This is a genomic window from Pseudomonas sp. TWI628 (genome assembly GCF_039673865.1).
Taxonomy (GTDB): domain Bacteria; phylum Pseudomonadota; class Gammaproteobacteria; order Pseudomonadales; family Pseudomonadaceae; genus Aquipseudomonas.
On sequence record NZ_JBDJMM010000002.1, the window covers coordinates 1 to 110,588 of the forward strand.

The following is a 110,588-nucleotide window of genomic DNA, read 5'->3' on the forward strand; positions in this document are numbered from 1 at the left end:
CCTGAAATCCTGGGGCCGCTTCGCGGCCCATCGCCGGCAAGCGCGGCTCCCACAAATACAGCGCACACCGACTAAAGAGCAGCGCAGTCAGGCCGATAACCTGGCATCCCCCGTTTCCCACGAAGGTCACCATGGCCACGCAAAATGCCCGCGCGGACGCGCTGTCGCTGCTGCTGTTCACCCTGCGCAGCGGCAAGCTGATGGCAATCAACCTGCTCAAGGTCAGCGAGATCATCCCCTGCCCGCCACTGACCAAGCTGCCCGAGTCGCACCCCCACGTGAAAGGCGTGGCGACCCTGCGCGGCAACTCGTTGTCGGTGATCGACCTGTCCCGGGCCATCGGCGAGCGCCCGCTGGCCGACCCGGACGGTGGCTGCCTGATCGTCACCGAGATCAGCCGCTCGCGCCAGGGCTTGCATGTGCAGGCGGTGAGCCGCATCGTCCATTGCCTGAGCACCGACATCAAGCCGCCGCCGTTTGGCTCGGGTAACCGCTCGTTCATCACCGGCGTGACCCGGGTCGACAACACCCTGGTGCAAGTGCTGGACATCGAAAAGGTCATCCATGGCATCGCCCCGCCCGAGCCGGAGCCACAGTCGGGAGAGCTGAGCGAAGAAGACGCCAGCCTGCTGGCCGCCGCCAACATCCTGGTGGTCGACGACAGTCAGGTGGCGCTGCAGCAGTCGGTGCACACCCTGCGCAACCTTGGTATCGAATGCCACACGGCGCGCAGTGCCAAGGATGCGATGAACGTGTTGCTGGAGCTGCAGGGCACCGCGCAAGAGATCAACATCATCGTCTCGGACATCGAAATGTCCGAGATGGACGGCTACGCCTTCACCCGCACCCTGCGCGAGACCCCGGACTTTCAGCATCTCTACATACTGCTGCACACCTCGCTGGACAGTGCCATGAGCAGCGAGAAGGCCAAGCTGGCCGGGGCCAATGCCATCCTCACCAAGTTCTCCTCGCCCGACCTGACCGACTGCCTGGTGACCGCGGCGCGGACCGTGGTGTTTGCCGAGCGCTGAAGCGCGTGTTGTTATATTCAGCGACAAACTCCCTGGCTTACCGCCAGGGATGACTCGGGCATAATTCGCGCCCCTCGGATCAATTGCCGGAACCGCGTATGAAGTATTTCAGCTCTCTCCTGATTGCCTGCGCCCTGTTCAGCGGTGTCGCCCAGGCCTCCAGCAGCCAGGCCTGGAACGAGCAGCGCCAGCAGATGCTCAAGGCCTGCCTGCAGGCCAGCCAGTTCAAGGATGCCCACGCCCGTGGCAAACCGGCGGAATTCGATGACCAGGTCGGCTTCAGCGCCCTGCTGATCGAAGGGGTTTATCCACAGAAGCACATGCAGCAACGCAACGGCACCGAGCTGTGCCTGTACGACCGCCGGCAGCAGCAGGCCTACATCAGCGAATGGAACCCGGACGCCAAGTGAACGACAGCCTGCGTTTTGCCTGTACCGGCTGTGGCAAGTGCTGCACCGGCCACCATGTGCCATTGACTCTGGACGAAGCCCGCCAGTGGGCTGCTACCGGTGGCCAGGTGATCGTCTTGATCGAGGGCTTCGTCACCGATGGGCCGGGCATGCCGGCGGACCAGCGCGAGCATGTGCTGCGTCGCTCGCATCCGGTGCCTTGCGGCGGCAGCGAAGTGCGCGTTTCGGTGACCTTTGCCGCGTTCAACCCGGGGCGCTGCCGCAACCTCGATGACAACGACCTGTGCACCATCTATGAAAGCCGACCGCTGGTCTGTCGCATCTACCCGGTGGAGATCAACCCGCATATTCCGCTGCGGCCAGAGAACAAGGACTGCCCGCCCGAGGCCTGGGAGCAAGGGCCCGAGCTGATTCATGGTTCGCTGCCGGTGGACCCGGCGCTGCTGGCGCTGGTGCAGGCTTCGCGGCAGGCGGATCGGGATGATATTGCGGCGAAGGTAGCCATTTGCGAGGCACTGGGGATGACCACCAGTGCGCTCAAGGGCAATGGGTTTACTGCTTATTTGCCAGAGATGGCGGCCTTTGCTGGGGCGCTGGCACAGGCTTTGTCAGAGACAGGGGTCGAGTGGACGCTGCACGTAGAGCAGCCTGAGCTGGTGAATGACTTGCAGGCTCGGGGGTTGCGGACCACTGCTGAAGCGCCGGTCTACTATGCCTTCATCGGTTTTTAGCTAAGCAGGGCCGCAAAGCGGCCCCACAATCGATCAGGCGCTGCGATTCAGACCCATTTCCATATCATTGATCAGTGCCTTGGCCATGGCACTGAGAATCCGCGCCGCACTACCTGCGATCAGGTTGCCTTCCATCTCTGCCTCTTCGCTCAAATGGCGGATACAACCGAGCAAGACTGACAGCTCATCAAACGCGTGATCGAGCGGGATACCCGGCTGGATGGCGTAAAGGTCGAGGAAGGTTTCTTTGCCGGCTGTGCTGCGTGACTTCAGTTCATTGCTCATGGGTAACCTCCTGCATGGCCAAATGGGCGAACAGAACACGGAGCAGTTCAGTGAGGATGCTCATGTTTTCCAGCAGGACCTTGCGGTGGTCTTCGACCTCGGTTTCGAGCAAGACCTGGATGGTGCTGGAGAGGCTGTCCATCAGGGCGGCAGCGTGGGGTTTGGCGTCTTCGAAGGTTAGGTCGGCGATTATTTTGATGTAAGGGAGGGGGAAAGAGGGTGGTGGATCGGGAACTATCTTTTTCATGATTGGAACTCGATTGGAAACGCTGAATAGCGACCACCTTCTCTTTCTCACAGATAGGGTGGCAGCCGTACGCGAGGTGAGAAAACCGCGTCCCAATCACCGCGGCTAGACCGAAGTCTCACGCGCACGGCTGCCATAGCAGTTGGCTTGATTAGGAAAGTTACTGCAGCTTTCTCACGGCCGCTCGCCGTTTTTGGCGAACCGTGAAGTTATCGCTGAAGCAGTTCCCCGACTATCAGACGCCATCCGACAGAGCGCGTAGGATAATTCGTCACCCCAGGCTCTTGAAGCATTTGGTTTCAGTTTGGGAATTTTCCTACAGCTGCTTGCCGCGCTCCGCTCTCCTGTGGGAGCCGCGCTTGCCGGCGTTGGGCCGCTAAGGGGCCCCGGCAATTTATGCAACAACCTTGAAATCGTGGGGCCGTTTCGCGGCCCATCGCTGGCAAGCGCGGCTCCCACATTTACTGCGTGAAACCATCAATCAGCGGCCGAGCATTACGGTCTGCAGCTGCGCCTGAGCCTGCTGCACAGTCTTCGCCTGGGTCGTCAGGTCTTGCAGCAAGGCATTCAGCTCAGCCTGTACCTTGGGGTCGTTGACCTTGACGATCGGCCCGTTGATCTCGATCTGCGCCTTGTGTGCATCTACGTAGTCGGCCACTTTCAGGCTGCTGTCGAGGGTGCCGTTGATCTGCGGCAGCACTTGCAGGAAAGTATCGGCCGGGACGCTGACGGTGCGGTCGTAGGCCTTGTCGTAGACCACCTTGAGGTCATCCGGCTGCTTGAGCTGGGCATGGGCGCTGTCGGCCTTGGCCTTCTGGTCCTGCAGCTGGAGGCCCATGTCTTTCAAGCCGGTCTGTACCGCCTTGATGTCGTCACGGCGGCTGGTGATATCGTTCAGCGAGCGCACCGCGCCTTTCTGCAGCAGGCTGCCCAAGGGTTTCACCGCGCTATCCATGGCGCCGTTGAAGTTGGTGATCACGGCGTAATGGTCGTTGTAGGGGCCAAACGCCTTGGATTCATCGGCACTCAGCTTGGGCACGTGAACGCCGGGCTTGTCGACGATACGGGTCTGCAGGAATTCGCTGAAGGCAGCGCGCTGCTTGGGTTCATTGTCGCCACAGGCGGCGAGGGCCAGGGGTAGGGCGAGGGCAAGCAGCCACTGGGGACGGAATGAGACGTTCATGTCGATGAATCTCCATAAAGGGTTGAGGCGCGCCAGCGCAATGGTTGGCGCGGCGGGCAAGGGTAGCGCTTTTTCAGCTGTGGATCCAATCGCCGGCAGGGCTCATGCCAGGGGCAGCGTAAACCCCTCGATCCCCCGCCCCAGCTTCAGCGCCTGGCCATGCAGCACACGCATCAAATGCAGCGCCGACTGCGAGAGCGGCTCAAAGCGCGAGTGGACGAAGCTGATATCGAAATGGATCTCGTCGACCAAGGACACCACATGCAAGCCGCTGTCCTGCGCGACAAACTCGTCGATCACGCTGATGCCCATACCCTGCTTGACCAGCGCCACAGCTTCGTTGGCATTGGTAAACGACAGCAGGGAATCCAGCTGCAGGCCGCGCCGCTCGATGTGGCCGGCCAACAGCTGGCCGAACGGCATGTCCGGGCGGAACAGCAGCAGCGCATGGCCCTGCAGTTGCTTCAGCGTCAAGGACGGCGCTTGCGCCAGGGCATGGTCGGCCGGCATCACCACCACCATGCGCCCGCGCATGAAGGCCTGGGAGTGCAGGTGGTCGTGGATCACCGGCAACGCGGCGACCGACAAGTCGACGGTCTTCGACAGAATCTGGTTGGGCATGGCGTGCATCAGCGAAGTCTGCCACTCGATCTGCAATGACGGTGCTTCGCGTTTGAGTTGGGCCAGCGCGGCAGGGATGACCACGGTCGATAGCGAGGCACTGCACGAGATGCGCAGCGTGCGATGGGTACCGGTAGCCAGGGAATGGGCGCACACGTTCACCTGCAAGGCCGCCTGGTACACCCGCTCGACCTCGCGGTACAGCACCTGCGCCTCAGCCGTGGGCACCAGGCGGTTGTTGATGCGCTCGAACAGTCGGTAGGTCAGGCGCCCCTCGATATAGCCGATCAGTTTGCTCACCGCCGGCTGGGACACGTAGAGCATCTTCGCTGCCGCGCTGATCGAGCCGGTCAGCATCACCGCGCGGAACACTTCCATGTGCCGCAGCTTGAACACCATCGTCGTGCCGTCCGGGTTTTCCTGAGCGGGGATCATGCCTATTACCTTCGGTTATGGTCTTCGCCATCTGTGTATGAGCGTTGTGCAATCGCCCGCAGTATCGTGAGCCCAGGCAAGTCGCCCAGGCGGCGAACAATAACAAGATCTGCAGGCAAGCGCAGTGGCGCTTGAAGGAACCGCGCTTGAACATCTACGACGAACCCAAGATCGACTGCCATAACCATTTGTTTGACCCCGCACGCTTCGCTTACCACCCAAACGCCCCTTACGCGCCCTCCGGCCAGGAGGTCGCCACCCTGGCCCAGTTCAACCAGGTGATGGACGCCTATGGCGTGCGCCATGCCTTGCTGGTGGGGCCGAACAGTGGCTACCACACCGACAATGGCCTGCTGCTGCACGCACTGGCGACGGGCCAGGGGCGCTTCAAGGGGATTGCGGTGGTCGAGCGGCAGATCAGCCTTGATGCGCTGGCCGCGCTGCGCGAGCAGGGCGTGGTCGGTGTGGCCTTCAACCCGGCGCTGTACGGCGTGCCGAGCATGCGCGATGCCGCGCCGCTGTTCGGCAAGCTCGCCGAACTGGGCATGTTCGCCCAGGTGCAGGTCTGCGAAGACCAACTGCTGGAGCTGCAGTGGTTGCTTGAACACAGCTCGGCGCGCCTGTTGATCGACCACTGCGGTCGCCCGGATGCCGCCGCCGGCCTCCAGCAGGCCGGCTTCCAGTCGCTGTTGCAGCTGGCCCGCAGTGGGCGGGCCTGCGTGAAGCTGTCTGGCATGCAGAAGTTCGCCGATGCCGATGGCTTGTATGAGCAAAGCCACGCCTACGTCCGGGTGCTGCTCGATGCGTTCGGCCCGGATGCCTGCGTGTGGGGCTCGGACTGGCCGTTTATCCGCCAGCAGGCACGGGTCGACTACGGCCCGCTGCTGAAGCTGGCCGAACGCCTGATGCCGGACGCCCGCCTGCGGCGCAAGGTCATGTGGGATACCCCGCAGCGCCTGTTTGGTTTTGCCGCCAGGCAAACACCAGCAAAGCGCGCTTCACTGATAGAAGACAGCCCGCTGAGCACACCCCCATGAACAACGAACAAGCAGCACCCGAAACCCGTGGCGTGACGGTGGAGTTACTGGCAGCGGTCGATCTGGGGCCGGAAATCGAGGGCATGGCAGGCCGCCAGTTGCGCATGCGCAAAGTGACCATCGCCCCGGGCGGCGTGTTCGGGCCAGTCCATGATCACAAGGACCGGCCCGGCACGGTGTTCATCCTGCAAGGCACCATCACCGACCACCGCAATGGCCAGGCCACCGACTACGGCCCGGGTGTCGGCTGGCCTGAAGACCACAACACCACGCACTGGCTGGAAAATCGCGGCACGGTGACGGCGGTGGAAATCTCGGTCGACATCGTCAAGGGTTGACCTGGTAGCCACGCCCCTGCAGGCACCCGCTGTAGGCACTGGCATGCGCCGAGCTTTGCGCTTCGCCCTGGTTGCGCCGGTCTTCGCGGCGCTCCTGGCGTTGCCGCGAGGCACCTACCGCCGCACCGGCGGCGGCCCCTTGGCCCGCACGGTTCTGCCGGTATTGCTCTTTGGCATTGTCGCCGGCCCGGTCATACACCTCTTCATGCTGATTGCCCCGCACCTGGGCGCCAACCGCACCGGCTGCGGCACCGGCCGCCGCGCCCTTGACCCTGCCGCCGACATGGCTGCCAGAAGAACTGCTGCTGGCGCTGTTGGCAGCGTTGGTCGCCACGGTGTTGCAGTCATTGATGTCCAGCTGCATCTGCTGGCTGCTCTGGCCCTTGAGCGGCACCACCGACTGGGCCTGGGCTGCAGACGCTGCGCACAGCAGCATCAGCAGGTAACTCCACGTGAACGCACGCATCGCACACCTCCAGCGGATGGGAATTGCATCTCACAGAATAGCTGGGCTGCGGTACCTGGCGGTGGGCGCCTGCCGTCCAGGTCTGTGGCAGAGGGCATTATTGTTAACTTGCAGTAAACAATAACGTGAATTTGATTGTATTACTGCCGCCAGGAAAAGCCCTTACCTTTAGCCCACGTGATAACCACACGCAATCTGGGCCCAAGCGCGTTCTGCCTGTACGCATCAGCTGGCCCAGCCGCCACATTCATCCGACTCACAACAATAATTCGGAGACGGCAATGGCCAAGCGACTGATAGGCAAGCTGTACGTACAAGTGTTGATAGGCGTGGCCCTGGGCATTGTGCTGGGGGTGTTCTGGCCGCAGGTCGGTACCGACATGAAGCCGCTCGGTGACGCTTTCATCAAGCTGATCAAGATGGTCTTCGCCCCGATCATCTTCGCCACGGTGGTGCTGGGCATCGCCAAGATGGAAAACATGAAGGAGCTGGGCCGGGTCGGTGCCCGGGCGCTGATCTATTTCGAGGTGCTGTCGACCTTCGCCCTGGTGCTCGGCCTGATCGTGGTCAACCTGGTGCAGCCAGGGCAGGGCATGGATGTCGACCCGGCCACCCTCGATACCCAGGCCATTTCCACTTACACCGCCGCGGCAGCCAGTGGTTCCGGTGGTTTCACCGATTTCCTGTTGCATCTGATCCCGGCCAGCGTCACGGATGCCTTCGCCAAGAACGAGATCCTGCCGATCCTGTTGTTCTCGACCCTGCTCGGTATCGCCCTGGCCAACCTCGGCGCGCGCGGCAAGCCGGTGGTGGATGTGCTGGAAGCGTTTTCCCACGGCATGTTCTACATCGTTGGCATGGTGATGCGGGTTGCGCCGTTGGCGGCCTGTGGTGCGATGGCTTTCACCGTCGGCAAGTACGGCCTGGGTTCGATCGTGTCGCTGGGCAAGCTGATGGCGACCATGTACCTGACCTGCTTCCTGTTCGTGGTGCTGGTGCTGGGCAGCATTGCGCGGATGTCGGGTTTCAGCCTGTGGAAGTTCCTCAAGTACCTGCGCGAAGAGCTGTTCACCGTACTGGGCACCAGCTCCTCGGAGTCGGTGGTGCCACAGCTGATGAACAAGCTGGAGAAGGTTGGCGTGTCCAAGCCGGTGGTCGGCCTGGTGATCCCGTCGGGCCTGACCTTCAACCCCGATGGCCAGTGCATCTACTACACCATGGCGGCGATCTTTATCGCCCAGGCCACCAACACCCCGCTGACGCTGATGGACCAGTTGATCGTGCTCGGCGTGCTGCTGCTCACTTCCAAGGGCTCGGCGGGGGTGACCGGCTCGGGCTTCATCACCCTGGCCGCGACCCTGGCGACCATGGACAACATTCCGGTGGCCGGCATGGTCCTGCTGCTCGGTGTCGACCGCTTCATGTCCGAAGCCCGCGCCATCACCAACACCATCGGCAATGCCGTGGGCACCATGGCCATCGCCAAGTGGGTCGGCGCCCTGGACAGCGCACGGATGAACCAGGTGCTCGACGGCCAGGCCGTGGCGCAGCCCGAACCGCCAACCAGCGCCACCCCCGCCGCAGAAGCGGCCACCCCAACCGATAAAAAAAGCCTTGTGATGCACTGAGGAGATAACCGTGGATAGCGTAGAAAAAGAAAATGCCGTGTCATCGCTGACCGACACCTTGGCCAAGTTCACCGCCTATATCGGCAAGCGCCTGCCCAAGGATGTAAAAGCAAAGACAGCCAAGCTGCGTGCGGCGGAAACCAACCCGCTGGCCATCGCCGTCTACGACTCGATGGCCGACAACCAGGACTATGCCGACAAGCTGAACCGCCCCAGCTGCCAGGACACCGGGGTGATCCAGTATTTCATCTCGGCCGGCGCGCGCTTCCCGCTGCTGGGTGAGATGGAAGGCATCCTCGAAAACGCCACCCAGGAAGCCACCGTCCATGGGCCGTTGCGCCACAACGCGGTGGAAACCTTCATCGAGAAGAACACCGGCACCAATACCGGCTCGAAGATCCCGTGGCTGGACTGGGAAATCATCCCCGATGCCGACTACGCCATCGTCGACGTGTACATGGCCGGTGGCGGCTGCACCTTGCCGGGCTCGGCCAAGGTGCTGATGCCTGGGCAGGGCTACGAGGGCGTGACCGAGTTCGTCTTCGATGTCATCACCTCCCGCGGCGTCAACGCCTGCCCGCCGCTGCTGGTGGGGGTAGGGGTATCGACCTCGGTGGAGACAGCGGCACGCCTGTCGAAAAAGGCCATCCTGCGTGAAGTGGACTCCAGCCACCCCAATGAAAGCGCGGCAATGATGGAAAAGCTGCTGGAGGAGGGCCTGAACGAAATCGGCATCGGCCCGCAGGGGCTGACCGGCAACAGCAGCGTGATGGGCGTGAACATCGAGTCCTCGGCGCGCCACCCTTCGACCATTGGTGTTGCCGTATCGACCGGCTGCTGGGCACACCGTCGCGGCAAGATCCGCATCAATGCCGACCTGACCTATGACATCCTCTCCCATGAAGGCGTGATCCTGTGAACAGTCCAGTGAAAAAGATCATCAGCACCCCCATCAGCGATGACGACCTGGCCGGCCTCAATGTCGGCGATGTGGTCTACCTCACCGGCCAGCTGGTGACCTGTCGTGACGTGGCGCACCGCCGGCTCATCGAGCTGGGGCGCGAGCTGCCGGTCGACCTGCGTGGTGGTGCGATCTTCCATGCCGGCCCCATCGTCAAGAAGAAGGAAGACGGCAGCTTCGAGATGGTCTCCATCGGCCCGACCACCAGCATGCGCATGGAGAAGTTCGAGAAGCAGTTCATCGAACAGACCGGTGTGAAGCTGATCGTCGGCAAGGGCGGCATGGGGCCGGAGACCACCACCGGCTGCCTGGAGAACAAGGCCGTGCATGCTGTGTTCCCTGGCGGCTGCGCGGTACTGGCGGCCACTCAGGTCGAAGAGATCGAACGCGCCGAATGGCAGGACCTGGGCATGCCAGAAACCCTGTGGGTGAACCGCGTGCGCGAGTTCGGGCCGCTGATCATCTCCATCGACACCAAGGGCAATAACCTGTTCGAGCAGAACAAGGCCCGTTTCAATGAGCGCAAGGGCGCGGTGATCGAGAAGATCAACAGCCAGGTGCGGTTCATCAAATAAGTCTCACCTGTACTGGCCTCTCGCGGGTAAACCCGTGGAGAGGGCGGTACAGGCAGTGCAAGGCTCAATGGGCAGTACGCAATGGCACCTCTCGCAACAGCCAAGACAAGGCAAAGGCCACACAGGTAATCACCGCCGCCAGCAGGAACACCCCATGCATGGCCCCGGAGAACGCTTGCAGATAGGCCTGCTGCTGAGGCGCCGCCAAGGCATGTACCGCCGTCGGCGAAAGGCTCGCGGCACCGCCACTGCTGGCTGCGAAATCACTCGGCAGGCCATCGAGCAGGGCATGGGAAAACAACGCGCCGAACACCGAAACCCCCACCGAACCGCCAATCGACCGGAACAGCGTCGCCCCTGACGTCGCCACACCCATGAGCCGCCGCTCGACACTGTTCTGCACCGCCAGGATCAGTACCTGCATCACCATGCCCAGGCCTGCCCCCAGCAGCCCCATGTACAGGTTCATCCGCCACATCGGTGTGTCCAGTTCCAGGCGGCTGAGCAGCCCCAGGGCGACCACCTGCAGCAGCGTGCCGACAATCGGGAACACCCGGTAGCGCCCCCAGCGGCTGATCAGCCGCCCGGTAATCGCCGACACCACCAGCAACCCCCCCATCAACGGCAGCATCTGCAGGCCGGCGCTGGTGGGCGAGGCGTCTTTCACCACCTGCATGTACAGCGGCAGGAACGTCACCGAACCGAACAGCGACACACCGACGATCAGCCCGATCAACCCAGCCAGCACGAAGGTGCGGTGGCGGAACAGGTGCAGTGGCATGATCGGTTCCACCGCGCGGCGTTGTTCGAACACGAAACCGACCAGGCCGATGACGGCGAACAGCGCCAGGCACAGCACATCCAGCGAGGCCCAGGGCAGCAAGCTGCCGCCCAGGCTGGTGATCAGCACCAGCGCACCCAGGGTGATGGTGAGGAAGAACGCGCCAATGTAGTCGACCACATGCTTGACCGGGGCCACGTGCGGGCGGAACACGCTGCCGATCACCACGACGGCCAGCAGGCCCAGCGGCAGGTTGATGAAGAAAATCCAGTGCCATGACAGGTGTTCGACCAGGAACCCGCCAATCAGCGGGCCAACCACGGTGGCCAGGCCAAACACACCGCCGAACAGGCCTTGGTAGCGGCCGCGTTCGGCGGGCGGAATGACGTCGCCGATGGCCGCCATGGCCACCACCATCAGGCCACCACCGCCCAGGCCCTGCAGCGTGCGGAACAGGATCAGCTGGGTCATGTCCTGGGCCAGCCCGCACAGTGCCGAGCCGAGCAGGAACAAGGCAATGGCGATCTGCAGGACGCGCTTGCGGCCGTAGAGGTCGCCAAACTTGCCATACAGCGGCACGACCACGGTTGAGGCCAGCAAATAGGCGGTGACCACCCAGGACAGCCAGCGCAGCCCGCCAAGGTCGCTGACGATGGTCGGCAGCGCGGTGGAGACGATGGTCTGGTCCAGTGCCGCGAGGAACATCACCAGCATCAGGGCGCCGAGCAACAGCGGGATGGAGGCCTGGGTGCGTGGTTCGACCTGTGCGCAGGAGGGCGCGTCAGCAGCGGTAGGTTGCATGCGGTTGCCTTGAGCCGGTGAGTGCGATTGAGCGTCCATGTGCGGTCAGCAGCCTTTGTTCCGGGCGTGCTGGCGGCCGGCTTCCTGCAGGCCGGCCAGGGCGAAGCCGAACAGTTGGGCAGACACGTCTTTGGCCGGCATGCCGAGGATTTCGTGCAGGGTTCCGGTGGACCCGCGCGGGCCGATCAGCAGCATCGCCCAGGGGGCGGTGACACAGAGGATGCAGCGGGTCAGCGCGGGGTCGCTTGGGGGGATGGCGGTGATTTCGCTGAACAAGCCCTTTAGCAGCGACAGCCTGAGCGGCGCTTCGGCCTGCATATGTGCCTGGCCATGGGGGCTGGGTGCGAGAATTTCCGCAGCAAGCACGCGCAGGTGCCAATTGTCGCGGCGCTGCGTAGCCTTGCGCACCACCAGTTCGACCAGTGCCCGCAATTTCTCTTGCGCCGGCTGTTCGCCCAGGGCGATCCGCTGCAGGTCGCTGATGTCCAGAAAGCGCCGCCGTGCTTCATCGAGCACGGCCAGGTACAGGCCATTGCGGCTACCGAAGTGGTAGTTGATCGAGGCCAGGTCAACCTCGGCCTTGGCGGCGACGGCTTTGTTGCTGGCTTCTGCATAACCCACGGCGGCGAACAGTTCGCCGGCGGCCTGGAGGATGCGCGTGCGGGTGGCTTCGCCGTCCTTGCGAGGTTCGCGCGGTGTGGTGGCCATGATGCGGTGCTCTCGGATCGGTGCGATGTCGGCAGCGTGACCCCGTTAAAAATTAAATTCAATTTAAATTTAATGGCCGCTACGGTCCGGCGACGGAAGGTGCCGTTGCGTTGCCCCCGGATGGCGCGTGCCGCTAGGGGGAGAGGCCCTAGTTGTGGTATACAGCACGTTAATCAACACCACCTTCGCTGGCGCCCGGATGCGTCGCGGCTGGCTGGTGATTTCCTTGCACCTGCTCCTTTTACTGTGAAACGGAGATTCGAAGATGACCGCCACCGACCGTCTGAGCCTGCTGCAGTACGAGCACCTGGGCCTGGACGATGTTGCCGCTGCCGAGTTCAAGGTGGCTCTGGAGGAGCTGCGCAAACTGGCACTGGAAGACCGTTACGAACATCCCGCTGCCTTGCACCTGGGGGATATCGCTGACGCCGAGAACCGTCAGGAACTGGCTGAAACCAAAGGCTGGGGGATCGGTTTTCTGCAGGGCCTGACCTGTGCCAAGGCGCTCACGCAAGACCAGCTGGAAGCGCTGCGTCGCGTGTTCCAGGCCGCGGCGGAGCGCGCGATCAAGCGCATGTGCAGGTAAACGCAACTTATTGAGCGTGCCGCTCTTCGCAATGGATAGCGGCAACCGGCAAATAAGCGACTGCAGGGATATGGCTTGCTCGCTAATGCCTTGTGTAACGCGTTAACTTCATGTTTTTAAAGCGTTGTTGCGCAAGTTGCAGAACTGCGCAAGAAAATGCTTTGTCGTCAAATGGGTCTGCCGCCAGGGCCGACCTTTCGCAACATGCTTTTCCTTTCCCGCGAAGACGAGCGCACCCGCCGTTTATCGACTTTACTGACAGGCGCTGATGCCAACTCTTCATGTATCAAGTGCATTGAGCATTGGCTTTGAGTGACGCCATGGAGTGACGCGGTCCTTTGGGGAAGACCATGAGCCAGAGCCAGGCATTGATCATCTGTGAATACTGCGACGCGGTGTATCAGCGTATGCCGGTGCACAAACATCAACGCGCATTGTGCGTGCGCTGTGGCGGCGTGCTGTACCGCCATGCAAGTTTGACGATCCAGCAGCGCCTGGCATTAAGTGTCACGGGCGCGGTTTTGCTGGTATTCGCCAATGCCTATCCGGTCATGACCATTGGCATGCAGGGGTTGACCAACTCTGCAACGCTCTGGGATTCGGTGCTGATCCTCAGCAGCGGCAGCATTACCTTCATAGCCCTGGTCATGGCCTTGGCCATCATTTTTGCGCCGGTACTGCAGATTGCCTTGCTTTGCTGGGTGCTGAGCTTCGCCCTGGCCGGGCAGCGGGCGCCGGGCTTTGCCATGTGCATGCGCTGCCTGGAGGGGCTGCGGCCCTGGAGCATGCTGGAAGTCGGCCTGTTGGGCGCACTGGTGGCGGTGATCAAGCTGGCGGGCCTGCTCGATGTGATACCGGGCATCGGCCTGGTCGCCCTGGCGGCGCTGAGCATGCTGATCATCTACATTGCCGGGCGCGATATCCGCGACCTCTGGGAGCAGGTATGAGTACGCCTGCGCTGGCAGACGAACTGGGGCTGTGCCTGTGCCATGGCTGTGGGCACGCCTGTGAGCAGGGCAGCCATGTGCACACCTGCGAGCGCTGCGGCGCGCCGTTGCACCGACGCAAGACCAATGCCATCGCCCGTGGCTGGGCCTTCCTGGTGGCCGCGCTGGTGTTCTATGTCCCCGCCAACCTGCTGCCGGTCATGCATACCGAAATGCTCGGCAGTGGCAGCGACAGCACCATTGGTGGCGGCGTGGTGGAGTTCTGGCAACACGGCGCCTGGGACATCGCCCTGATCATCTTCATCGCCAGCATGGGCGTGCCGGCGGTCAAGTTCTTTTCCCTTGGCCTGCTGCTGTTCACCGCCCAGCGTCGTTCGAGCTGGGCACGCCGGCAGCGCTCGCAACTGTATCGCGGCGTCGAGTTGATCGGTTACTGGTCGATGCTCGATGTGATTGTCGTGGCGCTGGTGGCCGCCTTGGTGCAGCTGCGCGGCCTGGGCACCATCGAGCCGCGCCCGGGCATCCTGTTTTTCGGCATGGTCGTGGTGCTGACCATGTTTTCGGCAATGAGCTTCGACCCACGCTTGATCTGGGATCACCCTGGCAATGATGGAGGCCGCACTGATGGCGCAAGCGAGTGACGCGCGAAATGGGGCCGGGCAGGCAGAGGTACGCACCCGGCGCTGGAATGTTTCACTGGTGTGGATCGTGCCGATCCTGGCGATCCTGGTGGGGGCATCGCTGGTGGTGCGCAACTGGATGCAGCAAGGGCCGGTGATTTCCATTTCCTTTCGCTCCGGCGAAGGCCTGGTGGCGCACAAGACGCAGGTCAAGTACCGCAGCGTGGTCATTGGCGAAGTGACCACCGTGGACCTTGCCGAGGACCACAACAGCGTCATCGTCAAAGTGCAGTTGTCCAATGATGCGCGCTCGTTCGCCACCCAGGGCGCGCGCTTCTGGGTGGTACGCCCGCGGATTGGCGCGGGCGGGGTGTCCGGGGTCGATACCTTGCTCTCCGGCAGCTTCATCGGCGCCGATGCCGGTGAATCGAAAGGCGCTGAAAAGAACTTTACGGGCCTGGAACTGCCACCGGCGATCACTTATGGCGAGAAGGGCAAGCGTTTTCTCCTCAGCGCCGAAGACCTCGGTTCGCTGGATATCGGCGCCTCCATCTATTACCGCAAGATTCCTGTGGGTGAAGTGGTGTCCTATGCCTTGCAGGAGGATGGCAATGGCGTGGATATCGGCATATTCGTACAGTCGCCGTACGATAACTTCGTCACTGGCGATACCCGTTTCTGGAATGCCAGCGGCGTCGACATGCAGATCGGCGCCAATGGTCTGAAGGTCGATACCGAGTCGCTGTCATCCATCCTGGTCGGCGGGCTGGCATTCGGTTCACCCGACTTCAGCCCGGATGCCCAGCCAGCCGCAGACCAGGCGCACTTTCAACTGTTCGCCGACCGTGACGCCGCACTGGCGCCGCCTTTCGGTAAGGGGCAGTACCTGCAGCTGCGTTTCGACCAGTCCATGCGCGGCCTGTCGGTGGGTGCCCCGGTGGAGTTCAAGGGCGTCGAGTTTGGCCGGGTCACGGCGATCAAGCTGGATTACGACCCGGTGAAGCAGATATTCCCTGTGGTGGTGGATGCGGTGATCTACCCGCAGCGGCTGGGCCCGGTGCATCAGAAGATGCTGGCGGTGTTCAAGCACTCCGAGGGTGACCTCAACGGCGCCCGGCAACTGATCGGCACCTTTGTCGAGCATGGCTTGCGGGCGCAGGCACGCAGCGGCAACCTGATCACCGGGCAGATGTTCATCTCCCTGGACTTCTACCCGAACGCCCCCAAGGTTGCGTTCGACAGGGAGGCCTACCCTATCGTCATTCCTACGATGCCCGGCAGCCTGGAGATGCTGCAGGAGCAGTTGCAGCATTTTGTCGAGCGCATCGGCAAGTTGCCGCTGGAGAGCATTGCCAGCAACCTCGATGGCACCCTGCGTGACCTGCGCGCCAACCTCAAGACGTTCAACAGCCAGACGCTGCCTGGGGTGAAAGCCACCCTCGACGACATGCAGAAGACCTTGAAGACGGCCAACGCGACCATTGCCGACGACTCGCCCGAGCGCGAACGGCTGGGTGACACGCTGGACGAACTGGAGCGCATGTCGCGTTCGCTGCGCGACCTGACCGACTACCTGGGGCGCCACCCCGAGTCGCTGATTCAAGGCCGGCCGAAGGCGGCCGGCGCGCAAGACTTGAGACCTTGAAAGTAAAAGGCCAAAGGAGTGTCAGCTGATGCATCGAGTGCGCAACCTGTGTGGGGCCAGCCTGCTGATCTGGCTGAGCGGCTGCAGCAGTACCCCGAACAACTACCACACCCTGGTACCGGCCCAGCCGGTGCAAGGGGGCAGCCAGCACGTGCAGGTGGGCCGGGTCAGCCTGCCGCCGCAAGTGGACCGCCCGCAACTGGTGGTGCGCCAGGGCAGCAGCGGCCTGGCCATCCTGGAAACGGAGTGGTGGGGTGCCAACCTGGTGGATGAATTCCGCAGTGCCCTGCAGGACATGCTGGGCGGCCCGGTGTCTGGCTCGAGCAGTGTGTTGCGGGTCGATGTGCAGCGCTTCGACAGTGTGCCTGGGCAATACGCCTCGCTCGATACCCTGTGGCGCCTGAAACGGCCAGGCGAACCGGAAATCACCTGCCGGACTTCGGTGCAGACCGCCGCCGACAACAGCATCAACAACCTGGTCAACGCCCACCAGGCCAACCTGCGCAAGCTGGCCGAGGCCGTGCGGGCAACGGCGGCGCCTGGCAGGGCCTGCCCAACCACATGATGCGGGTGCACAAGGGTATGGGGAGCCCGCATGAAGTTACGCACAAGATTGCTCTGGCTGTTCGTACCGCCGCTGCTGTTGGTGTTGTCGCTCGTCTACTTCGCGGCCCAGGGCATGCTGCTGGCGCGGCTGGACAAGCAGGACGAGCGGCTGCTGGTGGCCGAGGCCGAGCGGCTGCGCGCCTTGCTGGGCAACAGCTTCGAGCGTGATGCCAACCGCCTGCGGCAATGGGCCCAGGCGATTCCGGGGGCGGTGCCGTCGGCTTTCCCGCTCGATGCCGCCACGCTCGGTAGGAGTGGTTTCGATTTCATACTTTATTACGCCAGCGGTGAGCAGCGGGTGAGCTGGCGGCCTCTGGACCTGGCAGCGCTGGAGCGCCCGGCCGGGGCCCCAGCGCTGAACCTGCAGGCGCTGCATGATGGCGTCGCCGAGCAATTGGCGCGGCTGCTGCAGCCTCAGGATGTGGCGCCCCCTGCGCAATTGCTGGCCGTGCTCAGGGTGCCGCTGATTCTGGTCGCCGTGGATACCGCGCGCAGCGGCGACAGGGCCAGCGGTGTGCTGCTGGCGGGCACATTCCTCGACAGCAAGCGCATCGCCATGCTGCAACAACAGCTGGGCGGTGAACTTACCTGGTTGCCGTCGGCCACCGAGCAGCAGCGGCCCGTGCTGCAGGCCGAACTCATGAGCATCGGCAATCGCCAGGTGGTCGATGCTCGCCATCAAAGTATCGACCTGCTGTTTCAGGACAGCCTGGGCGAGCCTCAGTTGCGCCTGCAACTGACCCGTGAGCGCCATCTGTACCTGGAGGGCGAGCAGCAGCTCAATGTTTTCCTCGGCGTGACGGGTGGGCTCATCGGCCTGGCGTGGCTGCTGATCTACCTCGCACTGGACGTCACCTTGCTGCGGCGCATTGCGCGCTTGCATCAGGAGCTTCTGGCCATTGGCCCGGCTGCGGCAGGGCGGCGCCTGACCGACGACGGGCGCGATGAGCTGGGCAAGCTGGCGCGCGAAGCGAACCGTGCGCTGGACCGCCTGGAGCAGAGCGAAGCACGCGACCGGGCGATTCTCGACGCCATGGAAGACGGCTACTTCGAACTCGACGAGCAGGCCAGGATCGAGTCGGTCAACCCGGCGTTCTGCAGGTTGCTCGGTTACCCGGCGGCTGAGGTGATCGGGCGCACCGTTGCTTCTCTGCAGGAAGACCAGCAGGCCAGTTCGGTCACGGAACCGGCAATCGCCGAGACCGAGCCCGGGGCACCGCTCTCGGCTCGGCTGCGGCGCGCCGACGGCAGCATCGGCCACTTCGAAACCCAGATATCCAGGCGGCACAACGCAGCTGGGCGCCTGATCGGCTATCGCGGCATCCTGCACGACGTCAGCGAGCATGTGCTTCATCAACAGCAACTGTTCGACCTGGCCTATCAGGATGCCTTGACCGGGCTGGGCAATCGCAAGGCGTTCCATGAGGACCTTGCCCGGCATCTGCACGGCGATGCCCTGCCGCTGGCGCTGATCTTTCTCGATCTTGACCGCTTCAAGCAGGTCAACGACCGCTTTGGCCACGACGTCGGTGATGCTTTGCTGGTGTGCATGGCAGAGCGCTTGTGCAATGCGCTGCGTCAACCGGCCAAGGCCTATCGCCTGGGAGGCGACGAGTTCACCGTGATAGTCCCGAACACCGAGTTCCAGGCAGCCGCTGCGCTGGCCCAGCGCTTGCTCAAGGTGCTGGGCGAGCCGGTCAGTGTCAGGGGCCTGAGCATCGACTTCGTCACCCCAAGCATCGGCCTTGCCCTTGCGCCTGCCCATGCCAGCGAGGTGGATGCACTGGTCAAGGCAGCCGATCAGGCGATGTACCAAGCCAAGCGCCAGCGCGGGCGGGTCTGCGTGTATCAGCCGGCTGAGTGATCAGCCCAGGGGGTGTCGATGATCGAGCGTTGTCGTTGCCGGTCTTTGCTGCTGTCGCTCTTCATGCTTCTGCTGCCTGAACTGGCGCTGGCAGAGCCGTTGTGTGGTCAGCTGACCGCTACCGGCAATCCGGAATACCCACCGTATCTCTGGCGTGACCCGAACCACCCTGAGCAATTGATCGGCGCCAATGCCGACTTGCTCGAGGAAGTCGGCAAGGCACTTGGGCTGGAGGTGAAGGTGGTGTATGGCGGGCCTTGGTCAAGGGCTCAGGAGGAGGTGCGGACCGGGCGTATCGACCTGATGGCGGGGTACTTTCTGACCCAGGAGCGCCAGCAACGGATGGACTTCATCAGCCCGCCGTTCCTGCATACCCCTAGTGTGGTCTGGGTCCGCCAGGACGGTGCATTTGCCTATCACGACTGGGCGGACCTCAAGGGGCGCAGCGGCGGGACGCTGGTCAGCAACAGTCACGGCCAGCAGTTCGATGACTACGCCAAGGCCAACCTTCAGCTCGAAGCAGTGCCCAGCGCCAGGCAGGCGTTCGAGAAACTGCTGCTCAGGCGCAATGATTACCTGATCTACGAGCTACATCCCGGCATGGCCCTGGCGCGGACGCAGGGTTGGGATACACAGCTGAAGGTGCTCGACCCGCCGGTGTCCAGCGAAGGGTTGTACCTGGCGCTGTCGCATCAATCGAAGTGCAATCGACCGGCGCTGCGCGAGCGGTTGGCGCAGGAGATGAAAGCGCTGGTTGCAGGGCCGATCCCGGAGCAACTGGTCGAAAAGAATCTGGAATTATGGAAACAGCAGCAGGCAGCGGGGCAGCCTTGAAGGTGTTTGCCACAAGCTCTCACAGGCGCCAAAAACCTCAAAGCAAACCCCACCAGCCTACCCATCAACCTCCAGCGCTCGCTTGGCCGCGCTCACATTGACCTCCCCCGGCAAAGCGACGCCGTTCTTCGTCGCCAAGATCTCGGCCATGACACTGACGGCAATCTCTGCCGGTGTCTTGCTGCCGATATAGATGCCAATCGGCCCGTGCAGGCGCTGCAACGAGGCCGCGCTTTCCCCGAAATGCTCGATCAGGCGCTCCCGGCGCGACTGGTTATTGCGCCGCGAACCGATCACGCCAATGTAGAACGCCGGGCTGTGCAAGGCTTCGAGCAGGGCCAGGTCGTCCAGCTTGGGGTCGTGGCTGAGGCCGACGATGCAGCTGCGCAGGTCCGGGGCGAACGCGCGCACCACGTCATCCGGCATGCCGACGATCTTCTCCACCCCAGCCACGTTCCAGCCATCCATGTATTCAGGGCGCGGGTCGCAGACCGCCACCTTGAAGCCATTGAACAGGGCCATGGTCGCCAGGTACTCGGCCAGCACCCCGGCTCCGATCAGCAGCATGCGATAACCGGGGCCCAGGGTATTGAGCATGTAGCGGCCATCGAAGCCGAACTGCTCCGGTGCGCGGGTGGTGGTCAGCTGAACCTGGCCGTTCTCCAGGTCCAGCTCGCGGCGTACCAGGTTGCCGCTGTCCAGCAGCGGCAGCAGCTGCTCCAGGCTTGCCAGCGCCGGGTCGAATTCGAGGATCAGCTCAAGGGTGCCACCACAGGGCAGGCCGAAGCGCTGCGCTTCATCGGCGCTGACGCCGTAGCGCACCACTTGCGGCAGGCCTTGGGGCATGCCGTTGCCCTGATAGGCAGTGGTATAGCAGTGGATCAGGTCATCCTCGATGCAGCCGCCGGAGACGCTGCCGACCACCCGGCCATCGCCGCGCAGGGCCATCATCGAACCCACAGGCCGCGGTGACGACCCCCAGGTGCGGGCCACGGTGGCCAGCAGCACGCGTTCGCCGGCCAGCAACCAGTCACGGGCGGTGCGCAACACCAGCAGGCCGATACTTTCCATAAGTCACGCCTCCTCAGCGCATATGCAAGATGATCGGGCTGCTGCTGGCCGGGTCGGTGTGCCCGCGCAGCTTGCCGACCGCTTGCGCATCCACCGCGCCGCCCGCGTTGCCCCAGGTGCTGCGCACGAAACTCAGCACATCAGCGATCTCCTGGTCCGACAGCTGCTCGCGGAACGCCGGCATACGGTAAGCATCCGGCAGGCCGGCGGCGACGATACGTTGCGAGCCGTTGAGGGTGATGTTGATTGCCGAGGCGTTTTCCCTGGCCAACGCCGAGGTGGCACCGGCCAGCGGAGGCATCCACTCGGCCTGGCCCTTGCCGTCCAGGCCGTGGCAACTGGCGCAGCGGGTGACATAGGTGTGGGCGCCAGGGCTGTCCAGGCGCGTGGCTGCGGAAACGGCCTGGTACTGCCAGGGCGCACCGTCACGCTGTGGGTCACCGGGCAGCGACTTGAGGTAGCGGGCGATGGCGCCCAGGTCGTCATCGCGCATGAACTGCGTGGAGTTGTTGAATGCCTCGGTCATCGACCCATACACCACGGCATGCGCGTTGCGCCCGGTCTTGAGGAACTGGACGATCTCGGCCTCGCTCCAGCGGCCGAGCCCGGTGTTGTGGTCATTGCGCAGGCTGGGCGCGTACCAGCCATCGAGCAGGGCACCGGCGAGGAATGGCGTACCCGCTTCATCCAGAGCCTTCTCGTTGAAGGCCAGGCCCCGTGGCGTGTGGCAGCTGCCGCAGTGGCCAGGCCCCTGGACGATATAGGCGCCGCGGTTCCACAGCGCGTCCTGCCCGGTCTTGGCCGCGTAAGGCGTGTCGGCGGCGAACACGCCGTTCCACAAGGCGATGGGCCAGCGCAGGTTCAACGGCCAGGGGATATCGCTGGGGAGGTTTGCCTGTTGCACCGGCTGCACCCCCTTCATGAAGAAGGCGTACAGCGCCTTTACATCGTCGTCGCTGAGCTTGGCATACGAAGGGTAGGGCATGGCCGGGTACAACCGCCGGCCACCCGGCGCGACGCCATGGCGTACGGCGCGGTCGAAATCGGCCAGGCTGTAGTTGCCGATGCCGGTCTCGCGGTCGGGGGTGACGTTGGTGGCGTGGATCGCACCCAGCGGTGTGGCCATCTGCAGGCCACCGGCAAACGGCTTGCCATCGGGCAGGCTGTGGCAGGCCACGCAGTCGCTGAGCCGCGCGACATACTCACCCCGGCTTACCAGCCCAGGGTCGAAGCGCGTGGTTTGTTCGGCAGCGAATGGCGAGGCGGGCTCGCGGGTCACGTACCAGGCCAGCAGGCCGGCCGCAACCAGGCACGGCACGGCCAGCCAGCCCGCGGTTCGGGCAAAACGGCTGTGGGTCATGGGGCAGTCCTTGTCCGGTCAGCTGAAGGTGTGGCGGCTAAGCGGCAGGCTACGCACGCGCTGGCCGGTGAGCTGCGCCACGGCGTTGGCCACGGCAGGCGCCACCGCCGGCAGCGGCGGCTCGCCGATACCGCCCATCTTCGCCCCGCTCTCGACGATGCGCACATGCACCCGGGCCATGCGCGAGGGCGGCAGGATCGGGTACAGGTCGTAGTTGCGCGCACGCGGCTTGCCGTCGATGAACACCGCTTCTTCCACCAGCGTCTGCGACAGGCCCAGGGCCACGGCACCGTTGACCTGGTGCTCGATGATCGCCGGGTTGACGATGCTCCCAGGGTCGATTGCCTGCCAGATGTCATGCACCTTGACCTGGCCGTTCTCGATCGACACCTCGGCGATGGCCGCCGCCTCGGAGCCGAACGGCGAGGCCATGGCAATACCACGGGCACGCTTGCTGCCGTCTTCTGCGGTAAACGGCCCGCGCTTCCAGCCGCCGGACAACTCGGCCACTGCGTGCAGCAGGTTGGTCAGGCGCTGATTATCGCGCAGCAGGTGCAGGCGCAGTTCGTAGGGGTCCTTGCCGCCCTTGTCGGCCAACTCGTCGAGGAACGACTCATAGAAGAAGTCGTTCAGCGAATTGCCCACCGAGCGCCAGTAGCCGAGCATGGCCGGGCCTTTGACGTAGATCTGGGCGATGCGTTTGTTGGCAATGGCGTAAGACTTGCCCGACAGCCCTTCGAGGGCCGTGGGGTCGATCTTGTCGCCTTGCTTGCCAGCGAGGGCTTCGGTCGGGCCTTCGGTGGCGCTCACCGCTTCGATGGCCACTGGCAGGCCATCGGCATCCAGCCCGGCGCGGAACTTGACCACGGCGACCGGGCGCAGCACGTCGCGCAAGAACTCTTCCTCGCGGCTCCAGATCAGCTTGACCGGGCGGCCGACGGCCTTGGCCAGGGCGATGGCCTGTGGGTACGGGTTGGCCGAGTCATACAGGAAATGGCGGCCGAAGAAGCCGCCGAGCAGCGGCGAGTGCAGGGTGATCTGTGCAGCATCCAGGCCGGTACGCTTGGCGATGTCGTCGCGGAACATGTCTGGCGCCTGGTTGGGCAGCCAGACATCCAGGCTACCGTCCGGGTTGAAGCGGGCGAGGGCGGACGGTGGCTCCAGCTGGGCATGGTTGAGGTACTGGTTGTGGTAGCTGGCCTCGACCTTGGTCTTGGCATTGGCCAGGGCGCCGGCGATGTCGCCTTGGTTTTCTTCGTCGCGGGCCGGCCCTTCAACGCTGGCGAGGTGCTCGCGCCAGCCGTCGCTGGAGAAGTCTGCCGGCATCGGCCGCACCTTGCTGTCAGCACCCGGCTCATTCCAGTCCACCTGGATTGCCTCCACGGCACGCTTGGCGTGCCACCAGCGCTCGGCGACCACGGCCACCGCGCCCGGCAGCTGATGCACCGAGTGCACGCCCTTCATGCCCTTGACCTGCTCCTCGTTGCGCAGGCTACCCACGGTCATGCCCAGGCGTGGCGCGTGCTGCACGGCAGCGTGGAGCATGCCGTCGACCTTGATGTCGATGCAGTACTGGGCCTTGCCGGTGGATTTATCGTAGGCGTCCAGGCGCCGCACCGGTTTGCCGATCCAGCGGAACTGGCTGGGGTCGCGCAGCTTGATGCTGGCCGGGTCCGGCACCGGCAGGTCCATGGCACGGCTGGCCAGCTCGCCATAGGCCAGCGAACGGCCCGTGGCGGCGTGCATGACCTTGCCAGGCTCGGTGGACAGTTCGCTGACGGGGACCTTCCATTGTTCGGCGGCGGCCTGCAGCAGCATGGCCCGGGCCAGGCCACCGAGGCGGCGCATGGTCGGGTAGCTCATGCGCACCGACATGCTGCCACCGGTAATGCGCATGCCGTTTTCCATCACCACGTAGGCTTCACCGGGCGGTGCGCTTTCGACCAGGAAATTGGCCGGGTCGACATCCAGTTCTTCACCCACGATCTGGGCCATGGCCGTGAAGGGGCCTTGGCCGCCTTCCATGAACGGGCTGAGCAGGCGCACCTTGCCGTCCGGGCGGATTTCCAGGAACGCCGGCACCTGGGTGCCGCGTTCCGGGGTGGCTGCCGCCGCTGCCTGCACGCGGGTCGCGCCCAGCGGCAGGCCGAAACCCAGCACCAGGGCCCCGACCGCGGTGCTGGCCAGAAAGCGCCGGCGCGACAGGTTGACGGTTTCGCCCAGCTGTAGCCTGAGCAGTTCTGCGGGGGTATCGACGGGCGTGTTCATCAGGCCTGCTCCCCTTGGGCTAGCGCATGCACGGCGGCATGGATGGCGTTGTAGGTGCCGCAGCGGCAGAGGTTGACCATCGCTGCGCTGATTTGTTCGTCACTGGGCTTGGGCGTGTGCTTGAGCAGTGCCGTGGCCGCCATCACCTGGCCGGACTGGCAGTAGCCGCACTGGGCCACCTGGTGCTCGACCCAGGCCGCTACCACGCGCTTGCCCACCGCATCGGCCTCGACCGCTTCGATGGTAGTCACCTCGCGCCCGACCACGCCGGCCACGGGGGTGACACAGGCACGCACGACGTTGCCATCCACCAGCACCGAGCAGGCGCCACATTGGGCCAGGCCACAGCCATACTTGGTACCGGTCATGCCCAGGTCGTCACGCAGCACCCACAACAGAGGCGTGTCGGCATCGGCGTCGACCTGATAGGTCTGCTGGTTGATATGAAGTTCCATGGCTCACCTGCTGATCATCGGTTGATGGCGTTTACGGTCTGCTGGGGAATACGTTGTTCCCCAATCCAGAAACGCTAGCACAGTGGTACGACCACTGGTCCGTCTGCGGCGCAGGTTCAGAGGATCAGGCAAGCAATCCGGTGGAATGCGCAATATCCCGCAGCGATCCGGTATGGACGCGGAGAGGACTTCCGAGCGGAAAACCCGGATAATGCCGGCCAATTTCGTTTTGCACGCTTAACTGACGGTAATCCCCGCATGGAAATCAAGGTCAATTTTCTCGACAACCTTCGTCTCGAAGCCAAGTTCGACGACTTCACGGTGATCGCCGACCAGCCGATCCGCTACAAGGGCGACGGTTCGGCACCGGGCCCGTTCGACTATTTCCTGGCGTCGTCGGCCCTGTGCGCGGCGTACTTCGTCAAGCTGTACTGCCAGACTCGCGATATCCCCACCGAGAATATCCGCCTGTCGCAGAACAACATCGTCGACCCGGAGAACCGCTACAACCAGATCTTCAAGATCCAGGTCGAGCTGCCCGAAGACATCTCCGAGAAGGACCGCCAGGGCATCCTGCGCTCCATCGACCGCTGCACCGTGAAGAAAGTGGTGCAGACCGGCCCCGAGTTCATCATCGAACAGGTCGATAACCTTGACGCCGATGCCCAGGGCCTGTTGATGCCGGTGGCCGACACCACCACCTACATCGCCGGCAAGGACCTGCCGCTGGAGCAGACCATCGCCAACATGTCCGGCATCCTTGCCGGCCTTGGCATGAAGATCGAGATCGCCTCGTGGCGCAACATCGTGCCCAACGTCTGGTCGCTGCACGTGCGCGACGCGCAGTCGCCAATGTGCTTCACCAACGGCAAGGGTTCGACCAAGGAAGCCGCACTGGCCTCGGCGCTGGGTGAGTTCATCGAGCGACTGAACTGCAACTTCTTCTACAACGACCAGTTCTGGGGCGAAGACATCGCCAATGCGCCGTTCGTGCATTACCCGAACGAGCAGTGGTTCAAGCCAGGGCCAAAGGACGAACTGCCGGCCGAAATCCTCGACGAACATTGCCTGGCGATCTACAACGCGGACGGCGAGCTGCGCGGTTCGCACCTGTACGACACCAACTCGGGCAACACCGAGCGCGGCATCTGCTCGTTACCGTTCGTGCGCCAGTCCGACGAGCAGGTGGTGTACTTCCCGTCCAACCTGATCGAGAACCTGTTCCTCAGCAACGGCATGAGCGCCGGCAATACCCTGGCCGAAGCCCAGGTGCAGTGCCTGTCGGAAATCTTCGAGCGCGCGGTGAAACGCGAAATCCTCGAAGGTGAGCTGGCCCTGCCGGACGTCCCCCAGGACGTGCTGGCCAAATACCCTGGCATCCTCGCCGGCATCCAGGGCCTGGAAGAGCAGGGCTTCCCGGTGCTGGTCAAGGACGCCTCGCTGGGCGGTGAGTTCCCGGTAATGTGCGTGACCTTGATGAACCCACGCACGGGTGGCGTGTTCGCCTCGTTCGGCGCTCACCCGAGTTTTGAAGTGGCGCTGGAGCGCAGCCTCACCGAGCTGCTGCAAGGCCGCAGCTTCGAGGGCCTCAACGACCTGCCGCAGCCGACCTTCGAAAGCCATGCACTGACCGAGCCGAACAACTTCGTCGAGCACTTCATCGACTCCAGTGGTGTGGTGTCGTGGCGCTTCTTCAGTGCCAAGGCCGATTTCGAGTTCGTCGAGTGGGACTTCTCCGGCCATGGCGAGGACTCCAACATCCAGGAAGCCGCGACCCTGTTCGGCATCCTCGAAGACCTTGGCAAAGAGGTGTACATGGCCGTGTACGACAACCTCGGCGCCACTGCCTGCCGCATCCTGGTGCCGGGTTATTCCGAGATCTACCCGGTCGAGGACCTGATCTGGGACAACACCAACCGCGCCCTGGGCTTCCGTGCCGACATCCTCAACCTGCACAGCCTCGACGACCGCGCCCTGCGCGCGCTGCGCCGGCGCCTGGATAAATGCGAGGTTGATGACTACACCACCATCACAACCCTGATCGGCGTCGAGTTCGACGAGAACACGGTGTGGGGCCAGTTGACCATTCTTGAGCTGAAGTTGCTGATCTGCCTGGCGCTCAAGCGCTTCGAGGATGCCAAGGAGCTGGTCGAGGCGTTCCTGCAGTTCAACGACAACACCGTCGAGCGCGGCCTGTTCTACCAGGCGCTGAACGTGGTGCTGGAAGTACAGTTGGATGACGAGCTGGAAATGGCCGACTACGAAGCCAACTTCCGCCGCATGTTCGGCAACCCGCGGATGGACGCGGTGCTGGGTTCGGTCGACGGTAGCGTGCGCTTCCATGGGCTGACACCGACCAGCATGAAGCTGGAAGGGCTGGACCGCCACCTGCGCCTGATCGAGAGCTACAAGAAGCTGCACGCTGCGCGGGCCAAGTTTGCCTGACCGAGCCAAGGGCGTGAATGGGCTGCAATGCAGCCCTCGATAGCCGGCCTGACGCGTTGCTCAACAGCGCATAACCGCCGTAAGGGTCAGTTCTTGCACTTGGCCTGCACCACCTGGCAGGTGTCTGGCGTGCCACCTGAGCGGCCGGCATAGCGGATGCAATTGTTCAGCGACTTCTGCTTGGCAATGCCCAGTGTGTTGCCCCAGGCCAGGCCGCCTTCACCGCTGCTCGGCAGCGCCTTGGCGTAACAGTTGGAGCCCGGCGCGGCGGCGTAGTAGCGCGCCTTGCTGCTTTTGCTCGAACAGCCGGCATTGAGTGCCAGGCTGATGGCCAGCAAGGCATGCGCGGTCCAGTACGCGTAAGGTCGTGTGCTGCAAGTGTTCATGGTATCCCTCGTTCCGACGCGCAAAGTCTTTCAGGATATTTCTATCAAGCCAAGCGGTGAACTATCCGAACGTCAAGGTGATCCCTTCTTAAGCGCACCCTGCGCACGCCTGATGGACCAGGCCTCGTGCCAGTCCGTCAGCTCCGGGTCACCGACTGATAAGGAGGCGCCGTGACCGCTACAGAGCAAACCCTCTACCGATGCACGCCCAGCCCGCTGCATGCGATCTTGCTGGCCGGCACGGTCCCGCTGTTTCTCGGCGCGCTGCTGAGCGACATTGCCTACTTCAAGAGCTACCAGATCCAGTGGAGCAACTTCGCCGCCTGGCTGATCGCTGGCGGCCTGCTGTTCTGCGGGCTGACGCTGTTGTTTGCCCTGGCCAACCTGATCCGCACCCCACGCAAGGGTGGGCGGCCGACGCTGTACTTCCTGCTGTTGCTGGCGACCTGGGTGTTGGGGCTGATCAACGCCTTCGAACATGCCAAGGATGCCTGGGCGGTGATGCCGGCAGGCCTGGTGCTGTCGGTGATCGTCACTGTGCTCGCCTGCGTGGCGGCATGGCTGGGCATGAGCAACCTGCGTTCGGGAGGTGAGGCATGAAGCCGTTGCATGGAATGTCGCTGCTGAGCGTGGCACTGCTGCTGGCCGCCTGTGGTGGTGACGGCGAGCCGAACCAGGCTGTGGGGCCCGACCCGAAACTGCCGGCTCCGGAGCGCGGCCTGCTGCCAAGCATGAAGATCGCGCAACCGGCGCAGTGGGGCGATCAGAAACCCACCGTGCCTGAGGGTTACAGCATCACGGCCATCGCCACTGACCTGAAAATCCCGCGCCAGAGCCTGGTGCTGCCCAATGGCGATATCCTGGTTGCTGAAGGGCGAGGCGGCAGTGCGGCCAAGCTCAAGCCCAAGGACGTCATCGCCAGCCAGATCAAGGCCAAGGGCAATACGCAGGTGCAGGGCGGCAACCGCCTGACCCTGCTGCGCGATGCCGACGGCGATGGCAAATATGAAGTACAGACGGTGTTCGCCGAGGGCCTCAACGCGCCCTACGGCCTGGCCTTTGCCGACGGCAAGCTGTATGTGGCCAACCAGGATGCGCTGGTGCGCTTCGATTACCAGGATGGTCAGACCAAGGCCGGCGGCCCGCCGACCAAGGTCACCGACCTGCCGGCCGAGATCAACCACCACTGGACCAAGGCGCTGACCATCAGCCCTGATGGCCGCTATCTGTACGTGGGCATCGGCTCGAACAGCAACATCACCGAGCGTGGCATGGAGGTGGAGATCGACCGTGCCATGGTCTGGCAGATCGACGCCGTGACCGGGGCGCACAGGCCTTACGCCACCGGTTTGCGCAACCCTACGGCACTGAGCATTCAGCCGGACACCGGGCAGTTGTGGACAGTAGTCAACGAGCGTGACGAGCTGGGCCCGGATCTGGTACCGGACTACCTCACTTCGGTGCGTGAGGGCGGCTTCTACGGCTGGCCTTACAGCTACTGGGGGCAGAACGTCGATCAGCGGGTGAGGCCACAGAACCCGGACAAGGTGGCGGCAGCTATCAAGCCGGATTACAGCCTCGGGTCGCATGTTGCCGCACTTGGTGTGGACTTCTCTATCCCGGCCATGGGCGAGCGCTTTGCCGACGGCGTATTCGTAGGCGAGCACGGTAGCTGGAATCGGCCAAACCCGGTGGGTTACAAGGTGATCTTCGTGCCGTTCAAGGAGGGCAAGCCGGCCGGTGAGCCGGTCGACTTCGCCACGGGGTTCCGCGGGGCAGATGGCAAGACCCGAGGCCGGCCCGTCGGGGTTACGGTGGACCCACGTGGCGCCCTGATCATCGCCGATGACCTTGCCAACACGGTATGGCGGGTGACGCGCAACTAGCGAGGGGCCCTGTCGGTTCATTGACGCGAGGGGGTTGAAAGGTGTTGTGGGCGGGGCGTTTGCCTGCAGAGTGGCGAGCAATGGCTATGCTTGTGTGCGCGTAGACATTGCACGCACAACCCCGGTCTTGATCACATGGAAGCAGGCCTATGAATCCTATCTGCACCCTCGCTCGCGCTGTTGCCCTTGCCACCTTGATGTCCGCTGCCACCTTCACGGTGCAGGCTGCCGAGATTCCGATTGGCAGCCAGGCACTGGAAAGCCATGTCAAAACCCAGGTCACCGCCATCGACCTGGCCAACCGCCAAGTCACGGTAAAAGGGCCGAACGACAAGGATGTGACCCTGCAACTGACGGAAAAGGCCAAGGCGCTGCCCAACCTGAAAGTCGGTGACAACGTTGATATCTACGTCACCCGGGCCATCGCCTATGTGCTTAACAGCGACGTGGGTGGTGCGCCGAAGGCCACTGAAGAGTCCGGGGAAATCCGTGCCACCAAGGACAACCCCAACCCCGGCGGCGAAGCCTTCCGCCAGGTCCGGGTGACCTCGCAGATCAAGAAGATCGACCTGAAGAAACATGAAGTCAGCCTGCTGCCGCCGGAAGGCAAGCTGCAGGTGGTCAAGGTCGAGAACCCAGACCTGCAGAAGCGCATGAAGAACCTCAAGGTCGGCCAGACCGTCGATGCGATCTACACCGAAGTGCTGCGGGTCGATACCTGGCGTTGATGTCGGGCAGCGGGCACGCTTCGGCAGGCCCGCATCTGGCTCCATGCGTGTGGCGAATACACCACGTGCACCTTTTCGATTTCCATAAGCGCAGCCGATTTACCGATCATGGTCTCATCCTGTCTTCAGATGAGACCTTTCATGTCCTACAAGAACCTGTTGCTTGCATTCCTGCCCGTGATGATGGCCCTGCTGGCGGGCTTCGTGTTGCCTTACCAGGCCGCCAGCAACGCCGCCGTCGGCCGTGCGCTGGGGCACTGGTTGTGGGGCGCCTTCACCTCGTTGACGGTCAGTTCGGTGGTGATCATCACCGCGTTGCTGATCCTTCGGGTGCCCGTACCTGACCTGAGCAAGGCGCTGCAGGGGCCGTGGTGGCTATGGATCGGTGGCGTGCTGGGCGCCCTCTATGTGGCCGGCGCTGCTGCCTTGACACCGAAGCTGGGCACGGCGGGTTTCCTGGTGCTGGTGGTGGCAGGGCAGATCCTGACGTCGGTGATCGTCGATCACTTCGGGCTGATGGGCGTTGCCAGCAAGCCGGTGAACCTGGCCAGGGTGGCCGGTGTGCTGCTGATCCTCGGCGGTGTGTTGCTGGTGCAGGGCGGCTGGACCTCGACGCCGTCGTCCGGCCAGGCTGTGGCCGAGCGCTGATCAATGCCCAGGCTGGCTGCAGGCCCAAACCGCCTCGCGCAGCCAGCGATGGCCGGGGTCGCTGTCTTTCCTGGCGTGCCAGGCTTGTTGATAGGCGAGGGCGGGGATCGGCAGTGGTGGCGTGAACTGGCGCAGTGACGGGTGCTGGCGCATCGGGCCTACCGCTCGCCTGGCCACGGTGAGGATCAGGTCGGTGCCGGCGAGCACTTCGACTGCTGCGCTCCAATGTGGCAGCGCCAGCGCAATATGCCGGCGCAGGCCTTGTTCGGCCAACGCTCGCTCGATCTCATCGTGGGCATCCGGGTGCATGGCCATGAGTACGTGCGGGCGCGTCAGCCAGTCCTCCAGCGCAAGCCCGCCCTCGGCTGGCAGCACCTGGCGATCGGCGACGCTGATGAAGCGGTCTTCGAACAAGGTCTGGGCGCTGATGTCGGCTGGCAGTTCCGGGAAGATGCCCAGGGCCAGGTCGAGTTCGCCATCGAGCAACTGCGCGAGCATGCTATCGCGGCTGGCCTGGCTGATCGCCAGGTCGACGCCGGGGGCAACCTGGCGCAGGTGGCGGACCAAGGGTGGCAGGATGATGCGTGAGGAATAGTCCGACAGCGACAGCCTGAAGCGGCGCCGGGCTTGGGCCGGGTCGAACTGCGGCGCGGCCAGCAGGCCGTTGAGGCTGCCGAGGGCGTCCTGCAGCGGTTTGGCCAATGATTGGGCGCGGGCGGTGAGGGCCATCTGGCCGTGCTGGCGGATCAGCAAGGGGTCGTCGAAGTGTGCACGTAGCTGCGCCAGGGCATGACTGACGGCGGGCTGGCTGCGGTGCAGGCGCAGGGCGGCGCGGGTCACGTGCTTTTCGCTGAGCAGGGCGTGCAGGGTGAGCAGCAGGTTGAGGTCGATCTTGCGCAGTTCATCCATGGGGCGAATGCTTTGATTGGCTTTGGCAGGTGATTATCAGCGTAACAGATGTAATCGCTTTTTCGTGGGACAGGCCGCAAACGCCAGGCGTGTGGCGGTATTATCGGTGCCTATTTCAGCGGTCACACCTGATCAATTGAGCAAGGAGGTTCGAATGGCGCAATACACCGCCCATGTGTGCTGGGCTCGCGAAGGCCAGGATTTTCTCGGCAACCAGTACAGCCGCCGGCACTTGTGGCGCTTCGATGGCGGCATCGAGGTGCCGGGGTCGTCGTCACCCCATGTGGTGCCACTGCCGATGTCCGATGCCTCGGCCGTGGACCCTGAAGAGGCGTTCATCGCGGCGCTTTCCAGCTGCCACATGCTGTGGTTCCTGTCGCTGGCGGCCAAGCAGCGGTTCTGCGTCGAGCACTATGCCGACGACGCAGAGGGGGTGATGGCGCGCAATGAGGCAGGGCGCATGGCCATGACCGTGGTCACCCTGCGGCCGCGGGTCGAGTTCTCCGGCGAGCGTCAGCCCACGCCAGAGCAGCTCGAGCACCTGCATCACCTTGCTCATGAAGAGTGCTTCATTGCCAACTCGGTGAAGACCGAAGTGTGTTGCGAGCCGGTCTATCTCACCTGAAATCTTAAATAAATAACATTAGTTTTATTTAATAACTCATTGTTTTTAATAGGCTACCTTTTTGCAAGTGTGTGCTGGACACACTGTTCGAAGTACGTCTGCTTGATCGCCGCTGGCTTGAGCCGTGAACGGCTGTTGTAGGTCTGTTCGGTAATGCCCATGGCGGTCATGCGCATCCAGGGTTTGGCAAACCGGCGTACCTGCAGTTTCTTGCGCGTGACGTACAGGGTGACGCCGGAGAGCTTGGCCTGCTGCGCCTCGGCGGCGATCTGCGAGCCCCATCCACAGGTTTGGCGGTCGTTCTGGCTAAGCGCCTTGGCCTGGGCGCCGAAGGTGGCAGTGGCCAGCAGGCAGCCGGCCATCGTTGCTAGAAATACTCGCATCTTGCTGTCCTAAGCATCTGAAGATTAAAGGAGTTTGCCTTCGCTTCAGATGCCTGGGGGCCAGTATTTTCGAATCAGGTAGTGGCGATGCGAAATCGATTTGCCAGTGCCGGGTGCAGGCAGCTCAGCGCCAAACCGGCGATCCACACCACTGACACGCCGTAGTTCAGCCGCTGGTACAGGCCGAACAGCTGGCCGCTTTGTGCGGCCTGGGCCATGAACACGACGCTGACCAAGGCGGATATCAGGCACACCAGCGAAAACCAGCTCAAGGCTGGCGAACCGATCAGGCGCTTGCCGAGCCAGGCCCACAGCGCGCTGGCCAGGGTCAACGAGAGGAACATCAGCAGGCCACTGAGGTTGTGCAGTTGCTGCGAGCTGGACGGCTCGGCAGGTGCGCAGCCCTGGTCGCACGGAAACAGGCCAGTGCCGAAGCTGCCCAGGCCATGCAGCAGGACCAGGGCAGCGCTCAGCAGCGCAAGTTTCGAGGCGCGCCAACGCCGGGCAAGGCCCCAGGCGAATAGGGCGAACAGCAGGGCGAGGGGGAAATTATTGACCAGGGGCGACCAGTGCTGGGTCGGGGAACCTTGGGCGCCGAGCTGGCTCATGGCCTGCTGCAGGTGGTCGTAGCCGGGGTAGGCCTGGGCGGTGGACCAGACGCCGATCAGCAACCAGAACGGGATGAGCAGGCCACAAGCGAGCAGGGCACGGTCGAGCGGTTTCATGCAGGACTTCCTTCCATGGAAAGCGTCTACTGTAGCGGCTTCAGCCCTGCGTGTCCCGGCGCATCTGGGTCACCAGGGTGAACCGGTCATCCGGGTGCACGGTCTCGGAAACTGCCATCAGGTCGCCGTTTTTCTCGCGGTAATGACGGATGATCTTCAGCCCTGGGGTGCCCGTCTCGGCCTTCAGTTCACGCGCCATCTCTGCTGTCAGCAACACGGCCCGTACCTGCTGGTCGACGACGGCGATCGCCCGGCCATAGTGCTGTTCGATCAACGCTGCGATCAGCTGGTCAGGGTGCTCGCGGGCCAGTTCGATGACCTCGGCGTAGTCGCGCTGAGCATAGACATCGGTCCAGCACAGCGGCGCGGCATTGTGCTGGCGGTCGACGCGGATGCTCGACACGCAGAAGTAGTGCTCCCCCGGCACCAGCCCCAGGCGCGCCGCCTCACTCAGATCGGCGACGAAGTGGCGCACGTTCTGGATATCCCGTTGCTGGGTTTCCGCCAGGTGCGCAAGGTCGGCCACGGTCGCCAGTGACTGGGAATAGCCGCCGCGTGGGCTGCTGGCCTCGACCCGGGTGCCGACCCGCTTGCGGCGTGACACCAGCCCCTGATTGAGCAACTGGTTGATCGCTGCCCGCACCGTGTGCCGGCTCACCTCATACAAATCGCACAGCTCGAATTCGGTCGGCAGCAGGCTACCCACCGGGTAACGGCCACTGGCGATGCCTTCCATCAAGTCCTTGGCCACCACGGCGTATCGCGTTTCGTTCATGCCTTGCGTCAATCCCCTCAAATCCACGGATTGGCAGTTTATCAGTGCTGGGGCGAGTTCACCGAGTCCAACGCAGGTGACCAATACGCCCGCGTGCTGGGGCATGCACCTGGCGCAGCGCTTTGATGAAATACCGCGTCGGGTGTATGTGATCGTACAACTGCTTGCGCTATCATGACGGCTGTCTTTCAAGGTGAAATACAGGGCATGACAGAGCAGCAGGTACAGGCAAGGACCCGGCGCAAGCCGCGTAGTCTGGCCCAGGAACTGGTCACGGTGCTGACCGAGCGCATTCGCAGCGGCCAGCTCAAGCGCGGCGACAAGCTGCCGACCGAATCGCAGATCATGGCCGAGGAGGGCGTCAGCCGCACCGTGGTGCGTGAGGCGATCTCCCGGCTGCAAGCGGCCGGGCAGGTCGAGACGCGCCATGGCATCGGTACCTTCGTGCTGGATGCGCCGGCGACCGGGGGCTTTCGTATCGACCCGGCGACCGTGGTGACCTTGCGCGAAGTGCTGGCGGTGCTGGAGCTGCGCATCGCCCTGGAAATCGAGTCGGCGGGCCTGGCGGCGCAACGGCGCAGCGACGAAGCGCTGGCGGGCATGCGGGCGGCGCTGGACGAGCTCAACGAAGGCGCGGCACATGCCACCGATGCAGTGTCGGCGGACTTCCAGTTCCACCTGCGCATTGCCCAGGCCAGTGGCAACCACTACTTCGCCGATATCATCAACCACCTGGGTACCAGCATCATTCCGCGTACCCGGTTGAATTCGGCGCGGTTGGCCCATGATGACCAGGCGCATTACATGAGCCGCCTGATGCACGAGCACGAAGCCATCTATGAAGCCATCGCCCGGCGCGACAGTGAAGGGGCGAAGATGGCCATGCGCATGCACCTGAGCAACAGCCGCGAGCGATTGCGCCAGGCTCATGAAGCAGCCGAGGCTCAGGGGGGCTGAGGCCTCTATAACCTGTAATGGCCTCTTCGCGGGTTCACCCGCGAAGAGGCCGGGACAGGCGATAAAGAAAAGCCCCGCAAATGCGGGGCTTTCCTGTTTCAGTTCATTACTCAGATGGCGCCCTCGCTCCACTGCCCATTGACCAGGCGACGCAGCCCCAGCGGGTTGTGGTCACGCAGTGCCTCCGGCAGCAGCGCCTGCGGGTAGTTCTGGTAGCACACCGGGCGCAGGAAACGGTCGATGGCCAGGGTGCCGACCGATGTACCACGGGCATCGGAAGTCGCCGGATACGGCCCGCCGTGGACCATCGCCTCGCACACTTCCACGCCGGTCGGGTAGCCATTGACCAGGATGCGGCCGACTTTCTCTTCCAGCAGCGGCACCAGCCAGGCGAAGGCCTCGAAGTCCTCCGGCTCGCCGATCAAGGTCGCGGTCAGCTGGCCGCGCAGGCCGAGCAGGGCGTCACGCAGTTGCGCGTTGTCCTTGACCTCGACCGCCACGGTGGTCGGGCCGAACACTTCTTCCTGCAGCAGCGGGTCCGATTCCACCAACAGGCGGGCATCAGCCTTGAACAGCTGAGCACGGGCCTGGCTGCCTTCCTGGGCCTGGCCGGCGAGGTGCTCGATACCCGCGTGGGCGTGCAGGTGCTCCAGGCCGCCCACGTAGCTGCGCAGGCCGCCAGCGTTCAGCATGGTCTGCCCGGCCTGTTGGTCCAGGTGCTGGCCAAGGTCGGCGAGCAGCTGGCTGTACTGCGCGGACTGCAGGCCGATGACCAGGCCCGGGTTGGTGCAGAACTGCCCGGCACCCATGCACACGGAACCGGCCAGCTCACGGGCGATGGCCTCGCCACGCTTGGCCAGGGCGCCCGGCAGGATGATCACCGGGTTGATGCTGGACATCTCGGCGAATACCGGGATCGGCTGCGGGCGCTCGGCGGCCATGCGGCACAGGGCGTCGCCACCCTTGAGCGAACCGGTGAAGCCGACGGCCTGGATGGCCGGGTGCTTGACCAGCGGCTCGCCGACGCCAGCGCCGAAGACCATGTTGAACACGCCCTTGGGCATGCCGGTGCGCTCGGCCGCGCGCTGGATGGCGCAGCCGACCAGGTCGGCGGTGGCCATGTGGCCGCTGTGCGCCTTGAACACCACCGGGCAACCGGCGGCAAGGGCGGCAGCGGTGTCACCACCAGCGGTGGAAAAGGCCAGTGGGAAGTTGCTGGCACCGAACACGGCGACCGGGCCGACGCCGATGCGCATCTGGCGCAGGTCGACCCGCGGCAGCGGCTGGCGGTCGGGCAGGGCCAGGTCGATGCGCGCACCGAGGAAATCGCCACGGCGCAGCACTTGGGCGAACAGGCGCATCTGGCCGCTGGTGCGGCCGCGCTCGCCCTGGATGCGGGCGGCAGGCAGGGCAGTCTCACGGCAGACAATGGCGACGAAGGCATCGTCCAGTTCGTCCAGTTCGCCAGCAATGGCATCGAGGAACTCGGCACGGCGGGCCGGTTTCAGGTTGCGGAATTCGACAAACGCGGCAGCAGCGGCATTGGCTGCCTGGTCCACTTCGGCCTCGGTGGCCTGGGCGAAGCTGTAGGGCAGGGCCTCGCCGGTGGTGGCGTCCAGGCTTTGCAGGCGTTGCGAACCAGCGGCGCTGCGCTGGCCGGCGATGAAGTTGTGGCCGAGGATCTCTGGCATGTGCGGCTCCTAGGGTTGAATGTTCAGGTAATCGGTGCTGGATTGAACAGGGTGATGTCATTGTGCAGGCGGTGCTGTTCGGCCCAGGTCTGTTTGCGGCCGCTGGCCACGTCCAGGTAGTAGTGGAACAGCTCCCAACCCAGCTCTTCGATGGTCGAACGGCCACTGGCAATGCGCCCGGCGTCGATGTCGATCAGGTCCGGCCAGCGCTGGGCCAGCTCGGTGCGGGTGCAAACCTTGACCACCGGCGCCATGGCCAGGCCATACGGCGTGCCGCGGCCGGTGGTGAACACGTGCAGGTTCATGCCGGCGGCCAGTTGCAGGGTGCCGCAGACGAAGTCGCTGGCCGGGGTGGCGCAGAAGATCAGGCCCTTGCGGTTGACCCGCTCGCCCGGGCCAAGCACGCCCTGGATGGCGCCGCTGCCAGACTTGACGATCGAGCCGAGGGACTTCTCGACAATGTTCGACAGGCCGCCTTTCTTGTTGCCCGGCGTGGTGTTGGCGCTGCGGTCGGCCGCGCCTTGCTGCAGGTAGCGGTCGTACCAGTCCATCTCGCGCACCAGGGCATCGGCAACTTCCTGGTTTTCGGCGCGGGAGGTGAGCATGTAGATGGCATCGCGCACTTCGGTCACTTCCGAGAACAGCACGGTGGCACCCGCGCGCACCAGCAGGTCGGCAGCGTAGCCGAGTGCCGGGTTGGCGGTGATGCCGGAGAAGGCGTCACTGCCGCCGCACTGCATACCGAGGATCAGCTCGCTGGCCGGCACCGTCTCGCGGCGGCGCTGGTCGAGCTTCTTCAGGCGGGTTTCGGCCAGGCCCATGATCTGCTCGATCATCTCGACAAAGCCGAGGCTGGCGTCCTGCAGGCGATACAACCAAGGCTCGCTGAGGTCCACCGACGGGTCGTTGTCGTGCATCACCTGGCCGGCCTGGAGCTTTTCGCAACCCAGGCTGATCACCAGCGCCTCGCCACCGAGGTTGGGGTTGCGCGCCAGGTTGCGCACGGTGCGGATCGGGATGTAGGCGTCGCGGGCATTGATCGCCACGCCGCAACCGTAGCTGTGGGTGAGAGCGACCACGTCATCGACGTTGGGGTATTTGGGTAGCAGTTCGGCGCGGATGCGCTTGACCGCGTGCTCCAGCACGCCGGTCACGCACTGCACGGTGGTGGTGATGCCGAGGATGTTGCGGGTGCCGACGGTGCCGTCGGCGTTGCGGTAGCCTTCGAAGGTGAAGCCGTCCAGCGGTGGCAGGGCATCGGGTACTGCGTCGCAGCGCGGCAGGCTGTCCAGTTCGGGGGCGGCCGGCATGGCCAGCTGGCTTTCCTGTACCCAGCTGCCCTGGCGCAGGTCTTCCAGCGCATACCCGATGATCTGCCCGTAGCGGCGTACCGGCTCGCCCTTGGCGATCAGCACGGTGGCAACCTTGTGGCTCTGTGGCACGCCTTCGACCAGGGTCAGGCCATCGGCGAAGCGGGCACCTTCGCCCAGGCCGCCGTCGTTGACCACCACCACGACATTGTCGTCGTCGTGCAGGCGGACGTAGCGGGGCGAGTCGGAATGTTCGATCAACTGCATGTTTGGGCCCTACTTGTCAGGTTCTCAGGCTTTTGTACATCCGCCCGCGCAGGCGTGGGCGTGTTCACTCAGTGCCGCGAGCTGGCCAGTTCGCCATTGGCGGCCGGCTCAGACTGTGGCTTTGGGGCATCGTCGCGCAACTCGATACGCTTGATCGGGCCGACGATCACCAGGTAGCTGAACACCGCCACCAAGGCGTTGGCACCCACGTACACCAGGGCCCACTTGAACGAGCCGGTGGCGCTGATGATGTAGCCGATCACGATCGGGGTGGTGATCGAGGCAATGTTGCCGAAGGTGTTGAACAGGCCACCGGACAGCCCGGCGATCTGCTTGGGCGAGGTGTCTGCCACTACGGCCCAGCCCAGTGCGCCGATGCCTTTGCCGAAGAAGGCCAGGGTCATGAAACCGACCACCATCCACTCGGCGTCGACGTAGTTGCAGAACACCATGCAGGTCGACAGCAACAGGCCGCAGACGATCGGCAGCTTGCGTGAGAAGGTCAGCGAGTTGCCACGGCGCAGCAGCCAGTCCGAGATTACCCCACCCAGCACGCCGCCAATGAAGCCGCAGATCGCTGGCAGCGAAGCGATGAAGCCAGCCTTGAGGATGGTCATGCCGCGCTCCTGCACCAGGTACACCGGGAACCAGGTGAGGAAGAAGTAGGTGATGGCGTTGATGCAGTACTGGCCCAGGTACACGCCCAGCAGCATGCGGCTGGTCAGCAGTTGCTTGATGTAGCCCCATTTCGGTCCGTCATTGCCACGTTTCTGGTCCATGTCGACCAGGCCGCCGTTCTGCTCGATGTGCTCGAGTTCGTCCTTGCTGATGCGCGGGTGCTGGCGTGGGTTGTAGATGGTCTTCAGCCACACCATGGAGAACACGATGCCCAGTGCACCCATGACCACGAACACATGCTCCCAGCCAAAGCTGAACACAATCCAGCCCATGATCGGAGCGAACAGTGCGGTGGCGAAGTATTGCGCCGAGTTGAAGATTGCCGAGGCGGTGCCGCGTTCCTGGGTCGGGAACCAGGCCGCGACGATACGGGCGTTACCCGGGAACGACGGGGCTTCGGCGAAGCCGACGAGGAAGCGCAGGGTGAACAGGGTCACCACCGCCCAGGCCACCGGCAGGCCGCCGACAAAGCCCTGCAGCAGGGTGAACAGCGACCAGGTGAAGATGCTGAAGGCGTAGACATTCTTCGAACCGAAGCGGTCCAGCAGCCAGCCGCCGGGGATCTGCCCGGCCACGTAAGCCCATCCGAAGGCGGAGAAAATATAACCAAGGGTAACGGCGTCGATGCCGAGGTCTTTCTGCAGGCTGGAGCCTGCGATGGCGATGGTTGCTCGGTCTGCGTAGTTGATCGTGGTCACCAGGAACAGCATGAACAGGATCAGGTAGCGCACATGCGTCTTTTTAGTCGCTTGCATGCTGTTAATACTCCCACTAGTTATTTTTGTGCGGGCTCACGAGTTGTAGCCGGAGTGGGGCTGGCCCACTCCGGATGCGGCAATGGCAGGCCGCGGGGTGCGCTTATTGCGGACCCATCTTGTCCATCAGGGCTGCGAGCATTTCGTACTCTTCGGCGGTCAGGTCGGTCAGCGGGGTGCGCACCGGGCCTGCGTCGTAACCGGCGATCTTGGCACCGGCCTTGACGATGCTCACGGCGTAGCCGGCCTTGCGGTTACGGATGTCCAGGTACGGCAGGAAGAAATCGTCGATGATCTTGGCCACGGTGGCGTGATCGTCGCGGGCGATGGCGTGGTAGAAGTCCATCGCGGTCTTGGGAATGAAGTTGAACACTGCCGACGAGTACACCGGCACACCCAGTGCCTTGTAGGCCGCAGCATACACCTCGGCGGTTGGCAGGCCGCCGAGGTAGCTGAAACGGTCACCCAGGCGACGACGGATCGACACCATCAGTTCGATATCACCCAGGCCGTCCTTGTAGCCGATCAGGTTCGGGCAGCGCTCGGCCAGTTGCTCCAGCAGGTTGGCATTCAGGCGGCAGACGTTGCGGTTGTACACCACCACACCGATGTTGACCGATTTGCAGACCGCTTCGACGTGGGCGGCAACGCCGTCCTGGCTGGCTTCGGTGAGGTAGTGCGGCAGCAGCAGCAGGCCCTTGGCGCCCAGGCGTTCGGCTTCTTGCGCGTATTCGATGGCCTGGCGGGTAGAACCACCGACGCCGGCGAGGATGGGCACCGACTTGGCGCAGGTGTCGACCGCAGTCTTGATCACCTGGCTGTATTCGCTGGCGGCCAGGGAGAAGAACTCACCGGTGCCACCGGCGGCGAACAGGGCGCTGGCGCCGTAAGGGGCGAGCCACTCCAGGCGCTTGATGTAGCCAGCCTGGTTGAAGTCGCCCTGGGCATTGAAGTCGGTGACCGGGAAAGACAGCAGGCCGTGGGAGAGGATGGATTTCAGTTCTTGTGGATTCATTGTTGTAGGCATCCTGTGGCGCTTGGGGTGAAGGGTGTTGTTCTGCGATGGAGGTAAGTTATCGTACAACTTGTACGATGACTAGTCCCTTGCGGAAAATTTTTGTGAGGGCGCACAGGTGATCAGTTCAAGGTTTGTATGGAGGCGGATATCGAGCGCCGCCCGCGCGGCGCTCGATCTCACAGGCGCAGAAGATCTGACGACAATCACTCGGCAGTCATCGTATCTCTTAAGGGGGAGGAAAAAAACGATCGCGGAGACAGGCACAAGCCCGCCGCCCGCTTCCACGGGAAGTGTTCTGGGACCAGCAGAGGGTGACCGGGGAAGCGGGGGCGACCTTGCGCCGCCCCGCGATCAAAGCTAACGAAGCTGAAACTGAATCTCAGGCAGCCTGCTGGCGCTTGATCTGGCTTTTGCGCACCTGGGCGCGGCAGGCATCGCCGAAGGCCTGGAAGATCTTGATCGAGTCAGGGTTCTTCGCCGCCTGCCATTCCGGGTGCCACTGCACGGCAAACAGGAACGGCGAAATGCTCGGCGCGTGGATCGCTTCGACCAGGCCGTCTTCGGCGTGGGCAATCGGTTCGATGCCGGCGCCAAGGTTGCGCAGGCCCTGGCCGTGCAGCGAGTTCACGCGGATCTCGTCGGTGCCCAGGGTTTCACGCAGCCAGCTGCCCGGCTTGATCTTCACGCCATGCACCTGGGCGTATTGCACATCGACCGGATCTTCCGGGTTTTCCCGGTGGTCATTGAAGCCAGGCTCGGCGTAGACCTTCTGGTAGATGTCGCCGCCCAGGGCAACGTTGATTTCCTGCATGCCACGGCAGATGCCGAAGATGGGCAGGCCGCGCTTGAGCGCCGCCTTGACCAGCGGGATGTCGAACAGGTCGCGGTTCTGGTCCTGGCCCTTGCCTGGCGTTTCGTTCTCCTGACCGTACAGGGTCGGGTCGATGTTGCTGCCGGCACCGGTCAGGTACACGCCGTCGGCCATGTCCAGATAGGTCTCGAGGTCTTCGATGCCACAGCAGGTGGGCACCAGCACCGGGACGCAATCGGCGAAGTCGACCAGCGGGGTGATGTATTTGTGGGTCATGACCTGATAGTCATGGCCTTTGCGCTCTTGGCTGCCCATGGTCATCAGGACGACGGGTTTGCGCAGGGAAGGTTGCTTGTTGCCAATGTTGCTGTTGGACATATGTCACCTTATGACAGGGCTCTGCCTGTCGTTGTTGTGCAGGTGCACGGCCCGTGGCCATGTTGTGCTACCTGAAGTCCCGAGCACTGCCGGCTCATAACTGGACGATTCCGGTCGGGGCTTGTAGATAGCTTGCCAGAGCCGTTCGATATGTCAAACGAGCAAAAAGCGGTTAAGGCGCCGAATTTCGGGGGCTGAACCCTTGCGAGCCTGAGCCGGCAAGGGTTTGGCAGGGGGTAAGGTCAATTATATTTAACGACGCACTTGGATCATTGCAGCGCTGCAATGATCGTTGCTTCAGTGCAGTATCTGCGCCAGGAACGCCTTGGCCCGCGCCGTGCGCGGCTGGTTGAAGAACACCTGGGGCGGGCTGTCCTCGATGATCTGCCCGCCTTCGAGGAACAGCACCCGTTCTGCCACCTGGCGGGCAAAGCCCATTTCATGGGTGACGCAAAGCATGGTCATGCCGGTGCCGGCCAGTTGCACCAGCACGTCGAGCACCTCGGCGACCATCTCTGGGTCAAGCGCCGAGGTCGGCTCGTCGAACAGCATGATGCGCGGCTTCATGCACAGCGCCCGGGCGATGGCCACGCGCTGCTGCTGGCCGCCGGACAACTGGCTGGGGTATTTGTGCGCCTGGCTCTCGATACCCACCTTGCTCAGGTACATGCGCGCCCGTTCCTCGGCGTCCTTGCGCGACAGGCCGCGCACGCTGGTGGGGGCGAGCAGGCAGTTGTCGAGCACGCTCATGTGCGGGAACAGGTTGAAGTGCTGGAACACCATGCCGATCTCGCTGCGCACCTGGGCCGCCTGGCGAGTGTTGGCGGCAAGGTCCGTGCCGGCCACCCGGATGCTGCCCTGCTGGGCGATTTCCAGGCGGTTGATGCAGCGGATCAGCGTCGATTTGCCCGAACCGGACGGGCCACACAGGACAATGCGCTCGCCTTCGCGCACCTGCAGGTCGATGTCACGCAGTACATGGAAGGCGCCATAGTGCTTGTTCAGGCCCTCGATACGGATCAGCTCCGGGCGTGGGTCAGGTTCGGGGGCAAGGCTGGCAACGCTCATGGGGGCGGTCATGTTGTTGTTCTCCCGCTGGGTTTCAGTCGAAACGTGCCGCGCTGTAGGGCGCAGGGTCGGTGAAAGGGCGCTCGCCGGTGAGCAACTCGGCCACCAGGCGGCCGCTGACCGGGCCGAGGGTGAGGCCGTGGTGGGCATGGCCGAAGTTGAACCACAGCCCTTTGTGCCGGGGCGCCGGGCCGATCACCGGGCGCATGTCGGGCAGGCAGGGCCGGCGGCCGAGCCAGGGTTTGTCATCGAGGCGCTCACCCAGGGCCGGGAACAGCTTGCGGGCCAGGGCTTCGCAGCGCTTGAGCTGGATTTCGTTGCCCGGTGCGTCACTGGCGGCGAACTCGATGCCGGTGGTCAGGCGCACACCGCGGGCCATGGGGGCCAGTACATAGCCGCCCTGGGTGTCGCAGATCGAATGCTGCAGCTGCGCGCCATCGCGGGTGCCGTAGTGCATGTGGTAGCCACGCTTGATGCCCAGCGGAATGCGGTAGCCCAGGCGCTCGAACAGGTCGCCCGATTGCGGGCCCAGGCAGGCCACCACCTCGTCGGCGGTAATCGGCCCCCGTTGGCTGTCGACCTGCCATTGGCCGTCGAGCTGGCGCAGGCTGCGCGCATCGCCATGCAGGAACTGCCCGCCGCGCTGCACGAACAGCGCGGCATAGCCACGGGTGAGGGCACCGGGGTTGGTGACGGTCTTCGGGTCGAGCCAGTGGATACCACCGACCACCGTGCTGTCGAGCTGCTGCTCGCGTGCCTGCAGCTGGCCGCGTTCGAGGATTTCGTACTGCAGGCCGTAACGGGCCAGGCCCTTGAGCTCGGCCTTGGCCTGCTCGAACAGCGCCGGGTCGCGATACACCTCGATCCAGCCTTTGGCCTGGATCAGCCCTTCCAGGCCGGCGGCGTGGATCAGCGCATCGTGTTCCTCGACGCTGCGCTGCACCAGCGGCAGCATGTCGGCCGCCGCCCCGGCCAGGCGCCCGGGCGCCGACTGTTGCCAGTAGCGCAGTAGCCACGGCGCCGCCTTGGGCAGGTGCAGCAAGCTGTAGCGCACGTCTGGCTGGCGGTTCAGGCCATAGCGCAGCAAGGCGCCGAATTGCCGCGGGAAGGCATAGGGGATCACGCTGGAACGCTCGATCAGCCCGGCGTTGCCATGGCTTGTGCCGCTGCCGGGGTCGTCGCGGTCGATCAGGATCACCTGGCGCCCACGAGCCTGCAGGTGCAGTGCGGTGCTGACGCCGACGATGCCGGCGCCAAGAACAAGGGTCTGGCAATGCATGGATGTATCCTTCGGTCAGTTCAGGTGGCGGCCCAGGCGGGCTTCCAGGTGTTTGAGCAAGCGCCGGACCAGCTCGACGATCACCAGGTAGAGCACTGCGGCCCACAGGTAGATCTGGAAATCGAAACTGCGCGAGAACGCCAGTTTGGTCACGCCCATCAGATCGTAGATGGTCACCAGCGAGGCGATGGCGCTGGCCTTGATCATCAGGATCAGCTCGTTGCCCAGCGGCCCGATGGCCACCAGCAACGATTGCGGCAGGATGACCTTGAAGAAGGTGGTCGAGCGTTTCAGGTTCAGCGCCCGTGCCGCTTCGTATTGCCCCGGGGCCACGGCCATCAGGCTGCCGCGGAAAATTTCGGCCTGGTAGGCGGCGGTGTTCAGGGTGAACGCCAGCAACGTGCAGAACCAGGCTTCACGGAAGAACCACCAGAGGCCGACGTCCTGCCAGAAGCCTTTCAGCGAGCCCAGGCCGTAATACAACAGGAACAGCTGTGCCAGCAGCGGCGAGCCGCGGAAGAAGTAGATGTAGCCGGCCGCCATGCGTTGCAGCAGCCGATGGTGCGACATGCGCGCCAGGGCCAGCAGCAGGCCGAGCACGGCGCCCAGGCTGAAGGAGATCGCCACCAGCTTGGCGGTCACCAGCAGGCCATCGACGAAACGCGGGCCGTAGCGTTCCAGCAGGTCCGGGTCCAGCACCAGGCCCAGCAGTTGTTCGGCACTCATGTGCGTGCTCCTTGCAGGTGGCGGTTGCTGCGGCGCTCTATATAGGCGAACACCCGTCCCGAGGCGGCCGAGAACAGCAGGTAGCCCAGGCAGGCAACGCCATAGAAGAACATTGGCTCCTTGGTTACGCTGACCGCCAGGTTGGTCTGGCGCATCAGGTCGACCAGCGAGATGGTCGACACCAGCGAGGTGTCCTTGAGCAGCGACAGCCAGTTGTTCGACAGGCCCGGCAGGGCGATGCGGGTCAGTTGCGGCAGCACCACCTTGAAGAACCCGGTGCGCTTGCTCAGGCCCAGCGCCGAGCAGGCTTCCAGTTGGCCTTTGGGCAGGGTCTTGAACGCAGCCAGCCAGATTTCGCTGGAGAACGCCGCAAAGACCAGGCTGAAGGCGATCATCGCGGCCAGGAAGGTGTTGATCAGGAATTCGCCTTGATAACCCATGGCCGCCAGCAGCTTTTGTGCGGCGATCTGGCAGCCGTAATAGATGATCAGCAAGGTCAGCAGCTCGGGCAGGCCGCGGAACACCGTGGAAAAGGTGGTGGCCCAGGCGCGCGGCAAGCGTTTGCGCGAACGCGCCGCCAACGCTACGGCCAGGCCCAGCGGCAGGCCGATGGGCAGGCAGGCGAGGGCCAGTGACACGGTGACCAGCGCGCCGGCCAGCAGCGCCTGGCCCCAGCCACCACTGGCGAAGGACAGCAAGGACAATTGATCGAGCATGACGAACCCCTTGGATGGGTCATGCGCTCCCACACGGAAAGCGCATGCCCCCTACAGATCAGTTGTAGATATCGAAGGCAAAGTACTTGCTGGCGATCTTCTGGTAGGTGCCGTTGGCGACGATCTCGGCCAGTGCGGTGTTCAGCCGCTGGCGCAGGGCATCGTCGTCCTTGCGCACGGCAATCGCGGCGTCGGCCTTGGTATTGGCAACATCGCCAAGGATCTTGCAGCAGTCGGCGCCGTTCTTGTTCATCCACTCGTGCAGCGGGAACTTGTCGGCAATCACCCCGTCCAGGCGGCCAGCGGCGAGGTCGGCGTTGGCCTCGTCCATGGTCGGGTACAGCTTCACGTCGGCGCCGGCCTTGGCGTACACGTCTTCGGCATAGATGGCCTGGGTCGAGGACGACTGGGCACCGACGGTATAGCCGTCAAACCTGGTCTGGGCGTCACTGATCTTGCTGTCCTTGGCCACGGCGACGGTCAGCGGGGTGCGGTAGTAATGGTCGGTGAAGGCGATTTTCTTGCGCCGCTCCTCGGTGTCGATCATCGACGCCACCACGGCATCGTACTTGCGCGCCATCAGCGCCGGGATGATGCCTTCCCAGTCCTGGGCAACCAGGGTGCATTCAACCTTCATCTGCTCGCACAGGGCATGGGTGATGTCGATGTCGAAGCCGTGCAACTGGTTATCGGCGTCGACATAGTTGAAGGGCGGGTAGGCACCTTCGGTGGCGAAGCGCAGGGTCTCGGCGCTGGCGTTGCCTGCCAGCAGCAGGGCACACGCACCCAGCATAGCCATGGTCTTGTTCATCTCGCACCTCTTGCACTCTTGCTATTGTTGTTTGTTCGCGGGCCACGAGGTGTAGCCGACGAAGTCGTTATGTAGAGCGGCAGTTGCTTCCAAGCGTTTTTCAACATCAGGCCCGAGCTTCTTGCAGACCTCGTTGACCATCAGGTGCACCCACGACAGCATGGTCGCGGTGGACTCCCAGAACAGGTTGAATTCGGTGGGGATGCGGAACACTTCGTCGGCATGGGCGTCGGCCCAGTCGCAGAAGGTGTCGGTCACCAGGGTGACCGGGATGCCGGCGGCGCGTGCCTTCTGGCACAGCTGCAGGGCATGGCGTGAATAGCGGCGGGCCTCGAACACCACCAGCGCGGTGTCCTCGCTGCGGCCGAGCAGCACCTCGCCGAAGTGCCCGGCGCTGCCATCGACCAAATGCACGCCATCGCGCAGGTATTGCAGCAGGTGGCTCATGCACATGGCGATGCCGCGCTCGGTCTGAAAGCCTGCGATGCATACCCGTGGCTTTTCTGCCAGGCGCTGGGCCACGGCGTGCCAGGCATGGCTCTGGCGGTATTCGTGAACGCGCACCAGGGCCGCGATTTCCCGCTCCAGGCTGCCGGCGTTGTCGCTGACGTCTTGGTTCTGGCGATATTCTTGCAGGCGATCACCCATCAGCCACGGCCCATCGCCGAGGTCGCTCTGCAGGTCTTGCTTGAGCGCCTTGAGATGGGCATAACCAAGGGAGCGACAGAAACGGCCGACGCTGGATTCGCTGACACCCAGCTTGGCGGCAATGCTGGCCGAGGTCTGGAACGGCAGTTCGTGCAGGTTGGCGAGCATGTAGCTGGCGATCTTGCGGCCCGAGGCGGCGGCCCCTTGCAGGCTGTTTTCCAGGCGTTGCTTGATCGGTTGGCTCATGCTGCTGCTCCAGGTGAGGCGTGGAATAGAAAATGGCTGTTTTCTGTCATCGCGTCAACATTTGACAGATAGCTGTCACTTATCGGAAAGTTTTTGTCGTTGCACACGCTGTTGCCATTCCAATTCCAAGAAAGGAGCTACAGATGTCCGCACCTTCCACCCATCCGCTCGTGCGCGTGCCCTTTGCCGAGCTACAGGGGCTGTTGCAAGCGATTTTCCAGCAGCACGGCTGCAGCGAGACGGTGGCCACCGTGCTGGCCCACAACTGCACCAGCGCCCAGCGTGATGGCGCCCACAGCCATGGCGTGTTCCGTATTCCCGGTTACGTTTCGACCCTGGCCAGTGGCTGGGTCGACGGGCGTGCCACACCACTGGTAACCGACCTGGCGCCAGGCCATGTGCGCGTGGATGCCGCCGGTGGCTTCGCCCAGCCCGCCCTGGCAGCGGCGCGTGGGTTGCTGGTGGAAAAGGCCCGCAGCGCTGGCATCGCCGTGCTGGCGATCCACAATTCGCACCATTTCGCCGCGCTGTGGCCCGATGTGGAACCGTTTGCCGATGAGGGCCTGGTGGCGCTGAGTGTGGTCAACAGCATGACCTGCGTGGTGCCGCACGGTGCGCGCAAACCGTTGTTCGGCACCAACCCGATCGCCTTCGCCGCGCCGTGCGCAGGGCATGATCCGATCGTCTTCGACATGGCCACCAGCGCCATGGCCCATGGCGATGTGCAGATCGCCGCGCGCGCCGGCCAGCCGTTGCCCGAAGGCATGGGCGTGGATGCCCAAGGCCTGCCGACCACTGACCCCAAGGCCATCCTCGAAGGCGGCGCGCTGTTGCCGTTTGGCGGGCACAAGGGTTCGGCGCTGTCGATGATGGTCGAGTTGCTGGCGGCGGCGCTGACCGGCGGGCATTTCTCATGGGAGTTCGACTGGTCGGGGCACCCGGGGGCGAAAACGCCGTGGACCGGGCAGCTGATCATCGTCATCGACCCGAGCAAGGCTGAAGGTGACCGGTTCGCCCAGCGCAGCCGCGAACTGGTCGAACACATGCAAGCCGCCGGGTTGTCGCGCATGCCGGGCGAGCGCCGCTACCGCGAGCGCGAGGTGGCCGAGCGGCAAGGGGTGGCCCTGACCGAACAAGAGCTGCAGGGCCTGAAGGCGCTGCTGGGCTGAGCCGTTGTGCAAAGTTGCATAGACAACCTTGCACTTATGTGATGTTCCTTGGGCCCGACTCCGGGTATCCTCAGGGCAGTCTTTCCGAACTGTCCTGATCCAAGGAGCTGCACGCTGTGTTCAAACATGTCGATGCCTATGCCGGCGACCCGATCCTCTCGTTGATGGAAACCTTCAAGGCCGACCCGCGCGCCGACAAGGTCAACCTGAGTATCGGCCTGTATTACGATGAGGCCGGTGTGGTGCCGCAGCTGGCAGCGGTGGATGCGGTGGAAAAGCGCATTGCCGGCCAGGCCCATGAAGCCTCGCTGTACCTGCCGATGGAAGGCCTGGCCAGCTACCGCCAGGCGATCCAGGCACTGCTGTTCGGTGCCGAGCACCCGGCCGTGACCGGCAAGCGCGTGGCCACCGTGCAGACCGTTGGCGGTTCCGGCGCGCTGAAAGTCGGTGCCGACTTCCTCAAGCGCTACTTCCCGCAGTCGGAAGTCTGGGTCAGCAACCCGACCTGGGACAACCACCGCGCCATCTTCGAAGGTGCCGGGTTCAAGGTGCACACCTACCCGTACTTCGACCAGGCCAGCCGTGGCGTCGACTTCGACGGCATGCTGCAGGCCCTGCAAGGCCTGCCGGCCAACAGCATCGTGCTGCTGCACCCGTGCTGCCACAACCCGACCGGTGCCGACCTCGAACCGGCCCAGTGGCAACAGGTGGTGGAAGTGGTCAAGGCGCGCCAGCTGATTCCGTTCCTCGACATCGCCTACCAGGGCTTCGGCGCAGGTCTGGTGGAAGACGCCTACGCCATCCGCGAAATGGCCCGTGCCGGCGTGCCGTGCCTGGTCAGCAACTCGTTCTCCAAGATCTTCTCGCTGTACGGCGAGCGGGTTGGCGGCCTGTCGGTGGTCTGCGACGACGAAGCCACCACCCAGAGCGTGCTCGGCCAGCTCAAGGCCACCGTGCGTCGCAACTATTCCAGCCCGCCCAACTTCGGTGCCCAGCTGGTGGCAGGCGTGCTCGGCGATGCCCAACTCAACGCCCAGTGGGCCGCAGAAGTGGAAGTGATGCGCAAGCGTATCCTCGACATGCGCCAGGCGCTGGTCGATGCCCTGGCCGTGCTGCTGCCAGGCCAGGACTTCCAGTTCTTCCTGCGCCAGCGTGGCATGTTCAGCTACACCGGCTTCAGTGTCGAGCAGGTGCGTCGCCTGCGTGACGAGTTCGGCGTGTACCTGATCGACAGTGGCCGGGTGTGCATGTCCGGCCTGCGTCCGGCCAACCTGCAACGGGTTGCCGAGGCCTTCGCCGCCGTACAGAAGTAACACCGCATGGGGCTGCAATGCAGCCCCGGCACAACCTGCTTGTAAAGACAAGTGCAACCGCTCCTCGGAAAGGGGCTTCGCAAGTGCAACCTTTCCGTGCACAATCGCGCCCCTCTTCCCCGGTTGAGTTGGGCGAATCGTCTATTTCGCCATTCTCAGCCTGTTGCAGTCTTGCGAGTGGAGCTTCACCCGGAATGAATGAGCAGGCCCCAAGCGTTGAACAACGCTTTGCAGAATCGACCCCCGCCACCCTCGGCAGCTGGTCGCGTAACGATACCACCTGGATGCTGGGCCTGTTCGGCACAGCCATCGGCGCAGGTACCTTGTTCCTGCCGATCAACGCCGGCCTCGGCGGCTTCTGGCCGCTGCTGATCCTGGCCGCGCTGGCCTTCCCGATGACCTACTTCTCGCACCGTGGCCTGACCCGCTTCGTGCTGTCTGGCCGTAGCGGTGGCGACATCACCGAAGTGGTCGAAGAGCATTTCGGCATCAAGGCCGGTGCGCTGATCACCGTGCTGTATTTCTTCGCGATCTTCCCGATCCTGCTTATCTATAGCGTGGCGCTGACCAACACCGTCAGCAGCTTCATGGAGCACCAGTTGCACATGACGCCGCCGCCACGGATGATCCTGTCGTTCGTGCTGATCCTCGGCCTGCTGGCGATCGTGCGCTGCGGCGAACAGGCCACGGTCAAGGTCATGAGCCTGCTGGTGTACCCGTTCATCGTTGCCCTCGGGCTGCTCGGCCTGTACCTGGTCCCGCACTGGACCGGTGGCATCCTTGACAGCGCCGCCCAGGTGCCGTCGGGTTCGGCCTTCCTGCACACCCTTTGGCTGGCCATTCCGGTGATGGTGTTCTCGTTCAACCATTCGCCGATCATCTCGGCCTTCGCCGTCGACCAGAAGCGCAGCTACGGCGAGCACGCCGACGAGCGCAGCGGCCAGATCCTGCGCCGCGCTCACCTGCTGATGGTAGTGATGGTGCTGTTCTTCGTGTTCAGCTGCGTGCTCACCCTGAGCAGCGCCCAGCTGGCCGAAGCCAAGGCGCAGAACCTGTCGATCCTGTCGTACCTGGCCAACCACTTCAGCAACCCGACCATCGCCTTTGCCGCGCCGCTGATCGCCTTCGTCGCCATTGCCAAGTCGTTCCTCGGCCACTACATCGGTGCCAGCGAAGGCCTCAAGGGCATCATCGCCAAGACCGGTGCACGCCCGGGCGCCAAGACCCTGGACCGCGTGGTCGCTGCGCTGATGCTGGTGGTGTGCTGGATCGTCGCCACCCTCAACCCGAGCATCCTCGGCATGATCGAATCGCTCGGCGGCCCGATCCTCGCCGTGTTGCTGTTCCTGATGCCGATGTACGCCATCCGTCGCGTGCCGTCGATGCGCAAGTACAGCGGGGCGCTGTCGAACGTGTTCGTGGTGGTGATCGGCGTGGTTGCGCTGACCTCGGTGGTGTACGGCCTGATCGGCTGATTCACTGCCCGCCAGATAAAAAGCCCGGGGCGCTTGTCGCCATCCGGGCTTTTTTTTGTCCACAGGAATTGTCAGGCAATAGAACAATTTGTATGTACCCATAGGCACCCGGCCGCCTTCATGATTAACTCAGTGTCCTTTTCAAACCCCGCATAAGGATTTCGTCATGGCTCAAGTGACCCTCAAAGGCAACCCGGTTCAGGTCAACGGCAACCTGCCACAGGCCGGCGCCCAGGCGCCTGCTTTCTCCCTGGTGGGTGAAGGCCTGGCTGACAAGTCGCTGAAGGACTACGCCGGAAAGCGCAAGGTGCTGAACATCTTCCCAAGCGTTGACACCCCGACCTGCGCCACTTCGGTGCGCAAGTTCAACGCCCAGGCCAACGACGTGGCCAACACCGTGGTGCTGTGCATCTCGGCTGACCTGCCGTTCGCCCAGGCGCGCTTCTGCGGTGCCGAAGGCCTGGAGAACGTGAAAAACCTGTCCACCCTGCGCGGTGCCGAGTTCCTGCAGAACTACGGCGTTGCCATCGCCGACGGCCCGCTGGCCGGCCTGGCTGCCCGTGCTGTCGTTGTACTGGACGAGAACGACAAGGTGCTGCACAGCGAGCTGGTTGGCGAAATCGCCGACGAGCCGAACTACGAAGCAGCCCTGGCTGTACTGAAGTAAGGGTTGCCTGGGGGAGGGTATAGGCACTCTTTGCCTGGCCCCTCTCCAAGCAACACCCTGTAACGGCCCGGAACGCTTTCCGGGCCGTTTTCGTTTAAAGTTCAGCCTTTTGGCAACGTCAGGCAAAGGTAAACCTCTGGTAAAGAGCCTTTGCTAAAACGATGCCAGTGCTTATCGTTCAAGCTCTCCAAGCCGCCATTTCTGAACAAGGTTCGTTCAACCCATGCAAGTGTCCAATTCCCGCTCCCCTCGTCACTGGCTCGTCGGCCTGCTGATCCTGCTGCTGGTGGCCTTGCTGGCCTGGTGGCTGTGGCCTGCGGCAACGCCTGCCCACAAAGCGGCTGGAGGAGGGCGCGGTGGTAAAGGCATGGGCATGGGCATGGGCCGGCCAGGCTTCGGCGGCTCCACCGACCCGGTGCCGGTGCGTGTCGAGCCGGTGCGGGTGGGCGACTTCCCGCTCTACTACAAGGCCCTGGGCACGGTCACCGCGACCAACACGGTGAATGTGCGCAGCCGTGTGGCCGGCGAACTGGTCAAGATCCTGTTCAAGGAGGGCCAGCAGGTCAAGGCCGGCGACCTGCTCGCTGAAATCGACCCGCGCCCTTACCGCATCGCCCTGCAGCAGGCCGAGGGCACCCTGGCGCAGAACCAGGCGCAACTGAAGAATGCCCAGGTCGACCTGGCGCGTTACAAGGGCCTGTACGCCCAGGACAGCATCGCCAAGCAGACCCTCGACACCGCCGAAGCCCAGGTCGCGCAGTTCCAGGGGCTGGTCAAGACCAACCAGGCCCAGGTCAACGATGCCCGCCTGAACCTCGATTTCACCCAGATCCGCTCACCGATCAACGGCCGTGTGGGCCTGCGCCAGCTCGACCTGGGCAACCTGGTGGCGGCCAACGACACCACCGCCCTGGTGGTGATCACCCAGACCGAGCCGATCAGCGTCGCCTTCACCCTGCCCGAAACCGAGCTGAACACCGTACTTGACCGTTACCGCAGCGGCGCCAGCCTGCCGGTCGAGGCCTGGGACCGCACCGACAGCAAACTGCAGTCGACCGGCGTGCTGGGCAGCATCGACAACCAGATCGACACCACCACCGGTACCCTGAAGTTCAAGGGCCGCTTCGAGAACAAGGACCTGGCCCTGTTCCCCAACCAGTTCGTCAACGTGCGCCTGTTGGCCGATACCCTCAAGCAGGTGGTGATGGCGCCGGCAGCGGCCGTGCAGTTCGGCAACGACGGCACCTTCGCCTACGTGGTCAATGACCAGAGCACGGTCAACATCCGCAAGCTCAAGGTGGGTGCCAGCGATGGCCAGAACAGTGTCATCCTCGACGGCCTCAAGGCCGGCGACCGCCTGGTGCTGGAAGGCACAGACCGCCTGCGCGAAGGCACCAAGGTCGAGGTGGTCGAAGACAGCTCGCAAGTGCCGACCACTCCCGGCCAGCACCTGCAGGGCCAGGACGCCAAAGGCTCGGCCCACACCGATGAAGCGCCTTCCGGCAAAGCGGCAGCCAAGGCGGGCGCATGAACCTGTCACGCCTGTTCATCCTCCGCCCGGTCGCCACCACGCTGACCATGCTGGCCATCGTCCTGGCCGGCCTGATCGCCTACAAGCTGCTGCCGGTATCGGCCTTGCCCCAGGTCGACTACCCGACCATCCGGGTCATGACCCTGTACCCCGGCGCCAGTCCGCAGGTGATGACCAGTGCGGTCACCGCACCGCTGGAGCGCCAGTTCGGCCAGATGCCGGGCCTTGAGCAGATGGCGTCGACCAGCTCTGGCGGCGCCTCGGTGCTGACCCTGCGCTTCAGCCTGGACATGAACATGGACGTCGCCGAGCAACAGGTACAGGCCGCGATCAACGCCGCCAGCAACCTGCTGCCCAGCGACCTGCCGGCGCCGCCGGTGTACAACAAGGTCAACCCGGCCGACACCCCGGTGCTGACCCTGGCCATCTCCAGCAAGACCATGCCGCTGCCCAAGCTCAACGACCTGGTCGACACCCGCGTGGCGCAGAAGCTCGCGCAGATCAGCGGCGTGGGCATGGTCAGCATCGCCGGCGGCCAGCGCCAGGCGGTGCGGATCAAGGTCAACGTCGATGCGCTGGCGGCCAACGGCCTCAACCTCGACGACGTGCGCACCCTGATCGGCGCGTCCAACGTCAACCAGCCCAAGGGCAACTTCGACGGCCCGACCCGGGTGTCGATGCTCGACGCCAACGACCAGCTGCGTTCGCCCGAGGAATACGCCAACCTCATCCTTGCCTACAACAATGGCGCGCCGCTGCGCCTGAAGGACGTCGCCGAGATCGTCGACGGCGCCGAGAACGAACGCCTGGCCGCCTGGGCCAACCAGAACCAGGCGGTGCTGCTGAACATCCAGCGCCAGCCGGGGGCCAACGTCATCGAAGTGGTCGACCGCATCAAGGACCTGCTGCCATCGATCACCGACAACCTGCCGGCCGGTCTCGATGTGTCGGTACTTACCGACCGCACCCAGACCATCCGCGCCGCAGTCAAGGACGTGCAGCATGAGCTGCTGATCGCCATCGTGCTGGTGGTGATGGTCACCTTCGTGTTCCTGCGCCGCTTCAGCGCCACGATCATTCCCTCGATCGCCGTACCGCTGTCGCTGATCGGCACGTTCGGCGTGATGTACCTGGCCGGCTTCTCGGTCAACAACCTGACGCTGATGGCCCTGACCATCGCCACCGGGTTCGTGGTCGACGACGCCATCGTCATGCTCGAGAACATCTCGCGCCATATCGAGGAAGGCGAAACGCCGCTGCAGGCGGCACTCAAGGGCGCCAGGCAGATCGGTTTCACCCTGATCTCGCTGACCTTCTCGCTGATCGCGGTATTGATCCCGCTGCTGTTCATGGCCGACGTGGTTGGCCGGCTGTTCCGCGAATTCGCCATCACCCTGGCGGTGGCCATCCTGATTTCGCTGGTGGTGTCGCTGACCCTGACCCCGATGATGTGCGCGCGCCTGCTCAAACGCGAGCCCAAGGAGCAAGAGCAGGGCCGCTTCTACCGCGCCAGCGGTGCCTGGATCGACTGGATGATCGAACACTACGGCCGTGGCCTGCAGTGGGTGCTCAGGCACCAGCCGCTGACCCTGCTGGTGGCCGTGGCCACCTTGGCACTCACCGTGGTGCTGTACTTGATCGTGCCCAAGGGCTTCTTCCCGGTGCAGGACACCGGGGTGATCCAGGGTATTTCCGAAGCGCCGCAATCGACCTCGTTCGCCGCCATGAGCGAGCGCCAGCAGGCCCTGAGCAAGGTCATCCTGCAGGACCCGGCGGTACAGAGCCTGTCGTCCTACATCGGGGTCGACGGCGACAACGCCACGCTCAACAGCGGCCGCCTGCTGATCAACCTCAAGCCCCACGGCGAGCGGGATGTCACCGCTGGTGAGGTGATCAGCCGCCTGCAACCGCAGCTCGACAAGCTGGTCGGCATCCGCCTGTTCATGCAGCCGGTGCAGGATCTGAGCATCGAGGACCGGGTCAGCCGCACCCAGTACCAGTTCAGCCTGTCGTCGCCCGATGCCGACCTGTTGGCACAGTGGAGCGGCAAGCTGGTGCAAGCCCTGCAGGCGCGCCCGGAGTTGCAGGACGTGGCCAGTGACCTGCAGGACAAGGGCCTGCAGGTGTACCTGGTGATCGACCGTGACATGGCCAGCCGCCTGGGCATCACCGTGTCGCAGATCACCAATGCCCTGTACGACGCCTTCGGCCAGCGGCAGATTTCCACCATCTACACCCAGGCCAGCCAGTACCGCGTGGTGCTGCAGGCGCAGGACGCGGCGGTCATCGGCCCGCAGGCGCTGGAATCGATCCACGTCAAGGCCACCGATGGTGGCCAGGTGCGGTTGTCGGCACTGGCCCGCATCGAGCAGCGCCAGGCGCAGCTGGCCATTTCGCACATCGGCCAGTTCCCGGCGGTGACCCTGTCGTTCAACCTGGCCCACGGTGCGTCGCTGGGCGAGGCGGTCAAGGTGATCGAGCAGGTGCAGCAGGACATTGGCATGCCGCTGGGCGTGCAGACCCGCTTCCAGGGCGCCGCCGAAGCCTTCCAGGCCTCGCTGTCGAGCACCTTGCTGCTGATCCTGGCGGCTGTGGTGACCATGTATATCGTGCTGGGCGTGCTCTATGAGAGCTACATCCACCCGGTGACCATCCTTTCGACCTTGCCGTCGGCGGCGGTCGGCGCCTTGCTGGCGTTGATCCTCAGCGGCAACGACCTGGGCATGATCGCCATCATCGGCATCATCCTGCTGATCGGCATCGTCAAGAAGAACGCGATCATGATGATCGACTTCGCCCTGGAGGCCGAGCGCAACCAGGGCATGAGCCCGCAGGAGGCGATCTACCAGGCGGCGCTGCTGCGCTTCCGGCCGATCCTGATGACCACCCTGGCCGCGTTGTTCGGCGCCGTGCCGCTGATGCTGGCCACCGGTTCCGGTGCCGAACTGCGCCAGCCGCTGGGCCTGGTGATGGTCGGCGGCCTGCTGGTCAGCCAGGTGCTGACGCTGTTCACCACACCGGTCATCTACCTGTACTTCGACCGCCTGGCCCGCCGCTGGCGCCCGGCCGCTGACGCACAGCAGGCCGAGGCATGAACCTGTCCGGCCCCTTCATCCGCCGGCCGGTGGCGACCATGCTGCTGAGCCTGGCGATCATGTTGCTCGGCGGTGTCAGCTTCGGCCTGCTGCCGGTGGCGCCGCTGCCGCAGATGGACTTCCCGGTGATCGTCGTGCAGGCCAACCTGTCCGGGGCCAGCCCCGAGGTCATGGCCGCCACCGTGGCCACGCCGCTGGAGCGCAAGCTGGGCAGCATCGCCGGCGTCACCACCCTGACCAGCAGCTCCAACCAGGGCTCGACCCGGGTGATCATCGGCTTCGAGATGGGCCGTGACATCGACGGTGCCGCGCGCGAGGTGCAGGCGGCGATCAATGCCACGCGCAACTTGCTGCCCAGCGGCATGCGCAGCATGCCCACCTACAAGAAGATCAACCCGTCGCAGGCGCCGATCATGGTGCTGTCGCTGACTTCCAGCGTGCTGCAGAAGGGCCAGCTGTACGACCTGGCCGACACCATCCTGTCGCAGAGCCTGGCCCAGGTCAGCGGGGTAGGGGAAGTGCAGATCGGTGGCAGCTCGCTGCCAGCGGTGCGCATCGCCGTCGAGCCGCAGTTGCTCAACCAGTACAGCCTGTCGCTGGACGAGGTGCGCACGGCGGTGTCCAACGCCAACCAGCGCCGGCCCATGGGCTTTGTCGAGGATGCCGAGCGCAACTGGCAGGTGCGCGCCAACGACCAGCTGGAAACGGCCAAGGACTACGAGCCGATCGTGATCCGCCAGGCGAATGGCACCGTCTTGCGCCTGTCTGACGTGGCCACCGTCACCGATAGCGTCGAAAACCGCTACAACAGCGGCTTCTTCAACGACCAGAGTGCGGTGCTGCTGGTGGTCAACCGCCAGACCGGCGCCAACATCATCGAGACCGTCGACCAGATCAAGGCGCAGCTGCCGGCCCTGCAGTCACTGCTGCCGGCCAACGTACAGCTGAACGTGGCGATGGACCGCTCACCGGTGATCAAGGCCACCCTCAAGGAGGCTGAGCACACCCTGCTGATTGCCGTGGTGCTGGTGATCCTGGTGGTCTACCTGTTCCTCGGCAGCCTGCGCGCCTCGCTGATCCCAAGCCTGGCGGTGCCGGTGTCGCTGGTGGGCACCTTCGCGGTGATGTACCTGTGCGGTTTTTCGTTGAACAACCTGTCGCTGATGGCGCTGATCCTTGCCACCGGCCTGGTGGTGGACGATGCCATCGTGGTGCTGGAGAACATCTCCCGGCACATCGAGGACGGCCAGCCGCCGATGCGTGCAGCGTTCCTCGGCGCCAAGGAAGTCGGCTTCACCTTGCTGTCGATGAACGTCTCGCTGGTGGCGGTGTTCGTCTCGATCCTGTTCATGGGCGGCATCGTGCGCAACCTGTTCCAGGAGTTTTCGATCACCCTGGCGGCGGCGATCATCGTCTCGCTGGTGGTGTCGCTGACCCTCACGCCAATGCTCTGCGCCCGTTGGCTCAAGCCTCACCGCGCCGCACCGACGCGCCTGCAACGCTGGAGCGACAAAGCGCACCAGCGCATGGTCGATGCCTACGACCGCAGCCTCGGCTGGGCCCTGCGCCACAAGCGCCTGACCCTCATCAGCCTGCTGGCGACCATCGGCCTGAACATCGCCCTGTACGTGGTGGTGCCCAAGACCCTGATGCCGCAACAAGATACCGGCCAGTTGCAAGGCTTTATCCGTGGCGATGACGGCCTGTCGTTCAACGTGATGCAGCCAAAGATGGAAATCTATCGCCGCGCCTTGCTCGCCGACCCGGCAGTAGAGAGCGTGGCCGGCTTCATCGGTGGCAACAGTGGCACCAACAACGCCTTCGTGCTGGTACGCCTGAAACCCATCGCCGAGCGCAAGCTCGATGCGCAGAAGATCATCGAGCGCCTGCGCAAGGAGATGCCCAAGGTACCGGGTGGGCGGCTGTTCCTGATGGCCGACCAGGACCTGCAGCTGGGCGGCGGTGGCCGTGACCAGACCTCCTCGCAGTACCTGTATACCCTGCAGAGCGGCGACCTGGCGGCCCTGCGCCAGTGGTTCCCCAAGGTGGTCACGGCGCTGCGCGCGTTGCCCGAACTGACCGCCATCGATGCCCGTGACGGCTCCGGCACCCAGCAGGTGACCCTGGTGGTCGACCGTGACCAGGCCAAGCGCCTGGGCATCGACATGGACATGGTCACTGCGGTGCTGAACAACGCCTACAGCCAGCGGCAGATCTCGACCATCTACGACAGCCTCAACCAGTATCAGGTGGTATTGGAGATCAACCCGAAATATGCCTGGGACCCGAGCACGCTGGAACAGGTGCAGGTCATCACCAGCGACGGTGCGCGGGTGCCGCTGTCGACCATTGCCCGCTACGAGAACAGCCTGGCCAATGACCGGGTCAGCCATGAAGGCCAGTTCGCCTCCGAAGACATCGCCTTCGACGTTGCCGAGGGCTACAGCCCCGACCAGGCCATGGCCGCGGTGGAGCGCGAGGTGGCCAAGCTGGGCTTGCCCGAGGAAGTGATCGCCAAGCTCGGCGGTACGGCCAGTGCCTTCGCCAAGACCCAGGAAGGCCAGCCGTTCATGATCCTCGGTGCCTTGGTGCTGGTGTATCTGGTGCTGGGCATTCTCTACGAAAGCTACATCCACCCGTTGACCATCCTGTCGACCTTGCCTTCGGCCGGCGTCGGTGCCTTGCTCGCGCTGTATGCCACCGGCGGCGAGTTCAGCCTGATCTCGTTGCTGGGCCTGTTCCTGCTGATCGGTGTGGTGAAGAAGAACGCCATCCTGATGATCGACCTGGCGCTGCAGCTGGAGCGCCACCAGGGCCTGAGCCCGGAAGAGTCGATCCGCCGCGCCTGCCTGCTGCGCCTGCGGCCGATCCTGATGACCACCCTGGCGGCCATCCTGGGTGCCGTGCCACTGCTGATCAGCCGCGCCGAAGGTGCGGAGATGCGCCAACCGCTGGGCCTGACCATCATTGGCGGCCTGGTCGTCAGCCAGCTGCTGACCCTTTACACGACGCCGGTGGTGTACCTGTACCTGGACCGCCTGCGTCACCGATTCAACCATTGGCGCGGTGTACGCACCGACGCCGCCCTGGACACACCGCTATGAACTTCGCCCACACCCGACTTCACCGTGCCTTGCAGCTGCTGACCCGTGGGCGGGGCTCACGCCTGGCCGGCGCCGGGCTGTGCGTGGCCATGCTCAGTGCCTGTACCCTGAGCCCGGACTACCACCGCCCGGAGCTGAGCACCCCGGCGCAGTACAAACAGGCCGAAGGCTGGACCCAGGCCAACCCGTCCGATGCCATCGCCCGTGGCGCCTGGTGGGAGATCTACGGCGACGCCGGGTTGAATGCGCTGGTCGAGGAGCTCAACCGCAGCAACCAGACCGTCGCGCAATCGGAAGCCCAGTACCGTCAGGCCCAGGCCTTGGTGCGCAGCAGCCGGGCGTCGCTGTTCCCCAGCCTGGATTTGAGTGCCAGCAAGAACCGTTCGGCACAAGGCACCGGCAGCTCCAGTTCAAGCCTGTCCAATAACAGCAGCGGTATCCGTAACACCTACAACGCGCAGCTGGGCGTCAGCTGGGAAGTCGACCTGTGGGGCAAGCTGCGCGAGACCCTGAACGCCAACGAGGCCAGCGCCGAAGCCAGCTTCGCTGACCTGGCCGCGATTCGCCTCAGCCAGCAGTCGGAGCTTGTGCAGAACTACCTGCAGCTGCGGGTGATCGACGAACAGAAGCGCTTGCTGGAGGCGACCGTCGCGACCTACGAGCGGTCGCTGCGGATGAACGAAAACCAGTACCGCGCTGGCGTCGCCGGCCCGGATGCGGTGGCCCAGGCGCGCACCCAGCTGAAGTCCACCCAGGCTGATTTGATCGACCTGATCTGGCAGCGTGCGCAGTTCGAGAACGCCATTGCCGTGCTGCTGGGCAAGGCCCCGGCGCAATTCTCCCTGGCTGACAGCAAAAGCATTCCGGCATTGCCGCAGATCCCTGTGACGCTGCCGTCGCAACTGCTCGAACGCCGCCCCGACATTGCCTCGGCCGAGCGCAACGTGATGGCCGCCAACGCCAATATCGGCGTGGCCCGCGCCGCCTACTTCCCGGACTTGAGCCTGAGCATGAGCGGCGGGTATTCCAGCAGCAGCTTCAGCAACTGGATCGAGCTGCCTAACCGCTACTGGTCGGTGGGGCCGCAACTGGCGATGACCTTGTTCGACGCCGGCAAGCGCAGCGCCGAGGTTGACCGCACGCGTGCGGTGTATGACCAGACCGTGGCGCAGTACCGCCAGACCGTACTCGACGGCTTCAAGGAGGTGGAGAACTTCCTGGTGCAGTTGAAGGTGTATGCCGACGAAGCCGTGGTGCGTCAGGAAGCGCTGGAAGCGGCCCGCGAATCGTTGCGCCTGACCGAGAACCAGTACCGCGCTGGCCTTATTGGCTACCTCGATGTGGTCAACGTGCAGACCACCGCGCTGAGTAATGAGCGCAGTGCACTGACCCTGCTGGAAGGGCGCCTGGTGGCCAGCGTGCAGCTGATTGCCGCCCTTGGCGGCGGCTGGGATGCCGAGCAGGCGTTTGCCCAGCAGGAATAAGCGCTCCTGGGCTAAAAGGTGGCACGATCCCTGTGGCAACCGCCCCGACAAATGGCATTTTGCCTTCATTCGGCGTGTAATGGCTCTAGGTCAGAGGAGTCAGCGGGTTTTCTTACTCGTTGGATCCATTCCCGTTCGCACAAACCCCGTGCGTTTCGCCAAAGCTTGAGTACAATCGTCAGTTTTTTCGGGCCCCCCTGTCCCGAGCTGGATTTTTCCAATGCTGACCGGTAGTTACTCTTCTGCGCTGGTGCTGATCTCACTCTGCGTAGCCATCCTTGCTTCCTACACTGCCCTCGACCTGACTGGCCGTATCACCACGGCCAAGGGCCGAGCCGTGCATCTGTGGATGGGCGGCGGGGCGTTGGCCATGGGCATCGGCGTCTGGTCGATGCACTTCATCGGCATGCTCGCCTTCAGCCTGCCCGTCGCCCTGGGCTATGACATCGCCCTGACCGCGTTCTCGCTGCTGATCGCGGTACTGTCTTCCGGTTTTGCCCTGTGGCTGGTAAGCCAGCCAAGCCTGCCGCGCCTGCAGTTGGCGTTCGGCGCCCTGATCATGGGCACTGGCATCGCCTGCATGCACTACACCGGCATGGCCGCGTTGCGCATGCTGCCCGGCATCGACTATGACCCGACCTTGTTCGGCGCCTCGCTGGCCATAGCGGTAGGCGCTTCGGCGGCCGCGCTGTGGATTGCCTTCCGCCTGCGTCAGCACACCCCGTACGTGCGCCAGGTCCGTGGCCTGGCAGCAATGGTGATGGGCGTTGCCATTGTCGGCATGCACTACACCGGCATGGCTGCGGCGAACTTCCCCGAGGGCAGCTTTTGTGGCGCGTTGACCGACGGCCTGCAAGGCGATGGCCTGGTCTACCTGGTACTGATCACCACACTGGCAGTGCTGGCCGTGGCGTTGCTCACTTCGGTGCTGGATGCGCGCCTTGAAGCCCGCACGGCAGCGCTGGCTCACTCGCTGACCCTGGCCAACCAGGAACTGACCCAGCTGGCGTTGCACGACACCTTGACCGGGTTGCCCAACCGCACGCTGTTGTCCGACCGCATCGAGCAAGCCATCGGCAAGGTGGCGGAGCAGGGCGGCTGCTTTGCGCTGATGTTCATCGACCTGGATGGTTTCAAACCGGTCAACGACGCCTTTGGCCACCATGTCGGCGACCTGCTGCTCAAGGCCGTGGCGGCGCGCCTGCGAGGCCATCTGCACAGCCAGGACACCCTGGCGCGAATCGGCGGTGACGAGTTCGTGTTGCTGGTGGAGCTGCAAGAGCCGGAAGACGCCATGGACGTGGCGGCCAAGCAGGTCAACCTGGTGTCGCGCGCGTTCCGCGTTGCCGAGCATGACCTGCAACTGACCGCCAGCCTGGGGATCGTGCTGTACCCCGGCAACGGCCAGGACCAGCTGGAACTGCTGCGCAATGCCGACGCTGCGATGTACCACGCCAAGAGCGCCGGCAAGAACGGCTACAGCTTCTTCGACGCCTCGATGAACAGCAACGCCCGGCAACAGTTGCAGCTGTTGCAGGACCTGCGCACGGCCCTTGAACAGGGTCAGTTCCGCCTGCACTACCAGCCCAAGTTCGACGCCCAGGCCTGCACGCCGATCGGTGCCGAGGCCTTGTTGCGCTGGGAACACCCACAGCACGGGCTGATGTTGCCGGACCGCTTCATCGGCCTGGCGGAGAAGACCGGCCTGATCATCCCGATCGGCGAGTGGGTGCTGGATGAAGCCTGCCGGCAGATGCGCCAGTGGCTTGAGCAAGGGCATAGCGATTGGCGCATGGCAGTCAACCTGTCGGCCATCCAGTTCTGCCATGCCGGCCTGGTTGACAGTGTCGCCCGCGCCCTGCAGGAGAACGGCCTGCCGGCCAACCGGCTGACCCTGGAGATCACCGAAACCACTGCCATGCACGACGCCGATGCCAGCCTGACAGTGCTGCAGCGGCTTTCCGACATGGGTGTGGACCTGTCCATCGACGACTTCGGCACCGGTTATTCGAGCCTGATGTACCTCAAGCGGCTGCCGGCCAACGAGCTGAAGATCGACCGTGGTTTTGTGCGTGACCTGGAGCAGGACAGCGACGACGCTGCGATTGTTTCGGCGATCGTTGCCCTGGGCCAGGCGCTGGGCCTGCGCATCGTCGCCGAAGGGGTGGAAACCGACCGTCAGCAGGACTTCCTGACCCGCCTGGGCTGTGATTCGCTGCAGGGTTATCTGCTGGGCCAGCCGGTGCCGGCCGAGCAGTTCATGGGCAGGTTGCAGACGTTGCGCGAGGAAAGCGAAGTGGCTGTCTAGCCCGCGTCAAGCAGGGCGAAGGCCGGTGCAAAGGCTTCCATCTCGACCTCTATGGCCTCGATGATGCGTTCGACATCCGCAGCGGCCATGATCGCCGTGCAAGGGATGCCGGCGATGGCCAGCAGGGTCTCGCCCGTGGCCCGGTCAAACAGCCGTGCAACCATGCTGCGCGGTGCATCCATGCTGGCTTCGAAGCCCAGCGGATGGAAGTGCCAGCGCATCACCTGGCAGGCGTTGGGGAACGTCATCTTGTTCAAGCCAGCCTCCTTGTCCTTGCCTGGACGCGGTGATCGGCAGCCGTTCGCTCGGCCGCCGGGAACCTAACCATAGCACCTGCCACAGCCCATGTTCGGCGCAACACAAGACAAATGTATGAATGCATGACAGCGGTCACACCGCATTCATGCAAACCGTCTGGCGGCAAATGGCTACGCAAACGTTTTCACCGCATGATGCCAGCAGGGTTGCCGGCTTGCTCTGCTATTTTTATCCACATTCGGCGCACAACGTTTTCGGACGAGCGGTGCGAGTTGGGCAGACAGGGAGACAGTCATGCGCTATTCCACGCTCACCCAACGCATCGCCGGCCAAGCCGTTGCGGCGTGGGACATTCACTACCAGGCCCAGGCATTGCGCCGCAAGGGGCGCGAGATTTTCCTGTTGTCGGTGGGGGACCCGGACTTCGACACGCCCGCGCCGGTGGTCGACGCTGCGATAGCCAGCCTGCAGCGCGGCGAAACCCATTACAGCGACGTGCACGGCAGCCTCGCACTGCGCCAGGCGATTGCCCGGCGCAGTGGCGCACAGGTTTCGGCTGACCAGGTGATGGTGCTTGCCGGCGCCCAGTGTGCGTTGTATGCGGTTTGCCAATGCTTGTTCGAAAGCGGTGACGAGGTGATCGTCGCCGAGCCGATGTACGTGACCTATCAGGGTGTGCTAGGAGCTTGCGGGGCGCAGCCCGTCCAGGTGCCTGTCAGCCCTGAGCAGGGTTTTCGCCTTGACCCGATGGCGGTGGCCCGGGCGATTACCCCGCGTACCCGTGGCCTGCTGCTCAACACCCCGCACAACCCGACGGGCGCTGCCATCTCGGCGCAGGACATGGCGCTGTTGGCGCAGCTGTGCCGGGAGCATGACCTGTGGCTGGTATGCGATCAGGTGTATAGCGGCTTGCTGTTCGACGGCGAACCGGCAGACCCGCTCAGCCTGCCGGGCATGGCCGAGCGCTGCGTGCTGATCGACAGCGTGTCCAAGTCCCACGCCATGAGCGGTTGGCGGGTGGGTTGGGTGGTGGCCCCGCAACCGTTGATTGCACACCTCGCCACCTTGGCCATGGTGATGCTGTTCGGCCTGCCAGAGTTTGTCATGGCCGGTGTCTGTGCGGCGCTGGAGCAGGACTTGCCAGCGGTGCACGAAATGCGCGAAGCCTATCGGCAACGGCGCGATCGGGTCTGTGCAGCCCTGGCGGACTGCCCGGGGGTGCTCGCCCATCGACCGGCGGGTGGCATGTTCGTCATGCTCGATATCCGTGCCACTGGGCTCAGCGCCCAGGCCTTCGCCCAGCGCTTGCTGTTGGAGGAGGGCGTATCACTTTTGCCTGGGGATGCGTTCGGCCCGAGTACGGCGGGGCATGTGCGCATGGGGCTGGTGCTGGAGGCCGAGTGCCTGGAGCACGCCTGCCGGCGTATCGCTGCCTGTACCGGGCGCGTGCTAGCCGAGCAGGCCTGCGGCAATATTGATGGTGAAGCCCAGAATCGCCGTGTTGAACACAAAGCCTACCAGTGAATGCGCCAGCACCACCCGGCGCATGCCGCGCCCGCCGACGCCGACGTCGGAGGTCTGCACGGCAACGCTGATGGTGAACGAGAAGTAGTGGAAGTCCCAGTAATCCGGGTTGCACTCACCGTCGGGGAAGCGCAGCGCCGGTGCATCGCGCTCGCCGGTATAGAACAGGCGGGCGTAGTGCAGGCTGAAGATGCAGCCGATCAGCAGCCACGAGCCGGCCACCGTCAGCCCGGTGTACAGGTAGTGCAAGGCCAGCGCGCTGCCTTGCAGGCCGCGGCTGGAGACCAACTGCAAGGTCACGGCGGCCAGGCTGGCAATGGCGGCGATACAGACGGTGAAAAGCACCAGGCCGGCGTTTTCGTCTTCGATCCGGGCGACTTTGCGCACTTTGTCAGGGGTGGCGCGCCAGGTCAGCCACAGGACCAGCAGCAGGTACAGCCAGACGCCCAGGTTCCAGCCCGCGAGGATGCGTTGCACGGTGTCGTCGGCGGGGATCAGCCAGGCGCCGAGGAGGCCGACCAGGGCGGCAATACTCAGACGGGGGTGGGTACGGGTCAGGCGGTGGAATACCATGGGCGCTCGCGGGTGTATGTCTGGTCTGAACTCTAGACCACAGATCACCTGCCAAGGCATGAGTTCGATCAACCCGCCTGGTTTACGGTACCATTGCGCGCCGTTGCTTCGATTCGCTTCAGGATTCACGTTTTGTCCGACCTCTCGCAAAATCCACTGCTGCAATACCTGGCCCGGCTGGCACCCTCCAGCCAGCAGACCATGCGTTACATCCTTCAGGATGCCGCCGACCGGCTCGGTTTCGTCGACTGCAACCTCGTCGATGTACCGTGGCACCGGCTCGATCCTGGCCAAGTGATTGCGCTGGTGGCGGCATTGCGCGCCGATGGTTATGCGCCGAACAGTTCCTCGCTGTATGTGAACGCGGTACGCGGGGTGATGAACGAGGCGTGGCGCCAAGGCCTGATCGACCATGAGCAGTTGCTGCGCATCCGTGAGGTGAAGCCGGCGTCCGGCAGCCGCCTGCCGCCCGGGCGCAACCTGCGGCGCAGCCTTATCCGCGAACTGATGGACTTGTGCGAGGCCGACCCACGGCCCCAGGGCGTGCGCGATGCAGCGATCATCGCCTTGCTGTACGGCACCGGCATGCGCAAGTCGGAGTCGGTGGACATCGACCTCGACCAGGTCGACTTCGAGGCACGCAGCCTGCAGGTCACCGGCAAGGGTAACCGGCAGTTGATCAAGTATGCCCCGGCCTGGGCGTTCGAGAAGCTGCAGGCCTGGCTGGACCTGCGCCGCCAGGCGCTGCCCGAGGGGGCGTCGGACGACCCGTTCCTGTTCAATCGCATCCGCCGTGGCAACCACATCACCCGCGCCCGCATCACCAAGCATGCGATCTACTACATCGCCCGCCAGCGCGGTGCCCAGGTGGGGGTGAAGATCATGCCCCATGACTTTCGCCGGGCGTTCATCACCCGGGTGATCGAAGAGCATGACCTGTCGATCGCGCAGAAGCTCGCGCACCATGCCAACATCCAGACCACCGCCGGTTATGACCGGCGTGATGACAACGAACGGCGGCGAGCGGTGGATCGCTTCGACTACTGAGGTCAGTGAATGCTCGAAGCCAGGTCGAAGATCGGCATGTACATCAGGATCACGATCCCGCCGATCAGCAGCCCGATGAAGGTCATCAGCAGCGGCTCGAACAGCTTCACGAACCACTCCACCCAGCGGCCGATTTCCTGATCATGGAAATCCGCGCAGCGTTCGAGCATTTCCCCCAGATTCCCCGATTGTTCCCCTGCCCGCAGCAAGCGCAACGACACGGGAGTCACCAGCTGACCAGCCTCCAGTGCATCCGACAACGGCAGCCCTTCACCAACACGCCGGCTGGCCTGCTCAAGGCCTTGCGCCGAAGCGCTGCCGAGCAGCCCGTGGGCCATGCCCATGGCAGTAAGAATCGGGATGCCACCCTGCAGCAGGATCCCCAGCGAACGGTAGAAACGCGCCAGTTCATACATCACCAGGCGCTGATGCAAGGCTGGCAAGCGCCGCAGTTGTCGTGACGCGCAGCGCCGCACCAGCGGGTTGCGGCGCAGTACCACCAACGTACCGATACCGCCTGCAACCGCCAGTGCCAGCGGCAGCTGCTGGGCATGCAGGAACAGGCCGACATCCATCAGCACCCGCGACAACCAGGGCAGTTCGCTGCCCATGCCCTCGAACACCAGGCTGAAGCGCGGCACCACATAACCGAGCAGGAACAGCACCACGCCGCCGCCCACCAGCAACAGCAGCAACGGGTAGACCGAAGCGCCCACCAGTTTCTGCCGGACCAGGTCCAGGCGCTGGCGGTAGCCGATGTAGCGGGCCAGGGCATCGCCCAGCGCGCCGGTGCGCTCGCTGGACTGCACCAGCGCCACGTACAGCGGCGGGAACACCCGCGGCTGCTTTGCCAACGACTGGGACAACGAGTGGCCTTCATAGAGCTGGCGCACCAGCTCGGTCAGGACCTTGCGCGTGGCCCCGACGGGGGACTTTTCCGCCAGGCTTTCCAGGGCATCGATCAGCGGCAGGCCAGCGTGCAGCAGGGTGGTCAGTTCCTGGCTGAACAGCACCAGGTCGAACGTCGCCGCGCGGCGCCAGCCCAGGCCGCCCAGGGCTTTGCCCTGGCCGCGCACGCTGACCACCCGCAGCCCTTGATTCTCGGCTTGACGACGCGCGTGCTCGGCATCCTCGGCGTCAATCTGCAACTGCACAATGCCCTGTCTGCCGAGGGCCTTGAGGCTATAGCGCATGTCGATTCTCCTCATTGCCAGCTGGTGATTTCTGCGTTTTCGCCATCGCCGCCGGGCTGGCCGTCCTTGCCCATCGACAGCAGGTCGTATTCGCCGCCGTTTTCGCCGGGTTGGCGGTAGATGTAAGCGCGGCCCCATGGGTCCTGCGGCACGGCCTTCTGCAGGTAGGGCCCCGACCAGCGCGCCTCGCCACTGGGGGCGGCGACCAGCGCCTGCAGGCCCTGCTCACTACTGGGGTAGTGGCCCACCTCCAGGCGGTACAGGTCCAGGGCCTTGCCCAGGCCTTCGATCTGCGCCTTCGCCACCTTGGCTTCCGAGCGACCGAGCTGGCTGAAGTACTTGGGCGCGACGATACCGGCCAACAAACCGAGCACCACCAGGACCACCAGGAGTTCAAGCAGGGTGAAGCCACGTTGGGGGTTGGATTTGCGCTGCATGGTGAAGCCCTCCGCTGCATGGGGACACGCTTTTCCAAGCGTCATGCAACAGCCGTGCACGTCTGCCTCGGGGCCTTGCGCCATGCGCCATGGCAAGCGGCACGGTGCTTGCGACGCAGTAGAAAAGCCCGGGTTTTCCGGGGCATTTCCCCCACATCGGGGGAGCACGGCGGGGAGGCGACCGACATGCGTGTGGTGATCCTGGTAGTGACCTGGCTGGTGGCGGCAAGCGCCCAGGCCGACATGTACATTTCCATCGATGCCAAGGGTGGTTATGTACTGAGCAACGTTCATCGGCCAGGACGCCATTACGAACGGGTGATCAGCGAACCGCTTGCCCAGGCTGGCCCGGCCGACGCGCAGATGATCACTGGGCGGCCCTATGCCGAACTGGTGGCAGCGGCGGCCCGTGATTACGATGTGCCGCTGGCGCTGCTGCATGCGCTGATCAAGGCCGAGTCAGGCTACGACCCGAAGGCCCGATCGGCGGCCGGGGCAGTCGGGCTGATGCAGCTGATGCCCGACACGGCCAGGGAGATGGGCGTGGAAGACCGCCTCGACCCGGAAGATAACGTGCAGGGCGGGGCGCGCTACCTCAAGCGTATGCTGACCCTGTTCGACAATGACATCACCCTGGCCGTGGCCGCCTACAACGCCGGCCCCGATGCCGTGCGGCGGCGCGGTGCGGTACCGCCATACGCCGAGACCCGCCGTTATGTGCCAACGGTGTTGCGCGAATACCGCAAACTGCAGGGGCTGGCCGATGATTCGCCGCTCTGAACGGGCCTTGCGTCGCGAAAGTGATGCAACTCGTCCCCAATCAATGCCATGGTTACCCAACTCTGGGCTATAACCTTTCAAAAGGTGCCCAGCAGTGGAGTCCGTCATGGACGTCGCCCCCCGTTCCGAAGTATTTGAGGCGCCTGCGGGCACTGAAGCCGCCCCGCACAGGCCGTTCAACCTGCTGCGCTGGTATGCCTGGGTGAGCTTGGCGATCATCTTGTCGGTGGCCGCTGGCCTGGGGCTGATTTCCAGCCGCTTCATCATCGATGAGAGCATCGAGCGCGACGCCTTGCTCACCGCGCAGTTCATCACCTCGATCGCCGACGCCGAAGTACGCCATGTGTCGATCCCCAATGTGCGCACCATGGGTGAACTGCTCGATCCACGCACCGACCGTACAGCCATGCCCGACGTCGACCCGGAAGCACGGCGCAAGGCCCGCGGTGAGTTCCTTGATCATATCGCCCACCTGCCGGACATGCTGCTGGCCAACATTTATGCCCCGGACCGGACGGTGATCTGGTCGACCAACCCGGCGCTGGTGGGCAAGCTGATCGACGCTGATGACGACCTGGACCGGGCCTTCGAGTACAAGATGCGGGTCTCGGCCAGCTACCACAATTTCGAGCAGGCACGCGTCGAACAGAAGTTCGTGATCCCGCCGGAACAGCTGTTCATCGAAAACTACATCCCATTGTTCGATGCCGATGGCGATACCGTCACGGCGATGGTGGAAATCTACAAGGAACCCCGAGACCTGATCGTGCGCATCGAGCACGGGCTGATTCTTATCTGGCTGGCTATCACCGTCGGTGCTGCGCTGGTCTACATCGGCCTGTACGGCATCATGCGCCGCGCCGCGCGGGTGTTGGCGGTGCAGCAGAAGCGGTTGATCAACAGCGAGACCTTCGTCGCCCTTGGCGAGGTGTCCTCGGCGGTGGCCCACAGCCTGCGCAACCCGCTGGCCAGCATCCGTTCCAGCGCCGAACTGGCCCAGGCCTTCGATGAAGGCCCGGCGCAACGCAACATCAATGACATCATCAGCCAGGTCGACCGCATGTCGCAGTGGATTCGCCAGTTGCTGCAATCCTTGCGGCCGTTGAATGACGAAGCGGTGCCGGTCGACTTACCCCAGGTCTTGCAGGAGAGCCTGCAAAACTTTGCCGTGCCGATGGCCCGCAATGGGGTAACCCTGGATCTGCGACCGTTACCACCGGTGCAGGTGCTTGGCCACCCGGCATTGCTCGCGCAGATTTTCAGCAGCCTGATCGCCAATGCCCTCGAGGCGATGGAGCAGGGCGGGCGGTTGCGGATCGAGGTGGTCAAGCGTGACCGGCGCAGCCTGACCCTGCGCCTTGCCGATACCGGCAAAGGCATGAGCGAACAGCAGCAGCGTTTGGCGTTCAGGCCGTTTTACAGTACCAAGCAAGGTGGGTTGGGTGTGGGGCTGGTGCTGGTCAAGCGCATCATGGAGCGCTTTGGCGGTTCAGTCCGCCTGAGCAGCAGCCAGGGCCATGGCACGCGGGTCTCGCTCAACTTCCGCTTGGCGCGCTCATAACAATGGGCATCATGAGTGTTGTTTAACTGCTTGATATAAAAGAATTTATGCGTTTATGGGTAAACAGTACCCAAATGTGGGGAGTAACCCTCTAACAGAAGCCATGAATGTTATGTAACCCATTGAATGATATGGATATGACGATTGGTTAACGGGCATGGCGAAGTTCTTGCAGGTTCTCGCAGCAGGTAATGCGCGGCAAAGGCGGCGGCAGCTGCCCTGGTGAGGTGGTATCAGTTTGCTACTATTGGTAGCAATGCGGTGACCACCTTCTGAACGGACTCCCTGTACGGGAACGACGCGATGCAGATGCTGGATGAAGATGTTTCCGTAAGGCCCGCGGCACCGCCTAGCAGCAGCGGCCTGGCCGTGCCGCTTCGCGAGTTCAACCTGCTGCGCTGGTTCTCGCTGATCAGCCTGCTGATCATCGCTTCGGTGGCTGGCGGGCTGGGCTACGTGTCGACCCGCTTTGTGGTGCGCGACAGCGTCGAGCGGGATGCCATGCTCACCGCCCAGTTCATCCAGTCCCTGGCCCTGGCTGAAGTGCGTCATTCGCAGTTACCGCCCGGCACCACCATGGGCGAACTGCTCAACCCGCACCTGGACCAACAGCACCTGCAGATCAGCCCGGGACTTGTTGAGGCGACCCGGGTCGAGTTTCTCGACCACGTCGAGCACTTGCCTGATACCTTGCTGGCCATAGTCTATGCCCGTGACCGCAGCATCGTCTGGTCCACCAACCCTGAGCTGATAGGCAAGCGCATCGAAAACGACGGTGGCCTGAACCGCGCCTTCAACTCGCGCAGGGCGGTGTCGGCCAGCTATCACAAGGTTGAAGACGGCCGCGAAGAGCAGAAATTCCTGCGCGAACCCAAATACCTGTTCATCGAGAACTACATCCCTCTGTTTGACAGCCAGGGCGAGCAGGCCATGGCCATGGTCGAGATCTACAAGGAGCCGCAGGATCTGGTGCGGCGTATCCAGCGCGGTTACGTGCTGATCTGGGCTTCGACCCTGGTGGGCGGCGCACTGATCTACTTCGGCCTGTTCTGGATCGTGCGCCGCGCCGCGTTCATGCTGCGTCAGCAGCAAGACCGGCTGGTGGCCAGCGAAACTTATGTGGCCCTGGGCGAGATGTCTTCCGCCGTGGCCCATAGCTTGCGCAACCCGCTGGCCAATATTCGCTCCAGTGCCGAGTTGGCCGAGGAAATAGCCAGCCCGTTGGCGCAGAAGAACATCAACGACATCATCAGCCAGGTTGACCGCATGTCGCGCTGGGTGCGTGAGTTGCTGGTGTCGCTGCGCCCGGCCAGCGACAACGCCGAGGCGGTCGACCTGGTGGCGGCCATCGAAGATACCCACCAGGCCTTTTCCCAGCAGATCGAGCGCAACGGCGTGCGCTTCAGCTTCGAAGGGCCGCAGGTGCTGTGGGTGGCCAGCCAGCCCCTGCAATTGACCCAGATTCTCAACAGCCTGTTTGCCAATGCCCTGGAAGCCATGCCCAAGGGCGGCGTGTTGCATGCGCACGTCAGCGCGCAGGAGGGGCAGCGCGCGCAGCTGCTGCTCAGCGACACCGGCAAAGGCATGAGCCAACAACAGGAAAGGATGGTGTTCAAGCCATTCTTCACCACCAAGCAGGGCGGCCTCGGCGTCGGCCTGGCCCTGGTCAAGCGGATCATGGAACGTTTTGGCGGCTCGGTCAGCCTGAGCAGCCGCGAAGAGGAAGGAACCCGCGTCAGCCTCACTTTCAATATCGCAGCGGGAGGGGACCATGGAGCACAGCATCCTGGTAGTTGAGGATGACGAAATCCTCGGCGACAACATTCGCACCTACCTGAGCCTCAAGGGCTTCGAGGTGACGCTCTGCCACAGTGCGGAGCTGGCGCTGGAACAGATCAAGCGGGCCCAGCCCGATGCGGTACTGACCGACAACTCGCTGCCCGGCATGAGCGGGCACGACCTGCTACGCACCCTGGTGGCGCAGGCGCCGGACCTCAAGGTGATCATGATGACCGGTTACGGCAATGTCGAAGACGCCGTGCAGGCCATGAAGGAGGGGGCGTTCCACTACCTGACCAAACCGGTGGTGCTGGCCGAGCTCAAGCTGACCCTGGAAAAGGCCCTGGCTGCCGAACGCCTGGAACGCACCCTGTCGTTCTACCAGGAGCGCGAGGCGCAGAAGTCCGGGTTGCAGGCGCTGATCGGCGAGTCGCCGGCAATGCTCACCCTCAAACACACCTTGCAGCAGGTACTGGACGCCGAGCGGCGCATGGCCAGTGACGACCTGCCGCCGGTGTTGATCGAAGGCGAGACGGGAACCGGCAAGGAACTGGTTGCTCGCGCGCTGCATTTCGACGGTTCGCGCAGCAAGGGCCCGTTCATCGAGTTCAACTGCGCCTCGATCCCCGCCAATCTGCTGGAGGCCGAGCTGTTTGGTCATGAGAAGGGCGCGTTCACCGACGCCAAGGAGCGCCGCGTGGGCCTGGTGGAAGCGGCCGATGGCGGCACGCTGTTCCTCGATGAGATCGGCGAGATGGACCTGGTGCTGCAGGCCAAGCTGCTCAAGCTGCTGGAGGACCGCAGCATCCGCCGCATTGGTGCGGTCAAGGAGCGCAAGGTCGACCTGCGGGTGATCAGTGCCACCAACTGCAACCTCGAACAGATGGTACAGCAGGGCAAATTCCGCCGTGACCTGTTCTTCCGCCTGCGCATCATCGCCCTGAAAGTCCCGCGGTTGTACGCCCGTGGCCAGGATGTGCTGTTGCTGGCCCGGCATTTCCTGGCACACCACGGGCGCCGCTACGGCAAGCCGAACCTGCGTTTCAGCGCCGAGGCCGAAGCCTTGATGTTGAGCTACAGCTGGCCGGGCAATGTGCGTGAACTGCGCAACATGCTGGAGCAGACGGTGTTGCTTGCCCCCAATGAAGTGGTGCAGGCGCATCAGCTGAACCTGTGCCTGACCTTGATCGACGAACCGCTGGTGGCTCAGCCCACGGCGACCGTGTACGAATTGCCACGCCATGAACCGGAGCCGGGCACCAGCCTGCCGGATATGGAGCGCGACCTGGTGTGCAAGACCCTGGACCGCACTGACTGGAATGTCACCAAGTCGGCGCGGATGCTGGGCCTGTCGCGGGACATGCTGCGGTACCGCATCGAGAAGCTCGGGCTTACCCGGCCCGACAAACGTCAGTGGTGAGGCAAGGGGCGCATGGCGCCCCTTGAGCTTTATTGCTGGCCACCCTCTGAACCGTTTGCGCCTTGTCGCCCGGTGCCCTCGGAACCGCTGCCATCCATCCCCGGCAGGTCGCGGTTGTCATTCTGCCTGGCCGGCGGGTTTTCTGGGTCATTGCCCTGGATGCGCGGATCGGTATCCCGGGGCATGGGTTTCTCGATCGGGTTCAGGGTGCTATCGACACCCGGCTGCGGCGCCGGGTTGTGCGGATCATCGGGGTAGGTTGGCCCGGTGCCAACGGCCAGGGCCAATGGCGAGATGAACAGGGCAAACAGCAGCAGGGTTGAGCGGGGCATGGCAGGCTCCTTTGCAAGGGACAGGGCTCACACTTGAGTTGGGCCCTGCCCGAGCGGCTTGGGTGCCATCACCCCGATCAGCGGTCACACCACCGTCGACAGCGCCATGATGAAGATGATGCCGACGATCGACAGGATCGTCTCCATCATGCTCCAGGTCTTGAAGGTTTCCGCCACGGTCATGTTGAAGTACTGCTTCACCAGCCAGAACCCGGCATCGTTGACGTGGGAAAGGATCAGCGAGCCAGCACCCGTGGCCAGCACCAGCAGTTCGCGGTTGACCCCAGGCACCAGGTCGATCACCGGGGCAACGATGCCGGCGCCGGTGATGGTGGCCACGGTCGCCGAACCTGTGGCGATACGGATTACTGCCGCCACCAGCCAGGCCAGCATGATCGGCGAGATCTCAGCCTGCACGGCCATCTGCCCGATGACGTTACCCACGCCGGTATCCACCAGCATCTGCTTGAAGCCGCCACCGGCACCCACGATCAGCACAATGGCTGCGGTCGGTGCCAGGCTCTGGTCGAGCATTTTCATGATCTGTTGGCGGTTGAAGCCACGGGCCGAGCCGAAGGTGTAGAAGGCCAGCAACAGGGCGGCAAGCAGCGCGGTGATCGGGTGGCCGATCAGGTCCATCCACTGGCGGAAGATATGCTCGGCCGGCAGCACCACGTCGGCCAAGGTCTTGAGCAGCATCAGCGCCACCGGCAGCAGCACGGTGATCAGGGTTATGCTGAAGCTTGGCAGGTTGTTCTGGTCAGACTCCTTGGCAATCTGGTCCATAAGTTCCTGCGACGGGCTGCCCGGGATGTAGCGGGCAATGAAGTTGCCGAACAGCGGGCCGGCGATGATCGCCGTGGGCAGCGCCACCAGCAGGCCATAGAAGATGGTCTTGCCGATGTCGGCGTGGAAGATGCCGATCGCCAGCAGCGGCCCCGGGTGTGGTGGGACCAGGCCATGGACCACCGAAAGGCCGGCCAGCAGCGGGATGCCGATCTTGATCAGCGACACGCCCGAGCGCCGGGCGACGATGAACACCAGCGGAATCAGCAGCACGAAGCCGATCTCGAAGAACAGCGGGATGCCGACCAGGAAGGCGGCGAACATCATCGCCCAGTGCACATTCTTCTTGCCGAAGGCGCGGATCAGGGTCTGCGCGATCTGGTCGGCGCCACCGGAGTCGGCCATCAGCTTGCCGAGCATCGTCCCCAGGGCGAGGACGATGCCGACAAAGCCGAGCACGCCACCGAAACCGTCCTGGAACGATTTCATGACCTTGGCCACCGGCATGCCGGAGGTCAGGCCGAGGAAGCCGGCGGCCAGGGTCAGGGCGACGAAGGGGTGGACCTTGAAATGGGTGATCAGCAGGATCAGCCCGACGATGGTGACCAGCGCGTCGAGCAGCAGGTAGGTATCTGTAGCCAGTCCGAACATGGTTTTGATGCCTCGGTCTTATCGTTGTTTTGGGCGTAGCTATTAGTGAAAACGTGGCGCCTTCAGACGCCGAGACAGCGCTATCTTTGGTGAGCCGGAGAAACCGCCGGTTCAGGCAGTCCGCGCCAGGTTCCGCTCACCGCAGGGCTTTAGCCAAGCGTCGACCGTTTCGGCAAGCACCGCAATCGGTTGAGTGGCATCCAGCGGCAGGGTCAGAGGCTCGCCACGGGGAGACTCGAGGGCGGCGAACTGGCTGTCGATCAGGCTGGCCGGCATGAAGTGGCCGGGGCGGGCGAGTACGCGCTTTTCGGCCTCGATGGGGGTGAGTTCGAGGAACACGAACACCAACTCCGGCATCGCCGCGCGCAGGGTGTCGCGGTAACGACGCTTGAGCGCGGAGCAGGTGAGGATCGGCCGTTCACCAGCCTTTACCGTTGCTTGCAGTTCCTGGCCCAGGCGCACCAGCCAACCGGCACGGTCATCGTCGTCCAGGGGGATGCCGGCGCTCATCTTGCGGATGTTTTCGGCAGGGTGGAATGCGTCGCCTTCGATCAGGCGACCGCCGCTTCGCTTGGCAATGGCATCACCGACGCAGCTTTTGCCGCAGCCAGCCACGCCCATCACCACGATGGCGGACAGGGGAGAATTCATCAGTACCTCCTGCGGGGTGAGATAGCGCTGTCTCGTTGCAAACGAAACGCCACCTCCCCGGTGTTATTGGTCTTGTCCTTACGCAGTATGGACGCTTGGCAGCGTGCTGCAGTGGCCACTACCAAAGATTACATTGCCTGCGTCCTGAGACAGCGCTACCTTAGTGGCCGTTCCCCATTCCTGCAAGTAGTAAAATTACAACATCCATGTCCCGCACCGGCTCTCGCACCACAGGTCGTCCCACACTGGCTGAAGTCGCCAGGCTATCCGGGGTTTCCCCGATCACTGCTTCGCGCGCGCTGCGCGGGGTCAGCACGGTTGCCCCGGAACTGGTGGAAAAGGTCAGGGTCGCCGCCGCGTCCCTGGGCTACGTCGCCAACCCGGCGGCCCGGGCGCTGGCGTCGGCGCGCAGCCAGTCGGTGGTGGTGCTGATTCCGTCGTTGTCCAACCAGCTGTTCATCGACACCCTGGAGGCCATTCACGAGGTGATGCGCCCGCGTGGGCTCGAAGTGCTGATCGGCAACTATCACTACGATCTCGACGAAGAAGAAAACCTGATCCGCAACTACCTGGCCTATCAGCCCTGCGGCATGTTGCTCACCGGCTTCGATCGCAGCGATGCGGCGCGGCAGATGCTGGCAGCCAGCGGCGTGCCCTGCGTGCACATGATGGAGTTGGGCGGTGAGGCGGGCGCCTTGTCGGTGGGCTTTTCCCAGCAGCAGGCCGGGCGGGCTGCGGCAACGCACCTGATCGAACGCGGCCGGCGGCGCCTGGCGTTCATTGCTGCGCAGCTCGACCCACGGGTGATGCAACGCGCCGAGGGCTTCCGCCAGGCCCTTGCCGAAGCCGGCATGCAGGCCTGCGAGCTGGAGATGCTGGCGCCGCAACCGTCATCCATCGCACTGGGCAGCGAACTGTTCAGCCAACTGTTGGCGCAGGCGCCTGATGTGGACGGGATCTTCTTCTGCAACGACGACCTGGCCCAGGGCGCGGTGTTGCAGGCATTGCGTCAAGGCATCGAAGTGCCGCGCCAGGTGGCCATGGTCGGTTTCAACGATTTGCCGGCTTCGGCGCACATGGTGCCGCGCCTGACCTCCATTCGCACGCCAAGGGCTGCCGTTGGTCGAGGCGCCGCCCAGGCACTGCTGGCGCTGCTCGATGGCAAGCGGGTAGCGACCGAGCAGCAGGACTTGGGCTTTGAACTGATGGTGCGTGAAAGCTCTTGAGGATTCTCAGGAACTTTCGCTAACTGGCTAATCACAAAGTGATATCAAGGTACTTGCACGCTATCAAAGCCGATCTATGCTCAGGAAACCCTGGGCATCAAGGATCCTGGCGCCATGTTCGACTTCCACCGCAAGTCTGATTTGATCGAGATTCAGCGCACTCGCAAGGCCCTGGCCGAGGCCCAGGCCAAGCTCGCGGCGATCAGCCGCTGCATGGCAATGATCGAGTTCGCCCCGGACGGTACCATTGTTGATGCCAATGCCCAGTTCTGCCAGGCCATGGGCTACAGCGTCGACGAATTGCGCGGCAAGCACCACCGTCTGTTCTGTGACCCAGCCTACGCCAAGAGCGCCGAATACCAGCAGCTGTGGCGTGAGCTGGGGCAGGGCAAGGCCATCAGCGGCACCTTCGAGCGCGTCGACAAGGCTGGCCGCGAGGTCTGGCTGGAGGCCAGCTACATGCCGGTGCTCGATGAGCAACAACAGGTCACCAGCGTGATCAAGGTGGCGGCCGATATCAGCCAGCGGGTCAAGGACGAGCACGAGAGCGAAAGCTTGCTCAAGGCCATTGGGCGGTCCATGGCTGTGGTCGAGTTCACCCCGCAAGGGCGGGTGATCAAGGCCAACGAGAACTTCCTCGTGACCATGGGCTATCGCCTGGAGGAAGTAGTCGGGCGTCACCACGGCCTGTTCTGCCTGCCCCATGAGCGCGAATCCGGTGCATACCGCGAGTTCTGGGCTTCGCTCAATCGCGGCGAATACCACTCGCACCGCTTCGAGCGGATCAACAAACAGGGCCAGACGGTTTACCTGGAAGCCTCGTACAACCCGATCTTCGACAGCAAAGGGCGCTTGTACAAGGTGGTCAAATTCGCCAGCGACATCACTGCGCAGGTCAACACCCAGCAAAGTGCCGCCGATGCGGCCCATGCCAGTTCGGTGCAGACCGATGCCTGCGCGCGCAAGGGGACCGAGGTCGTGCAGCAGACCGTAGCGGTCATCGAGCAGATTTCCGAGGAACTCAACGATGCCGCGCGCAGTATCGATGCGGTCAGCAAGCAGTCGGATGTGATCGGGCAGATCGTGCTGACCATTCGCGGCATCGCCGACCAGACCAACCTGCTGGCCTTGAACGCAGCCATCGAGGCGGCGAGGGCCGGTGAGCATGGTCGCGGCTTCGCCGTGGTGGCCGATGAAGTGCGCAGCCTGGCGGCGCGCACCAGCAAGGCGACGCTGGAAATCGTCGACGTGGTGCGCCAGAACCACGACCTGTCGCTGACTGCCGTGGCCAGCATGCAGTCGAGCCTGTCACGCACCGGGCATGGCGTTGCCCTGGCCAACGAGGCGGGGACGGTGATCATGGAAATCCAGCAGGGTTCCCGTCACGTGGTCGACGCCATCAGCCAGATCAACTCGACGCTGCAATTGCACTGAGGGTGTCGCCCAGTTCCCGCAGCAAGGCCTGCAGGCTGGCTTCCAGCTGCAGGTGCAGCGCGTTCGTCGGCAGCCCCTGGGCATGTGCCTGTTCGATGGCTTCGCAATCCTTGACCACCCCGCGTACCCGCAGCATCTTGGCGCCCCCTTTGATGCGATGAGCGAGCGCGGGTAGCGCCTCGCGGTCGTGGGCGGCGTCAAGGGCGTGCAGGGCGGCAAGGTCTTCGCGGGCACTTTGCGTCAGTTGCTCGAGCAGGCGCCTGGTCAGCTGCTGGTCATTCTGGGTCAGATGCTGCAGCTCGTTCAGATTGAAACCGCTTTCGCTTGGCGCGGGTGCAGGGCTGGCGGATCGCCTTTGTGGCAGGTGAGCCTTCAGTGCCTGCAGCCCGATGGGCTTGAACAGGCAGTCGTCCATGCCGCTGTGAAGGCAGCGTTGACGCTCTTCGGCCTGGGCATTGGCGGTCACGCCAAGAATGCTGCAGGCGGGCTGCCCGCGTTCTTGTTCGAGTAGCCGAACCCTGCGGGCCAGCTCATGGCCGTCCATGACCGGCATGCTGCAGTCAGTGATGACCAGGTCGAAGGCGTGTGCTCGCCACAGGGCCAGCGCCGCTTCGCCGTTCTCGGCCAGCGTCACCTGATGGCCCAGGCTGTGCAGCTGTTTTTCCAGCAGCAGCAGATTGGCAGGGTAGTCATCGACCACCAGGACATTCAGCGGCCCGCTGTCGGCGGCTTCGGCCACCGTGTCGTGTTCCAGTGGTGCCGGTGGCGCACTCAGTGGCAGCGGCAACTGGACGAGCACACGGGTGCCGACACCTTCCACACTCTGCAGGTCCAGCCGGCCCCCCATCAGTTCGGTCAGGGTTCGGCTGATGACCAGGCCCAGGCCGGCGCCTTGGCTGGCCCGTGGGCCTGAAGCCTGGGTGAAGGTGTTGAACAGCCGGGCCTGATCCTGAGCGGCAATGCCGATACCGGTGTCGGTTACGTTCAGCTCGACCCGCACGGTGTCGGCTGTGGCCGAGGGCTTGAACGAGAGACGGGCCAGCACGTCGCCACGATCGGTGAACTTGATGGCATTGCTCAGCAGGTTGGAGAGGATCTGCTTGATTCGCAACGGGTCAGCCAGGACCCAGAGTGGCGCGTCTGGCAGCTCGCCTTGCAGGTGCAAGCCCTTCATCTGCGCGTTGCCTTCGAACACACGCAGGGTGCTACGCAGCAGTTCGGCCAGGTCGGTGGCAACCGGCTGCAGGCTCATGTGCCCGGATTCGATGCGGGAAATGTCCAGGATGTCGCCGATCAACCCGAGCAGACCGATGGCGGAATCGTAAGCGGTTTGCAGGGTCTGGGTGTCGCAGTGGCCAGCGCGGTTGTCTTCCAGTGCCAGTTCCAGCAAGCCTATCACCGCGTTCATGGGGGTACGGATCTCGTGGCTCATGTTCGCCAGGAACGTGCTTTTGGTCTTGCTGGCCTGTTCCGCTTCGTTCTTGGCCTGGCGCAGTTGCTCCAGCAGCCCGCGGCTGAAGGCCAGTTGCGCCTGCAGCGCGTGCTGCGCTTCGGTGCGCTGGTGGATCAGCTTGCGCAGGTAGCTGTTCCAGAACACCACGCCCGCCAGCAGCAGGGCTGACAGCACCAACACTTGCAGGGCCAGCGTGCGGTAGTTGCGCCAGGGGCTGTCGCTGACCAAGGTGCTGGTGCGCCAACGGTTTATCAACTGTTCCAGTTCTTCAGGAGGGATGCTCATCAGCGCTTTGTCGAGGATGGCCTGCAGTTGCGGCAGGCCAGGCGCCACGGCAAAGGCGGCGACGGCCAGCTCGTCCCCCAGCACATCGGCGATACGCAGGCGCCCCTTGAAGACCTGTTTGATGTAGTACGAGGCGTTGATATAGCTGCTATAGGCCGCGTCAGCATCGCCGTTGGCCACCGCTTCCATCAGGCCAAGGGGGTTGTTCACCTTGATCAGTTTCGCTTGCGGAAAGCGGCGCAATACCTCGTCGCGAAGGTGAGAGCCCTGCAGCAGGGCAATGCGTTGCCCGTCCAGGTGCCTGGCGTGCAGCGGCGAGGGCGCCTGGTCGCGGGTCACCAGCACCCTGGGGCTGACCAGATAGGGACGGGTGTAGCGCAGCCGCGCTGCGCGTTCCGTGCCATAACCCAGTGCCCCGATCATCTGTGCCTCGCCGTGGGCAACCTTTTCAACCATCTGCTGCACGGTGCCTTGCTCGATGAACCTGAACTGCAAACCGGTGCGCAGGGTGATCTGCTTGAGCAGGTCGACGGTGATACCGCTGACATGCTGCTGGGCGTCGTTGAACGTCAGCGGGGCCAGGGCCGTGTCGACCAGCACGCTGACCGTAGGGTTGCGGGCTATCCAGTCCTTTTCTTCTTTCGTCAGTACCGACAGGTGCCGCTCCAGCAACAGGCTGGTATTGCCACTGCTCCAGCGGCGCAGGATGTTCAGGCGCTCGCTTTCGGTGATCCTGGCCATGGCCGCATCGACCAGACGGCGCAGCCGCAGGTTGTCATTGGCGAAAGCGAAGGCAAAGGAACCGGGCGCCACCTGGCAGAAGTGATCGATCCTCACCGTGCCCTGGTAACTCTTGCCTATGAGGTAATCGGTACTGATGGCATCGCCCAGATAGGCGTCGGCCTCACCCATTTCGACCGCTGCCAGGCCTGCCAGGGTCGAGCGATAGAGGCTCAGTTGTGCCTTGGGGTAGAGGGTGCGAACGGTCTCGCCCGGCAAGTAGTGGTCGACCATCGCCAGGCGCAGGCCGGCCAGGTCTTTGCCCTGATTCAGCGAAGCGTCCTCGCGTGTCACGATCACCGGCAGGTCGTCGGCGTAGGGCTGGCTGAGGCTGAGCTGGGCATCGGCAGCTTCAAAACCATTGGAGCTGCCCAGCAGGTCGAGGGTGCCCGCGCGCAACGCGGCGATCGCTTCGTGGCGGCTGGCGAAGCGCCTGACTTCGATCGGCACGCCCAGCTGCTCGGCGATCAGCCCGGCGTAGTCGGCGCTGAGGCCTTCGTAGTCAGCCAGGCTGACGTTGATCTCGAAGGGTGGGTAATCCGGTTGTGAAGTCCCCAGCAACAACACGCCGCGCCGCTGCAGCCACTGGCGGTCGGCGTCGTCCAGTTGCAGAGGTTGGGCGGCGCTGGTAGCGCGCGCCAGCAAATGCCGTGGCTCACCGTCGGCGAGCGTCATGAGCGGGCAGCAGAGCAGGGCGATGAACAGGGTCAGGCCGGCCAGGACAGGTTTCATGCTACCCGTACGCTCAGTTGACTTGGTTGCGTTTGGCCAGGTCAACCATTTCCACCAGTGACTCGGTCTTGAGCTTTTCCATGATGCGGCCACGGTAGGTGCTGATGGTCTTGGCACTGAGGTTCATGCAAGCGCCGATGTTCTTGTTGTTTTCACCACGGCTCAGGCGCCGCAGTACTTCCATCTCGCGGTTGGACAGGCTGCCCAGGCGCTCTGGCTCGCTTTCCAGGGTATTGCTGTTCACCGCCATCTGGGGGAAGGTGGAATAGCCCTTGATCAGGGCCTTGAGGGCGAACACCACGGCCTCCAGGTCTTCGCCCTTGGTGACGAATGCACCGATGCCGGCATCCAGGCAGCGGCGCACGTAAAGGTCGGTGGCCTGCCCGGTCAGCACCATGATCTTGGGCGCCGGCTCCTGTTGTTGCAGGCGCTTGATGACTTCCATGCCATCCAGGCCGGGGAGCCCGATGTCCAGCAGCACCACGTCGGGGCGCAGCTCGCGCACTTTTTGCGCCACTTCACTGCCATTGTCGACTTCGCCGACGATACGAAAACGCTCACGCTCGAGCAATATGCGCAAGGAAAAACGGACGATGGCGTGATCATCAACGATCAGCACGGTTGTCATGTCACTAGCTCCTGTCGGAATGTGGTCGGTTTCCTGAAGCAATCAGGAATACGTCTGCAAGCTTTTTCTGCTGTGCGGCACGATACGACCATTCCGGATCCATGGTAATGGCGAGTATAGATGTGTTGAACAAGTGAGCCGGTATTGTAGAAATTTCCTACAAGGAAGCCGTTACAGGCACCGTCGCAAGCGCCGATGCCTGTGTTGGCGGAGGGTCAGGCGCAGGCCGGGTGTGGCTTGAGGACGCGCTGGGTCGAGGCGGGGTTGTTGCTCAAGGCCTGGCCCACTCGCGTCGGGCGGGGCTGCAACTGGCCGCCGCAATTCGGGCAGCGGCCCTGCAAGCGGTGGTCAGCGCAGTGGCGGCAGAAGGTGCATTCGAACGAGCAGATCAGGGCGTCGGGGCTATCGCCCGGCAGGTCGGCATCGCAACATTCACAATTAGGGCGCAGCTCCAGCATGGGTATCCCTCCGGTCGGGTTGAATGCGCAGTCTGCTCCGCCCCTCTCAAGCTTGGCAATGCTAGTCGCCGGGGCGGTACAGGTGGGCGTGGCCGGCGCGGTACAGCGCCGACTCGGCGAACGGCGCATCGCCAAGCACATGGCCGACCAGGATCAGCGCGGTGCGCCGGAAACCTTTGCTGGCAACCTGACCGACGATATCTGCCAGCGTGCCGCGCACCCAGTCCTGGTCCGGCCAGGTAGCCCGATGGACCACCGCGACCGGGCAGTCGGGGCCGTAGTGGGGCAGCAGTTCTTCGACGATGCGCGGCAAGTGCTTCACCCCCAGGTGAATGGCCAAGGTACTGCCGTGCCGGGCCAGGTCGCCGAGCTGTTCGCCTGCGGGCATCGGTGAGCTGTCGCCGTAACGGGTGAGGATGACCGTTTGCGCCACCTGCGGCAGGGTCAGTTCGCAGCCCAGCAGTGCCGCGCTGGCGGCGGTGGCGGTGACGCCGGGAATGATCTGGTAATCGATGCCCAGTTCGCGCAGGTGGCGGATTTGCTCGCCGATGGCGCCATACAGGCTGGGGTCGCCACTGTGCACCCGGGCCACGTCCTGGCCGTTGGCATGTGCGGCGCGGATGGCGTCGATGATTTGTTCGAGGTGCAGTTCGGCACTGTTGATGACCGTCTCGGCCTGATGCCCTTCGAGCACTGCGGCGGGTACCAGCGAGCCGGCATAGATGATCACCGGGCACTGGCGGATCAGGCGTTGGCCCTTGACCGTGATCAGTTCCGGGTCGCCGGGGCCGGCGCCGATGAAGTAGACCGTCATGGCAAATCCTTGAAAAGATGAAAGAAGCGATTATCCGGCGCAGGCCAGTGCCAGGGTAGCGGGGCCACGCACCTGGCGGGCCACCCTGAGTGTGGCGCTGGCGTGACTGAGGCTGGCCAGGGCCAGTGCCGAGCTCTCGGCGACGCCCCAGCAGCCGCTGTGGGCGTAAGCGACGGCGGAGCGGTGGCTGAGCTGCGGCTCGAACGCCTGCAGTTGTTCGGCAGCGAAAACCACCAAAGGCAGGGCGTGACGTGCGGCGAGTTGTTGCAAGCCTGGCTCGTCGGCCTTGCCGGCGATACTGGCAAAGCCGCGAAGTGCCGTGGCATTCAGGTTGTGATGCTCCAGCACCTCTTGCAGCAAGGCTTCGAGGACGTCCACCGAGCAGCCCCGGCGGCAACCCAAGCCGGCATACAGCGCCGGCATTGGCTGCGCGATGGCCATCAGGCGTGGCTGGAGCGGCGATACAGCCAGGCGCTGAGCAGGCCCAAGGCCACCCAGAAGGCCGCGTTGGTCAGCCAGGAGGCGATCTTGAACTGAGCTTCCAGGGTTTGCGGAGCCAGGCTTTCGTGGACTTCCGGCTGCGGTGCACCGATCACGTGGGGCACCACCAGCAAGACCGCGCCCAGTGCCTTGAGCACGCCATGGCGTGCGAACACCAGCAGGGCCAGGCCCAGTGCGGTCGCGGCGGCGGTGCCGACCCACCAGCTCTGGCGCTGACCGAGGTCGGCGGCGGCGGTGCCTGGCAGTTCTGGTGGCAAGCCCAGGGTCGGGGCGAGGCAGAACACGGCGAAACCGGCCAGCCCCCACAGCGCGCCCGTGCTGGTACGGCCCGGCTCACGCAGGCTGTAGAGCGCAGCGAGGATCAGGGCGAAGCCGACGGCAACCACCAGATTGCCGCCGGTGGTCGACAGGATGCGCTGCCAGCCATCTTCTGGCGACCAGGCTTCTTCGCTGTGGGTGTGGCCAGCGCCGGCCTCTTCGCCGTGGATGTGGTGTTCGGCAGCCGGGGCGGCCGATTCGTAGGTTTCCGCTTCGAGGATCAGCGGTGCGACCCAGAAGCTTTGCAGCAGGGTCAGCAACAGCGCGGCGAGCAGGCCGCTGAACCCGGCTGTGCGGGCAATTCGCTTGATCATGGCAGCCTCAGTGGCAGGGGAAGGCAGCGCTGTGGCGGGTGTCGTGCGCGGCGTTGTGCACGGCTTCGATGTGCGAGAACCCGGCAAAGTAGACCAGGCACAGGCCGAGCAGGCTGGCGCCGACGGCGATGACCAGGCGTTGGCTGAGGGTGACGGGAGTGGCGATGCTGTGTTTGGCGCTGGTGACGGGCATGACGCGATCCTCTGCTTTTTTGTAAGGGCAACGGACAAGCGCGGCAATCCCGGGTGCAAGGCGCCCAAGGGAATGCGACAGCGCCCGCCCACCGCGGGGTGTTCATGAACGCCAGGCCGGTCTCCGGGCTTGCGAGGAGGAGCAGGGCTCCTTGAAAAGCATCACCTTCCCATGCCGGACTGCCTGGCACAGTGGTCTGGACGCTTCGCTCGCTTACCGTTGCGGGGGCAGCACCGGATTTGCCCGGCCCTGGCAAGGACCTGTGACGCACCGATTTCCCGTTTCACCCCCGATGGGGGCACCTGACGCAAGGCGTAAGGAGAGCACGCGGCGAGGGTGGCGTCAAATGCAGATGAAACAAGATCAGCGGCAGGCGAGCGGCCCGAACCTCGCTTTTTTGCGCAGTCCAACGTAAGCAAGGCCTCGCTTCACCTGGCCGGAGGTACGCACATGAAACGCAAGACCGCATGGGTTGTCGTGTTTTCAGGGTTGTTGTTGCTCAGTGGCTGCTGGCCTTACTGGCACGACGGGGGTCACCACCACCGGCATTACTACGATGAAGATCGTGGGGGGCACCAGGACTATCGTCGCTACTGACGCAAGGCAGCATTGACTTCATGCCTTCCGCTTGCGGCCAGGCCTGGGCCACGCAACAGTAAAGTTAGGTAAAAGCTCGCCCAGGCTGGCCGGTCTGGAATTTACACTGGCAGCGCTGCCCTGCCTGCCATAAGGCAGGGTACCGGTTTTTGCCTTTTGGAGCGTTGTAATGAAGTTGAAGCATGTATTGCGTGCCGCCGTGGTGGCTGCACTGGTATCCACGCTGGCAGGTTGCTGGATGTTCATGCCGCCAGGAGGCGGTGGGGGGCATGGTGGGGGGCATGGTGGCCCAGGCATGATGGGCGGCGGGCACGGTGGCGGCCCACGCTGAGAGTATTGATACAGACGGCTGTTCGCTCACCGGCCAAGGGCTGAGCGGATAGCCCGGTTGCCGTCATGATTCTTCGAGCAACCGCCCAGGGTTGAAGAAGAACGATGCAATCATCACGGCGCTGATCACACCCAACGCGTCCGCGACCAGTAGCAGGAACTCGCTGCCGTCCTCCAGCAGCGCCTGTTGGCTGATGGCGAAGCTCGCCCCATGGGGGAAAGCGGCGATGCCCAGCAAGGCCACCGCCAATGCGACTGACAGCAGCTTGCTGTACGTCCTGCCGAATGCCAGCGTATAGGCCCAGAACACAAAGATACTGAACACGGCGAGCCCCGCAGAAGTCACGAACTGGGCGAGTATGTCCAACCACCACACCATGGGCCTCTCCTGATCGATGTGCCGGGTCGATAGGCATGAGAATCATGGCTGATTGAAATCGTTCCGTTCGGCTAAAGAAATAGTGAGAAAGCGTGAGAGTTGCCCGTAATGGGCCTTTGCCCATATAGCAAACAAGCATATTGTGCTGCGCACTTTGCGCAGTACCATAGGCACACGAAAACCAAAAAAGGGCGTTCGGCTTGGCCACTCTTTCGTAAGTTCTCGATGGGGCAGCAGGAGCGTGTCGCGTGAAGAGTTCAAGATCGGTCACAGGCGCAATACTGTTAACCACTTTTGCCACGCTGTTCATGGCCGGGTGCGCACAGAACCGGGATGTGCGCGATGGCCATGATTATACGTCCGGCACTACCGACAGAAGCACGCCCGCGTATCTGGGGTGTGTCAAAGGCGAACTTCAAGGCAATGTGAAAACCTATGAAGTCGATGGCGACAACTCGGTCAAGCTGTATGTCGAAAGTAGCGACCCCACCCAGGCCGAAGGGTTGGTGGAACTGCGCGGCACCGGCTCCCAGCGTCAGTTCACGGCCTACCAGCGCGACGCCTGGTATGACCATGGGAGGCTGCTCGATGCTGCGTTGATGTGTAAAAAAGCCTGAACCGTTGATTCACAAGAGCAAAAAGCCCGCGCACATGAGAGCGGGCTTTTTGCGATGGGTGCTGATCCATCAGCGTGTTGCATTTTATGGGATCGAGCCGTCTTGCCCATTCGACAGAAGTCTTGCGCCATGGCCATCAAGCCTGGGCACGACCTTGGTGGATTACTCCTTTGGCGCGAACCCGGCTAGAATGGCGCACGTTCCAGTCTGGTTAATTGCAAATGCCAACCTTTCGCATCCTGTTCTGTGCCGCCCTCGCTGCAAGCCTTGCCGCTTGCGCCAACCCAGGCAAGCCTACCGCCAGTAAGCTGACCTCGAAATCCCCGGACGTTTACGCTGCCTGTGTATTGCCAAAGTGGCAGGCGTTGTCGCCGCAGACCACGCAAAAGTCCATCAGCCATGGTTATCGCTTGACCGCACCTAGCGCGGTGACTTCAGACGAAGTGCTGGAAGTCGTCGAATATCACGATGGCAGCCGGGCAACGTTCTACAAAGGCAGCTTCCTGTCGAGCGACAAGCTGCGCCTGGCCGCCAGAGAGTGCCTTGAGTGACCGGCTGCCGGGTGCATCAATAGCCTGACCCGCCCATCCCACCCATGCCGGGTAGTGTCTGCCGGGACTTCTGCTGTGCATTGCTCCATTCGGCGCAGGTCATGAAACTGGTCCTGTCGACCTTACCGGCCTGATCGAAGCTGACCATGTAAGGTTGTTGCTTTTGCCCCGGCTTGGTCAGCATGTAGTCGAAGCAAGTACCTGGCACCACCGTGCGGTCCGATTGGGCGCCGGGCTCGCCGCCTATTTGCAGCACTTGCGCCTTGCTCATGCCGGTATCGACTTTGGCTACCAACGGCTGGTCATGGTAGAGAGATGAATTACTTGAACAGCCCGCGAGCGCTGCCAATACCAGCCACATCGCCCAAGTTGATTTGTTCATGGCAGTGCTCCCGTCAGAGAACGCCGTTACGCAACAGCATCAATCCAGTCGGCTATTCATCATACGCTTGTATTGCTTTACCCGGCGCAGCGTGCACCACTGTTCCAGCAGCAGGGCTCGCAGGGGCGAGGCTTTGGCCTCGGGTTTGCGGCCCGAGGCCAGCCGGCGCATCTGCAGCTTCACCAGCGCCATGTAGGCCAGGGCGGCGAACGCCTTGCGCTTCCAGCGGATCGGTGGCAGTTCGGCCAGGGCTTTGGTCTCGCCAGCTTGCCAGCGCCGAGGCAGGTTGGGGTCGACCGCCAGTGCGGTGGCGATGCCAGCCATGGCCACGCCACTGGCGAGCACCTGTTCGACCACTGGCAAGCGGCGGATGCCACCGGTGACCATCACGGGCATGCGGGCAATCGCGGCAATTTCGCGGGCGAACTCCAGGAAGTAGGCCTCCCGTGCCAGGGTGCGGCCGTCCCGGGCATCGCCTTGCATGGCCGGTGCTTCATAGCTACCGCCAGACAGTTCCACCAGGTCCACCGGCAGTTCGTTCAGCCACAGCACGACCTGGCGTGCATCCGCAGGTTCGAAGCCGCCGCGCTGGAAGTCGGCCGAGTTGAGCTTGACCGCCACGCTGAAGCCGGGAGCCACCACCTCGCGCACCGCCTTGACCACTTCCAGCAACAGCCGCGCACGGTTTTCCAGGCTGCCGCCCCAGCGGTCCTGGCGCCGGTTGGTCAGTGGCGAGAGGAACTGGCTGAGCAGGTAACCGTGGGCGGCGTGGATCTGTACGCCGCTGAAACCGGCTTGTTCAGCCAGTGCCGCGGTACGGGCGAAGCGTTGGATCAGTGCGGCGATCTCGTTTTCGTCAAGGGCTTTGGGCTGCGGGAACAGTTTCGACAAACTGCCCATGTCCAGCGCCACCGCCGAAGGCGCCACGGTTGGCTGGCCGAGGTTGGCCTGCATCTGCCGCCCGGGGTGGTTGATCTGCATCCAGAACTGCGCGCCCCCGGCGCGACCGGCTTCGGCCCATTGGCGAAAGCGTTGCAACGGCTGGCTGTCATCGAGCATCACGCCGCCTGGGCCGGTCATGGCGCTGGGGTCGACCATGACGTTGCCGGTCAGTAGCAAGCCAGCGCCGCCTTCGGCCCAGGCCTGATACAGGCGCAGCAACTGATCGGAAGGGATCTGGTCCTGATCGGCGAGGTTTTCTTCCATGGCCGCCTTGGCGATGCGGTTGGGTATGACACTGCCATTGGGCAGTTGCAGGGGCTGGAAGGGCGTCATGCGGTGTTCTCCAAAGGTAGCGCCGGGCGTCGGGCGGGTTGGGTTTTGGAGAAGGCTAAGGTTAAAGTAAACCTTAAGGTCAACAGAGAATTTCACCCCGCATGAAAATTGGCGAACTGGCCCGCCGCACGGGCCTCAGCGCATCACGCATCCGTTTCTATGAAGCCAGCGGGCTGATCGAGGCCCGGCGCCTGGGCAACGGCTATCGGGACTACCCGGAGCAGGTGGTGAGGTCGCTGGAGATCATCACCTGCGGGCAGCAGGCAGGGTTCAGCCTGGAGGAGATGCGCAATCTGACCAACGCTTCAGGCGACGGCGCGGCGCGGCACGATCGGCTGCTGGCAAGCCTCAAGCACAAGGTGGCCGAGATCGAGGCGATGCAGTTGCGCCTGGCGCAGAACCGCGCGCAATTACTGGCGGTGATTGCCGGCATGCAGAGCAAGCCCCAGGGCATGGATTGCGATGAAAATGCCCAGCGCCTGATTGCCGGGTGGCAAGAAGGGTAGCTGACTACCGGGCTTGCTTTGCCATGTTCAGGTTTCGGCACTGTACCTCGGCATCCGCCTTGCTCGGGTAGCTGGGTTTGAGCCGCTCCTTTTCCTGATTGTCATAAATATCGAAACCACCGCATACGGTCGCCGCGTAGTCACGGGTGCCGATGCGCAGCGACTGCTTTTCGATGGGCACCGCCGGAACGATAACGAATCTTGGTTGCATGTTTCGTGCCTCCCCAGGCAGAGACCTAAGTATTAGTCGGGCCGTTGCTAGCCTTCAAGGCGGCTCATGAAGAAAAGATTGCAGCCCCCGGCCCTGCGATCTGTCATCAAATGAAAACCCGCTGTCGCCCGATGCGAAGCACCCCGCACCCCGAGCGCTTACATTCCAATTACCCAGAACTGACGCCCTGCGTCCAGATCGATGATTGGAGAGACAAGCATGTCCAAAGTCGTACGTTTCCATCAGACCGGTGGCCCGGAAGTGCTGCGCTACGAGGATGCCGAGGTCGGTGAGCCCGGCCCGGGCCAGGTGCGCCTGCGTCAGGTGGCGGTCGGCCTGAACTACGCCGATACCTATTTCCGCAATGGCACCTACCCGATCCCGCTGCCCAATGGCATTGGCGTGGAAGCCTCCGGCGTGGTGCAGGCGGTAGGTGAGGGCGTGTCCCAGGTAGCGGTGGGTGACCGGGTCACCTACACCGGCTTCCTCAACACCCTCGGCGCGTATTGCACCGAGCGCCTGATCCCCGCCGCGGCGCTGATCAAACTGCCGGAAACCATTGCCTTCGAGACCGCCGCCGCCATGACCATGCGCGGCCTGACCGCGGCCTACCTGATGCGCCGGCTGTACGACTTCAAGCCCGGCGACACCGTGCTGCTGCATGCCGCCGCAGGTGGCGTCGGCCTGATCGTCGCGCAGTGGGCAAGGTTGCTGGGGCTGAACGTGATCGGCACGGTGTCCACCGAGGCCAAGGCCGAGGTTGCCCGCGCCCATGGCTGCAACCAGATCATCAACTACAGCGTCGAGGACGTGGCCAGCCGTGTGCGTGAGCTCACCGATGGCGTCGGCGTCAACGTGGTGTTCGACAGCGTTGGCAAGAACACCTTCATGGGCTCGCTCGATTCGCTCAAGCGCCGTGGCCTGATGGTCTGCGTCGGTACCGCCTCCGGCACCATCCCGCCGTTCGACCCACAGTTGCTGGCGATCAAAGGCTCGCTGCAGCTGACCCGCCCGGCACTGGCCGACTTCATTGCCGACCCTGCGGAAAAGGCCGACCTGGCCGGCGAGCTGTTCGACCATGTCAGCAGCGGCCGCATCCGCATCGAAATCAACCAGCACTATGCCCTGCAGGACGCCGTCCAGGCCCATCGTGATCTGGAAGCGCGCAAGACCACCGGCTCGTCGATCTTCGTCATCTGAAGAGGGCAACAGCATGCACATCGAACAACTGACCTGTGCGATCGGCGCCGAAATCAGCGGCGTCAACCTGGCTGACGCGATCCACGATGACGACCTGTTCGAGCAGCTGCGCGCGCAGCTGCTCAAGCACCGAGTGCTGTTCCTGCGTGACCAGCACTTCAGCCGTGCCGAACACGTGGCCTTTGCCCGGCGCTTTGGTGACCTTGAGGACCACCCGGTGGCCGGCAGCGACCCGCAACACCCGGGCCTGGTGCAGATCTACAAGCGCCCTGACCAGCCCAACGACCGTTATGAAAACGCCTGGCACACCGACGCCACCTGGCGCGAGGCACCGCCCATGGGCTGCGTGCTGCGCTGCGTCGAGTGCCCGCCGGTGGGCGGCGACACGATGTGGGCGAACATGGTGCTGGCCTATGAAAACCTGCCGAGTGATGTGAAGGCGAAGATCGAAGGCCTGCGCGCACGCCACAGCATCGAAGCCAGCTTCGGCGCCGCCATGCCGATCGAAAAGCGCCTGGCACTCAAGGCGCAGTTCCCGGATGCCGAGCACCCGGTGGTGCGCACGCACCCGGACACCGGTGAGCAGGTGCTGTTCGTCAACGCTTTCACTACCCACTTCAGCAATTACCACACGCCCCAGCGTGTGCGTTTCGGCCAGGACGCCAACCCCGGCGCCGCCGACCTGCTGCGCTACCTGGTCAGCCAGGCCTACCTGCCCGAGTACCAGGTGCGCTGGCGCTGGAAGCCCAACAGCGTGGCCATCTGGGACAACCGCAGCACCCAGCATTACGCGGTCATGGACTACCCGCCGTGCCATCGCAAGATGGAGCGTGCGGGGATCAAGGGCAGCCGCACCTTCTGAGTCATCCGCCGTACACACACGTACGGCGCACAGCACAATAACAATAGCGAGGACTACTGCATGCAATTCTTCGACGATTCGTTGCACCCGGAAAACATGGAAAAGGTGGTGATCACCGTCGCCCCGTATGGCCCGGAGTGGATGCCCGAGGACTTCCCCGAAGACATTCCGCTGACCATGGACGAGCAGGTGCAGAAGGCGGTCGATTGCTATGAAGCCGGCGCCACCGTGTTGCACCTGCATGTGCGCGAACTGGACGGCAAGGGCTCCAAGCGCCTGTCCAAGTTCAACGAGCTGATTGCCGGCGTGCGCGAAGCCGTGCCAGACATGATCATCCAGGTCGGCGGCTCGATTTCCTTTGCCCCCGAGGGCGAAGGCGAGGCGGCCAAGTGGCTGTCCGACGACACCCGGCACATGCTCGCCGAACTGACCCCACGCCCTGACCAGGTGACCGTGGCGATCAACACCACGCAGATGAACATCATGGAGCTGCTGTATCCGGAATATCTGGAAGGCACCTCCCTGGCCCACCCGGCGATCCACGCTGCCTACAGCGAGATGACCGTGCCCGCCGGCCCGGCCTGGGTCCGCGAACACCTGCGCCGCTTGCAGGCAAGTGGCATCCAGCCGCACTTCCAGCTGACCGGCATGCATGCCCTGGAAACCCTTGAGCGCATCGTTCGCCGTGGCGACTACATGGGCCCGCTGAACCTGACCTGGATCGGTATCGGTGGCGGTTTCGACGGCCCCAACCCGTTCAACTTCTTCAACTTCATCCACCGCGCGCCGGATGGTTGCACGCTGACTGCCGAATCGCTGCTCAAGAACGTGCTGCCGTTCAACACCATGGCCCTGGCCATGGGCCTGCATCCACGCTGCGGCAACGAAGACACCATCATCGACCAGCACGGCAAGCGCTTCGGCTCGGTGCAGCAGATCCAGCAGACCGTACGTGTGGCCCATGAACTGGGCCGTGAAGTGGCCAACGGCAAAGAGGCCCGGGCCATCTACCGCATTGGCGAGCAGTACAGCAGCATCGAACAGACCCTCAAGGCCAACGGCATGGCGCCCAATCGCCAGCCGGGGCAAAAGGGCGTGCCGCAGCGGGCCTGATAGCAGGTCCGGCCCTATCGCCGGCTTGTCGTGGCGACAAACCGCGGCGATAGGGCCAGAACAAGCAGTAAAGCTTTTGGCTGTTACCCATAACAACAAGAACATCACCCACGCCAGATACTCCGAGGAGGCACCATGGCCACCTATCTCGCCAGTGCCGAAGCACCCGGCACCGACACCGCGCTCAGCGTGCCCCGGCGTTACGCCTGGGTCGTCTTCGCCCTGACCTTCGGCCTGTTGATTTCCGACTACATGTCGCGCCAGGTGCTCAACGCCGTCTTCCCGCTGCTCAAGGGTGAATGGGCCCTGAGCGACAGCCAGCTCGGCCTGCTCAGTGGCATCGTCGCGCTGATGGTCGGCCTGCTGACCTTTCCGTTGTCATTGCTGGCGGACCGTTTCGGCCGGGTACGCAGCCTGGTGCTGATGGCCGTGCTGTGGAGCCTGGCGACCCTGGGCTGCGCCCTGGCGGAAAACTACCCGCAGATGTTCATTGCCCGCTTCCTGGTGGGTGTCGGCGAGGCCGCCTATGGCAGCGTTGGCATCGCTGTGGTGGTGGCGGTATTCCCCCGTGACATGCGCTCGACCCTGGCCGGCGCGTTCATGGCCGGTGGCATGTTCGGCTCGGTGCTGGGCATGGCCCTGGGCGGCGTGCTGGCCCAGCACCTGGGCTGGCGCTGGGCGTTCGCCGGCATGGCCCTGTTCGGCCTGGTGCTGGCGCTGCTTTACCCGCTGATCGTCAAGGAAGCGCGCATCACCCCCACATGCGCCAAACAGGCCCAGGTCAAGGCCAGCCACCCGCTGCGCACCTTGTATGGCTCGCGCTCGGTGATCGGTGCTTACATCGGCAGTGGCCTGCAACTGTTCGTCGGTGGCACGGTCATCGTCTGGATGCCCAGCTACCTCAACCGTTACTACGCCATGGGCACTGATCGCGCCGGCGCAATTGCTGCGGTCATCGTGTTGTGCAGCGGCATCGGCACGATCCTCTGCGCGATGCTCTGTGACCGCCTGGGCCGCCAGCGCCCGGACCGCAAGATCAGCCTGGCCATCGGCTATTGCCTGGGCAGCTGCCTGCTGTTGTCGGTGGCCTTCGCGCTGCCGGCAGGTACCGCGCAACTGGTGCTGATCTGCCTGGGCATGATGATCGCCGTCGGCACCAACGGCCCGTCCAGCGCCATGGTCGCCAACCTGACCCACGCCGCCGTGCATGGCACGGCGTTCGCCACCCTGACCCTGGCCAACAACCTGCTGGGCCTGGCGACCGGCCCGCTGATTACCGGCCGGGTATCCGACCTGATCGGTCTGCACGCCGCGTTCCAGCTGGTGCCGCTGGTGAGCATCGGCGCCGCCGCCGTGTTCTTCATTGCCAAACGCCATTACCACAGCGACATGGAACGTCTGCAAGCATCGGTCAGCCGTACCGAGGAGTTGAGTTCGTGAAACAGACGTTGTCCGTCGAAGTGTTCTTCGATTTCATTTGCCCGTGGTGCCTGATCGGCCAGCGCCAGTTGCAGGCCGCCCTGTTGCTGCTGCAGCGCGAGCAGCCGCAGGTTGAAGTGACCCAGCAGTGGCAGGGCGTGCAACTGCTGCCTGGCCTGCCCGCCGGTGGCTTGCCTTTCCACGCGTTCTATGTGCAGCGGCTGGGCAGCGAACAGGCCGTTCGCGAGCGCCAGGCGCAGGTGCGTGCTGCGGCCAGCGTGGTCGGTGAAGATATCGACTTCACGCGTATCCGCCGCATGCCCAATACCGCCAATGCCCACCGCTTGCTGCAACGTGCATCCGGCCTGCTCAGCGCCAGGCGGCTTGAAACCCTGCTGGCGCAGCTGTTCATTGCCTACTTCCATCAGGGGCGCGACCTGGGCGACAACCGGGTACTGCTCGCGATTGCCCAGTCCTGCGGACTGCAGGTGGCACAAGTGGTCGATTGCCTGCGCGACGATGGCAGCCCGTTCCTTGGCGGCGCCGGGCGCGCGGGCAGCGCGGTGCCGTGTTTCCGCTTCAATGGGGGCCGCCTGATCCCCGGCGCGCAACCTGCCGAAGTGCTGTTCGCCGCCATGCGTGAAGCCCTGCAGATACAGGTGCCGGCATGAGCCGGCGGATCGCCCTGGCCGCGAGCCAGGTGCCCGAGCGCAACGGGCGTGTGCTGGTGGAGAGCCACGGCAAGAGCCTGGCCGTGTTCAATGTGGCCGATACCCTTTACGCCATCGACGACAGTTGCCCGCACCAGGGCGCCTCGCTGTGCGGCGGGCGCCTGGAGGGGCGGGTCATCCAGTGCTGCGCCCATGGCCTGCGCTTTGACCTGGCCAGCGGCTACCTGCTCAATTCCACCGCGCTGAAGGTCAACAGCTACCCGGTCGAGTGTCAGGGCCAGCAGGTGTTCATCGTGCTGAATGACGAGGAGGGCGGGCAATGAGCACGCTGGCTATAACGGCGGCACAACACCGCATTCGTGCATTGGCCCCAGGCGTTGCGGTCAGCCTGATCGTGGGCGCGGCGGCGAGCTTTCTGAGCGAGCATTATGCAGCCCCGGTCATGCTGTTTGCCTTGCTGCTGGGCATGGCCCTGAACTTCCTTGCCGTCGATGGGCCGTGCAAGGCCGGTATCGAGTTCACCGCCCGCGGGGTGCTGCGCCTGGGCGTGGCTCTGCTGGGCATGCGCATTACCCTGGACCAGATCGCCAGCCTTGGCTGGAAACCTGTAGTACTGGTGATCACGCTGGTGGCGGTGACCATCGTGGTCTCGGTGATTGCAGCAAAGGCCTTGGGCTTTTCCCGCTTGTTCGGCCTGTTGACCGGCGGTGCCACGGCCATCTGCGGCGCCTCGGCGGCGTTGGCGCTGGCGGCAGCGTTGCCCCAGCACCCGCGCAAGGAGCACGCCACGTTGTTCACGGTCATTGGCGTATCGGCGTTGTCGACCCTGGCGATGATCCTCTACCCGATGATTGCCAATTGGCTGCACCTGCCGCCGGGGCAGGCTGGCGTATTCCTGGGTGCCACCATCCACGATGTGGCCCAGGTGGTCGGCGCCGGTTACAGCATGTCCACCGAAACCGGCGACATCGCCACGGTGGTCAAGCTGATGCGCGTGGCCATGCTGCTGCCGGTGATTGTCTGCGCGGCGATGATCACCCGCCGCCAGGGCCTGGATGCCGGTGGCCAGCGTCCGCCGTTGCTGCCGTGGTTCGCCGTCGGCTTTGTGCTGCTGGCCTGCGTCAACAGCACGGGGTGGGTATCTGCGGCGGTGCAGGGCGGTATCAATGACCTGTCCCGTGGCTGCCTGGTGGTGGCGATCAGTGCACTGGGCATGAAGACCCAGCTCAAGGCCTTGGCGTCCGTGGGGCTCAAGCCCATCGCGCTGATGGTGGGTGAAAGCGTGTTCCTGGTGCTGCTGGTACTGGCCCTGATGCACTGGGGCCTTTAAGGCGCCTGTTCGGCATGCTGCGCCCGCCAGCTGGCGGGCGGCATGCCGAACTGGGCGATGAACCAGCGGGTGAATGAACTGGGCATCGAGTAACCGAGCATGTCGGCGATGCGCCCCAGCGAATAGCTGGGGTTTTCCAGGTAACGCATCACCAGGTCGCGGCGCACGTTGTTGATCATGTCCTTGAACGTCAGCCCTTCTTCTTCCAGGCGCCGTTGCAGCGTGCGCACATTCATGCCCTGGGTCTGCGCCACCTGTTCGATGGTGGCGCGGCCCATGGGCAGCAGCAGGTAGATGGTCTTGCGCAGCTCCAGCTCCAGTGACGGCGTGCCACCGGCCGGCAGAGTGTCCAGGTAGCGCCGTGCCAGGCGTGCCATGGCCTCGTTGGCCTGGGGGCTGGCGCTGTCGAGGTCGGCGGCGGGGCAGACGATGCCGTTGAACTCGCTGCCGAACACCAGCGTGCAGCCGAAGATGCGCCGGTGGACGGCCAGGTCGGCCGGCGCGGCATGGGTGAAGTTGGCGCTGATCGGGTGCCACTGGGCACCCAGCAGCGCCGCGCACAGGCGCAGCATCACGCCGATGGCAAGCTCCGTGGCCTGGCGGCTGCACGGCGCCCGCTCGTTGATCACTTCCTCACGAATAATGACCGTCTTGCCGGCTTCCTCGACATGGATGGCCAGTGCATCGTTGAGCAGATGACGATACTGCACGATCACTTGCAGGGTATCGCGCAGGTTGCGCTGGTGGCTGAGCAGCAGGCTGATCTCGCCGAAATCCGAGAGCTGGCGCGATTCGGCCATGCGCAAGCCAAAGGTATCGCAGCCGCTGACACGGGCCGACTCTTCCAGCAGGGTAATCACGTTGGCTGCCGGAATCCGCCGGTTGGGGTCTTCGAGCATTGCAGCGCTAAGGCCCACCTGGGCGAGCAGGGCGTTAGGGTTCAGGCCCACGTGGCGGGACACTTCGAGGTAGTTGGTCAGGCTGGCGGCACGGACTAGGGCTGGCATTTTTATTGTTTTCCGTCAGGCGGTCTGTGATTTATAGCCTGCGTGTCATCAATTGAGAAGCACAAGCCCGAAACATCAGCTTGTCATCAAATGAAAAGTCACTGACGCGCAATGTGAAGCACCCGTCGAGCCCCCTCTTTACTGTGAACCTCGTACCCGATCCAAGCCGAGGTCCTGACGTGGAAAAACTGCAAACCACCGCCACCGTGCTGATCATCCCTGGCCTGCGCGAGCATGTCAGCGAGCATTGGCAAACCCTGCTTGAAGCGCGCCTGGCCAAGGTCCGCAGCGTGCCACCGCTGCAGGTCGACGGGCTTAGCTGCAACGCCCGTGTCGAAGCTATCCAGCGCGAGCTGGAACAGATCGACGGCGAGGTGGTGCTGGTGGCGCACAGCGCTGGCGTGTTGATGGTGGCCCACTGGGCGGCCCGCTATCAGCGGCCGATCAAAGGCGCCTTGCTGGCCGCACCGCCCGACTTGCACGCCCAGTGGCCGGCTCATTACCCCAGCCCGCAAAGCCTCGCCGAGCAGGGTTGGTCGCCGTTGCCGATGGCACCGCTGCCGTTCCCCAGCATCGTCGCCGCCAGCAGTAACGACCACCTCGCCAGCTTCGATGCAGCAGGTGGCATGGCGCAAGCCTGGGGCAGCGAGCTGGTCGCCCTGGGGCCGGTCGGCCACCTCAACCCGGCAGCCGGGTTTGGCCCCTGGCCGCTGGCTGAAAACCTGATTCGTCGCCTGGACCACTGATCTGCCAACCCCGCACGGATGCCCAAGCCAAGCCCGCAGATGACGGGCGGCCATGAACAACAAGAACAATAAGTGGAGTCATCGCAATGCCAGAACACCGCATTCACCGTGCTGTGAAACCACAGCGCTGCCTGCTCGCCTGCGCCATCAGCCTGCTCAGCCTGCCCGGCGCGCAAGCCTTCGAAGTCACCACCGGTAGCGAAGACTGGGCCGTGCGCTTCGACAACACGGTCAAGTACAACTATGGCGTGCGCACCGAAAGCGCCGACAAACGCCTGCTCGGCACGCCCAACAGCAACGACGGTGACTACAACTTCCGCAAGGCTGGCACCACGGTCACCAACCGGGTCGACCTGCTGACCGAGCTGGACGTGGTCTACCAGGGCAACACCGGCTTTCGCGTCAGCACCGCCAGCTGGTACGACAAGGCTTATGACAACACCGGTTCCAACAGCAACCCGTTCGTCAACGGCAACGGTGACCAGTCCGGCATCAACCCCAGCCTCAATGGCCTGCCGGGCACGGGTGTGCCGCTGGGCAGCCCGCACCTGAGCAACTATGCCCAGCGTTACTACAGCGGCCCGTCCGGTGAAGTGCTGGATGCCTTCGTGTTCTTCAGCCGCGATGTGGGCGAGCAATCGCAAGTCAGCGCCAAAGTCGGCCAGCACAACCTGTTCTGGGGTGAAACCCTGCTCAACCCGGTGCACTCGCTGAGCTACGGCCAGTCCGGGCTGGACCTGGCCAAGCTGGCGGCCTCGCCGGGCACCGAAGCCAAGGAGCTGTTCGTCCCGCGCAACCAGTTGTCCACGTCGTTCATGGTCAACCCCGAACTGACCTTGGGCGCCCAGTATTTCTTTGACTGGGATGCCGCGCGCCTGCCAGAGGCCGGTACCTTCTATGGCGGCTCCGACGTGGTGGGCGAGGGCGCCGAGAGCTTCCTGCTCGGCCACACCGGTACCCCCGGGCTGATCCCGGTGCGCGGCGCGCTCACCACCATCCGCCGTGGCGACGACCTGACCCCGCGCAACAGCGGCGACTGGGGCGTCATGGCCAAGTGGTCGCCCGAGTGGCTTGGCGGCACGCTGGGCTTTTACTACCGCAAGACTTCCGAGATCCTGCCCCAGGCCTGGCTCGACGCACGCGGCATGACCGTGGCCCGGGGGCCGTTCGGCAACCCGCCAGGCGGCCGCCAGGGTGCGGTCGGCAACCTGTACAACTCGCTGCAGAGCACCACGTACCAGTTTGCCTATTCCGACGACATCGACATCTATGGCCTGAGCCTGTCCAAGGACATCGGCGGCATCAGCGTCGGCAGCGACCTCAACATTCGCCAGCACATGCCCCTGGCGAGTATCCCGGCCATCGTCAGCGCCCCCGGCACCGCTGGCCTGGGCGGCGGCTTCGGCCTGCTGCCACCACGCCTGGCCAGCAGCGGGGTGATCTACGACGTACCCAAGGACGGCGACAGCCTGAGCGCCACCGGTGAAACCCTGCACTGGACCCTCAACGGCCTGATGACCATCGGCAACACGCCGCTGTTCGACTCGGCAACCCTGCTCGGCGAGCTGTTCTACAGCAACCTGCTCAAGCTCGATGGCCACAACGAGGCCCTGTACAAGGGCAAGAGCAGCTACCGCGGCATCGACCAGCCGACCCGTGACAACTGGGGTATCGCTGTGAACTTCACCCCCACCTGGTTCCAGGTGATGCCAGGTGTCGACATGAGCATGCCGCTGTCGGTCAACGTCGGCATCGACGGCGTGTCGCCCGTGCAGGGCGGCGGTGCCAAGGACACCGGCAACTATGCGGTCGGCGTCAGCGCTGCCATCTACAACCAGTACTTCGTCGACCTCAAGTACGTCGACAGCTTCGGCAAGACCCAGTCCTGCAAGGATGGCCAGACCGACGGCAGCACGCCGAACGCCCTCGACGGCGAACAGGACTACACCTGCTACGGCGGCGGCTACGCCTCCTTCTCCGGCGGTGGTGCCACCACCGAAGACCGTGGCGCCCTGTACCTGACCCTCAAGACCACGTTCTGAGACCTGTCCCCCACAGACTTCACAGGAAAACAACAATCATGAACTACGTGAAAACCCTGTTGGCCACCTGCCTGTCGCTGGCTGCCCTCAACGCCGCCCACGCCGCGGTATCCCCTGACCAGGCTGCCAAGCTGGGCAAGAACCTGACCACCCTGGGCGCGGAAAAGGCCGCCAATGCCGATGGCTCGATCCCGGCCTACCAGGGCGGCCTGCTGACGCCTCCGGCCGGCTACCAGAGCGGCGCCAGCATGCGCCCCGACCCGTTCGCCAGCGAGAAACCGCTGCTGGTCATCGATGGCAAGAACGCCGAGCAGTACAAGGGCCAGCTGACGGCCACCACCCTTGAACTGCTTAAACGCTTCCCGACCATGCGTGTCGATGTCTACCCGACCCACCGCAGCGTGGCACTGCCACAGGCGGTGCTGGACAACACCCTGAAGAACGCCACCGGCGCCAAGAGCCAGGAGGGCGGCACTGCGGTGGACAACGTGCTGCCGGGCATCCCGTTCCCGATCCCGCAGAACGGCGCCGAGGCGATGTGGAACTTCCTGCTGCGCTACCAGGGCGTGAGCATGACCGCCAAATACGACTCGTGGAACGTCGACGCGGCGGGCAAGCCCACGCTGTCGACCACCGGCCAGGCCAACATCAGCTACCCGATCTACGAAGACATGAACAAGCCGATCGGCGCCAAGGACACCTACTACCAGATGAAACTGGTGTACACCGGCCCCGCCCGCCGCGCCGGTGAAGCGATGATGTTGCGCGATGCCGCCAACCCGCTGGTGCAGCCGCGCAGCGCCTGGCAGTACCTGCCTGGGCAGCGCCGGGTCAAGCTGGCCCCGAACCTGGCCTACGACACGCCCAACCCAGGCACCTCGGGCTCCGGCACCTACGATGACGTGTTCGTCTTCAACGGCGCCCTGGACCGCTACGACTGGACCTTGGTCGGCAAGCAGGAAATGTACGTGCCGTACAACACCTACCAGCTGACCTACAACACCGACGTCAAGCAGCTGATCACCCCCAATCACCTCGCTCCGCAGTTCGTGCGCTGGGAAAAACATCGCGTGTGGGTAGTGGAAGGCAAGCTCAAGGACGGTGCGCGGCACATCTACCACAAGCGCCGCTTCTACCTCGACGAGGACAGCTGGGTGGCCCTGGCTTCCGACCAGTATGACGCCCGCGGCCAGCTGTACCGTGGCTCGTTCGCCTTCCTGACCCAGAGCTACGACAAGCAGACCCCGGATGCCACGCCATTCATGATCTACGACCTGGTCGGTGGCACCTACAACCTCAACGGCGTGGTCGGCGCCTACGGCGGCATCCGCTACATCGACCCGCTGTCCAAGGCCCAGTGGTCGCCTGAATCGCTGGCCGGCAATGGCATTCGCTGAGCGCATGGCGCAGAGGTAGGCAATGTCTGTCTTCAAACGATGCAGCGTGGCGATGCTGCTCTGGGGCGCGCTGCAAGGCGCGGCCCAGGCGGCGCCTTTCACCGACGTGCTGGACCTGCCGGCGATGCCCAGTGCATTGGCCGCAGCCAGTGCGCTGCGTGATGTGACCCAGGCCGGTGCGCGCCTGGTGGCGGTGGGCCCGCGCGGGCACATTGTGTATTCCGACGACCATGGCGCGCACTGGCAGCAGGCCCAGGTGCCGGTCAGCGCCGACCTCAACGCGGTCAGCTTCCCCACTGCCGAGCACGGCTGGGCAGTGGGCAATGACGGTGTGGTGTTGCACAGCCGTGACGGCGGCCAGCACTGGCAAAAGCAGCTCGATGGCCGAGCACTGGCCGACGGCACCGACAGCACCTTGCTCGATGTGTGGTTCAGCGATGACCAGCACGGCTATGCCGTGGGCCTGTTCAACCTGCTGTTGCGCACCGAGGACGGTGGCCAGCACTGGTTGCCGTGGCAGGACCACAGCGACAACCCGCAAGGCCTGCACTTGACCAGCCTGGCGCCAGTCGGTGACGCGCTGTACATCACTGGCGAGCAGGGCCTGCTGCTCAAGCTGGATACCGCCAGTCAACGCTTCGAGCAGGTACCCACGCCGTATGCCGGCACCTTGTTCGGTGCCGTCGGCAAACCCGGCCTGCTGCTGATCTACGGCTTGCGCGGCAATGCCTACCGCAGCAGTGACGGCGGCCAGCAATGGCAACCGGTCAGCAGCGGGGTGAAGACCAGCCTCACGGCGGCCAGCCTTGGCGCAGGCGGCGAGGTCTGGCTGGCCAGCCAGGCCGGCGACCTGCTGCTCAGCCGCGACGGCGGCGCCAGCTTCAGCCCGCAGCCACAAGCCACGCGTGGCCCGGTGACCGCGCTTGCCGACGACGCCGGTACCGGCCTGGTACTGGTGGGCGAGCGGGGCGTGCGTACCTTCGACGAGAGAAGACCCTGATGGCCGATATCCGCCAAGACCCACTGCCGGTGATCCACAACCTCGCCGACTTCGACCCGCGTTCGGGCAATCGCCTGGAGCGCCTGGTGTTCAACCACCGCCTGGCCTTCGTGCTGTGCATGCTGCTGACCACCCTGGTGCTCGGCTACATGGCACTGACCCGCCTGGAGCTGCGCCCCAGCTTCGAGAAAATGCTGCCGCAGAGCCACCCCTACATCCAGAACTACCTGGCAAACCGCCAGTCGCTGCGCGGCCTTGGCAACTCGGTGCGGGTGGTGGTGGAGAACACCCGCGGCGACATCTTCGACCCCGACTACCTGCAGACCCTGCGCCAGATCAACGACGAGCTGTTTCTCAGCGACGGTGTCGACCGTGCCTGGATGAAGTCGCTGTGGAGCCCGGCGGTGCGCTGGACCGAGGTCACCGAAGAAGGCTTCCAGGGCGGCCCGGTGATGCCTGACGGCTACCAGGGCGGCGCCGCCGACATCGAGCAGCTGCGCCAGAACATCGAGCGCGCCAATATCGTCGGCAGCCTGGTGGCCCGCGACTTCAAGTCGAGCATGCTGATCGTGCCGCTGCTGGACCAGGATTCGGCCACCGGCAAAGGCATCGACTACCACGCCTTCTCGCAAAAGCTCGAACACCTGCGCAGCCAGTACCAGGCCAGCGGCCAGTACCAGATCCACGTGATCGGTTTCGCCAAGCTGATGGGCGACCTGATCGACGGGCTGATCCAGGTAATGGCGTTCTTTGCCCTGGCCGTGGTCACCAGCCTGGTGATCATCTACCTGTACACCCGCTGCGTGCGCAGCACCTTGCTGGTGGTGCTGTGTTCGCTGACCGCGGTGGTCTGGCAGCTGGGCATCGTTGCCTGGCTGGGTTATGCCATCGACCCGTACTCGATCCTGGTGCCGTTCCTGATCTTCGCCATCGGCGTGTCCCACGCCGCGCAGAAGATGAACGGCATCCTCCAGGACATCGGCCGTGGTACCCACCGGCAGATCGCCGCACGCTACACCTTCCGCCGCCTGTTCGTGGCCGGGGTCACTGCGCTGCTGGCGGACGCGGTGGGCTTTGCCGTGCTGATGCTGATCGATATCCCGGTGATCCAGGACCTGGCCATCACCGCCAGCATCGGTGTGGCGGTGCTGATCTTCACCTCGCTGCTGCTGATGCCGGTGGCGCTGTCGTATGTCGGCGTTGGCCGCAAGGCCGCCGAGCGCGCCTTGTACATCGATGCCCGTGCGGCGCAGCACCGTGGCTTTGGCCGCTTGTGGGACCTGCTCGACCGCTTTACCGAACGCAAGTGGGCCACGGGCGCCTTGCTGGTGGCCGTGGCCCTTAGCGCCGTCGGTGTGTGGGGCAGCCTGCAGCTGAAGATCGGCGACCTCGACAGCGGTGCCCCGGAGCTGCGCGCCGACTCGCGCTACAACCGCGACAACGCCTTCATCACCAGCCACTACGCGCTGAGCAGCGACACCTTCGCGGTGATGGTCAAGACGCCCGCCGAAGGCTGCCTGCGCTACCAGACGCTGGTGCTGGCCGACCGCCTGGCCTGGGAGCTGCAACAGCTGCCCGGGGTACAGACCACGTTGTCGCTGGCCAACGCAGTGCGCCAGATCACCGCCGGCACCTACGAGGGCAACCCGCGCCTGAACAGCCTGCAGCGCAACCAGGACGTGCTCAACTACGCGGCCCAGCAGGCCTCGGTCAACACCCCGGAGCTGTTCAACAACGACTGTTCGCTGATGCCGGTGATCGCCTACCTCAAGGACCACCGTGCCGACACCCTGGCGCAAGTTGCCGCCACCGCCGAGCGCTTCGCCCAGGCCAACAGTGGCGACGATCACCAGTTCCTGCTGGCCGCCGGCAGCGCCGGTATCGAGGCCGCGACCAATATCGTCGTGCGCGAGGCCAACCACCGCATGCTGTTGCTGGTGTACCTGGCAGTTACCGTGTTCTGCCTGTTCACCTTCCGCAGCTGGCGCGCCACCCTGGTGGCAATCCTGCCGCTGATGCTCACCTCACTGCTGTGCGAAGCGCTGATGGTGGCGATGGGCATCGGTGTCAAGGTCGCCACCTTGCCGGTGATCGCCCTGGGTGTCGGCATTGGCGTCGACTACGCGTTGTACCTGCTCAGCGTGCAGCTGCATCACCAGCGTGCCGGCCTGCCGCTGGCCCAGGCCTACCAGAAGGCCGTGGCCTTCACCGGGCGCGTGGTCGGCCTGGTGGGCATCACCCTGGCCGCTGGCGTGGTCGGTTGGGCCTGGTCGCCCATCAAGTTCCAGGCCGACATGGGCCTGCTGCTGACCTTCATGTTCCTCTGGAACATGCTCGGCGCGCTGGTGCTGATCCCGGCGCTGTCGCACTTCCTCTTGCGTGGCCATGGCGCCCCGGCGGCAAGCCGGGCCCGTGCCGCGTCACGTTCGTCAACCCAAGAAACCGAGTGTTCGCCTCATGTCTGATTACCTTCCGCCACTGCGCGACATGGATTTCCTGTTCAACGAAGTGTTCGATATCCCGGCCTGGTGGGCGCAGACCCCGGCGCTGGCCGAGCAGGTCGATGCCGACACCGCCCGGGCCGTGCTCGAGCAGGCCGGCAAGCTGATTGCCGACGTGGTGGCGCCGCTCAACCGCAGTGGTGACGAGCAGGGTTGCCGTTGGGAAAACGGCCGCGTAATCACCCCGGATGGCTTTGCCGACGCCTACCGGGCGTTTGCCGAAGATGGCTGGGTGGGTGTGGCCGGCGCCCCGGAATATGGCGGCATGGGCATGCCGAAAGTGATCGGCGCCCAGCTCGAAGAAATGCTCAACGCGGCCAACCTGTCGTTCGGCCTGTACCCGATGCTCACCGCAGGCGCCTGCCTGTCACTGCTCAACCACGCCAGCGAGCCGCTCAAGGCGCGTTACCTGCCACCGATGTATGAAGGGCGCTGGACGGGCTCGATGTGCCTGACCGAGCCGCACTGCGGTACTGACCTGGGCCTGCTGCGCACCCGTGCCGAACCGTCGGCCGATGGCCGCTACCGGGTCAGCGGCACCAAGATCTTCATCACCGGCGGTGAGCAGGACCTGAGCGAGAACATCATCCATCTGGTGCTGGCCCGTTTGCCTGACGCACCTGCTGGGGCCAAGGGTATTTCCCTGTTCCTGGTGCCGAAAGTGCTGGTCGACGATGATGGCGCGCTGGGCGAGGCCAATGCTGTCAGTTGTGGCTCGATCGAGCACAAGATGGGCATCAAGGCCTCGGCCACCTGCGTGATGAACTTCGACGGCGCCATCGGTTACCTGGTCGGCGAACCGAACAAGGGCCTCAATGCCATGTTCACCATGATGAACTACGAGCGCCTGGGCGTGGGTATCCAGGGCCTGGCCCTGGGCGAGCGCTCCTACCAGAACGCCATCGCCTATGCCCGCGACCGTCAGCAGGGCCGCGCCCCGACCGGCGCCGAGGCGCCCGGGCAGGCCGCCGACCCGATCGTCGTGCACCCGGATGTGCGGCGCATGCTGCTGACCATGAAGGCCCTGAACGAAGGCGGGCGGGCATTTTCCACCTACGTGGCGCTGCAACTGGACCTGGCCAAGTACAGCGAGGATGCCGACGCACGTCGCCTGGCCGAGGCCAAGGTGGCCTTGCTGACCCCGGTGGCCAAGGCTTTCCTCACCGACATGGGCCTGGAAACCACGGTGCATGGCCAGCAGGTGTTCGGTGGCCACGGTTACATCCGCGAATGGGGCCAGGAACAGCTGATTCGCGATTGCCGCATTACCCAGATCTACGAAGGCGCCAACGGCATCCAGGCCCTCGACCTGGTGGGGCGCAAGCTGCTGGGCGATGGCGGCCAGGCGTACCGCCTGCTGTCGACGGAGATCCGCACCTTCGCCGAGGCGCTGACCGCCGAATTCGCAGCTCCGCTGTTGGCGGCGCTGAACGAGCTCGATGACCTGACGGCCTGGGTCCTCGACCGCGGCCAGGGCAACCCTCGGGAGATTGGCGCTGCGTCGGTGGAATACCTGCATGCGTTCGGCTACACGCTGTATGCCTACCTGTGGGCACGCATGGCCGAGGTCGCCCTGAACACCGCGCAGCCCGAGCCGTTCCACCAGAGCAAGCTGGCCACCGCACGCTTCTACTTCGCGCGCCTGCTGCCGCGTACACAATCGCTGAGCGCCAGCGTCAAGGCCGGTAGCCACAGCCTTTACCTGCTCGATGCCGACCTGCTGTGAAGGATGCCGCGATGACCACCACCCGTATCATGCCGGCCGCCGAACAGGCCTATGGCTACCCGCTGCTGATCAAGCGCCTGCTGTTGTCGGGCGTGCGTTACCAGCCGAACCAGGAAATCGTCTATGCCGACACGCTGCGCTACAGCTACACGACGCTGATCGAACGCATCCAGCGCCTGGCCAACGTGCTCACCGAGGCCGGGGTCAGGCCAGGCGACACCGTCGCCTTGCTCGACTGGGACAGCCACCGCGCCCTGGAATGTTTCTTCGCCGTGCCGATGCTCGGCGCTGTACTGCACACCGTCAACGTGCGGCTGTCCGCCGAGCAGGTCCGCTACACCATGAACCATGCCGAAGACCGGCTGGTGCTGGTGCATGACGACTTCCTGCCGCTGATGGCGCAGCTGCGCGATGAACTGCCGACCGTGCAAGGCTTCATCCGCCTCAGCGATGGCGCCTGCGACCAGCCGACGCTGCCCACCCTGGGCGAGTACGAGGCGTTGCTGGACGCGGCGGGCACCCGCTTCGACTTCCCCGACTTCGACGAACACTCGCTGGCCACGCTGTTCTACACCACCGGTACCACCGGCCTGCCCAAGGGCGTTTATTTCAGCCATCGCCAACTGGTGCTGCACACCCTGGCCGAGCAGGCCACCCTGGCGGCCTGCGGCGGCGAACCGCTGTTGCGTGAAGGCGATGTGTACATGCCGATCACGCCGATGTTCCATGTGCATGCCTGGGGCGTGCCCTATGTGGCCACGGCGCTGGGCATCAAGCAGGTCTACCCGGGGCGCTACGAGCCCAACCGCCTGGTGCGGCTGTACCGGGAGGAGGGTGTAACCTTCTCGCACTGTGTACCAACCGTGCTGCAGATGATGCTCGACTGCGACGAGGGCCGGCGCACCGACCTGGTCGGCTGGAAGATGCTGCTCGGTGGCAGCGCACTGACCGTGGGGCTGGCGCAGCGCGCGAGCAACCGCGGTATTCGCGTGCACTGCGGCTATGGCATGTCGGAAAGCTGCCCGCTGCTCAGCGTCACCCGCCTGAACGCCCAGGACCTGGCGCTGCCCATGGCCGAGCAGGTGCCGCTGCGCATCAATGCCGGCGTGCCGATCGTGCTGGTGGACCTGCGTATCGTCGATGACGCCGGCAATGACGTGCCACACGATGGCGAGCGCCTGGGTGAAGTGGTGGTGCGCGCGCCATGGTTGACCCAGGGCTACTTCAAGGAACCGGAGCAAGGCGCCGCGCTGTGGCGCAGTGGCTGGCTGCACACCGGTGACCTGGCCTCCGTCGACGCAGGTGGCGTGGTGCGCATCCGCGACCGGATCAAGGATGTGATCAAGACCGGTGGCGAGTGGATCAGCTCGGTCGAACTGGAAAGCCTGATCAGCCAGCACCCGACGGTCGAGGCGGTGGCGGTAGTCGGCGTGCCGGACCCGCAATGGGGCGAGCAGCCGCTGGCACTGCTGGTTTGCCGCGACGGTCGGCAGCTGGATGCGGCGGCGTTGGCCGAGCATCTGCAGCCTTTTGTTGCCAGCGGCCAGCTGAACAAGTGGGCGATTCCGCGGCAGATACGTTGTGTCGAGCAAATCCCGAAAACCAGCGTGGGCAAGGTCGACAAGAAATTGATCCGACAGTCGCTACTCACCGAATAACCTGCGCAAGAAAGCGGATGCAGCGGGGGGCGAGCGACGTTAAAGTGCGCTGAAACTGGTTTGCCGTAGGAAGCTCAGATGTCCAGCGCCTTTACGTTGATGCCGTCCCCGGTCGGCACCCTGACCCTGGTCGCACGCGGCGAGCGACTCGCCGCTGTGCTGTGGCAGGAGGAACGCGAGAACCGCGTGCGGCTTGGCGATCTGCACCGCGATGACCGCCACCCGATGCTGCGCGAAACGGCCCACCAGCTGGGTGAGTACTTCGCTGGCACCCGCCAGCACTTTGAACTGGCGCTGGACTTTGCCGGCACCGAATTCCAGCGCCAGGTGTGGGCGGCCCTGCTGACCATTCCCTTTGGCCAGACCCGCAGCTACAGCGACATCGCCCGGCAGATCGGCAACCCCAGTGCCGTGCGCGCGGTGGGTGCAGCCAACGGGCGCAATCCGATCTCGATCATTGCTCCGTGCCACCGGGTAATCGGCGCGTCCGGCAGCCTGACCGGGTTTGCCGGGGGCTTGCCGGCCAAGCAGTATCTGCTGGCGTTGGAAGGGCGGCAGAGCCTGGCTTTGGACCTCTGAACAATCTGCGCCAGTTGTCCCTCACGCAGACAGCGGCACACCGAGCGCAATGTTGCTGCTGGTATCCAGCAGGATCAGGCCTTCGGCCTTGTCATCCAGCGCTGCCAGCAGGTTGCCCTGGCTGTCCCAGGCTGCCGAGCCGCCGGCACCGATGAAGTTGTCGGCCGGCCCGACGCAGTTGGCCAGCAACACCGGAATGCCCAAGCTGCGTGCCACCTCCGGATAATGCTCGTTGCCTTCGCGCATGCCTTTGGCGGTCTTGGCCACGCTGACCAGGTACAGCTCGGCACCCAGCCCGTGGGCCTGGGCGGCATGTTCGATGAACATCGACTCATAGCAGATGGCCGGGGCGATCTGCAGCGGCCCCGACGCGAACACCAGGGGTTGATCGCCGGGCGTGAAGAACGGCCGTTCATCGTCATGCAGGCGTTGCTTGGCATACGCCAGCGGCGGCTGGCCCGGGCGCAGGATGGGCATGCCGATGCGTATTCCTTCTGCGGTCGGCAGTGGCAACCCCACGGCCACGCTGATTGCCAGCTGATCGCAAAGCGCCTGCAACGGTTCAAGGCGGGCAGAGGTCAGCGGCAGGGCCACCTGGCGTGCCAAGGTCGGTTCGTAACCGGTCAACGACAGTTCCGGGAACACCACCAGTTCCGCGCCCAGTGCCGCGGCTTGCTCGATGCAGCGCAGATGGCGGGCGAGGTTGCCGGCTAGGTCACCTTTGCGCGACGCCAGTTGTACGGCACAGAGTTTCATGGTGCGTCCCTTCCCTGGTACAGGTCGAAGGGCCGAGCATACCCCCGACACACTCGCCTGTACCAGCAAAGGGTTGCCTCAGGACGTCGAATGCGG

105 protein-coding genes, 1 pseudogene and 1 riboswitch (1 of these 107 running past the window's edge) are annotated in these 110,588 nt (G+C 64.1%); of the genes and pseudogenes, 58 read left to right on the forward strand and 48 right to left on the reverse strand.

What is annotated here, in order from left to right; translation table 11 throughout:
• Positions 1-131 precede the first annotated feature (131 nt).
• From ABE528_RS01535 to ABE528_RS01545, 3 genes are all read left to right on the forward strand, one after another.
• A complete protein-coding gene (locus ABE528_RS01535; protein WP_152956603.1) occupies positions 132-1,031 on the forward strand; it encodes a chemotaxis protein in 900 nt (299 codons plus the stop codon).
• 98 nt (positions 1,032-1,129) lie between these two features.
• Positions 1,130-1,441, forward strand: a complete 312-nt coding sequence (locus ABE528_RS01540; protein ID WP_152956602.1) for a hypothetical protein — start codon at positions 1,130-1,132, stop codon at positions 1,439-1,441.
• Positions 1,438-2,172, forward strand: coding sequence for a YkgJ family cysteine cluster protein (locus ABE528_RS01545; RefSeq protein ID WP_346651955.1), 735 nt, complete (start codon positions 1,438-1,440; stop codon positions 2,170-2,172). The genes ABE528_RS01540 and ABE528_RS01545 overlap by 4 nt, the downstream gene beginning before the upstream one ends.
• Before the next feature lie 33 nt (positions 2,173-2,205).
• Here ABE528_RS01545 and ABE528_RS01550 read toward each other — a convergent pair whose 3' ends face one another.
• The 4 genes from ABE528_RS01550 to ABE528_RS01565 form a co-directional block, all read right to left on the reverse strand.
• A complete protein-coding gene (locus ABE528_RS01550) occupies positions 2,206-2,457 on the reverse strand; it encodes a DUF3077 domain-containing protein (RefSeq protein ID WP_152956600.1) in 252 nt (83 codons plus the stop codon).
• Complete coding sequence (locus ABE528_RS01555) at positions 2,447-2,704, reverse strand: hypothetical protein (protein WP_152956599.1); 258 nt, start codon at positions 2,702-2,704, stop codon at positions 2,447-2,449. Before ABE528_RS01555 ends, ABE528_RS01550 begins: the two co-directional genes overlap by 11 nt.
• Positions 2,705-3,185: 481 nt before the next feature.
• Positions 3,186-3,887 (reverse strand): DUF3053 domain-containing protein, encoded by a 702-nt coding sequence (locus ABE528_RS01560; protein WP_346651956.1) that lies wholly within the window; start codon positions 3,885-3,887, stop codon positions 3,186-3,188.
• A gap of 102 nt (positions 3,888-3,989) precedes the next feature.
• Positions 3,990-4,943 (reverse strand): LysR family transcriptional regulator, encoded by a 954-nt coding sequence (locus ABE528_RS01565; RefSeq protein WP_346651957.1) that lies wholly within the window; start codon positions 4,941-4,943, stop codon positions 3,990-3,992.
• 146 nt (positions 4,944-5,089) lie between these two features.
• Between ABE528_RS01565 and ABE528_RS01570 the strand changes: the two are divergent.
• Together ABE528_RS01570 and ABE528_RS01575 are read left to right on the forward strand one after the other, a co-directional pair.
• Positions 5,090-5,914: pseudogene (locus ABE528_RS01570) on the forward strand (amidohydrolase family protein); the annotation flags it as partial.
• Positions 5,915-5,976: 62 nt separating this feature from the next.
• A complete protein-coding gene (locus tag ABE528_RS01575) occupies positions 5,977-6,318 on the forward strand; it encodes a cupin domain-containing protein (protein WP_152957617.1) in 342 nt (113 codons plus the stop codon).
• On the opposite strand, the gene ABE528_RS01580 is transcribed toward ABE528_RS01575, so the two are convergent.
• Positions 6,308-6,784 (reverse strand): hypothetical protein, encoded by a 477-nt coding sequence (locus tag ABE528_RS01580; RefSeq protein ID WP_346651958.1) that lies wholly within the window; start codon positions 6,782-6,784, stop codon positions 6,308-6,310. The two genes, ABE528_RS01575 and ABE528_RS01580, sit on opposite strands and share 11 nt — an antisense overlap.
• Positions 6,785-7,065: 281 nt before the next feature.
• On the opposite strand from ABE528_RS01580, the gene ABE528_RS01585 reads away from it, so the two are divergent.
• The 3 genes from ABE528_RS01585 to ttdB are packed head-to-tail and all read left to right on the forward strand — an operon-like array spanning position 7,066 to position 9,948.
• Positions 7,066-8,412, forward strand: coding sequence for a dicarboxylate/amino acid:cation symporter (locus tag ABE528_RS01585; RefSeq protein WP_152957615.1), 1,347 nt, complete (start codon positions 7,066-7,068; stop codon positions 8,410-8,412).
• Positions 8,413-8,422: 10 nt separating this feature from the next.
• A complete protein-coding gene (gene ttdA, locus ABE528_RS01590; protein WP_346651959.1) occupies positions 8,423-9,331 on the forward strand; it encodes a L(+)-tartrate dehydratase subunit alpha in 909 nt (302 codons plus the stop codon).
• An 8-nt stretch (positions 9,332-9,339) separates the two neighbouring features.
• Positions 9,340-9,948: a L(+)-tartrate dehydratase subunit beta gene (gene ttdB / locus ABE528_RS01595; protein WP_346652107.1), complete on the forward strand. Its 609-nt coding sequence runs from the start codon at positions 9,340-9,342 to the stop codon at positions 9,946-9,948.
• 64 nt (positions 9,949-10,012) lie between these two features.
• Here the strand turns inward: ttdB and ABE528_RS01600 are convergent, their stop codons facing one another.
• Complete coding sequence (locus tag ABE528_RS01600) at positions 10,013-11,530, reverse strand: MDR family MFS transporter (protein WP_152957614.1); 1,518 nt, start codon at positions 11,528-11,530, stop codon at positions 10,013-10,015.
• Positions 11,531-11,575: 45 nt separating this feature from the next.
• On the reverse strand, positions 11,576-12,238 hold the full coding sequence (locus tag ABE528_RS01605; protein ID WP_346651960.1) for a TetR family transcriptional regulator: 663 nt from the start codon (positions 12,236-12,238) through the stop codon (positions 11,576-11,578).
• A 265-nt stretch (positions 12,239-12,503) separates the two neighbouring features.
• Here ABE528_RS01605 and ABE528_RS01610 point away from each other — a divergent pair, with 265 nt between their 5' ends.
• The 7 genes from ABE528_RS01610 to ABE528_RS01640 all read left to right on the forward strand — a co-directional run bounded on the left by ABE528_RS01610 (position 12,504) and on the right by ABE528_RS01640 (position 19,340).
• Positions 12,504-12,824, forward strand: coding sequence for a hypothetical protein (locus ABE528_RS01610; RefSeq protein ID WP_152957612.1), 321 nt, complete (start codon positions 12,504-12,506; stop codon positions 12,822-12,824).
• Positions 12,825-13,174: 350 nt separating this feature from the next.
• Positions 13,175-13,771: a paraquat-inducible protein A gene (locus tag ABE528_RS01615; protein WP_152957611.1), complete on the forward strand. Its 597-nt coding sequence runs from the start codon at positions 13,175-13,177 to the stop codon at positions 13,769-13,771.
• On the forward strand, positions 13,768-14,412 hold the full coding sequence (locus ABE528_RS01620) for a paraquat-inducible protein A (RefSeq protein WP_152957610.1): 645 nt from the start codon (positions 13,768-13,770) through the stop codon (positions 14,410-14,412). The genes ABE528_RS01615 and ABE528_RS01620 overlap by 4 nt, the downstream gene beginning before the upstream one ends.
• A complete protein-coding gene (locus ABE528_RS01625) occupies positions 14,396-16,036 on the forward strand; it encodes an MlaD family protein (protein ID WP_152957609.1) in 1,641 nt (546 codons plus the stop codon). The genes ABE528_RS01620 and ABE528_RS01625 overlap by 17 nt, the downstream gene beginning before the upstream one ends.
• Positions 16,037-16,064: 28 nt before the next feature.
• Entirely contained in the window at positions 16,065-16,601 is a 537-nt protein-coding gene (locus ABE528_RS01630; RefSeq protein WP_152957608.1) for a PqiC family protein, read from the forward strand.
• A 30-nt stretch (positions 16,602-16,631) separates the two neighbouring features.
• Complete coding sequence (locus ABE528_RS01635; RefSeq protein WP_346651961.1) at positions 16,632-18,506, forward strand: diguanylate cyclase; 1,875 nt, start codon at positions 16,632-16,634, stop codon at positions 18,504-18,506.
• Positions 18,507-18,524: 18 nt separating this feature from the next.
• Complete coding sequence (locus ABE528_RS01640) at positions 18,525-19,340, forward strand: transporter substrate-binding domain-containing protein (protein WP_346651962.1); 816 nt, start codon at positions 18,525-18,527, stop codon at positions 19,338-19,340.
• Positions 19,341-19,397: 57 nt separating this feature from the next.
• Here the strand turns inward: ABE528_RS01640 and ABE528_RS01645 are convergent, their stop codons facing one another.
• The 4 genes from ABE528_RS01645 to ABE528_RS01660 are packed head-to-tail and all read right to left on the reverse strand — an operon-like array spanning position 19,398 to position 24,494.
• Complete coding sequence (locus ABE528_RS01645) at positions 19,398-20,411, reverse strand: XdhC family protein (protein ID WP_346651963.1); 1,014 nt, start codon at positions 20,409-20,411, stop codon at positions 19,398-19,400.
• 13 nt (positions 20,412-20,424) lie between these two features.
• Positions 20,425-21,771, reverse strand: a complete 1,347-nt coding sequence (locus ABE528_RS01650; RefSeq protein ID WP_346651964.1) for a cytochrome c — start codon at positions 21,769-21,771, stop codon at positions 20,425-20,427.
• Positions 21,772-21,789: 18 nt separating this feature from the next.
• Positions 21,790-24,039 (reverse strand): xanthine dehydrogenase family protein molybdopterin-binding subunit, encoded by a 2,250-nt coding sequence (locus tag ABE528_RS01655; RefSeq protein WP_346651965.1) that lies wholly within the window; start codon positions 24,037-24,039, stop codon positions 21,790-21,792.
• Positions 24,039-24,494, reverse strand: coding sequence for a (2Fe-2S)-binding protein (locus ABE528_RS01660; RefSeq protein ID WP_152957602.1), 456 nt, complete (start codon positions 24,492-24,494; stop codon positions 24,039-24,041). The genes ABE528_RS01655 and ABE528_RS01660 overlap by 1 nt, the downstream gene beginning before the upstream one ends.
• A gap of 258 nt (positions 24,495-24,752) precedes the next feature.
• On the opposite strand from ABE528_RS01660, the gene ABE528_RS01665 reads away from it, so the two are divergent.
• Complete coding sequence (locus tag ABE528_RS01665; protein ID WP_346651966.1) at positions 24,753-26,939, forward strand: OsmC domain/YcaO domain-containing protein; 2,187 nt, start codon at positions 24,753-24,755, stop codon at positions 26,937-26,939.
• Positions 26,940-27,025: 86 nt separating this feature from the next.
• On the opposite strand, the gene ABE528_RS01670 is transcribed toward ABE528_RS01665, so the two are convergent.
• Positions 27,026-27,325 carry a hypothetical protein gene (locus ABE528_RS01670; protein ID WP_152957600.1) on the reverse strand — a complete coding sequence of 100 codons (300 nt, stop codon included), beginning with the start codon at positions 27,323-27,325 and terminating at the stop codon, positions 27,026-27,028.
• A gap of 171 nt (positions 27,326-27,496) precedes the next feature.
• On the opposite strand from ABE528_RS01670, the gene ABE528_RS01675 reads away from it, so the two are divergent.
• The 4 genes from ABE528_RS01675 (at position 27,497) to ABE528_RS01690 (ending at position 30,587) form a co-directional block, all read left to right on the forward strand.
• On the forward strand, positions 27,497-27,925 hold the full coding sequence (locus ABE528_RS01675) for a DUF2231 domain-containing protein (RefSeq protein WP_346651967.1): 429 nt from the start codon (positions 27,497-27,499) through the stop codon (positions 27,923-27,925).
• A complete protein-coding gene (locus tag ABE528_RS01680) occupies positions 27,922-29,211 on the forward strand; it encodes a sorbosone dehydrogenase family protein (protein ID WP_346651968.1) in 1,290 nt (429 codons plus the stop codon). The genes ABE528_RS01675 and ABE528_RS01680 overlap by 4 nt, the downstream gene beginning before the upstream one ends.
• Before the next feature lie 149 nt (positions 29,212-29,360).
• Positions 29,361-29,939, forward strand: coding sequence for a hypothetical protein (locus ABE528_RS01685; RefSeq protein WP_152957598.1), 579 nt, complete (start codon positions 29,361-29,363; stop codon positions 29,937-29,939).
• Between the two features lie 141 nt (positions 29,940-30,080).
• Complete coding sequence (locus ABE528_RS01690; RefSeq protein ID WP_346651969.1) at positions 30,081-30,587, forward strand: DMT family transporter; 507 nt, start codon at positions 30,081-30,083, stop codon at positions 30,585-30,587.
• On the opposite strand, the gene ABE528_RS01695 is transcribed toward ABE528_RS01690, so the two are convergent.
• A complete protein-coding gene (locus ABE528_RS01695) occupies positions 30,588-31,496 on the reverse strand; it encodes a LysR family transcriptional regulator (RefSeq protein WP_346651970.1) in 909 nt (302 codons plus the stop codon).
• 154 nt (positions 31,497-31,650) lie between these two features.
• Here ABE528_RS01695 and ABE528_RS01700 point away from each other — a divergent pair, with 154 nt between their 5' ends.
• On the forward strand, positions 31,651-32,121 hold the full coding sequence (locus ABE528_RS01700) for an OsmC family protein (RefSeq protein WP_346651971.1): 471 nt from the start codon (positions 31,651-31,653) through the stop codon (positions 32,119-32,121).
• A 53-nt stretch (positions 32,122-32,174) separates the two neighbouring features.
• Here the strand turns inward: ABE528_RS01700 and ABE528_RS01705 are convergent, their stop codons facing one another.
• The 3 genes from ABE528_RS01705 to ABE528_RS01715 all read right to left on the reverse strand — a co-directional run bounded on the left by ABE528_RS01705 (position 32,175) and on the right by ABE528_RS01715 (position 34,004).
• The gene (locus tag ABE528_RS01705; RefSeq protein WP_346651972.1) at positions 32,175-32,504 is read right to left on the reverse strand and encodes a hypothetical protein; all 330 of its coding nucleotides are present in this window, start codon (positions 32,502-32,504) and stop codon (positions 32,175-32,177) included.
• A gap of 74 nt (positions 32,505-32,578) precedes the next feature.
• Positions 32,579-33,229, reverse strand: a complete 651-nt coding sequence (locus tag ABE528_RS01710) for a DUF998 domain-containing protein (RefSeq protein WP_152957594.1) — start codon at positions 33,227-33,229, stop codon at positions 32,579-32,581.
• A 40-nt stretch (positions 33,230-33,269) separates the two neighbouring features.
• Entirely contained in the window at positions 33,270-34,004 is a 735-nt protein-coding gene (locus tag ABE528_RS01715; protein WP_152957593.1) for a GntR family transcriptional regulator, read from the reverse strand.
• A gap of 207 nt (positions 34,005-34,211) precedes the next feature.
• Here ABE528_RS01715 and ABE528_RS01720 point away from each other — a divergent pair, with 207 nt between their 5' ends.
• A complete protein-coding gene (locus ABE528_RS01720; RefSeq protein ID WP_152957592.1) occupies positions 34,212-34,961 on the forward strand; it encodes a FadR/GntR family transcriptional regulator in 750 nt (249 codons plus the stop codon).
• A 110-nt stretch (positions 34,962-35,071) separates the two neighbouring features.
• On the opposite strand, the gene ABE528_RS01725 is transcribed toward ABE528_RS01720, so the two are convergent.
• From ABE528_RS01725 to ABE528_RS01775, 11 genes are all read right to left on the reverse strand, one after another.
• Positions 35,072-36,652, reverse strand: coding sequence for an aldehyde dehydrogenase (NADP(+)) (locus ABE528_RS01725; protein WP_152957591.1), 1,581 nt, complete (start codon positions 36,650-36,652; stop codon positions 35,072-35,074).
• A gap of 23 nt (positions 36,653-36,675) precedes the next feature.
• Complete coding sequence (gene garD, locus ABE528_RS01730; protein WP_152957590.1) at positions 36,676-38,229, reverse strand: galactarate dehydratase; 1,554 nt, start codon at positions 38,227-38,229, stop codon at positions 36,676-36,678.
• A 68-nt stretch (positions 38,230-38,297) separates the two neighbouring features.
• A complete protein-coding gene (locus ABE528_RS01735) occupies positions 38,298-39,662 on the reverse strand; it encodes an MFS transporter (protein ID WP_346651973.1) in 1,365 nt (454 codons plus the stop codon).
• A 103-nt stretch (positions 39,663-39,765) separates the two neighbouring features.
• The gene (gene kdgD / locus ABE528_RS01740; protein WP_152957588.1) at positions 39,766-40,677 is read right to left on the reverse strand and encodes a 5-dehydro-4-deoxyglucarate dehydratase; all 912 of its coding nucleotides are present in this window, start codon (positions 40,675-40,677) and stop codon (positions 39,766-39,768) included.
• Positions 40,678-41,059: 382 nt separating this feature from the next.
• Positions 41,060-41,869: a type 1 glutamine amidotransferase gene (locus ABE528_RS01745; RefSeq protein ID WP_152957587.1), complete on the reverse strand. Its 810-nt coding sequence runs from the start codon at positions 41,867-41,869 to the stop codon at positions 41,060-41,062.
• Between the two features lie 297 nt (positions 41,870-42,166).
• Complete coding sequence (locus tag ABE528_RS01750; protein WP_152957586.1) at positions 42,167-42,949, reverse strand: amino acid ABC transporter ATP-binding protein; 783 nt, start codon at positions 42,947-42,949, stop codon at positions 42,167-42,169.
• 22 nt (positions 42,950-42,971) lie between these two features.
• Positions 42,972-44,216: an FAD-binding oxidoreductase gene (locus ABE528_RS01755; RefSeq protein WP_346651974.1), complete on the reverse strand. Its 1,245-nt coding sequence runs from the start codon at positions 44,214-44,216 to the stop codon at positions 42,972-42,974.
• Between the two features lie 15 nt (positions 44,217-44,231).
• Positions 44,232-44,942, reverse strand: a complete 711-nt coding sequence (locus ABE528_RS01760) for an ABC transporter permease subunit (RefSeq protein ID WP_346651975.1) — start codon at positions 44,940-44,942, stop codon at positions 44,232-44,234.
• Positions 44,939-45,658, reverse strand: coding sequence for an ABC transporter permease subunit (locus tag ABE528_RS01765; protein WP_152957583.1), 720 nt, complete (start codon positions 45,656-45,658; stop codon positions 44,939-44,941). Before ABE528_RS01765 ends, ABE528_RS01760 begins: the two co-directional genes overlap by 4 nt.
• 58 nt (positions 45,659-45,716) lie before the next feature.
• Entirely contained in the window at positions 45,717-46,469 is a 753-nt protein-coding gene (locus tag ABE528_RS01770; RefSeq protein WP_346651976.1) for a transporter substrate-binding domain-containing protein, read from the reverse strand.
• A 21-nt stretch (positions 46,470-46,490) separates the two neighbouring features.
• The gene (locus ABE528_RS01775) at positions 46,491-47,363 is read right to left on the reverse strand and encodes a MurR/RpiR family transcriptional regulator (protein ID WP_346651977.1); all 873 of its coding nucleotides are present in this window, start codon (positions 47,361-47,363) and stop codon (positions 46,491-46,493) included.
• A 143-nt stretch (positions 47,364-47,506) separates the two neighbouring features.
• Here ABE528_RS01775 and ABE528_RS01780 point away from each other — a divergent pair, with 143 nt between their 5' ends.
• The 9 genes from ABE528_RS01780 (at position 47,507) to ABE528_RS01820 (ending at position 63,509) form a co-directional block, all read left to right on the forward strand.
• A complete protein-coding gene (locus tag ABE528_RS01780) occupies positions 47,507-48,532 on the forward strand; it encodes an Ldh family oxidoreductase (protein WP_346651978.1) in 1,026 nt (341 codons plus the stop codon).
• 116 nt (positions 48,533-48,648) lie between these two features.
• On the forward strand, positions 48,649-49,845 hold the full coding sequence (locus tag ABE528_RS01785) for an amino acid aminotransferase (RefSeq protein WP_346651979.1): 1,197 nt from the start codon (positions 48,649-48,651) through the stop codon (positions 49,843-49,845).
• 194 nt (positions 49,846-50,039) lie between these two features.
• Positions 50,040-51,320, forward strand: coding sequence for a serine/threonine transporter (locus tag ABE528_RS01790; protein WP_152957578.1), 1,281 nt, complete (start codon positions 50,040-50,042; stop codon positions 51,318-51,320).
• A gap of 166 nt (positions 51,321-51,486) precedes the next feature.
• Entirely contained in the window at positions 51,487-51,987 is a 501-nt protein-coding gene (tpx, locus tag ABE528_RS01795; RefSeq protein ID WP_152957577.1) for a thiol peroxidase, read from the forward strand.
• 223 nt (positions 51,988-52,210) lie between these two features.
• Positions 52,211-53,518: an MdtA/MuxA family multidrug efflux RND transporter periplasmic adaptor subunit gene (locus ABE528_RS01800; protein ID WP_346651980.1), complete on the forward strand. Its 1,308-nt coding sequence runs from the start codon at positions 52,211-52,213 to the stop codon at positions 53,516-53,518.
• Positions 53,515-56,613 (forward strand): MdtB/MuxB family multidrug efflux RND transporter permease subunit, encoded by a 3,099-nt coding sequence (locus tag ABE528_RS01805; protein ID WP_346651981.1) that lies wholly within the window; start codon positions 53,515-53,517, stop codon positions 56,611-56,613. Before ABE528_RS01800 ends, ABE528_RS01805 begins: the two co-directional genes overlap by 4 nt.
• Positions 56,610-59,717, forward strand: a complete 3,108-nt coding sequence (locus ABE528_RS01810) for an efflux RND transporter permease subunit (protein ID WP_152957574.1) — start codon at positions 56,610-56,612, stop codon at positions 59,715-59,717. The genes ABE528_RS01805 and ABE528_RS01810 overlap by 4 nt, the downstream gene beginning before the upstream one ends.
• A complete protein-coding gene (locus ABE528_RS01815; RefSeq protein ID WP_152957573.1) occupies positions 59,714-61,201 on the forward strand; it encodes an efflux transporter outer membrane subunit in 1,488 nt (495 codons plus the stop codon). The genes ABE528_RS01810 and ABE528_RS01815 overlap by 4 nt, the downstream gene beginning before the upstream one ends.
• A 220-nt stretch (positions 61,202-61,421) precedes the next feature.
• A complete protein-coding gene (locus ABE528_RS01820) occupies positions 61,422-63,509 on the forward strand; it encodes an EAL domain-containing protein (protein WP_346651982.1) in 2,088 nt (695 codons plus the stop codon).
• Here the strand turns inward: ABE528_RS01820 and ABE528_RS01825 are convergent.
• The gene (locus ABE528_RS01825) at positions 63,506-63,766 is read right to left on the reverse strand and encodes a DUF1652 domain-containing protein (RefSeq protein ID WP_152957571.1); all 261 of its coding nucleotides are present in this window, start codon (positions 63,764-63,766) and stop codon (positions 63,506-63,508) included. The genes ABE528_RS01820 and ABE528_RS01825 overlap by 4 nt on opposite strands.
• Before the next feature lie 295 nt (positions 63,767-64,061).
• Here ABE528_RS01825 and ABE528_RS01830 point away from each other — a divergent pair, with 295 nt between their 5' ends.
• A complete protein-coding gene (locus tag ABE528_RS01830; RefSeq protein ID WP_346651983.1) occupies positions 64,062-65,291 on the forward strand; it encodes an aminotransferase class I/II-fold pyridoxal phosphate-dependent enzyme in 1,230 nt (409 codons plus the stop codon).
• On the opposite strand, the gene ABE528_RS01835 is transcribed toward ABE528_RS01830, so the two are convergent.
• The gene (locus ABE528_RS01835) at positions 65,217-65,864 is read right to left on the reverse strand and encodes a DUF1345 domain-containing protein (protein WP_152957569.1); all 648 of its coding nucleotides are present in this window, start codon (positions 65,862-65,864) and stop codon (positions 65,217-65,219) included. The genes ABE528_RS01830 and ABE528_RS01835 overlap by 75 nt on opposite strands.
• Before the next feature lie 132 nt (positions 65,865-65,996).
• Here ABE528_RS01835 and ABE528_RS01840 point away from each other — a divergent pair, with 132 nt between their 5' ends.
• Positions 65,997-66,911, forward strand: coding sequence for a tyrosine-type recombinase/integrase (locus tag ABE528_RS01840; RefSeq protein WP_152957568.1), 915 nt, complete (start codon positions 65,997-65,999; stop codon positions 66,909-66,911).
• Between the two features lie 2 nt (positions 66,912-66,913).
• On the opposite strand, the gene ABE528_RS01845 is transcribed toward ABE528_RS01840, so the two are convergent.
• Positions 66,914-68,104 (reverse strand): type II secretion system F family protein, encoded by a 1,191-nt coding sequence (locus ABE528_RS01845; RefSeq protein ID WP_346651984.1) that lies wholly within the window; start codon positions 68,102-68,104, stop codon positions 66,914-66,916.
• An 11-nt stretch (positions 68,105-68,115) separates the two neighbouring features.
• Entirely contained in the window at positions 68,116-68,541 is a 426-nt protein-coding gene (gene gspG / locus ABE528_RS01850) for a type II secretion system major pseudopilin GspG (RefSeq protein ID WP_152957566.1), read from the reverse strand.
• A gap of 186 nt (positions 68,542-68,727) precedes the next feature.
• On the opposite strand from gspG, the gene ABE528_RS01855 reads away from it, so the two are divergent.
• From ABE528_RS01855 to ABE528_RS01870, 4 genes are all read left to right on the forward strand, one after another.
• The gene (locus ABE528_RS01855; RefSeq protein WP_152957565.1) at positions 68,728-69,321 is read left to right on the forward strand and encodes a lytic transglycosylase domain-containing protein; all 594 of its coding nucleotides are present in this window, start codon (positions 68,728-68,730) and stop codon (positions 69,319-69,321) included.
• A 106-nt stretch (positions 69,322-69,427) separates the two neighbouring features.
• Positions 69,428-70,882: a HAMP domain-containing sensor histidine kinase gene (locus ABE528_RS01860; protein WP_346651985.1), complete on the forward strand. Its 1,455-nt coding sequence runs from the start codon at positions 69,428-69,430 to the stop codon at positions 70,880-70,882.
• A 303-nt stretch (positions 70,883-71,185) separates the two neighbouring features.
• A complete protein-coding gene (locus ABE528_RS01865; RefSeq protein ID WP_346651986.1) occupies positions 71,186-72,679 on the forward strand; it encodes an ATP-binding protein in 1,494 nt (497 codons plus the stop codon).
• Positions 72,654-74,081 (forward strand): sigma-54 dependent transcriptional regulator, encoded by a 1,428-nt coding sequence (locus ABE528_RS01870; RefSeq protein WP_152957562.1) that lies wholly within the window; start codon positions 72,654-72,656, stop codon positions 74,079-74,081. The genes ABE528_RS01865 and ABE528_RS01870 overlap by 26 nt, the downstream gene beginning before the upstream one ends.
• Before the next feature lie 29 nt (positions 74,082-74,110).
• Here the strand turns inward: ABE528_RS01870 and ABE528_RS01875 are convergent, their stop codons facing one another.
• The 3 genes from ABE528_RS01875 to ABE528_RS01885 all read right to left on the reverse strand — a co-directional run bounded on the left by ABE528_RS01875 (position 74,111) and on the right by ABE528_RS01885 (position 76,501).
• Positions 74,111-74,413: a hypothetical protein gene (locus tag ABE528_RS01875; protein WP_346651987.1), complete on the reverse strand. Its 303-nt coding sequence runs from the start codon at positions 74,411-74,413 to the stop codon at positions 74,111-74,113.
• 84 nt (positions 74,414-74,497) lie between these two features.
• Entirely contained in the window at positions 74,498-75,850 is a 1,353-nt protein-coding gene (locus ABE528_RS01880; protein WP_152957560.1) for a GntP family permease, read from the reverse strand.
• 111 nt (positions 75,851-75,961) lie between these two features.
• A complete protein-coding gene (locus tag ABE528_RS01885) occupies positions 75,962-76,501 on the reverse strand; it encodes a gluconokinase (protein ID WP_152957559.1) in 540 nt (179 codons plus the stop codon).
• Positions 76,502-76,707: 206 nt separating this feature from the next.
• On the opposite strand from ABE528_RS01885, the gene ABE528_RS01890 reads away from it, so the two are divergent.
• On the forward strand, positions 76,708-77,727 hold the full coding sequence (locus ABE528_RS01890; RefSeq protein ID WP_152957558.1) for a LacI family DNA-binding transcriptional regulator: 1,020 nt from the start codon (positions 76,708-76,710) through the stop codon (positions 77,725-77,727).
• Positions 77,728-77,841: 114 nt separating this feature from the next.
• The gene (locus tag ABE528_RS01895) at positions 77,842-79,161 is read left to right on the forward strand and encodes a PAS domain-containing methyl-accepting chemotaxis protein (RefSeq protein WP_152957557.1); all 1,320 of its coding nucleotides are present in this window, start codon (positions 77,842-77,844) and stop codon (positions 79,159-79,161) included.
• Here the strand turns inward: ABE528_RS01895 and ABE528_RS01900 are convergent.
• From ABE528_RS01900 to ABE528_RS01930, 7 genes are all read right to left on the reverse strand, one after another.
• The gene (locus tag ABE528_RS01900) at positions 79,136-82,411 is read right to left on the reverse strand and encodes a transporter substrate-binding domain-containing protein (protein ID WP_346651988.1); all 3,276 of its coding nucleotides are present in this window, start codon (positions 82,409-82,411) and stop codon (positions 79,136-79,138) included. The two genes, ABE528_RS01895 and ABE528_RS01900, sit on opposite strands and share 26 nt — an antisense overlap.
• Before the next feature lie 13 nt (positions 82,412-82,424).
• The gene (locus ABE528_RS01905) at positions 82,425-83,039 is read right to left on the reverse strand and encodes a response regulator transcription factor (RefSeq protein ID WP_152957555.1); all 615 of its coding nucleotides are present in this window, start codon (positions 83,037-83,039) and stop codon (positions 82,425-82,427) included.
• Positions 83,040-83,254: 215 nt separating this feature from the next.
• Complete coding sequence (locus ABE528_RS01910; RefSeq protein ID WP_152957554.1) at positions 83,255-83,497, reverse strand: DUF1272 domain-containing protein; 243 nt, start codon at positions 83,495-83,497, stop codon at positions 83,255-83,257.
• Between the two features lie 61 nt (positions 83,498-83,558).
• On the reverse strand, positions 83,559-84,311 hold the full coding sequence (gene cobM / locus ABE528_RS01915; RefSeq protein WP_152957553.1) for a precorrin-4 C(11)-methyltransferase: 753 nt from the start codon (positions 84,309-84,311) through the stop codon (positions 83,559-83,561).
• A gap of 30 nt (positions 84,312-84,341) precedes the next feature.
• A complete protein-coding gene (locus ABE528_RS01920; protein WP_152957633.1) occupies positions 84,342-84,734 on the reverse strand; it encodes a cobalamin biosynthesis protein in 393 nt (130 codons plus the stop codon).
• 17 nt (positions 84,735-84,751) lie between these two features.
• The gene (locus ABE528_RS01925) at positions 84,752-85,444 is read right to left on the reverse strand and encodes a CbtA family protein (RefSeq protein ID WP_346651989.1); all 693 of its coding nucleotides are present in this window, start codon (positions 85,442-85,444) and stop codon (positions 84,752-84,754) included.
• A gap of 7 nt (positions 85,445-85,451) precedes the next feature.
• Complete coding sequence (locus ABE528_RS01930) at positions 85,452-85,637, reverse strand: CbtB domain-containing protein (protein ID WP_152957551.1); 186 nt, start codon at positions 85,635-85,637, stop codon at positions 85,452-85,454.
• A 96-nt stretch (positions 85,638-85,733) separates the two neighbouring features.
• Positions 85,734-85,958: riboswitch (cobalamin riboswitch) on the reverse strand.
• Between the two features lie 445 nt (positions 85,959-86,403).
• Here ABE528_RS01930 and ABE528_RS01935 point away from each other — a divergent pair.
• Positions 86,404-86,565 (forward strand): hypothetical protein, encoded by a 162-nt coding sequence (locus ABE528_RS01935; protein WP_178120111.1) that lies wholly within the window; start codon positions 86,404-86,406, stop codon positions 86,563-86,565.
• A gap of 63 nt (positions 86,566-86,628) precedes the next feature.
• On the opposite strand, the gene ABE528_RS01940 is transcribed toward ABE528_RS01935, so the two are convergent.
• Positions 86,629-86,943 (reverse strand): hypothetical protein, encoded by a 315-nt coding sequence (locus tag ABE528_RS01940; protein ID WP_152957550.1) that lies wholly within the window; start codon positions 86,941-86,943, stop codon positions 86,629-86,631.
• 248 nt (positions 86,944-87,191) lie between these two features.
• Here ABE528_RS01940 and ABE528_RS01945 point away from each other — a divergent pair, with 248 nt between their 5' ends.
• On the forward strand, positions 87,192-87,560 hold the full coding sequence (locus ABE528_RS01945) for a hypothetical protein (RefSeq protein ID WP_346651990.1): 369 nt from the start codon (positions 87,192-87,194) through the stop codon (positions 87,558-87,560).
• A gap of 221 nt (positions 87,561-87,781) precedes the next feature.
• Positions 87,782-88,111: a hypothetical protein gene (locus ABE528_RS01950; protein ID WP_110638049.1), complete on the forward strand. Its 330-nt coding sequence runs from the start codon at positions 87,782-87,784 to the stop codon at positions 88,109-88,111.
• A gap of 16 nt (positions 88,112-88,127) precedes the next feature.
• Here ABE528_RS01950 and osmE read toward each other — a convergent pair whose 3' ends face one another.
• Both osmE and ABE528_RS01960 read right to left on the reverse strand, forming a co-directional pair.
• Complete coding sequence (gene osmE / locus ABE528_RS01955; RefSeq protein WP_346651991.1) at positions 88,128-88,493, reverse strand: osmotically-inducible lipoprotein OsmE; 366 nt, start codon at positions 88,491-88,493, stop codon at positions 88,128-88,130.
• A gap of 39 nt (positions 88,494-88,532) precedes the next feature.
• Positions 88,533-89,768, reverse strand: coding sequence for an NADH:flavin oxidoreductase/NADH oxidase family protein (locus tag ABE528_RS01960; protein WP_346651992.1), 1,236 nt, complete (start codon positions 89,766-89,768; stop codon positions 88,533-88,535).
• Between the two features lie 101 nt (positions 89,769-89,869).
• On the opposite strand from ABE528_RS01960, the gene ABE528_RS01965 reads away from it, so the two are divergent.
• On the forward strand, positions 89,870-90,274 hold the full coding sequence (locus ABE528_RS01965; RefSeq protein ID WP_152957547.1) for a MerR family transcriptional regulator: 405 nt from the start codon (positions 89,870-89,872) through the stop codon (positions 90,272-90,274).
• A gap of 4 nt (positions 90,275-90,278) precedes the next feature.
• Here the strand turns inward: ABE528_RS01965 and ABE528_RS01970 are convergent, their stop codons facing one another.
• Positions 90,279-90,485, reverse strand: coding sequence for a hypothetical protein (locus ABE528_RS01970; RefSeq protein ID WP_152957546.1), 207 nt, complete (start codon positions 90,483-90,485; stop codon positions 90,279-90,281).
• Between the two features lie 219 nt (positions 90,486-90,704).
• Here ABE528_RS01970 and ABE528_RS01975 point away from each other — a divergent pair, with 219 nt between their 5' ends.
• The 7 genes from ABE528_RS01975 to ABE528_RS02005 all read left to right on the forward strand — a co-directional run bounded on the left by ABE528_RS01975 (position 90,705) and on the right by ABE528_RS02005 (position 97,080).
• On the forward strand, positions 90,705-91,685 hold the full coding sequence (locus ABE528_RS01975) for a quinone oxidoreductase (RefSeq protein ID WP_346651993.1): 981 nt from the start codon (positions 90,705-90,707) through the stop codon (positions 91,683-91,685).
• A gap of 13 nt (positions 91,686-91,698) precedes the next feature.
• Entirely contained in the window at positions 91,699-92,547 is an 849-nt protein-coding gene (locus ABE528_RS01980) for a TauD/TfdA family dioxygenase (RefSeq protein ID WP_152957544.1), read from the forward strand.
• Positions 92,548-92,607: 60 nt separating this feature from the next.
• The gene (locus tag ABE528_RS01985; RefSeq protein WP_152957543.1) at positions 92,608-93,660 is read left to right on the forward strand and encodes a 3-keto-5-aminohexanoate cleavage protein; all 1,053 of its coding nucleotides are present in this window, start codon (positions 92,608-92,610) and stop codon (positions 93,658-93,660) included.
• 135 nt (positions 93,661-93,795) lie between these two features.
• Positions 93,796-95,100 carry an MFS transporter gene (locus ABE528_RS01990; RefSeq protein WP_346651994.1) on the forward strand — a complete coding sequence of 435 codons (1,305 nt, stop codon included), beginning with the start codon at positions 93,796-93,798 and terminating at the stop codon, positions 95,098-95,100.
• Positions 95,097-95,750, forward strand: a complete 654-nt coding sequence (locus ABE528_RS01995; protein WP_346651995.1) for a DsbA family protein — start codon at positions 95,097-95,099, stop codon at positions 95,748-95,750. Before ABE528_RS01990 ends, ABE528_RS01995 begins: the two co-directional genes overlap by 4 nt.
• Positions 95,747-96,073 (forward strand): Rieske 2Fe-2S domain-containing protein, encoded by a 327-nt coding sequence (locus ABE528_RS02000; RefSeq protein WP_152957541.1) that lies wholly within the window; start codon positions 95,747-95,749, stop codon positions 96,071-96,073. Before ABE528_RS01995 ends, ABE528_RS02000 begins: the two co-directional genes overlap by 4 nt.
• Complete coding sequence (locus ABE528_RS02005) at positions 96,070-97,080, forward strand: putative sulfate exporter family transporter (protein WP_346651996.1); 1,011 nt, start codon at positions 96,070-96,072, stop codon at positions 97,078-97,080. Before ABE528_RS02000 ends, ABE528_RS02005 begins: the two co-directional genes overlap by 4 nt.
• Here ABE528_RS02005 and ABE528_RS02010 read toward each other — a convergent pair.
• Positions 97,077-98,087 (reverse strand): AraC family transcriptional regulator, encoded by a 1,011-nt coding sequence (locus tag ABE528_RS02010; RefSeq protein WP_346651997.1) that lies wholly within the window; start codon positions 98,085-98,087, stop codon positions 97,077-97,079. The genes ABE528_RS02005 and ABE528_RS02010 overlap by 4 nt on opposite strands.
• A 179-nt stretch (positions 98,088-98,266) precedes the next feature.
• Between ABE528_RS02010 and ABE528_RS02015 the strand changes: the two genes are divergently transcribed.
• The 8 genes from ABE528_RS02015 to ABE528_RS02050 all read left to right on the forward strand — a co-directional run bounded on the left by ABE528_RS02015 (position 98,267) and on the right by ABE528_RS02050 (position 109,736).
• Positions 98,267-98,833: an alpha/beta hydrolase gene (locus ABE528_RS02015; protein WP_346651998.1), complete on the forward strand. Its 567-nt coding sequence runs from the start codon at positions 98,267-98,269 to the stop codon at positions 98,831-98,833.
• 86 nt (positions 98,834-98,919) lie between these two features.
• On the forward strand, positions 98,920-100,875 hold the full coding sequence (locus ABE528_RS02020) for a DUF1302 domain-containing protein (RefSeq protein WP_346651999.1): 1,956 nt from the start codon (positions 98,920-98,922) through the stop codon (positions 100,873-100,875).
• 38 nt (positions 100,876-100,913) lie between these two features.
• A complete protein-coding gene (locus ABE528_RS02025; RefSeq protein WP_152957537.1) occupies positions 100,914-102,272 on the forward strand; it encodes a DUF1329 domain-containing protein in 1,359 nt (452 codons plus the stop codon).
• A 22-nt stretch (positions 102,273-102,294) separates the two neighbouring features.
• On the forward strand, positions 102,295-103,272 hold the full coding sequence (locus ABE528_RS02030; protein WP_346652000.1) for a YCF48-related protein: 978 nt from the start codon (positions 102,295-102,297) through the stop codon (positions 103,270-103,272).
• Complete coding sequence (locus ABE528_RS02035; RefSeq protein WP_346652001.1) at positions 103,272-105,737, forward strand: MMPL family transporter; 2,466 nt, start codon at positions 103,272-103,274, stop codon at positions 105,735-105,737. Before ABE528_RS02030 ends, ABE528_RS02035 begins: the two co-directional genes overlap by 1 nt.
• Positions 105,730-107,499 (forward strand): acyl-CoA dehydrogenase C-terminal domain-containing protein, encoded by a 1,770-nt coding sequence (locus ABE528_RS02040; RefSeq protein ID WP_346652002.1) that lies wholly within the window; start codon positions 105,730-105,732, stop codon positions 107,497-107,499. Before ABE528_RS02035 ends, ABE528_RS02040 begins: the two co-directional genes overlap by 8 nt.
• 11 nt (positions 107,500-107,510) lie before the next feature.
• Entirely contained in the window at positions 107,511-109,157 is a 1,647-nt protein-coding gene (locus ABE528_RS02045) for a fatty acid--CoA ligase (protein ID WP_346652003.1), read from the forward strand.
• Positions 109,158-109,235: 78 nt separating this feature from the next.
• The gene (locus tag ABE528_RS02050; RefSeq protein ID WP_346652004.1) at positions 109,236-109,736 is read left to right on the forward strand and encodes a methylated-DNA--[protein]-cysteine S-methyltransferase; all 501 of its coding nucleotides are present in this window, start codon (positions 109,236-109,238) and stop codon (positions 109,734-109,736) included.
• A 21-nt stretch (positions 109,737-109,757) separates the two neighbouring features.
• On the opposite strand, the gene ABE528_RS02055 is transcribed toward ABE528_RS02050, so the two are convergent.
• Entirely contained in the window at positions 109,758-110,492 is a 735-nt protein-coding gene (locus ABE528_RS02055; protein WP_346652005.1) for a carbon-nitrogen hydrolase family protein, read from the reverse strand.
• Between the two features lie 78 nt (positions 110,493-110,570).
• Positions 110,571-110,588: the final stretch of a DUF3016 domain-containing protein gene (locus ABE528_RS02060; RefSeq protein ID WP_346652006.1), read on the reverse strand. The gene runs 498 nt beyond the window's last position; only the last 18 of its 516 coding nucleotides appear in the window; its start codon lies off the right edge, out of view — the gene reads right to left on this strand; its stop codon occupies positions 110,571-110,573.

What these genes read in the sequence shown, in the direction of transcription:
- ABE528_RS01550 (WP_152956600.1), bottom strand. Translation starts at nt 2,457, where the DNA reads ATGAGCAATGAACTGAAGTCACGCAGCACAGCCGGCAAAGAAACCTTC.
- ABE528_RS01835 (WP_152957569.1), bottom strand. Translation starts at nt 65,864, where the DNA reads ATGGTATTCCACCGCCTGACCCGTACCCACCCCCGTCTGAGTATTGCC.
- ABE528_RS01685 (WP_152957598.1), top strand. Translation starts at nt 29,361, where the DNA reads ATGAATCCTATCTGCACCCTCGCTCGCGCTGTTGCCCTTGCCACCTTG.
- ABE528_RS01560 (WP_346651956.1), bottom strand. Translation starts at nt 3,887, where the DNA reads ATGAACGTCTCATTCCGTCCCCAGTGGCTGCTTGCCCTCGCCCTACCC.
- ABE528_RS01665 (WP_346651966.1), top strand. Translation starts at nt 24,753, where the DNA reads ATGGAAATCAAGGTCAATTTTCTCGACAACCTTCGTCTCGAAGCCAAG.
- ABE528_RS01705 (WP_346651972.1), bottom strand. Translation starts at nt 32,504, where the DNA reads ATGCGAGTATTTCTAGCAACGATGGCCGGCTGCCTGCTGGCCACTGCC.
- osmE (WP_346651991.1), bottom strand. Translation starts at nt 88,493, where the DNA reads ATGAACAAATCAACTTGGGCGATGTGGCTGGTATTGGCAGCGCTCGCG.
- ABE528_RS01860 (WP_346651985.1), top strand. Translation starts at nt 69,428, where the DNA reads ATGGACGTCGCCCCCCGTTCCGAAGTATTTGAGGCGCCTGCGGGCACT.
- ABE528_RS02010 (WP_346651997.1), bottom strand. Translation starts at nt 98,087, where the DNA reads ATGCCAGCCCTAGTCCGTGCCGCCAGCCTGACCAACTACCTCGAAGTG.
- ABE528_RS01635 (WP_346651961.1), top strand. Translation starts at nt 16,632, where the DNA reads ATGAAGTTACGCACAAGATTGCTCTGGCTGTTCGTACCGCCGCTGCTG.
- ABE528_RS01605 (WP_346651960.1), bottom strand. Translation starts at nt 12,238, where the DNA reads ATGGCCACCACACCGCGCGAACCTCGCAAGGACGGCGAAGCCACCCGC.
- ABE528_RS02035 (WP_346652001.1), top strand. Translation starts at nt 103,272, where the DNA reads ATGGCCGATATCCGCCAAGACCCACTGCCGGTGATCCACAACCTCGCC.
- ABE528_RS01745 (WP_152957587.1), bottom strand. Translation starts at nt 41,869, where the DNA reads ATGTCCAACAGCAACATTGGCAACAAGCAACCTTCCCTGCGCAAACCC.
- ABE528_RS01890 (WP_152957558.1), top strand. Translation starts at nt 76,708, where the DNA reads ATGTCCCGCACCGGCTCTCGCACCACAGGTCGTCCCACACTGGCTGAA.
- ABE528_RS01765 (WP_152957583.1), bottom strand. Translation starts at nt 45,658, where the DNA reads ATGCTCGATCAATTGTCCTTGCTGTCCTTCGCCAGTGGTGGCTGGGGC.
- ABE528_RS01925 (WP_346651989.1), bottom strand. Translation starts at nt 85,444, where the DNA reads ATGATCAAGCGAATTGCCCGCACAGCCGGGTTCAGCGGCCTGCTCGCC.
- ABE528_RS01980 (WP_152957544.1), top strand. Translation starts at nt 91,699, where the DNA reads ATGCACATCGAACAACTGACCTGTGCGATCGGCGCCGAAATCAGCGGC.
- tpx (WP_152957577.1), top strand. Translation starts at nt 51,487, where the DNA reads ATGGCTCAAGTGACCCTCAAAGGCAACCCGGTTCAGGTCAACGGCAAC.
- garD (WP_152957590.1), bottom strand. Translation starts at nt 38,229, where the DNA reads ATGCAGTTGATCGAACATTCCGACTCGCCCCGCTACGTCCGCCTGCAC.
- ABE528_RS01895 (WP_152957557.1), top strand. Translation starts at nt 77,842, where the DNA reads ATGTTCGACTTCCACCGCAAGTCTGATTTGATCGAGATTCAGCGCACT.
- ABE528_RS01920 (WP_152957633.1), bottom strand. Translation starts at nt 84,734, where the DNA reads ATGCCGGCGCTGTATGCCGGCTTGGGTTGCCGCCGGGGCTGCTCGGTG.
- ABE528_RS01695 (WP_346651970.1), bottom strand. Translation starts at nt 31,496, where the DNA reads ATGGATGAACTGCGCAAGATCGACCTCAACCTGCTGCTCACCCTGCAC.
- ABE528_RS01800 (WP_346651980.1), top strand. Translation starts at nt 52,211, where the DNA reads ATGCAAGTGTCCAATTCCCGCTCCCCTCGTCACTGGCTCGTCGGCCTG.
- ABE528_RS01935 (WP_178120111.1), top strand. Translation starts at nt 86,404, where the DNA reads ATGAAGTTGAAGCATGTATTGCGTGCCGCCGTGGTGGCTGCACTGGTA.
- ABE528_RS01660 (WP_152957602.1), bottom strand. Translation starts at nt 24,494, where the DNA reads ATGGAACTTCATATCAACCAGCAGACCTATCAGGTCGACGCCGATGCC.
- ABE528_RS01830 (WP_346651983.1), top strand. Translation starts at nt 64,062, where the DNA reads ATGCGCTATTCCACGCTCACCCAACGCATCGCCGGCCAAGCCGTTGCG.
- ABE528_RS01700 (WP_346651971.1), top strand. Translation starts at nt 31,651, where the DNA reads ATGGCGCAATACACCGCCCATGTGTGCTGGGCTCGCGAAGGCCAGGAT.
- ABE528_RS01805 (WP_346651981.1), top strand. Translation starts at nt 53,515, where the DNA reads ATGAACCTGTCACGCCTGTTCATCCTCCGCCCGGTCGCCACCACGCTG.
- ABE528_RS02005 (WP_346651996.1), top strand. Translation starts at nt 96,070, where the DNA reads ATGAGCACGCTGGCTATAACGGCGGCACAACACCGCATTCGTGCATTG.
- ABE528_RS01735 (WP_346651973.1), bottom strand. Translation starts at nt 39,662, where the DNA reads ATGCAAGCGACTAAAAAGACGCATGTGCGCTACCTGATCCTGTTCATG.
- ABE528_RS01725 (WP_152957591.1), bottom strand. Translation starts at nt 36,652, where the DNA reads ATGCCAGAGATCCTCGGCCACAACTTCATCGCCGGCCAGCGCAGCGCC.
- ABE528_RS01555 (WP_152956599.1), bottom strand. Translation starts at nt 2,704, where the DNA reads ATGAAAAAGATAGTTCCCGATCCACCACCCTCTTTCCCCCTCCCTTAC.
- ABE528_RS02020 (WP_346651999.1), top strand. Translation starts at nt 98,920, where the DNA reads ATGCCAGAACACCGCATTCACCGTGCTGTGAAACCACAGCGCTGCCTG.
- gspG (WP_152957566.1), bottom strand. Translation starts at nt 68,541, where the DNA reads ATGCAGCGCAAATCCAACCCCCAACGTGGCTTCACCCTGCTTGAACTC.
- ABE528_RS01625 (WP_152957609.1), top strand. Translation starts at nt 14,396, where the DNA reads ATGGCGCAAGCGAGTGACGCGCGAAATGGGGCCGGGCAGGCAGAGGTA.
- ABE528_RS01755 (WP_346651974.1), bottom strand. Translation starts at nt 44,216, where the DNA reads ATGCATTGCCAGACCCTTGTTCTTGGCGCCGGCATCGTCGGCGTCAGC.
- ABE528_RS02030 (WP_346652000.1), top strand. Translation starts at nt 102,295, where the DNA reads ATGTCTGTCTTCAAACGATGCAGCGTGGCGATGCTGCTCTGGGGCGCG.
- ABE528_RS01600 (WP_152957614.1), bottom strand. Translation starts at nt 11,530, where the DNA reads ATGCAACCTACCGCTGCTGACGCGCCCTCCTGCGCACAGGTCGAACCA.
- ABE528_RS01960 (WP_346651992.1), bottom strand. Translation starts at nt 89,768, where the DNA reads ATGACGCCCTTCCAGCCCCTGCAACTGCCCAATGGCAGTGTCATACCC.
- ABE528_RS01650 (WP_346651964.1), bottom strand. Translation starts at nt 21,771, where the DNA reads ATGACCCACAGCCGTTTTGCCCGAACCGCGGGCTGGCTGGCCGTGCCG.
- ABE528_RS01640 (WP_346651962.1), top strand. Translation starts at nt 18,525, where the DNA reads ATGATCGAGCGTTGTCGTTGCCGGTCTTTGCTGCTGTCGCTCTTCATG.
- ABE528_RS01760 (WP_346651975.1), bottom strand. Translation starts at nt 44,942, where the DNA reads ATGAGTGCCGAACAACTGCTGGGCCTGGTGCTGGACCCGGACCTGCTG.
- ABE528_RS01710 (WP_152957594.1), bottom strand. Translation starts at nt 33,229, where the DNA reads ATGAAACCGCTCGACCGTGCCCTGCTCGCTTGTGGCCTGCTCATCCCG.
- ABE528_RS01865 (WP_346651986.1), top strand. Translation starts at nt 71,186, where the DNA reads ATGCAGATGCTGGATGAAGATGTTTCCGTAAGGCCCGCGGCACCGCCT.
- ABE528_RS01870 (WP_152957562.1), top strand. Translation starts at nt 72,654, where the DNA reads ATGGAGCACAGCATCCTGGTAGTTGAGGATGACGAAATCCTCGGCGAC.
- ABE528_RS01985 (WP_152957543.1), top strand. Translation starts at nt 92,608, where the DNA reads ATGCAATTCTTCGACGATTCGTTGCACCCGGAAAACATGGAAAAGGTG.
- ABE528_RS02050 (WP_346652004.1), top strand. Translation starts at nt 109,236, where the DNA reads ATGTCCAGCGCCTTTACGTTGATGCCGTCCCCGGTCGGCACCCTGACC.
- ABE528_RS01930 (WP_152957551.1), bottom strand. Translation starts at nt 85,637, where the DNA reads ATGCCCGTCACCAGCGCCAAACACAGCATCGCCACTCCCGTCACCCTC.
- ABE528_RS01645 (WP_346651963.1), bottom strand. Translation starts at nt 20,411, where the DNA reads ATGGAAAGTATCGGCCTGCTGGTGTTGCGCACCGCCCGTGACTGGTTG.
- ABE528_RS01770 (WP_346651976.1), bottom strand. Translation starts at nt 46,469, where the DNA reads ATGAACAAGACCATGGCTATGCTGGGTGCGTGTGCCCTGCTGCTGGCA.
- ABE528_RS01615 (WP_152957611.1), top strand. Translation starts at nt 13,175, where the DNA reads ATGAGCCAGAGCCAGGCATTGATCATCTGTGAATACTGCGACGCGGTG.
- ABE528_RS01990 (WP_346651994.1), top strand. Translation starts at nt 93,796, where the DNA reads ATGGCCACCTATCTCGCCAGTGCCGAAGCACCCGGCACCGACACCGCG.
- ABE528_RS02040 (WP_346652002.1), top strand. Translation starts at nt 105,730, where the DNA reads ATGTCTGATTACCTTCCGCCACTGCGCGACATGGATTTCCTGTTCAAC.
- ABE528_RS01670 (WP_152957600.1), bottom strand. Translation starts at nt 27,325, where the DNA reads ATGAACACTTGCAGCACACGACCTTACGCGTACTGGACCGCGCATGCC.
- ABE528_RS01875 (WP_346651987.1), bottom strand. Translation starts at nt 74,413, where the DNA reads ATGCCCCGCTCAACCCTGCTGCTGTTTGCCCTGTTCATCTCGCCATTG.
- cobM (WP_152957553.1), bottom strand. Translation starts at nt 84,311, where the DNA reads ATGACGGTCTACTTCATCGGCGCCGGCCCCGGCGACCCGGAACTGATC.
- ABE528_RS01790 (WP_152957578.1), top strand. Translation starts at nt 50,040, where the DNA reads ATGAATGAGCAGGCCCCAAGCGTTGAACAACGCTTTGCAGAATCGACC.
- ABE528_RS01810 (WP_152957574.1), top strand. Translation starts at nt 56,610, where the DNA reads ATGAACCTGTCCGGCCCCTTCATCCGCCGGCCGGTGGCGACCATGCTG.
- ABE528_RS01690 (WP_346651969.1), top strand. Translation starts at nt 30,081, where the DNA reads ATGTCCTACAAGAACCTGTTGCTTGCATTCCTGCCCGTGATGATGGCC.
- ABE528_RS01535 (WP_152956603.1), top strand. Translation starts at nt 132, where the DNA reads ATGGCCACGCAAAATGCCCGCGCGGACGCGCTGTCGCTGCTGCTGTTC.
- ABE528_RS01775 (WP_346651977.1), bottom strand. Translation starts at nt 47,363, where the DNA reads ATGAGCCAACCGATCAAGCAACGCCTGGAAAACAGCCTGCAAGGGGCC.
- ABE528_RS01975 (WP_346651993.1), top strand. Translation starts at nt 90,705, where the DNA reads ATGTCCAAAGTCGTACGTTTCCATCAGACCGGTGGCCCGGAAGTGCTG.
- ABE528_RS01950 (WP_110638049.1), top strand. Translation starts at nt 87,782, where the DNA reads ATGCCAACCTTTCGCATCCTGTTCTGTGCCGCCCTCGCTGCAAGCCTT.
- ABE528_RS01815 (WP_152957573.1), top strand. Translation starts at nt 59,714, where the DNA reads ATGAACTTCGCCCACACCCGACTTCACCGTGCCTTGCAGCTGCTGACC.
- ABE528_RS01630 (WP_152957608.1), top strand. Translation starts at nt 16,065, where the DNA reads ATGCATCGAGTGCGCAACCTGTGTGGGGCCAGCCTGCTGATCTGGCTG.
- ABE528_RS01565 (WP_346651957.1), bottom strand. Translation starts at nt 4,943, where the DNA reads ATGATCCCCGCTCAGGAAAACCCGGACGGCACGACGATGGTGTTCAAG.
- ABE528_RS01720 (WP_152957592.1), top strand. Translation starts at nt 34,212, where the DNA reads ATGACAGAGCAGCAGGTACAGGCAAGGACCCGGCGCAAGCCGCGTAGT.
- ABE528_RS01845 (WP_346651984.1), bottom strand. Translation starts at nt 68,104, where the DNA reads ATGCGCTATAGCCTCAAGGCCCTCGGCAGACAGGGCATTGTGCAGTTG.
- ABE528_RS01680 (WP_346651968.1), top strand. Translation starts at nt 27,922, where the DNA reads ATGAAGCCGTTGCATGGAATGTCGCTGCTGAGCGTGGCACTGCTGCTG.
- ABE528_RS01965 (WP_152957547.1), top strand. Translation starts at nt 89,870, where the DNA reads ATGAAAATTGGCGAACTGGCCCGCCGCACGGGCCTCAGCGCATCACGC.
- ABE528_RS01715 (WP_152957593.1), bottom strand. Translation starts at nt 34,004, where the DNA reads ATGAACGAAACGCGATACGCCGTGGTGGCCAAGGACTTGATGGAAGGC.
- ABE528_RS01655 (WP_346651965.1), bottom strand. Translation starts at nt 24,039, where the DNA reads ATGAACACGCCCGTCGATACCCCCGCAGAACTGCTCAGGCTACAGCTG.
- ABE528_RS01820 (WP_346651982.1), top strand. Translation starts at nt 61,422, where the DNA reads ATGCTGACCGGTAGTTACTCTTCTGCGCTGGTGCTGATCTCACTCTGC.
- ABE528_RS01575 (WP_152957617.1), top strand. Translation starts at nt 5,977, where the DNA reads ATGAACAACGAACAAGCAGCACCCGAAACCCGTGGCGTGACGGTGGAG.
- ABE528_RS02000 (WP_152957541.1), top strand. Translation starts at nt 95,747, where the DNA reads ATGAGCCGGCGGATCGCCCTGGCCGCGAGCCAGGTGCCCGAGCGCAAC.
- ABE528_RS01880 (WP_152957560.1), bottom strand. Translation starts at nt 75,850, where the DNA reads ATGTTCGGACTGGCTACAGATACCTACCTGCTGCTCGACGCGCTGGTC.
- ABE528_RS01780 (WP_346651978.1), top strand. Translation starts at nt 47,507, where the DNA reads ATGTCCGCACCTTCCACCCATCCGCTCGTGCGCGTGCCCTTTGCCGAG.
- ABE528_RS01540 (WP_152956602.1), top strand. Translation starts at nt 1,130, where the DNA reads ATGAAGTATTTCAGCTCTCTCCTGATTGCCTGCGCCCTGTTCAGCGGT.
- ABE528_RS01610 (WP_152957612.1), top strand. Translation starts at nt 12,504, where the DNA reads ATGACCGCCACCGACCGTCTGAGCCTGCTGCAGTACGAGCACCTGGGC.
- ABE528_RS02055 (WP_346652005.1), bottom strand. Translation starts at nt 110,492, where the DNA reads ATGAAACTCTGTGCCGTACAACTGGCGTCGCGCAAAGGTGACCTAGCC.
- ABE528_RS01905 (WP_152957555.1), bottom strand. Translation starts at nt 83,039, where the DNA reads ATGACAACCGTGCTGATCGTTGATGATCACGCCATCGTCCGTTTTTCC.
- ABE528_RS01855 (WP_152957565.1), top strand. Translation starts at nt 68,728, where the DNA reads ATGCGTGTGGTGATCCTGGTAGTGACCTGGCTGGTGGCGGCAAGCGCC.
- ABE528_RS01970 (WP_152957546.1), bottom strand. Translation starts at nt 90,485, where the DNA reads ATGCAACCAAGATTCGTTATCGTTCCGGCGGTGCCCATCGAAAAGCAG.
- kdgD (WP_152957588.1), bottom strand. Translation starts at nt 40,677, where the DNA reads ATGAATCCACAAGAACTGAAATCCATCCTCTCCCACGGCCTGCTGTCT.
- ABE528_RS01900 (WP_346651988.1), bottom strand. Translation starts at nt 82,411, where the DNA reads ATGAAACCTGTCCTGGCCGGCCTGACCCTGTTCATCGCCCTGCTCTGC.
- ABE528_RS01885 (WP_152957559.1), bottom strand. Translation starts at nt 76,501, where the DNA reads ATGAATTCTCCCCTGTCCGCCATCGTGGTGATGGGCGTGGCTGGCTGC.
- ABE528_RS02045 (WP_346652003.1), top strand. Translation starts at nt 107,511, where the DNA reads ATGACCACCACCCGTATCATGCCGGCCGCCGAACAGGCCTATGGCTAC.
- ABE528_RS01580 (WP_346651958.1), bottom strand. Translation starts at nt 6,784, where the DNA reads ATGCGTGCGTTCACGTGGAGTTACCTGCTGATGCTGCTGTGCGCAGCG.
- ABE528_RS01750 (WP_152957586.1), bottom strand. Translation starts at nt 42,949, where the DNA reads ATGACCGCCCCCATGAGCGTTGCCAGCCTTGCCCCCGAACCTGACCCA.
- ABE528_RS01910 (WP_152957554.1), bottom strand. Translation starts at nt 83,497, where the DNA reads ATGCTGGAGCTGCGCCCTAATTGTGAATGTTGCGATGCCGACCTGCCG.
- ABE528_RS01940 (WP_152957550.1), bottom strand. Translation starts at nt 86,943, where the DNA reads ATGGTGTGGTGGTTGGACATACTCGCCCAGTTCGTGACTTCTGCGGGG.
- ABE528_RS01585 (WP_152957615.1), top strand. Translation starts at nt 7,066, where the DNA reads ATGGCCAAGCGACTGATAGGCAAGCTGTACGTACAAGTGTTGATAGGC.
- ABE528_RS01620 (WP_152957610.1), top strand. Translation starts at nt 13,768, where the DNA reads ATGAGTACGCCTGCGCTGGCAGACGAACTGGGGCTGTGCCTGTGCCAT.
- ABE528_RS02025 (WP_152957537.1), top strand. Translation starts at nt 100,914, where the DNA reads ATGAACTACGTGAAAACCCTGTTGGCCACCTGCCTGTCGCTGGCTGCC.